This is a genomic window from Paraburkholderia sp. RAU2J (assembly GCF_003634845.1).
Taxonomy (GTDB): domain Bacteria; phylum Pseudomonadota; class Gammaproteobacteria; order Burkholderiales; family Burkholderiaceae; genus Paraburkholderia; species Paraburkholderia fynbosensis.
This window is the reverse complement of sequence record NZ_RBXG01000001.1, coordinates 2,639,718-2,755,060: the sequence shown is the minus strand read 5'-3', so window position 1 is coordinate 2,755,060 and position 115,343 is coordinate 2,639,718. Positions and strand designations below refer to the sequence as shown.

Annotated in this window: 94 protein-coding genes, 2 tRNA genes and 4 pseudogenes (2 of these 100 cut by a window edge); 30 read left to right on the top strand and 70 right to left on the bottom strand. The window is 64.2% G+C overall.

Annotated features, from left to right (window positions below):
• From hisS to ndk, 5 genes are all read right to left on the bottom strand, one after another.
• Window positions 1-371: the 5' end (the start) of a histidine--tRNA ligase gene (gene hisS / locus B0G69_RS12600; RefSeq protein ID WP_121317391.1), read on the bottom strand. It extends 970 nt beyond the left edge of the window; 371 of the gene's 1,341 nt are visible here — the first part of the coding sequence; the start codon lies at window positions 369-371; its stop codon lies off the left edge, out of view.
• Between the two features lie 20 nt (window positions 372-391).
• A complete protein-coding gene (gene ispG / locus B0G69_RS12595; protein WP_121317389.1) occupies window positions 392-1,708 on the bottom strand; it encodes a flavodoxin-dependent (E)-4-hydroxy-3-methylbut-2-enyl-diphosphate synthase in 1,317 nt (438 codons plus the stop codon).
• An 84-nt stretch (window positions 1,709-1,792) separates the two neighbouring features.
• A complete protein-coding gene (locus tag B0G69_RS12590; protein WP_121317387.1) occupies window positions 1,793-2,899 on the bottom strand; it encodes a helix-turn-helix domain-containing protein in 1,107 nt (368 codons plus the stop codon).
• Window positions 2,900-3,117: 218 nt separating this feature from the next.
• Window positions 3,118-4,269, bottom strand: a complete 1,152-nt coding sequence (gene rlmN, locus B0G69_RS12585; protein ID WP_121317385.1) for a 23S rRNA (adenine(2503)-C(2))-methyltransferase RlmN — start codon at window positions 4,267-4,269, stop codon at window positions 3,118-3,120.
• A 170-nt stretch (window positions 4,270-4,439) separates the two neighbouring features.
• Window positions 4,440-4,865 (bottom strand): nucleoside-diphosphate kinase, encoded by a 426-nt coding sequence (gene ndk / locus B0G69_RS12580; protein WP_012433533.1) that lies wholly within the window; start codon window positions 4,863-4,865, stop codon window positions 4,440-4,442.
• A 288-nt stretch (window positions 4,866-5,153) separates the two neighbouring features.
• Here ndk and B0G69_RS12575 point away from each other — a divergent pair, with 288 nt between their 5' ends.
• Complete coding sequence (locus B0G69_RS12575) at window positions 5,154-5,852, top strand: Bax inhibitor-1/YccA family protein (RefSeq protein WP_121317383.1); 699 nt, start codon at window positions 5,154-5,156, stop codon at window positions 5,850-5,852.
• 146 nt (window positions 5,853-5,998) lie between these two features.
• Here the strand turns inward: B0G69_RS12575 and B0G69_RS12570 are convergent, their stop codons facing one another.
• The 10 genes from B0G69_RS12570 to B0G69_RS12525 all read right to left on the bottom strand — a co-directional run bounded on the left by B0G69_RS12570 (window position 5,999) and on the right by B0G69_RS12525 (window position 15,149).
• Window positions 5,999-6,772, bottom strand: a complete 774-nt coding sequence (locus B0G69_RS12570) for an MBL fold metallo-hydrolase (RefSeq protein WP_121317381.1) — start codon at window positions 6,770-6,772, stop codon at window positions 5,999-6,001.
• 7 nt (window positions 6,773-6,779) lie between these two features.
• A complete protein-coding gene (gene bamC, locus B0G69_RS12565; RefSeq protein ID WP_121317379.1) occupies window positions 6,780-7,922 on the bottom strand; it encodes an outer membrane protein assembly factor BamC in 1,143 nt (380 codons plus the stop codon).
• A gap of 126 nt (window positions 7,923-8,048) precedes the next feature.
• On the bottom strand, window positions 8,049-8,960 hold the full coding sequence (gene dapA, locus B0G69_RS12560) for a 4-hydroxy-tetrahydrodipicolinate synthase (RefSeq protein ID WP_121317377.1): 912 nt from the start codon (window positions 8,958-8,960) through the stop codon (window positions 8,049-8,051).
• A gap of 43 nt (window positions 8,961-9,003) precedes the next feature.
• Complete coding sequence (locus tag B0G69_RS12555) at window positions 9,004-9,603, bottom strand: class I SAM-dependent methyltransferase (protein ID WP_121317375.1); 600 nt, start codon at window positions 9,601-9,603, stop codon at window positions 9,004-9,006.
• Between the two features lie 17 nt (window positions 9,604-9,620).
• Entirely contained in the window at window positions 9,621-10,823 is a 1,203-nt protein-coding gene (locus tag B0G69_RS12550) for a tryptophan--tRNA ligase (protein WP_121317372.1), read from the bottom strand.
• Between the two features lie 6 nt (window positions 10,824-10,829).
• Window positions 10,830-11,492 (bottom strand): site-2 protease family protein, encoded by a 663-nt coding sequence (locus B0G69_RS12545; protein WP_121317370.1) that lies wholly within the window; start codon window positions 11,490-11,492, stop codon window positions 10,830-10,832.
• Window positions 11,493-11,550: 58 nt separating this feature from the next.
• Window positions 11,551-12,186: an L-threonylcarbamoyladenylate synthase gene (locus B0G69_RS12540; RefSeq protein ID WP_121317368.1), complete on the bottom strand. Its 636-nt coding sequence runs from the start codon at window positions 12,184-12,186 to the stop codon at window positions 11,551-11,553.
• A gap of 169 nt (window positions 12,187-12,355) precedes the next feature.
• Window positions 12,356-13,186 carry a 3',5'-nucleoside bisphosphate phosphatase gene (locus tag B0G69_RS12535; RefSeq protein ID WP_121317366.1) on the bottom strand — a complete coding sequence of 277 codons (831 nt, stop codon included), beginning with the start codon at window positions 13,184-13,186 and terminating at the stop codon, window positions 12,356-12,358.
• 101 nt (window positions 13,187-13,287) lie between these two features.
• Window positions 13,288-14,172, bottom strand: a complete 885-nt coding sequence (locus B0G69_RS12530) for an alpha/beta hydrolase (RefSeq protein WP_121317364.1) — start codon at window positions 14,170-14,172, stop codon at window positions 13,288-13,290.
• A gap of 83 nt (window positions 14,173-14,255) precedes the next feature.
• Window positions 14,256-15,149: a ferritin-like domain-containing protein gene (locus B0G69_RS12525; protein ID WP_121317362.1), complete on the bottom strand. Its 894-nt coding sequence runs from the start codon at window positions 15,147-15,149 to the stop codon at window positions 14,256-14,258.
• 282 nt (window positions 15,150-15,431) lie between these two features.
• On the opposite strand from B0G69_RS12525, the gene B0G69_RS12520 reads away from it, so the two are divergent.
• The 3 genes from B0G69_RS12520 to B0G69_RS12510 all read left to right on the top strand — a co-directional run bounded on the left by B0G69_RS12520 (window position 15,432) and on the right by B0G69_RS12510 (window position 17,530).
• On the top strand, window positions 15,432-15,956 hold the full coding sequence (locus tag B0G69_RS12520) for a gamma carbonic anhydrase family protein (protein WP_121317360.1): 525 nt from the start codon (window positions 15,432-15,434) through the stop codon (window positions 15,954-15,956).
• Between the two features lie 43 nt (window positions 15,957-15,999).
• A complete protein-coding gene (gene hslO / locus B0G69_RS12515) occupies window positions 16,000-16,950 on the top strand; it encodes an Hsp33 family molecular chaperone HslO (RefSeq protein ID WP_121317358.1) in 951 nt (316 codons plus the stop codon).
• Window positions 16,951-17,197: 247 nt separating this feature from the next.
• On the top strand, window positions 17,198-17,530 hold the full coding sequence (locus tag B0G69_RS12510) for a hypothetical protein (RefSeq protein WP_241991363.1): 333 nt from the start codon (window positions 17,198-17,200) through the stop codon (window positions 17,528-17,530).
• Between the two features lie 129 nt (window positions 17,531-17,659).
• Here the strand turns inward: B0G69_RS12510 and ftsB are convergent, their stop codons facing one another.
• The 10 genes from ftsB to B0G69_RS12455 form a co-directional block, all read right to left on the bottom strand.
• The gene (gene ftsB, locus B0G69_RS12505; RefSeq protein WP_121317354.1) at window positions 17,660-18,088 is read right to left on the bottom strand and encodes a cell division protein FtsB; all 429 of its coding nucleotides are present in this window, start codon (window positions 18,086-18,088) and stop codon (window positions 17,660-17,662) included.
• Window positions 18,089-18,196: 108 nt separating this feature from the next.
• Window positions 18,197-19,480: a phosphopyruvate hydratase gene (gene eno, locus B0G69_RS12500; protein ID WP_121317352.1), complete on the bottom strand. Its 1,284-nt coding sequence runs from the start codon at window positions 19,478-19,480 to the stop codon at window positions 18,197-18,199.
• 177 nt (window positions 19,481-19,657) lie between these two features.
• The gene (kdsA, locus tag B0G69_RS12495) at window positions 19,658-20,512 is read right to left on the bottom strand and encodes a 3-deoxy-8-phosphooctulonate synthase (protein WP_121317350.1); all 855 of its coding nucleotides are present in this window, start codon (window positions 20,510-20,512) and stop codon (window positions 19,658-19,660) included.
• A complete protein-coding gene (locus B0G69_RS12490) occupies window positions 20,509-22,182 on the bottom strand; it encodes a CTP synthase (protein WP_121317348.1) in 1,674 nt (557 codons plus the stop codon). The genes kdsA and B0G69_RS12490 overlap by 4 nt, the downstream gene beginning before the upstream one ends.
• Before the next feature lie 426 nt (window positions 22,183-22,608).
• A complete protein-coding gene (locus B0G69_RS12485) occupies window positions 22,609-23,412 on the bottom strand; it encodes an alpha/beta hydrolase (protein ID WP_121317346.1) in 804 nt (267 codons plus the stop codon).
• Between the two features lie 178 nt (window positions 23,413-23,590).
• Window positions 23,591-26,344 carry a DNA internalization-related competence protein ComEC/Rec2 gene (locus B0G69_RS12475; protein WP_121317342.1) on the bottom strand — a complete coding sequence of 918 codons (2,754 nt, stop codon included), beginning with the start codon at window positions 26,342-26,344 and terminating at the stop codon, window positions 23,591-23,593.
• 111 nt (window positions 26,345-26,455) lie between these two features.
• Entirely contained in the window at window positions 26,456-27,244 is a 789-nt protein-coding gene (locus tag B0G69_RS12470) for a TatD family hydrolase (RefSeq protein ID WP_121317340.1), read from the bottom strand.
• Between the two features lie 57 nt (window positions 27,245-27,301).
• Complete coding sequence (gene lolD / locus B0G69_RS12465; protein WP_121317338.1) at window positions 27,302-28,045, bottom strand: lipoprotein-releasing ABC transporter ATP-binding protein LolD; 744 nt, start codon at window positions 28,043-28,045, stop codon at window positions 27,302-27,304.
• Window positions 28,038-29,291 carry a lipoprotein-releasing ABC transporter permease subunit gene (locus B0G69_RS12460; RefSeq protein ID WP_121317336.1) on the bottom strand — a complete coding sequence of 418 codons (1,254 nt, stop codon included), beginning with the start codon at window positions 29,289-29,291 and terminating at the stop codon, window positions 28,038-28,040. The genes lolD and B0G69_RS12460 overlap by 8 nt, the downstream gene beginning before the upstream one ends.
• 498 nt (window positions 29,292-29,789) lie before the next feature.
• Window positions 29,790-30,035 (bottom strand): hypothetical protein, encoded by a 246-nt coding sequence (locus B0G69_RS12455; RefSeq protein ID WP_147440726.1) that lies wholly within the window; start codon window positions 30,033-30,035, stop codon window positions 29,790-29,792.
• 149 nt (window positions 30,036-30,184) lie between these two features.
• On the opposite strand from B0G69_RS12455, the gene B0G69_RS12450 reads away from it, so the two are divergent.
• From B0G69_RS12450 to B0G69_RS12430, 5 genes are all read left to right on the top strand, one after another.
• Window positions 30,185-31,411, top strand: coding sequence for a regulator (locus B0G69_RS12450; protein ID WP_121317332.1), 1,227 nt, complete (start codon window positions 30,185-30,187; stop codon window positions 31,409-31,411).
• Between the two features lie 28 nt (window positions 31,412-31,439).
• Entirely contained in the window at window positions 31,440-33,146 is a 1,707-nt protein-coding gene (gene recJ / locus B0G69_RS12445) for a single-stranded-DNA-specific exonuclease RecJ (RefSeq protein WP_121317330.1), read from the top strand.
• Window positions 33,147-33,404: 258 nt separating this feature from the next.
• Window positions 33,405-34,509, top strand: a protein-coding gene (gene prfB / locus B0G69_RS12440) for a peptide chain release factor 2 (RefSeq protein ID WP_121317328.1) whose coding sequence is annotated in 2 segments (ribosomal slippage) — window positions 33,405-33,485 and window positions 33,487-34,509 — 1,104 coding nt in all. Because the reading frame shifts where the segments join, the coding sequence is not laid out codon by codon here.
• A gap of 134 nt (window positions 34,510-34,643) precedes the next feature.
• The gene (gene lysS / locus B0G69_RS12435; protein WP_121317326.1) at window positions 34,644-36,200 is read left to right on the top strand and encodes a lysine--tRNA ligase; all 1,557 of its coding nucleotides are present in this window, start codon (window positions 34,644-34,646) and stop codon (window positions 36,198-36,200) included.
• A 316-nt stretch (window positions 36,201-36,516) separates the two neighbouring features.
• Window positions 36,517-37,233: a glycine zipper 2TM domain-containing protein gene (locus B0G69_RS12430; RefSeq protein ID WP_121317324.1), complete on the top strand. Its 717-nt coding sequence runs from the start codon at window positions 36,517-36,519 to the stop codon at window positions 37,231-37,233.
• 164 nt (window positions 37,234-37,397) lie between these two features.
• Here B0G69_RS12430 and iscX read toward each other — a convergent pair whose 3' ends face one another.
• The 10 genes from iscX to B0G69_RS12380 form a co-directional block, all read right to left on the bottom strand.
• Complete coding sequence (gene iscX, locus B0G69_RS12425) at window positions 37,398-37,595, bottom strand: Fe-S cluster assembly protein IscX (RefSeq protein ID WP_121317322.1); 198 nt, start codon at window positions 37,593-37,595, stop codon at window positions 37,398-37,400.
• A gap of 15 nt (window positions 37,596-37,610) precedes the next feature.
• Window positions 37,611-37,952 (bottom strand): ISC system 2Fe-2S type ferredoxin, encoded by a 342-nt coding sequence (gene fdx, locus B0G69_RS12420; protein WP_121317320.1) that lies wholly within the window; start codon window positions 37,950-37,952, stop codon window positions 37,611-37,613.
• 138 nt (window positions 37,953-38,090) lie between these two features.
• Window positions 38,091-39,962, bottom strand: a complete 1,872-nt coding sequence (gene hscA, locus B0G69_RS12415; protein ID WP_121317318.1) for a Fe-S protein assembly chaperone HscA — start codon at window positions 39,960-39,962, stop codon at window positions 38,091-38,093.
• 145 nt (window positions 39,963-40,107) lie between these two features.
• On the bottom strand, window positions 40,108-40,635 hold the full coding sequence (gene hscB / locus B0G69_RS12410) for a Fe-S protein assembly co-chaperone HscB (protein ID WP_121317316.1): 528 nt from the start codon (window positions 40,633-40,635) through the stop codon (window positions 40,108-40,110).
• Window positions 40,636-40,816: 181 nt separating this feature from the next.
• Window positions 40,817-41,140, bottom strand: a complete 324-nt coding sequence (gene iscA / locus B0G69_RS12405) for an iron-sulfur cluster assembly protein IscA (protein ID WP_121317314.1) — start codon at window positions 41,138-41,140, stop codon at window positions 40,817-40,819.
• Window positions 41,141-41,312: 172 nt separating this feature from the next.
• Window positions 41,313-41,729, bottom strand: coding sequence for a Fe-S cluster assembly scaffold IscU (gene iscU / locus B0G69_RS12400; RefSeq protein WP_121317312.1), 417 nt, complete (start codon window positions 41,727-41,729; stop codon window positions 41,313-41,315).
• 71 nt (window positions 41,730-41,800) lie between these two features.
• Window positions 41,801-43,024, bottom strand: a complete 1,224-nt coding sequence (locus B0G69_RS12395) for an IscS subfamily cysteine desulfurase (RefSeq protein WP_121317310.1) — start codon at window positions 43,022-43,024, stop codon at window positions 41,801-41,803.
• A gap of 76 nt (window positions 43,025-43,100) precedes the next feature.
• Complete coding sequence (gene iscR / locus B0G69_RS12390; RefSeq protein ID WP_121317308.1) at window positions 43,101-43,631, bottom strand: Fe-S cluster assembly transcriptional regulator IscR; 531 nt, start codon at window positions 43,629-43,631, stop codon at window positions 43,101-43,103.
• Window positions 43,632-43,762: 131 nt separating this feature from the next.
• Window positions 43,763-44,260, bottom strand: a complete 498-nt coding sequence (locus tag B0G69_RS12385) for a low molecular weight protein-tyrosine-phosphatase (protein WP_121317306.1) — start codon at window positions 44,258-44,260, stop codon at window positions 43,763-43,765.
• 186 nt (window positions 44,261-44,446) lie between these two features.
• On the bottom strand, window positions 44,447-44,686 hold the full coding sequence (locus B0G69_RS12380; protein ID WP_121317304.1) for a hypothetical protein: 240 nt from the start codon (window positions 44,684-44,686) through the stop codon (window positions 44,447-44,449).
• Window positions 44,687-44,948: 262 nt separating this feature from the next.
• Between B0G69_RS12380 and B0G69_RS12375 the strand changes: the two genes are divergently transcribed.
• Complete coding sequence (locus tag B0G69_RS12375) at window positions 44,949-45,494, top strand: hypothetical protein (protein WP_121317301.1); 546 nt, start codon at window positions 44,949-44,951, stop codon at window positions 45,492-45,494.
• A 228-nt stretch (window positions 45,495-45,722) separates the two neighbouring features.
• Here the strand turns inward: B0G69_RS12375 and B0G69_RS12370 are convergent, their stop codons facing one another.
• Window positions 45,723-47,138: a lactate utilization protein B gene (locus B0G69_RS12370; RefSeq protein WP_121319344.1), complete on the bottom strand. Its 1,416-nt coding sequence runs from the start codon at window positions 47,136-47,138 to the stop codon at window positions 45,723-45,725.
• A 115-nt stretch (window positions 47,139-47,253) separates the two neighbouring features.
• Entirely contained in the window at window positions 47,254-47,976 is a 723-nt protein-coding gene (locus B0G69_RS12365) for a (Fe-S)-binding protein (protein ID WP_121317300.1), read from the bottom strand.
• A 178-nt stretch (window positions 47,977-48,154) separates the two neighbouring features.
• Between B0G69_RS12365 and B0G69_RS12360 the strand changes: the two genes are divergently transcribed.
• Window positions 48,155-48,961, top strand: a complete 807-nt coding sequence (locus tag B0G69_RS12360; RefSeq protein WP_121317298.1) for an IclR family transcriptional regulator — start codon at window positions 48,155-48,157, stop codon at window positions 48,959-48,961.
• A gap of 108 nt (window positions 48,962-49,069) precedes the next feature.
• Here the strand turns inward: B0G69_RS12360 and pbpG are convergent, their stop codons facing one another.
• Window positions 49,070-50,263, bottom strand: coding sequence for a D-alanyl-D-alanine endopeptidase (pbpG, locus tag B0G69_RS12355; RefSeq protein WP_121317296.1), 1,194 nt, complete (start codon window positions 50,261-50,263; stop codon window positions 49,070-49,072).
• A 163-nt stretch (window positions 50,264-50,426) separates the two neighbouring features.
• Here pbpG and B0G69_RS40655 point away from each other — a divergent pair, with 163 nt between their 5' ends.
• Both B0G69_RS40655 and B0G69_RS12350 read left to right on the top strand, forming a co-directional pair.
• Window positions 50,427-50,633 carry a hypothetical protein gene (locus B0G69_RS40655; protein ID WP_147440725.1) on the top strand — a complete coding sequence of 69 codons (207 nt, stop codon included), beginning with the start codon at window positions 50,427-50,429 and terminating at the stop codon, window positions 50,631-50,633.
• 392 nt (window positions 50,634-51,025) lie between these two features.
• Window positions 51,026-51,598 carry a phasin family protein gene (locus B0G69_RS12350; RefSeq protein WP_095418901.1) on the top strand — a complete coding sequence of 191 codons (573 nt, stop codon included), beginning with the start codon at window positions 51,026-51,028 and terminating at the stop codon, window positions 51,596-51,598.
• A gap of 348 nt (window positions 51,599-51,946) precedes the next feature.
• Here the strand turns inward: B0G69_RS12350 and lpdA are convergent, their stop codons facing one another.
• The 3 genes from lpdA to aceE all read right to left on the bottom strand — a co-directional run bounded on the left by lpdA (window position 51,947) and on the right by aceE (window position 58,427).
• A complete protein-coding gene (gene lpdA, locus B0G69_RS12345) occupies window positions 51,947-53,737 on the bottom strand; it encodes a dihydrolipoyl dehydrogenase (protein WP_121317294.1) in 1,791 nt (596 codons plus the stop codon).
• Window positions 53,738-53,994: 257 nt separating this feature from the next.
• Window positions 53,995-55,644, bottom strand: coding sequence for a dihydrolipoyllysine-residue acetyltransferase (aceF, locus tag B0G69_RS12340; protein WP_121317292.1), 1,650 nt, complete (start codon window positions 55,642-55,644; stop codon window positions 53,995-53,997).
• Between the two features lie 86 nt (window positions 55,645-55,730).
• A complete protein-coding gene (gene aceE, locus B0G69_RS12335) occupies window positions 55,731-58,427 on the bottom strand; it encodes a pyruvate dehydrogenase (acetyl-transferring), homodimeric type (RefSeq protein ID WP_121317290.1) in 2,697 nt (898 codons plus the stop codon).
• A 275-nt stretch (window positions 58,428-58,702) separates the two neighbouring features.
• Here aceE and fixL point away from each other — a divergent pair, with 275 nt between their 5' ends.
• The 4 genes and pseudogenes from fixL to folD all read left to right on the top strand — a co-directional run bounded on the left by fixL (window position 58,703) and on the right by folD (window position 63,603).
• The gene (gene fixL / locus B0G69_RS12330) at window positions 58,703-61,219 is read left to right on the top strand and encodes an oxygen sensor histidine kinase FixL (RefSeq protein ID WP_121317288.1); all 2,517 of its coding nucleotides are present in this window, start codon (window positions 58,703-58,705) and stop codon (window positions 61,217-61,219) included.
• Window positions 61,216-61,860, top strand: coding sequence for an oxygen response regulator transcription factor FixJ (fixJ, locus tag B0G69_RS12325; RefSeq protein WP_006051254.1), 645 nt, complete (start codon window positions 61,216-61,218; stop codon window positions 61,858-61,860). The genes fixL and fixJ overlap by 4 nt, the downstream gene beginning before the upstream one ends.
• 435 nt (window positions 61,861-62,295) lie before the next feature.
• Window positions 62,296-62,421, top strand: a pseudogene (locus tag B0G69_RS12320) (DUF2950 family protein); the annotation flags it as partial.
• Between the two features lie 321 nt (window positions 62,422-62,742).
• Window positions 62,743-63,603, top strand: a complete 861-nt coding sequence (gene folD, locus B0G69_RS12315; protein ID WP_121319342.1) for a bifunctional methylenetetrahydrofolate dehydrogenase/methenyltetrahydrofolate cyclohydrolase FolD — start codon at window positions 62,743-62,745, stop codon at window positions 63,601-63,603.
• Window positions 63,604-63,763: 160 nt separating this feature from the next.
• Here the strand turns inward: folD and B0G69_RS12310 are convergent, their stop codons facing one another.
• Window positions 63,764-64,879 carry an acyltransferase gene (locus tag B0G69_RS12310; RefSeq protein ID WP_121317286.1) on the bottom strand — a complete coding sequence of 372 codons (1,116 nt, stop codon included), beginning with the start codon at window positions 64,877-64,879 and terminating at the stop codon, window positions 63,764-63,766.
• A gap of 353 nt (window positions 64,880-65,232) precedes the next feature.
• On the opposite strand from B0G69_RS12310, the gene B0G69_RS12300 reads away from it, so the two are divergent.
• Window positions 65,233-67,341 carry a M3 family metallopeptidase gene (locus B0G69_RS12300; RefSeq protein ID WP_121317282.1) on the top strand — a complete coding sequence of 703 codons (2,109 nt, stop codon included), beginning with the start codon at window positions 65,233-65,235 and terminating at the stop codon, window positions 67,339-67,341.
• Window positions 67,342-67,501: 160 nt separating this feature from the next.
• Here B0G69_RS12300 and B0G69_RS12295 read toward each other — a convergent pair whose 3' ends face one another.
• Window positions 67,502-68,794: an amidohydrolase family protein gene (locus B0G69_RS12295; protein ID WP_121317280.1), complete on the bottom strand. Its 1,293-nt coding sequence runs from the start codon at window positions 68,792-68,794 to the stop codon at window positions 67,502-67,504.
• 216 nt (window positions 68,795-69,010) lie between these two features.
• Between B0G69_RS12295 and B0G69_RS12290 the strand changes: the two genes are divergently transcribed.
• Window positions 69,011-69,721 (top strand): aspartate/glutamate racemase family protein, encoded by a 711-nt coding sequence (locus B0G69_RS12290; RefSeq protein ID WP_121317278.1) that lies wholly within the window; start codon window positions 69,011-69,013, stop codon window positions 69,719-69,721.
• Between the two features lie 142 nt (window positions 69,722-69,863).
• Here the strand turns inward: B0G69_RS12290 and B0G69_RS12285 are convergent, their stop codons facing one another.
• Window positions 69,864-70,151 (bottom strand): helix-turn-helix domain-containing protein, encoded by a 288-nt coding sequence (locus tag B0G69_RS12285; RefSeq protein WP_277873547.1) that lies wholly within the window; start codon window positions 70,149-70,151, stop codon window positions 69,864-69,866.
• A 13-nt stretch (window positions 70,152-70,164) separates the two neighbouring features.
• Here B0G69_RS12285 and B0G69_RS41785 point away from each other — a divergent pair.
• Window positions 70,165-70,257, top strand: a pseudogene (locus tag B0G69_RS41785) (SDR family oxidoreductase); the annotation flags it as partial.
• Between the two features lie 322 nt (window positions 70,258-70,579).
• Here B0G69_RS41785 and B0G69_RS12275 read toward each other — a convergent pair.
• Together B0G69_RS12275 and B0G69_RS12270 are read right to left on the bottom strand one after the other, a co-directional pair.
• A tRNA-Met gene (locus tag B0G69_RS12275) sits at window positions 70,580-70,656 on the bottom strand.
• 103 nt (window positions 70,657-70,759) lie between these two features.
• Window positions 70,760-71,047: a hypothetical protein gene (locus tag B0G69_RS12270; RefSeq protein WP_121317276.1), complete on the bottom strand. Its 288-nt coding sequence runs from the start codon at window positions 71,045-71,047 to the stop codon at window positions 70,760-70,762.
• A 293-nt stretch (window positions 71,048-71,340) separates the two neighbouring features.
• Here B0G69_RS12270 and xth point away from each other — a divergent pair, with 293 nt between their 5' ends.
• The gene (xth, locus tag B0G69_RS12265; RefSeq protein ID WP_121317274.1) at window positions 71,341-72,117 is read left to right on the top strand and encodes an exodeoxyribonuclease III; all 777 of its coding nucleotides are present in this window, start codon (window positions 71,341-71,343) and stop codon (window positions 72,115-72,117) included.
• 65 nt (window positions 72,118-72,182) lie between these two features.
• On the opposite strand, the gene B0G69_RS12260 is transcribed toward xth, so the two are convergent.
• The 4 genes from B0G69_RS12260 to glnA all read right to left on the bottom strand — a co-directional run bounded on the left by B0G69_RS12260 (window position 72,183) and on the right by glnA (window position 78,784).
• Window positions 72,183-74,333, bottom strand: coding sequence for a prolyl oligopeptidase family serine peptidase (locus B0G69_RS12260; protein WP_121317272.1), 2,151 nt, complete (start codon window positions 74,331-74,333; stop codon window positions 72,183-72,185).
• Between the two features lie 139 nt (window positions 74,334-74,472).
• Window positions 74,473-75,990 (bottom strand): nitrogen regulation protein NR(I), encoded by a 1,518-nt coding sequence (gene ntrC, locus B0G69_RS12255; RefSeq protein WP_121317270.1) that lies wholly within the window; start codon window positions 75,988-75,990, stop codon window positions 74,473-74,475.
• A gap of 35 nt (window positions 75,991-76,025) precedes the next feature.
• Complete coding sequence (gene glnL, locus B0G69_RS12250; protein WP_121317268.1) at window positions 76,026-77,168, bottom strand: nitrogen regulation protein NR(II); 1,143 nt, start codon at window positions 77,166-77,168, stop codon at window positions 76,026-76,028.
• A 200-nt stretch (window positions 77,169-77,368) separates the two neighbouring features.
• Window positions 77,369-78,784: a type I glutamate--ammonia ligase gene (gene glnA / locus B0G69_RS12245; RefSeq protein WP_121317266.1), complete on the bottom strand. Its 1,416-nt coding sequence runs from the start codon at window positions 78,782-78,784 to the stop codon at window positions 77,369-77,371.
• A 439-nt stretch (window positions 78,785-79,223) separates the two neighbouring features.
• Here glnA and B0G69_RS12240 point away from each other — a divergent pair, with 439 nt between their 5' ends.
• Window positions 79,224-79,688 (top strand): rhodanese-like domain-containing protein, encoded by a 465-nt coding sequence (locus tag B0G69_RS12240; protein WP_121317264.1) that lies wholly within the window; start codon window positions 79,224-79,226, stop codon window positions 79,686-79,688.
• A 293-nt stretch (window positions 79,689-79,981) separates the two neighbouring features.
• Here B0G69_RS12240 and B0G69_RS12235 read toward each other — a convergent pair whose 3' ends face one another.
• The 4 genes from B0G69_RS12235 to B0G69_RS12220 form a co-directional block, all read right to left on the bottom strand.
• The gene (locus tag B0G69_RS12235; RefSeq protein ID WP_121317262.1) at window positions 79,982-80,815 is read right to left on the bottom strand and encodes a molybdopterin-binding protein; all 834 of its coding nucleotides are present in this window, start codon (window positions 80,813-80,815) and stop codon (window positions 79,982-79,984) included.
• A gap of 29 nt (window positions 80,816-80,844) precedes the next feature.
• Entirely contained in the window at window positions 80,845-81,678 is an 834-nt protein-coding gene (locus B0G69_RS12230; RefSeq protein ID WP_121317260.1) for an EI24 domain-containing protein, read from the bottom strand.
• A gap of 147 nt (window positions 81,679-81,825) precedes the next feature.
• Window positions 81,826-82,827 (bottom strand): sterol desaturase family protein, encoded by a 1,002-nt coding sequence (locus tag B0G69_RS12225; RefSeq protein ID WP_121317258.1) that lies wholly within the window; start codon window positions 82,825-82,827, stop codon window positions 81,826-81,828.
• 60 nt (window positions 82,828-82,887) lie between these two features.
• Window positions 82,888-83,904: a beta-propeller fold lactonase family protein gene (locus B0G69_RS12220; RefSeq protein ID WP_121317256.1), complete on the bottom strand. Its 1,017-nt coding sequence runs from the start codon at window positions 83,902-83,904 to the stop codon at window positions 82,888-82,890.
• Window positions 83,905-84,605: 701 nt separating this feature from the next.
• On the opposite strand from B0G69_RS12220, the gene B0G69_RS41000 reads away from it, so the two are divergent.
• A complete protein-coding gene (locus B0G69_RS41000) occupies window positions 84,606-88,211 on the top strand; it encodes a YadA-like family protein (protein ID WP_158608936.1) in 3,606 nt (1,201 codons plus the stop codon).
• Window positions 88,212-88,595: 384 nt separating this feature from the next.
• Here B0G69_RS41000 and hrpA read toward each other — a convergent pair whose 3' ends face one another.
• Window positions 88,596-93,272: an ATP-dependent RNA helicase HrpA gene (gene hrpA / locus B0G69_RS12205; protein ID WP_121317252.1), complete on the bottom strand. Its 4,677-nt coding sequence runs from the start codon at window positions 93,270-93,272 to the stop codon at window positions 88,596-88,598.
• A gap of 23 nt (window positions 93,273-93,295) precedes the next feature.
• On the opposite strand from hrpA, the gene argA reads away from it, so the two are divergent.
• Both argA and B0G69_RS12195 read left to right on the top strand, forming a co-directional pair.
• Window positions 93,296-94,684, top strand: coding sequence for an amino-acid N-acetyltransferase (gene argA / locus B0G69_RS12200; RefSeq protein ID WP_121317250.1), 1,389 nt, complete (start codon window positions 93,296-93,298; stop codon window positions 94,682-94,684).
• Between the two features lie 43 nt (window positions 94,685-94,727).
• Window positions 94,728-95,000, top strand: coding sequence for an oxidative damage protection protein (locus B0G69_RS12195; RefSeq protein ID WP_007181244.1), 273 nt, complete (start codon window positions 94,728-94,730; stop codon window positions 94,998-95,000).
• Between the two features lie 123 nt (window positions 95,001-95,123).
• Here the strand turns inward: B0G69_RS12195 and B0G69_RS40635 are convergent, their stop codons facing one another.
• Complete coding sequence (locus B0G69_RS40635; RefSeq protein WP_147440724.1) at window positions 95,124-95,609, bottom strand: hypothetical protein; 486 nt, start codon at window positions 95,607-95,609, stop codon at window positions 95,124-95,126.
• A 208-nt stretch (window positions 95,610-95,817) separates the two neighbouring features.
• Here B0G69_RS40635 and proP point away from each other — a divergent pair, with 208 nt between their 5' ends.
• The gene (gene proP / locus B0G69_RS12190; RefSeq protein WP_238812373.1) at window positions 95,818-97,320 is read left to right on the top strand and encodes a glycine betaine/L-proline transporter ProP; all 1,503 of its coding nucleotides are present in this window, start codon (window positions 95,818-95,820) and stop codon (window positions 97,318-97,320) included.
• A gap of 107 nt (window positions 97,321-97,427) precedes the next feature.
• Here proP and B0G69_RS12185 read toward each other — a convergent pair whose 3' ends face one another.
• The 8 genes and pseudogenes from B0G69_RS12185 to B0G69_RS42705 all read right to left on the bottom strand — a co-directional run bounded on the left by B0G69_RS12185 (window position 97,428) and on the right by B0G69_RS42705 (window position 105,202).
• Window positions 97,428-97,916: a metallophosphoesterase family protein gene (locus tag B0G69_RS12185; RefSeq protein ID WP_121317248.1), complete on the bottom strand. Its 489-nt coding sequence runs from the start codon at window positions 97,914-97,916 to the stop codon at window positions 97,428-97,430.
• 25 nt (window positions 97,917-97,941) lie between these two features.
• Window positions 97,942-98,537, bottom strand: a pseudogene (locus B0G69_RS12180) (hypothetical protein).
• Between the two features lie 3 nt (window positions 98,538-98,540).
• Window positions 98,541-99,116 (bottom strand): TMEM175 family protein, encoded by a 576-nt coding sequence (locus B0G69_RS12175; protein ID WP_121317247.1) that lies wholly within the window; start codon window positions 99,114-99,116, stop codon window positions 98,541-98,543.
• 228 nt (window positions 99,117-99,344) lie between these two features.
• Window positions 99,345-99,716 (bottom strand): cupin domain-containing protein, encoded by a 372-nt coding sequence (locus B0G69_RS12170; RefSeq protein WP_121317246.1) that lies wholly within the window; start codon window positions 99,714-99,716, stop codon window positions 99,345-99,347.
• Window positions 99,717-99,733: 17 nt separating this feature from the next.
• The gene (locus tag B0G69_RS12165; protein WP_121317245.1) at window positions 99,734-101,134 is read right to left on the bottom strand and encodes an FAD-containing oxidoreductase; all 1,401 of its coding nucleotides are present in this window, start codon (window positions 101,132-101,134) and stop codon (window positions 99,734-99,736) included.
• A 147-nt stretch (window positions 101,135-101,281) separates the two neighbouring features.
• Window positions 101,282-101,470 (bottom strand): hypothetical protein, encoded by a 189-nt coding sequence (locus B0G69_RS12160; protein WP_115105230.1) that lies wholly within the window; start codon window positions 101,468-101,470, stop codon window positions 101,282-101,284.
• A gap of 329 nt (window positions 101,471-101,799) precedes the next feature.
• Window positions 101,800-104,106 (bottom strand): EAL domain-containing protein, encoded by a 2,307-nt coding sequence (locus B0G69_RS12155; RefSeq protein WP_121317244.1) that lies wholly within the window; start codon window positions 104,104-104,106, stop codon window positions 101,800-101,802.
• Between the two features lie 307 nt (window positions 104,107-104,413).
• Window positions 104,414-105,202 (bottom strand): SH3 domain-containing protein, encoded by a 789-nt coding sequence (locus B0G69_RS42705; RefSeq protein ID WP_121317243.1) that lies wholly within the window; start codon window positions 105,200-105,202, stop codon window positions 104,414-104,416.
• A gap of 309 nt (window positions 105,203-105,511) precedes the next feature.
• Here B0G69_RS42705 and B0G69_RS12145 point away from each other — a divergent pair, with 309 nt between their 5' ends.
• Window positions 105,512-106,120, top strand: coding sequence for a hypothetical protein (locus B0G69_RS12145; RefSeq protein WP_121317239.1), 609 nt, complete (start codon window positions 105,512-105,514; stop codon window positions 106,118-106,120).
• Between the two features lie 153 nt (window positions 106,121-106,273).
• Here the strand turns inward: B0G69_RS12145 and B0G69_RS12140 are convergent, their stop codons facing one another.
• Both B0G69_RS12140 and B0G69_RS12135 read right to left on the bottom strand, forming a co-directional pair.
• Window positions 106,274-106,816: a nucleoside deaminase gene (locus tag B0G69_RS12140; protein ID WP_175161008.1), complete on the bottom strand. Its 543-nt coding sequence runs from the start codon at window positions 106,814-106,816 to the stop codon at window positions 106,274-106,276.
• A 43-nt stretch (window positions 106,817-106,859) separates the two neighbouring features.
• Window positions 106,860-108,014 (bottom strand): BMP family ABC transporter substrate-binding protein, encoded by a 1,155-nt coding sequence (locus tag B0G69_RS12135; protein WP_121317237.1) that lies wholly within the window; start codon window positions 108,012-108,014, stop codon window positions 106,860-106,862.
• 275 nt (window positions 108,015-108,289) lie between these two features.
• On the opposite strand from B0G69_RS12135, the gene B0G69_RS12130 reads away from it, so the two are divergent.
• Complete coding sequence (locus tag B0G69_RS12130; RefSeq protein ID WP_121317235.1) at window positions 108,290-109,039, top strand: SDR family oxidoreductase; 750 nt, start codon at window positions 108,290-108,292, stop codon at window positions 109,037-109,039.
• Between the two features lie 164 nt (window positions 109,040-109,203).
• Here B0G69_RS12130 and B0G69_RS12125 read toward each other — a convergent pair whose 3' ends face one another.
• Both B0G69_RS12125 and B0G69_RS12120 read right to left on the bottom strand, forming a co-directional pair.
• Complete coding sequence (locus tag B0G69_RS12125; protein ID WP_121317233.1) at window positions 109,204-109,518, bottom strand: helix-turn-helix domain-containing protein; 315 nt, start codon at window positions 109,516-109,518, stop codon at window positions 109,204-109,206.
• A 36-nt stretch (window positions 109,519-109,554) separates the two neighbouring features.
• Window positions 109,555-110,988 carry a PLP-dependent aminotransferase family protein gene (locus tag B0G69_RS12120; RefSeq protein WP_121317231.1) on the bottom strand — a complete coding sequence of 478 codons (1,434 nt, stop codon included), beginning with the start codon at window positions 110,986-110,988 and terminating at the stop codon, window positions 109,555-109,557.
• Between the two features lie 181 nt (window positions 110,989-111,169).
• Between B0G69_RS12120 and B0G69_RS12115 the strand changes: the two genes are divergently transcribed.
• Window positions 111,170-113,500, top strand: a complete 2,331-nt coding sequence (locus tag B0G69_RS12115) for an FdhF/YdeP family oxidoreductase (protein ID WP_121317229.1) — start codon at window positions 111,170-111,172, stop codon at window positions 113,498-113,500.
• Between the two features lie 7 nt (window positions 113,501-113,507).
• Here B0G69_RS12115 and B0G69_RS12110 read toward each other — a convergent pair.
• Window positions 113,508-114,012: pseudogene (locus B0G69_RS12110) on the bottom strand (M48 family metallopeptidase).
• A gap of 197 nt (window positions 114,013-114,209) precedes the next feature.
• Window positions 114,210-114,294, bottom strand: a tRNA-Leu gene (locus tag B0G69_RS12105).
• A gap of 182 nt (window positions 114,295-114,476) precedes the next feature.
• On the opposite strand from B0G69_RS12105, the gene B0G69_RS12100 reads away from it, so the two are divergent.
• Window positions 114,477-115,343, top strand: partial view of a LacI family DNA-binding transcriptional regulator gene (locus B0G69_RS12100; protein ID WP_121317227.1) — the 5' portion only. Its footprint extends 204 nt past the window's final position; only the first 867 of its 1,071 coding nucleotides appear in the window; its start codon is at window positions 114,477-114,479; its stop codon lies beyond the right edge, outside the window.

The window sequence follows — 115,343 nt, the reverse complement described above, 5'->3', positions numbered from 1 at the left end:
GGACGCTCGTGCCGGAACATCGGACCGACGTACCACAAACGCTTCGGACCGTCGTACAGCATGTTGTGTTCGATCGCCGCGCGCACGACCGCCGCCGTGTTCTCGGGACGCATGGTCAGATTTTCACCATTCAATGCGTCGGTGAAGCTGTACATCTCTTTCTCGACGATGTCGGTCACTTCGCCGATGCCGCGCTTGAACAGCTGCGTATGCTCAACGATCGGTGTACGAATATTCTGGTATCCGTACGAACGCAGCATCGACTTGACGGTGGTTTCGAAAAATTCCCACAGCCCGGCTTCCTGCGGAAGGATGTCGTTCATGCCCTTCACGCCGGAGAGCTTTTCGAGCTTTTTCTTCAGTTCAGTCATCTGTCTTCGATAGCTGGTGTTTAGTTGAGTGCTTCAGCGCGGCCGTAGCGGCGCTCGACGTAGTCACTCACGATTTGCTGGAATTCGTGCGCGATGTTCTCGCCGCGCAGCGTCTTGACCTTCTCGCCGTCGATGAACACCGGCGCGGCCGGGTTTTCGCCCGAGCCCGGCAAGCTGATGCCGATGTTGGCCTGCTTCGATTCGCCCGGACCGTTGACGATGCAGCCCATCACTGCGACGTGCATCTTTTCGACGCCAGGATACTGGTCGCGCCACACCGGCATCTGCGTGCGCAGATAGGTCTGGATTTGCGACGCCAGTTCCTGGAACAGCGTGCTGGTGGTGCGACCGCAACCCGGGCACGCGATCACCATCGGCGTGAACGAACGCAGCCCCATGGTCTGCAGAATTTCCTGGCCAACGATCACCTCGCCGGTGCGCGATGCGCCGGGCTCCGGCGTGAGCGAGATACGGATCGTGTCGCCGATGCCCTGCTGCAACAGCACGGACAATGCCGCGGTCGAAGCAACGATGCCCTTCGAACCCATGCCCGCTTCGGTCAAGCCGAGATGGAGCGCGAATTCGCAACGGCGCGCGAGTTCGCGGTACACGGCGATCAAGTCCTGCACGCCGCTGACCTTGCACGACAGAATGATCTTGTCGCGCCCGAGACCGAGTTCGACCGCGCGTTCCGCCGAGCCGATCGCCGACTGGATCAGCGCTTCGTACATCACGCTTTGCGCTTCCCATGGCGTGGCGCGCGACGCGTTTTCGTCCATCATCTTCGCGAGCAGGTCCTGATCGAGACTGCCCCAGTTGACGCCAATGCGCACCGGCTTGTCGTACTTCACCGCGGCTTCGATCATCTGCGCGAACTGCGTGTCACGCTTCGCGCCGTGGCCAACGTTGCCCGGATTGATCCGATACTTCGACAGCGACTCCGCGCACGCGGGGTAATCGCGCAGAAGCAGATGGCCGTTGTAGTGGAAGTCGCCAACCAGCGGCACGGACACGCCCATGCGGTCGAGCTGCTCTCGCACGGCCGGTACGGCTGCGGCCGCTTCCGGCGTGTTCACCGTGATACGCACCAGTTCCGAACCGGCTTGCGCCAGTTCCTTGATCTGGATCGCGGTGCCGATCGCGTCCGCCGTGTCCGTGTTGGTCATCGACTGCACGCGCACCGGCGCGTCGCCGCCGATGGTGACGAGCTGGCCGCCCCAACGGACGTCGACTGCGTGCGACTTGCGCCGCGCAGCCTGGCCGCCGAACACCGGTTCGTTAGAAACGATCTTGCTATTGGATCGGGATTGAGCTTCGGATTGCATCGAAAGACCCATTTACGCGGCATGCGCTACACAAAACGTAGCGCCTGAATTGAAAAAGCGCCGCGGACCGGTTGGCCGCGGCGCATACCGTATCTGTCAAGGCAGCGCGAAGCGTGCCACATTCCCTTTGGCCGCCGAATATTTCGCCGGATCGACCGGCTCGCCGTCGAGCGTCAGCGACTCGAGACCGGCCTTGTTGCCGAGCGTGATTTTGAACGGCGCCTCGCCTGTCACTTCCTTCGTATCGCCTGCGTGCACGAGGCCGGAAAACACTTCCTTGCCATCTTTGCCACGCACGCTAAACCAGCTGTCCTGGGTCACGCGCAGCGCGACGATCGCCTCGCCTGCAGCAGGCGTCGTCGCTGTCGCCGAAGCTCCCGCGACCACGACCGCTGGCGCGCTCGCGCCCGGCGCCGCCGCGACCTGAGCCTGCGAGCCGGCCTTCGGCGCCGCCGTCATTGCAGTGACCGCGGGTGCCGATGACGGCGCCGTGCCGGTCGCCAACGGCGCGGGCATCGGCGTAGCCGACGCTGCATTTTCCGCTGCGGCCGGCGCTTCCGGCGCCGACGCTTCTTCTTCCGCCGTGGCGGCCGTCGACGGCCCCTGCGCCACCGCGCCCGATGCGCCGGTCGCGGTGCCCGTGACGCCATTCGCGCTCGCTTTCAGACGCGCGAGCCACGCGGTCGAGTCGCCGCCATTGGTATGCCACATAGCGAGCGCAATCACCGCAACGACAACCGCCGCAACGCCCCACAGCCACGAACGGCTTTTCTGCCCGCCGCCGCCAAGCGAGAGCGACACCCTGCCACGCGGCAAATCCTTACCCGACGACGCCGGCATCGACAGATCCGGCGCCGGCACGCCCGTTTCGCGGCGCAGCGCCTGCGTGAACGGCGTCGGATCGGCGCCGAGCATTTTCGCGTAGCTACGCACCACGCCGAGCGCGAAAGTCGTATCCGGCAAGTGGCTGATGTCGCCCGACTCGAGCGCGCGCAACTTGGTGACCGACACCTTGAGGCGGGCCGACACGTCTTCGATCGACCATCCCTTCGATTCACGCAACTGGGACAAGCGCGCGCCAGCCGCCGCCAACGAATCCAGGTTCGACTGCACAACGGGCTGCACTACCGCCCGTGCGACCGGCGCCGGATGGCCTTCATTCGTGTCTGTGTCGTGCGGCTGCGGGTGCTGCGGCTCACTCATCCCAAATCCTTTCGCGTCGATTCTTTTTTCACTCGTGCCATCCGGAGCCGCTGAAACCTCGCGCCCGAATCGCAGACCGTTTATAACAAAATGCGCGGCTTTGTGTGCCGCTTCCGATCGCTTCTGCAAACTTTCTTTTCAATCGACGGTGGCATGACGACTTTCGCGGATCGACTGAACTTTCCAGCGAACGCCGACGGTCCTGCCTTACCGGACGATTACACGGCGCGAACCTCGATCACCTTCGCTGCCTTCCCGGTGCGCTCAGCCAGGCGCGTGCGGTCCTGAACCGCACCGGCCAGCTGACCGCAGGCAGCGTCGATGTCATCGCCGCGTGTTTTGCGCACCGTGGTGACGACGCCCGCGTCCATCAACACTTGTGCAAACCGCTTGATCTGTTCCGGCTTCGAGCGGATCAAGCCCGACTCAGGGAACGGATTGAACGGAATCAGATTGAATTTGCACGGCACGTCGCGCGTCATGGCCAGCAATTCGCGCGCTTGCGCTTCGCTGTCGTTCACGCCGTCGAGCATGCAGTACTCAAACGTGATGAAATCGCGCGGCGCGACTTTCAGATAGCGCTGGCAAGCCGCCATCAATTCGCGCAGCGGATACTTCTTGTTCAGCGGCACTAGCATGTCGCGCAGCGGATCGCTAGGCGCATGCAGCGAAACCGCGAGCGCCACCGGCAGATCGGCGCCGAGCCGGTCCATCATCGGCACGACGCCCGAGGTGGACAGCGTGACGCGCCGGCGCGAAAGACCGTACGCGTTGTCGTCGAGCATCAGGCGCATGGCCGGCACGACCGCGTCGTAATTGAGCAGCGGCTCGCCCATGCCCATCATCACGACGTTCGTGACCACGCGCTCGCCCTTGCCGTCACCCCCCGTGGCGCGGCCGCCGGCCACGCCGCGCGAAGCACGCAGCGCAAATTCGGCCATGCGCAGCTGGCCGATGATTTCGCCGGTGGAGAGATTGCGGGAAAAACCCTGTTTGCCGGTCGAACAGAAACGGCAGTTGACCGCACATCCGGCCTGCGACGACACGCACAGCGTGCCGCGCGTTTCTTCGGGAATGTAGACGGTTTCAACCGCGTTGCCGTTGCCGACGTCGATCAGCCACTTGCGTGTGCCGTCGGTCGAAATATGGTCGCTGACGATGCCGGGCATCGTGATCGAAGCGCGCCCTTTGAGCTTTTCGCGCAAGGACTTCGCGAGATCGGTCATGCCGTCGAAGTCGGCAGCGTTGTACTGATGAAGCCAGCGCTGCAATTGCTTGGCGCGAAACGGCTTCTCGCCCAGGCTGTCGCAGTAAGCGACAAGCCCTTGGGCGTCCAGATCGAGAAGGTTGACGGTGGAGCTGCTCGTCATATCGAATCCTGCCATTTCAGTGCGAGACTGCGTTCATGCAACAAGCTGCATGAACGCAATGCCGATCGCGCCCATTCCTGCTGCTTTTACCTTACTACTTTGCCGGGCGATTCGTGCGATAAAACATCGGCTGCACGAACCGCGCGAAACAAACCGGCTTGACGCGCGGTTTAACGCGAGTAGACGTTTACTTGCGGGAAGAAGAATGCGATTTCGACTGCAGCCGTTTCAGCCGCGTCCGAACCGTGGACGGCGTTAGCGTCGATGCTGTCCGCGAAGTCGGCGCGGATCGTGCCCTTTTCCGCCTTCTTCGGGTCCGTTGCGCCCATCAGATCGCGGTGCTTCAGGATTGCGTTTTCGCCTTCCAGCGCCTGCACGACAACCGGGCCCGAAATCATGAAGTCGACCAGGTCCTTGAAGAACGGACGTGCAGCGTGCACGGCGTAGAACTTTTCTGCGTCAGCGCGCGACAGGTGAACCATGCGCGACGCCACGATCTTCAGACCAGCGTTTTCGAAACGGCTGTAGATCTGGCCGATCACGTTCTTGGCCACTGCGTCCGGCTTGATAATCGACAGGGTGCGTTCGATCGCCATAAAAACTCCAAAAAATTAAGAGGTTACAGATTCAAATGAATCCGCTATTGTAGCATGTTCTCGTGTATGATTGCGATTGAACCCTTACAGTATTGAAAGGAACGCAGCACGCGTTCCAAAATACTGCTAGCGTAGGACGTACGGACATTGCGAGGTATTGAAACTCCGTGCTTCGGCGCTAATCTTAGGGATGAATACCTTTGCGCCTCGCGGCCGCCCCATGCGCCCGGCGCGGCACAAACCGCCGTACCACCATCACGAAACACGCTTCTGAGGTAAGGAGAGACCATGAACGAACATCCGTATAGCTTTGGCCGCAATGGCGCTGTCAGCACGGTCGAAACGCGCAACCGCGTACTACGGAACACCTACTGGCTGTTGGCGCTGTCCATGATTCCGACCGTGCTCGGCGCGTGGGTGGGTCTCGCCACCGGCTTCACGCTGTTCGCCGCCACCAGCCCGGCGATGAGCATGCTGGCGTTCTTCGCGATCGCGTTCGGCTTCATGTTCGCGATCCAGAAAACGAAAGACAGCTCGCTCGGCGTGTTCGTGCTGCTTGGCTTCACGTTCTTCATGGGCCTGATGCTGTCGCGCATCCTGAGCTTCGTGCTCGGTTTTTCTAACGGCCCGTCGCTAATCATGCTCGCCTTCGGTGGCACTGGTGTGATCTTCGCGACAATGGCCACGATCGCCACGGTCAGCAAGCGCGATTTTTCCGGCCTCGGCAAGTGGCTATTCATGGGCGTGATCGTGCTGCTGCTGGCTTCGGTCGCCAACGTCTTCCTGCAACTGTCGGCGCTGATGCTGACGGTTTCGGTGATGGCCATCGTGATCTTCTCGGCCTACATGCTGTTCGACGTCCAGCGCGTCGTGAACGGCGGCGAGACGAACTACATCACCGCCACGCTCGCGATCTATCTGGACCTGTACAACGTGTTCGTCAACCTGCTCGCGCTGCTCGGCATCTTCGGCGGCAACCGCAACTGAGTCCGACGTGGGCGCGGCGTTCGCAAAACGCTTCGCCCTGAAGAAAAAAAGCCCATAACGAGAAATCGTTATGGGCTTTTTCTTTGCACTGCCGCAATGCCCGCGGCGTTAGGAATCGAGATCGATCCGCCACCCGCAGCCGGGCGTCACACGCTCAGCCACGCAAATCCCTCATCCTGCGAAGCGACCACCACCTCAGTCAGCGCCGCGCCCAGTACACCGGCCATCGCGGCCTGCGCCAGTTCCGGCAGATTGTTTTGCTGGCTCAAATGCGCAGCGACGAGGTGGCGAAGGCGCGAGCGGTCGAGCGAAGCCAGAATGTCGGCCGCCGCGTCGTTGTTCAGATGCCCATGATTGCCACCGATGCGCGCCTTCAACGATTGCGGATAGCGGCTGCCCGCGAGCATCCGCACATCGTGATTGCATTCGAGCACCAGCGCGTCGCACCCACTCAGCACCGCGCTGATATGCGGCGTGGACGTGCCGACGTCGGTCAGCACGCCGAGCCGGCTCGCGCCATTCGAGAACACGTATTGCAACGGCTCGCGGGCATCGTGAGGAACGGTGTAAGGGAGGATGCTGAGGTCGCCGATCGCCACCGCTTCGTCGCCCCATAACACCTGCAGGTCGACGTCGACTTCGTCGGCGCCCACCGCGCGGGCGGTGCCCCAGCTCATGTACAACGGAATCGACCATTTGCGCGCCAGCGTCAGCGCGCTGCCGATGTGATCGCTATGCTCATGCGTGATCAGGATGGCGTCGAGACCGTCGACACTCGCGCCGATCCGCGTCAGGCGCCGCTCGACTTCTCGCGCCGAAAAGCCGCAGTCGAGCAACACGCGCGTGGTGGTCACACCGCTTTGCGCCTCCACCAGCAACGCATTGCCTTCACTACCGCTGCCGAGACTCGCGAAGCGCACGGCCCGCTTAGTTGAGTTGCGCGTGCAGCAGGGTCACGATGCGCTGCGCGTCGGAGGACGTGTCCACCTGACCGTTCGCGTCGAGCACCGCCACCTGCGTCACGGAGTCGCTCTTCGAGCGCACGTTGACAAGGAATTCCTGACCCGGCTTCTTCGACGAACTACTGCCGCTGTAGAACAGCTTGCCGAACAGCCCTTCCCGTTTCAGTTCCTGCATTGAGTCTGCGTAGCGCACGTAATAGATGCCCTTCGCGCGATCGCGGTTATCGACGGTGAAGTTGGTGCGATCGAGCGCGAGGCCCACGCGCAGCCATGCACGGTCGAACGATTCCTGCAGGTCGAGCGTCGACGCGCCCGCGTTCTTGTCGATCGTCGCCGGCGCGGTAGCCGGGCGCGCGTCGGTCAGCAATTGCTTCGATTGCGCTTCGGTCAGGCCGAATTTTTCCATCAGCTTGGCGAGGAACATCGCCTCGAGCGCCGGATCGCGCGGACGCTCTTCCCAGCGCGAGGACGTCTTGTCCTGGCCCGTCAGCATTTCTTCCATCGCACTATGCGTGATCGAAATGTCCGTGGTCTCGGACGACCCGCGCGACACCAGCGTGCGGAAGCTGTCACGCGTGCCCGACGAGTACGCGAAGTCGATCACCTTGCCGACCGTGCGGCGGAACCAGTCGTCCGGAATATTCGCGCGATTCTCCGCCCAGTCGGTCACCATGATGCCGGTGGCCGGCGCGTCCGTTTTCAGGACGAAACCGTTTTCCTGCCAGAATTCTTGCAGCTGCGGCCACAGCTGTTCCGGCGAACGGCCGTCGACTACCAGCCAGCGGCGGTCGCCGTCACGCTCGATGTGCATGCCGAACGGGTCCTGCGCTGTCGGCTGGCCTTCGGTGGCGTTGCCCGCGGCCGTGACATTGCGCGCCGTCGCGCCGCCCAGCGCCAGATTGGCGGGCGGTGCAACATAGCGCTGATCGGTCGGCGAGGTGCTCAGGTCATTCGGAACGGCGAGCGGCGGCGCGCTCGCCGCAACCTTGTAGTTGACGCGGTCGGTAGCGAACCAGTCGTTCAGCGTGTCACAGCCGGCGAGCGTCGTCAGGGCAAGCGCCAGCGCCGCCATGCGGGTTGCGTGGAGGGAAAGTGCGGAACGTTTCATGAGGTCCTTCGTGATGCTGGAACGCGGTGCCTGGTTCTGCCGGGAACGTGGGCTGGATCGACGTCGGTTAAGGGAATGCCGGTGGCGGTCTCTGGTTGGCGCTGCGGGATGCCGCGGTCGAACCGCTTAGCCCAGCAGCCCTGCTTCGCGCAGCGCGGCGCGCACCACTTCGTGGTATTGCGCGGCGAGCGGCGTGAGCGGCAGGCGGATGCCGCCCTGCACACGACCCATTTGCTGCAGCGCCCATTTGGCCGGAATCGGATTCGATTCGATGAACAGGTTCTTATGCAGCGACAGGAGCTTCAGATGAATCTCGCGCGCGGACTTCGCGTCCGCCGCGAGGGCGGCCTTGCACAGCTCGCTCATCGCGCGCGGCGCGACGTTCGCGGTGACCGAAATATTACCGTGGCCGCCGAGCAGCATCAGCGCGATCGCGGTCGGATCGTCGCCGCTGTAGATGCCGAAATGGGCGGGCGCCGACTTGATCAGATGCGCGGCGCGCTCGATATTTCCGGTCGCTTCTTTCACGCCGACGATGCCCGGCACCTGTGCGCAGCGCAGAATGGTTTCGTTGCTCATGTCCGCAACGGTGCGGCCCGGCACGTTGTACAGGATCACCGGCAGATCGACGGTTTCGGCGATCTTCGCGAAGTGGCGATAAATGCCTTCCTGAGTCGGCTTGTTGTAGTACGGCACGACCTGCAGCGTCGCGTCCGCGCCGACGTCTTTCGCCTGTCGTGTGAGTTCGATCGCTTCGGTGGTGGAGTTGCCGCCCGAGCCCGCGATCACCGGAATCCGGCCCGCCGTGTGCTCGACCGCGGTCTTGACCATCAGCACGTGCTCTTCGACCGACAACGTGGCCGACTCGCCGCTCGTGCCGACCACCACGAGCCCATCCGTGCCTTCCGCGATGTGCCAGTCGATCAGTTTGCGAAACGCCGGCAGATCGAGGCTGCCGTCTTCGAGCATCGGGGTAATGATGGCAGGAATGCTGCCGCGAATCTGAACGCCGTCGTTGCTGTGGTTGCCGTTAGTCATGAAACGCCATGAATTTGATCAGGTAAACCGCGATTGTAGCGGATTAGCCAGCCAACTCGTAACAAGGCGGGGGTGCCGCCTGCACGGAGTCGTCTGGGCGCTGCGCCTCCAGAATTGCGCAAATCCGCTGGACGTAAGCCGGGCGCGGCTGCGCGAGAAAACCGTCCTGAAACGCGACCACCCGGAGCCGGCCGCGCACCCTGTCGAGAAGCTCGCCGGGCGCGAGCAGAAACGCCGGATTGGAGGGCTTGCCGACGCTTTCGTTTCCTTGCGCGAAGGTCTCGTAAACCAGTACGCCGCCCGGCGCCAGCGCGTGCAGAAGCTGCGCAAACAGCGGCCGGTGCAGATAGTTCGTCACAACGACGGCGGCGAACGTCGTGTCGGCCGATAACGGCCACGGAGCGCCTTCGAGGTCTGCGGCAAGCGGCGTGATGAGCGGCTCGCCGCGCAGCGTGTCGAGCGCGACGGCATCGCGGTCGAGCGCGGTCACAGGGTGCCCGAGCGACGCAAAGAACCGCGCATGCCGCCCCGCCCCCGATGCGACGTCGAGCACCGCGCCGCCGGGCGCGACCAGATGCGCCCACTGGCGCACCCAGCGCGACGGCTCACCCAATCCATGGATGGCGGCGGCGGGCGTGCTCATCGCGGCGATCCGCCGGCTCAGTTGTACGACAGGCCCATGGCCTCGCGCACGTCGCGCATCGTTTCCGTGGCGTACTTGCGGGCCTTGTCGCAACCGTCGGCGACGATCGCGCGCAACAGCGACGGATCGTCCATGTACTTCTGCGCGCGTTCGAGCATTGGCTGCTGTTCCCGCAGAATGCCTTCGATCACCGGCTGCTTGCAGTCGAGGCAACCGATGCCCGCCGTGCGGCAACCCTTCTGCACCCACTCGTGGGTCGCTTCGTCCGTGTAGACCTGGTGCAGCTGCCAGACCGGGCACTTGTCCGGATCGCCCGGATCGGTGCGGCGCACGCGAGCCGGATCGGTCGGCATGGTGCGGACTTTCTTCGTGATCGTTTCCGCGTCTTCACGCAGGCCGATCGTGTTGCCATACGACTTCGACATTTTCTGGCCGTCCAGACCCGGCATGCGCGACGCTTCGGTCAGCATCGCCTGCGGCTCGACCAGGATGATCTTGCGCGACCCTTCGAGGTAGCCGAACAGACGCTCGCGGTCGCTCATCGAGAGGCTCTGCGATTCCTGCAACATCGCGCGCGCCTGTTCGAGCGCCTCGTCGTCGCCCTCCTGCTGGTAGGCATTGCGCAGCTCGTGATAAAGCTTGGAGCGTTTGCCGCCGAGCTTCTTCGCGGCTTCATTGGCCTTCTGCTCGAAGCCCGGTTCGCGGCCGTACAGGTAGTTGAAACGGCGCGCGATTTCGCGCGTCATTTCGACGTGCGGCACCTGATCTTCACCGACCGGCACGAGCGAGCCGCGGTACAGCAGAATGTCCGCCGCCATCAGCACCGGATAGCCGAGGAAGCCGTAGGTGGACAGGTCCTTGTCCTTCAGCTTCTCCTGCTGCTCCTTGTAGGTCGGCACGCGTTCGAGCCAGCCGAGCGGCGTGCTCATGCCGAGCAGCAGCGCCAGCTCAGCGTGCTCGGGCACCTTGCTCTGGATGAACAGCGTCGCCTGCGCCGGATCGATGCCGGACGCGAGCCAGTCGATCAGCACGTCCCAGACGTTCTTTTCGATCACTTCGGGCGTTTCGTAGTGCGTCGTCAGCGCGTGCCAGTCGACCACGCAGAAGAAGCACGGGTATTCGGACTGCAGCCGCACCCAGTTTTTCAGCACGCCGTGATAGTGGCCGAGGTGCAGCGACCCGGTGGGCCGCATGCCGGAGAAGATACGGTCTGGGAACATGGTTATTTAGAAAAGCGAAACAAGGGGAGTCAGGATTGCGGTAATCGCACTGTAGCCGAACGTGACGAGCGGATTGAGCCAATAACGCGTCAACGTGCCGGTCATGACGAGCGCCATCACGATGAAAAAGCCATAGGGCTCGAGCCGCGACAGCGCGATAGATTGACGTGGCGGCAACAGCGCCATCAGCACACGGCCGCCGTCGAGCGGCGGCAACGGAAACAGGTTCAGCACGCCGAGCACGAGGTTCACGCCGACGCCCGCGCCCGCCATTCGCGTGAAAAACGGTTCGTCGACATTGAACACCGCCAGCGCGACGCCGAACAGGCCCCAGATCACCGCCTGGATGAAATTGGAGCCGGGGCCCGCCGCCGCGACCCAGAGGCTGCCCCAGCGGGGATTGCGCAGGTTGCCGAAAGCGACCGGCACCGGCTTCGCGTAGCCGAACACGAACGCGCCGCTGGTGGCGAAGTACAGCAGCAAGGGAATCGCGATCGTGCCGAGCGGATCGATGTGCCGCATCGGATTGAGCGACACGCGGCCGAGCACGTAGGCGGTATTGTCGCCGAGCCAGCGCGCGACGTAGCCGTGCGCGGCTTCGTGCAGCGTAATGGCGAAAACAACCGGCAGCGCGTACACCGCAATGGTCTGTATCAGGGAAGAATCCATAACTCGCTATTGTAACAACGCGATTGCGTGCGTCTGTCCGCTTTCACTTATGCCGCTTTCAGGCCGTCTCTTCAAGTCCGAAGGGCGCGAGAGAGCCGCGCCCTGCCCGCACTAGCAGCGGCTGCGCGCCGGTCAGATCGATCACGGTCGACGGCTCGCACACGCAGGCGCCGCCGTCGATCACCAGATCCACCTGCTTTTCCAGCCGCTCGCGGATTTCTTCGGGGTCGTTCAACGGCTCGGTTTCACCCGGCATGATCAACGTCGAGCCGAGCAGCGGCTGGCCGAGTTCTTCGAGAATCGCGAGCGTGATCGCGTGGTCCGGCACCCGCAGGCCGATGGTCTTGCGCGAGGGGTGCGACAGGCGTCGCGGCACTTCTTTGGTCGCCTGCAACACGAACACGTAGGGACCTGGCGTCACCGACTTGATCAGGCGGTACTGCTGGTTGTCCACCATCGCGAAGTTCGCCAGCTCCGACAGATCGCGCACCAGCAGCGACAGCAGCTGCTTCTCGTCGAGGCCGCGAATGCGCCGCAGGCGCTCGGCCGCATCCTTGTCGTCGAGCTGGCAGGCAAGCGCGTAGCTCGAGTCCGTCGGCAATGCGACCACGCCGCCGTCCCTGATGATCTGCACGGCCTGCTTGACGAGGCGCGGCTGCGGGTTGTCAGGATGAAGCCGAAAGTATTGAGACATGGTGACTAACGGTGGCTATCGATGAACGTCGAGTAAATTTGAAACGAGCCGCAACCGGATCGTGAACGGCGACTGAATCACGGGCGGCTGGCAGTTCGGAGGCGGGCATAGGCATAGGCTACGCCCGGCCGGCTCTCGCGCGTGACGTGCCGTAAGGCACGGCGCGCGATCACAGCCAGCGTTCCCAGACGGGCTTGAGGTCGGAGGGCAATTGCGGCAGCGTGCCGAGGTCGATGCGGCCTTCGCCGGGGGCGTGGAAGTCGGACCCACGCGACGCCTCGAAACCGAAACGGCGCGCGACGTCCGCGTATTCGCGGTATTGATCGGGCGTGTGGCTACCCGTCACCACTTCGATCGCCTTGCCGCCGAGATCGATGAACTCGGCAAAAAACGCGTCGAATTCGACCGGCGTGTACGCGTAGCGGCCCGGATGCGCGATGATCGCCTCGCCGCCGGCCGCCTGGATCCAGCCGACCGCGTCGGCCAGCTTGGACCAGCGGTGCGCCACATAGCCCGGTTTGCCGTCGCCGAGATAGCGGTTGAACACGTCCTGCGTGGAGGTGCAATAGCCGTGCTCGACCATGAAACGCGCGAAATGGGTGCGCGAAATCATGTCTGGGTTCGACACGTACTGGAGCGCGCCCTGATATGCGTCCGGGATGCCGAGCGTGGCCAGTTGCTCGCCGATCGCTTCGGCGCGCGCGGCGCGGCCGTCGCGGGTGCGCGCGAGGCCGTCGATCAGGATCGAACTGGTGGGATCGACGCCCAGCCCGACGATGTGCACGGTGCGCGAGGCCCACGTCACCGAAATTTCGACGCCACTCACGTAGCCCATGCCGAGCGCCTCGGCGGTGGCGCGCGCTTCCCGCTGGCCGCCGAGTTCGTCGTGGTCGGTGAGCGCCCACAGCGTCACGCCGCCCGCGTGCGCGCGGCGCGCAACGTCGGCCGGCGAGAACTGGCCGTCGGAAACGGTGGAGTGACAATGCAGATCTGCGTTCATCGTGGTCTTCGAAAGGTTCTCCAGCCATTTTACTGCAACGCAGTAAGCGGGCGCAGAGCTATCTCGGGCCGCCGACGCGATCCTCCCACTATGTGACGATTTCAGGAACAGAATCCCTCGATCAAGGCGGCCACCTGCTCCGGCTGGTCGTGATGCACCATGTGCCCCGCCTCGTCGATGATCTTCTCGCGCCAGTTCGGGAACGCCTGGAAACGTGTCTTGAACTCGTCGAGGGGAAGCTCGCCGGCGATCTGCGCGAGCGTCGGCGAGTTGGCGGCCTCCACGTGCAGCACTTTCGCGCTGACCTTGCGCCACACGGCCATGACTTCGTCGAGCCGGTACAGCGTCGGGCCGCGCAGCTTATGCGCCGGATCAGCGAGCAGCATGTGCCGCCCTTCGCCATCGGGCTTCGACCAGTGCTGCGCGAGAAACCGCGCACGCTGCGGATCGAGGCGCGGATTGGTCTTGATCAGGCGGGCGGCGACGTCGTCGAGCGACGCATAACGCTTCAGTTGCGGCGGATCACGCAACTCGTCGAGCCAGTTGCGCAGCCGTTTGGGCGCTTGCGCCGAGTGCGACGGCGCGAGCCCGAAGCCCTCCAGATCGACCACCGTTCGCACCCGCTCGGGCCGCACGCCCGCATACAGACAGACGATGTTCGCGCCCATGCTGTGCCCCACCAGATTCACCTCGCCGTCCGGCGCATAGTGGTCGAGCAGCGCGTCGAGATCGGCCACATAGTCCTGAATCCAGTAGCTGCCGCCACCGCGTTCGGCCACCGGCCAGTCCGACAGACCAAAGCCGCGCATGTCCGGCGCGAGCACCTGCCAGTCGCCGCCCAATGCATCGACGACGAACTGGAACGAGGCCGCCACGTCCATCCAGCCGTGCAGCATGAACAGCGTGGGCGCATCGGGGTTGCCCCATCGCCGCACATGCAGACGGATGCCGCGCACGGTGACGAACTCAGACCGGGAAGTATTCATGAATGGTGCGCCCGAAAAACGAATGATCGTTCGATTATAGAGATAGCCGGGCGATACGTGGGGCGGGATTATCGAACGAGCGTTCAGGCACTCTCTGTCGGTGGAAGCGGCTGCTGGGCGTCGAGATGGACCAGCGCAGCGAGTTCCGCTTCGTCGAAACCCGCGTCGCGGCGCGCCTCGAAATTGAACGGCCCACGTAATTTCGGTGCGTGATACTGATCGGCGAGGCGTGTGTAGGTCTCGTGCGCGTCGAGGCCGCTCGCGTCGCACAAATGACGAAACCAGCGGTTGCCGATCAGCACATGACCGATTTCGTCGCGCAGGATCACGTCGAGAATTCCCGCCGACGCCTGATCGCCCGCCTGCAGCAGGCGCGCGCGGATCGGCGGCGAAGCGTCGAGGCCGCGCGCTTCGAGCGTGCGCGGCACCAGCGCCATGCGCGCCAGCACGTCGGCTCGCGTGCGCTCACACATGTCCCAGAGGCCGTCGTGTGCGGGGAAATCGCCGTACGCGTGGCCGTATTGCGCGAGGCGCGCGGCCAGCAGCGAGAAGTGATACGCCTCCTCGGCCGCGACCTTCAGCCAGTCGGTATAGAACGAGGCGGGCATGCCGGCGAAGCGCCAGACGGCGTCGAGCGCGAGGTTGATCGCGTTGAATTCGATGTGCGCGAGCGCATGCAGTAGCACCGCGCGGCCTTGCGGAGACTGCATGCTGCGTCGTTTCAACTGGCGCGGATCGACCAGTTCGGGCCGCGCGGGACGGCCCGGCAGGCCGGCCGGCTCGTCGAGCTCGAGGTGTGCGGAACACGCGGCGCTGCCCGCGAGCACGGCGGCGTACAAGGCGCGGGCCGCGGCCGCCTTGGTGGCCGGATCGCTCTCGCGCAAGGCGGCCAGCGCGGCGGTACGCGCGCAATCAGGCTGGCCTTGGGCATTCGGTATGGACGAAGCAGGTGCAACGGATGGAGCTACGGACGTCATGGCAAGCGGATCGGCGAAGGAAACGGCAAATGAAGAAGAAACGAAGAAGCGCGAAGACGCGGCAGGCCGCCCGATAAAGAACGGCGCGTGCGTGGAACCCGGCGCCCGCGCAATATGGCCGCGAATGCGAACCAGGATCCGGCGAGCTTGCCCAGCAGCCTCGACAGGCGGCCCAATCACACAAACGTTTACAATACTCGATTCGACCCGCCAGCGCGCCCATTGTGCCAGCGGGAAGGGACACCCCAACGCGTGCGCCGCGACCGATCAAGAGGAGACACTGTGACGATTTACAAGCTTGGCGAAGCCGCCCCGACCATCCATGAAAGCGTGTTCGTCGCGGATTCGGCGACCATCATCGGCAACGTGAAGCTCGAGGAAAACGCGAGCGTCTGGTTCGGCGCAACGATTCGTGGCGACAACGAGGCGATTACCATCGGCGCAGGCAGCAATGTGCAGGAAAACGCGGTGCTGCACACCGATCCCGGCTTTCCGCTGACGATCGAGCCGAACGTGACGGTCGGCCATCAGGTCATGCTGCACGGCTGCACGATCAAGGAAGGCTCGCTGATCGGAATTCAGGCCGTGGTCTTGAATGGCGCGGTGATCGGCCGCAACTGTCTCGTCGGAGCGGGCGCCATCGTCACCGAAGGCAAGGTGTTTCCCGACAATTCGCTGATTCTCGGCACGCCAGCCAAGGTGGTGCGCGAACTGACCGAGACGGATATCGCCAATATGCAGCGCGGCACGGCAAGCTATGCCGAGCGCCGCGAATATTTCAAGGCGCAGCTCGTACGCATCGGCTAACAGCCGGCGCGTGCGAGCTGCGCCATTCCACCGAGGAAAAGTTGTGAGCGACCAGTTGCAAAAATTCATGTTCAGCGCGGCGCCGGTGCGCGGCGAGATCGTTTCGTTGCGCAATACGTGGCAGGAAGTGCTGACGCGCCGCGATTATCCGGCGCCCGTACGGACGATTCTCGGCGAGATGATGGCCGCGTGCGCGCTGCTGTCGGCGAACCTCAAGTTCGACGGCACGCTCGTCATGCAGATTTTCGGCGACGGCCCGATCAAGATGCTGGTGGTCCAGTGCGGCTCCGATCTGTCGATGCGCGCCACGGCCAAGCTGTCCGTCGACGCGAACCACACAATCGACGACGCGACCTCGATGGTCGATCTGCTGAACGCGAGCGGCCATGGCCGCTGCGTGATCACGCTCGACCCGGTCGACAAACAGCCCGGCCAGCAGCCGTATCAAAGTATCGTGCCGCTCTCGGGCGTGGACGGCCCGCTCAAGTCGATGGCTGAAGTGCTCGAACATTACATGCATCACTCGGAGCAACTCGACACGCGCCTCTGGCTCGCGGCGAACACCGAGCGCGCGGTCGGCATGCTGTTGCAGAAGCTGCCCGGCGACGGCGGCATCGTCCCGCATCCGGGCGAACTCGATGCGGACACATGGGAGCGCGTCTGCACGCTCGGCAGCACGCTATCGCAAGACGAGTTGCTGAAGGAAGAACCGGAAACGGTATTCCGCCGCCTGTTCTGGCAGGAGAACGTCCAGCATTTCGAACCGGCCACGGCGCGTTTCGAATGCACGTGCTCGCGCGAAAAGGTCGGCGGCATGCTGAAGATGCTGGGTCGCGAGGAAGTGGACGGCGTGATCGAGGAGCGTGGCCACGTCGAGATTCACTGCGAGTTCTGCAATCAGCGCTATGAATTCGATCCGGTGGACGTGGCGCAACTTTTCGTCGCCAACGCACTCTCACAAGGCGTGACGCCGGCCGCCGACCAGCGGCACTGAACGCCTTGCCGATGATGCAGGCGCGATGCGGCATCAGCGGTGCCTGCCCTACCGTATAGTTTGACGGCTGTTACTACGCGCCGCCCATGTCCTTTTCACGGTCTGGGCGGCGCGTTACCTTTGATCGTCGTTACGTTGAATCATTGGCGATGCACGCTGCACATGTTTTGCTTAGGCATCCGACCGATGGAGATCGAACATGAACAACGCTGCTTCGTTAAAACATGATGCGTGCAAGCTGGTTGCCATGGTCATCGTCGTGGGGAGCGCGGCGCTGAGCGGCTGCGCGATGAACCCACCGGGGCCGTCGCAGATTTTGAGCCGCCTTCCTCCCGATCAATCCGGCACGGTCTACGCCCCCGCGCAGCTCACGCCCGAAGAGCTCGCACGCTATGACGCGATCGACCGTCAGGTGCTGTTCGAGCAGGATCAGGCGATTGCCGCCGAGAATGCCGCGCAGGCATGGTCACGTTACTACTCGCCGCCCGTGCGCGTGTTCGGCGGCTATTCGAGCGGCGGCTGGGGACGGGGCTGGGGCACCGGTATCGGTGTCGGCTTTGGACCGACCTGGGGCTGGTAGTCCGCAGCCGCGATTCATCGCCGGTCAGCGGTCCGAACGCCAGTCAATCCCCGAAAAAAAAGCGCGGTTCATTTCTGAACCGCGCTTTTTTTGCATCCTTCGTACTGAGTCAGCCCCGAGCAGCCAGGCTCAATGCGTCGTCTTGTCCTTGGCCGCCTTGGCGCCGCGCTTGCGATCCGGCTTCGCACGCGACTCCGGATTCGGCACCACATGCAGCGGCGCGGCCGACACTTCCCCACGCGTGGAAGTGGTTACCGAAGGCGTATTCGCCGTCGGCAATGGCGCATTCGGCGACACGAACTGCACGAACACTTCGCCGTCCTTCACCATGCCCATTTCGTAGCGCGCCCGCTCTTCGACCGCGGCGGTGCCGTTCTGCAAATCCTGCACTTCGCCCTGAATACGTTCGTTGCGCAGTTTCGAATCGGCATTCTTCTGCACTTGCTGCGCCAGTTGCTGCTGCAACTCGTGCACGCGCAACCAGCCGCCATGGCCCCACCAGAGCGGGTACTGGATCAGCGCCAGCAGAACGATCAGGACAGCAGTGACAAGCCGCATGAAGTAAGCACAATAAATACGCGCCGCCCTGCGCTATACGCAGGGCGGCGAGGTCAATCAGAAACGAAGGGAAACCGGCTCATCGGTCAGCGCTGGCAAACCGGCTGCTTAGCGCAGGTTGTAGAACGCCGACTTGCCCGGATAGCTCGCGATATCGCCGAGATCTTCCTCGATGCGCAGCAGTTGGTTGTACTTCGAGATGCGGTCCGAACGCGACAGCGAACCCGTCTTGATCTGCCCGGCATTCAGGCCGACCGCGATGTCCGCGATCGTCGAATCTTCGGTTTCGCCCGAACGGTGCGAGATCACGGCCGTGTAGCCGGCGCGCTTGGCCATTTCGATGGCCGCGAAGGTTTCCGTCAGCGTACCGATCTGGTTGATCTTGATCAGGATCGAGTTGGCGATGCCCTTCTCGATGCCTTCCTTCAGGATGCGCGTGTTGGTGACGAACAGGTCGTCGCCCACCAGCTGCACCTTCTTGCCGAGCTTCTCGGTCAGCGTCTTCCAGCCGGCCCAGTCGCTTTCGTGCATGCCGTCTTCGATCGACACGATCGGGAACTTGTCGGCGAGGTTCGCCAGATAGTCCGCGAATTCCGTCGACGACAGTTGCAGGCCTTCGCCAGCCAGCTGATATTTGCCGTCGTGGTAGAACTCGCTGGCTGCGCAGTCGAGCGCGAGCAGCACGTCTTCACCGGCGCGGTAGCCTGCTTTCTCGATGGCTTGCAGGATGGTCGACAGGCATTCGTCGTTGCTGCCGAAGTTCGGCGCGAAGCCGCCTTCGTCGCCCACCGCCGTGCTCATGCCGCGATCCGACAGGATCTTCTTCAGCGCGTGGAACACTTCGGCGCCGCAGCGCAGTGCTTCGCGGAAGGTCGGCTGGCTGACCGGCACGATCATGAATTCCTGGATGTCCAGGCTGTTGTTCGCGTGCGCGCCGCCGTTGACGATGTTCATCATCGGCACCGGCAGTTGCATGGCGCCCGAGCCGCCGAAGTAGCGGTACAGCGGCAGGCCGGCTTCTTCAGCGGCAGCCTTGGCAACGGCCATCGACACGGCCAGCATCGCGTTCGCGCCGAGGCGCGACTTGTTGTCGGTGCCGTCGAGTTCCAGCAGGGTCTTGTCGAGGAAAGCCTGCTCGGAAGCGTCGAGGCCCATGATCGCTTCGGAGATTTCAGTGTTGATGTGCTCGACGGCCTTCAGCACGCCCTTGCCGCCGTAACGGCCGGCCTCGCCGTCGCGCAGTTCGATCGCTTCGCGCGAACCCGTGGACGCGCCCGATGGCACCGCGGCGCGGCCCATCGTGCCCGACTCGAGCAGCACGTCGCATTCGACGGTGGGGTTGCCTCGCGAATCGAGAATCTCTCGACCGATGATATCTACGATAGCACTCATGGTTTCCTCAAGAAATGACGTTGAATTCTTTACCGTGACACTGTATCTGGCACCTGCCGGTCTCCCCGACAGACAACTCGCGCGCCGATACGTTCGACGACCATCGCTAACATTCGCCGCGCGCCGACGATGGCGCTCATTATGCAAGCCAATCGTGACACGCGGCGAATGCCTGAATCAGTTGAAATCGCTTTCGAGGAACGGCGCGCGCTTGACCGCCTGGTCGAGCGTCACCAGCGTCTCGAGCAGGTCGGCCATGCGATCGAGCGGCACGGCGTTGGGACCGTCCGATTTGGCCTGCGCCGGATTCGGATGCGTTTCCATGAAGAGACCGGCGACGCCGACCGCCACCGCGGCACGTGCCAGCACCGGCACGAATTCGCGCTGGCCGCCCGAGCTCGTGCCCTGTCCGCCTGGCAATTGCACCGAGTGGGTCGCATCGAACACGACCGGCGCGTTGGTTTCGCGCATGATCGCGATCGAACGCATGTCCGACACGAGGTTGTTATAACCGAACGACACGCCGCGCTCGCACGCCATGAAGCGGTCTTCCGACAGACCCGCCTCACGCGCCGCGTCGCGCGCCTTGTCGATCACGTTCTTCATGTCGTGCGGCGCGAGGAACTGGCCTTTCTTGATGTTGACCGGCTTGCCCGAACGCGCACAAGCGTGAATGAAGTCGGTTTGACGGCACAGGAAAGCCGGCGTTTGCAGCACGTCGACCACCGACGCCACCTGTTCGATTTCGTGCTCGGCGTGAACGTCGGTCAGCACCGGCAAACCGAGCTGACGCTTCACTTCTGACAGAATGCGCAAACCTTCGTCCATGCCCAGACCGCGGAATGACTTGCCGCTACTGCGATTGGCCTTGTCGTACGACGATTTGTAGATGAACGGAATGTTCAGCTTCGCGCAGATTTCCTTCAGGCGGCCCGCTGTGTCGATCGTCATCTGTTCGGATTCGACGACACAGGTGCCTGCGATCAGGAAAAACGGCTTGTCGAGCCCGATTTCGAAATCGCCCAGTTTCATGCTTTCTCCCCGACTTCGCTCGCCGCGCGCGACTGCTGACGCGCAAGCGCCGCTTCGACGAACGACTTGAACAGCGGATGACCGTCACGCGGCGTGGACGTGAATTCCGGGTGGAACTGCACGCCGACGAACCACGGGTGCATGCTGCGCGGCAATTCCATCATTTCCGGCAGATCTTCACTCGGGGTACGCGCGCTGATGATAAGACCGCCCGCTTCGAGCTGGGGCACGAAGCGGTTATTGACCTCATAACGGTGACGATGACGCTCGTTCACGTCCTTGCCGTAGATCTCTTCGGCCATCGTGCCGGGCTTGATCGGGCAACGTTGCGAACCGAGGCGCATCGTGCCGCCCAGATCCGATTCTTCGGTGCGCTTCTCGACACGGCCTTCGCGGTCGTACCACTCGGTGATCAGCGCGACCACGCGGTTCTCGGTTTCCTGATCGAACTCGGTGCTGTTCGCGTTCTTCAGACCGACCACGTCGCGGGCGAATTCGATCACGGCCAGTTGCATGCCGAGACAGATGCCGAGATACGGCACCTTCGCTTCACGTGCATAGCGGATCGCGGCGATCTTGCCTTCGGTGCCGCGACGGCCGAAACCGCCCGGCACGAGTACCGCGTCGAGATGCTTGAGGCTCTCGACGCCTTGCGTCTCGACTTCTTCCGAATCGATGTATTCGATGTTGACGCGCGTTGCCGTATGCATCGACGCGTGGCGCAGCGCTTCGATCAGCGACTTGTACGACTCGGTCAGATCGACATACTTGCCGACCATGCCGATCGTCACTTCGTGCTTCGGATGCTGGAGCTTCTCGACGAGGTCGGCCCACATGGACAGATCCGCGGGCTTCGGCGTGAGCTTGAGCTCTTCGCAGATGATCGCGTCCAGTCCCTGGTCGTGCAGCATCTGCGGAATCTTGTAGATGCTGTCCGCGTCCCACACGGAGATGACCGCGTCTTCGGGCACGTTGGAGAACATCGAGATCTTCGCGCGTTCGTCGTCGGGAATGCGGCGGTCGGCGCGGCACAGCAGCACGTGCGGCGAGATGCCGATTTCACGCAGCTTCTGCACACTGTGTTGCGTGGGCTTGGTTTTGAGCTCGCCGGCGGTGGCGACCCAGGGCACCAGCGTCAGGTGCACAAAGCACGCGCTGTTGCGGCCCATGCGCAGACTCATCTGACGCGCGGCCTCGAGGAACGGCAGCGATTCGATGTCGCCGACGGTGCCGCCCACTTCGACGATCGCGACATCCGGCTCGCCACACGTCGCAGAAGCTGCGCCGCGCTCGACGAATGCCTGGATTTCGTTCGTGATGTGCGGGATGACCTGCACCGTCTTGCCGAGATAATCGCCACGGCGTTCCTTGCGGATTACCGATTCGTAAATCTGGCCCGTGGTGAAGTTGTTGGCCTTGCGCATCTTCGTGCTGATGAAGCGCTCATAGTGGCCAAGGTCGAGGTCCGTCTCCGCTCCATCTTCCGTCACGAACACTTCGCCGTGTTGGAACGGGCTCATCGTGCCGGGGTCGACGTTGATGTATGGATCGAGCTTGAGGAGGGTGACTTTAAGACCGCGCGATTCGAGGATCGCGGCGAGGGAAGCGGCGGCAATACCCTTGCCGAGGGAAGATACTACGCCGCCGGTGACGAAAACATATTTGGTCATCGCTGGATGCTCGCGGGAAAAACGGATTATACCGTAAAGCAAGGGCCCGACCCAGCAAAATCCGAGCGACATCTGCGCGTGCGGATGCCACGGCGGCGGCGCCGCGCGTCGATCATGCACCGCTTTTGACGGGCGGCTGGCAGTTAGGGGAGTCGCGCGTGCGACTGCTAGCGCGGTGACACGCGCCTGGGCATCGGGTCAATGTTGCGGCGGCTTGTTGCGGCAGGCGCCGTGAGGCGCTCGGTCAATGGAGCCGACGCATGACCCGTGTGTCGTATCGCTCGTCGCCGCGTTGGCCGCGCCGCCTTCCGTTGGCAGCCTCCGACCTCTAACGCCAGCGCCGCACTTGCCCCGCGAATCGATGCTGAAGCCGCTCGAATAGCGCTTCCGCTCTCTCCTGACTCACGCACAGCTTGAGGCCAGCCGTCAGGCGCCCCGCTCCAGCTCGCGCAGCATCCTCTGCACCGCGCGCGCGGTTTCGAGCGGCTTTTCCATCGGATAAAGATGGCTGCCCTCGATCCACTCGAGATGACCATTGGTGGCGCGGCGGGTGGCATCGAGACCGGCCTGGCGGATTTCCTTCGAGCGTGTGCCCGCGATGAACCCGACCGGCACCGGTGCGCCCCGGGCGAGCCGCGCGCCGAGCGTGTGCGGCAAGGTCCTGTAGATCTGATATTCGGTACGCCGGTCGAAGGCCAGCGTGCGCCCGCCGTCGGGCGAAGTCTGCGGAATGCCGAAGTCGATGTAGTCGGACAGCATGCGCTCGTCCCAGCGTGCGAACGCCGGCTTCGCATGAAAGTGCCGCCACGCTTCGTCGCGGCTCGCCCAGTGCGTGCGGCGCGTACGCGTGGCGGCCGCGGGCGACAGCCGCTCGTCGAGCCCGGTCCACTGTGATACGCGCAGCATGCTGCTGCGCCAGCCGGCGATCACCGGCGAATCGAGCATCACCACGCCCCTCACCCACTGCGGCTTTTTCAGCGCGGCCATCAGCGAGAGATAACCGCCGAGCGAATGCCCCACCAGCCACACCGGCTGCTCGTATGAGCGGCCGACGTCGTCGAGCAGCTGTTCGACCAGATGCGGCCAGTCTTGCGTCACCGGAAAGCGCGCGTCGTGGCCGATACGCTCGATGGAGCGCAGTTCATAGTCGTCGGCGAGTTCGGCGAAGATGGTCCGGTAAGTCGACGCCGGAAAGCCGTTCGCGTGCGAGAAATGAATGATGTTTTTCAACTGCGGCTATCTCCGTTCTGTTTTTTGCTTGTGGCCCGCTCGCACGTTTTTGCCGCGCGCTTTTCGCGAATGCGTGCGTGCCGCTCCCGTGCACCGGCCTTGGCCGCCGCGCGTTCCTCTGCCTGTGCTGCTGGCGACTGATCGGCCAACGCGCGAGCCGACGCGCCGGCCCACGCCATCAGCGATCCATCCAGTAGCGGCGCTGCGTATCGCGATAGCGTTCGAGCGTGAGCGCCGCACCGTTCGGCGCCGGGCCCGCATCGACGCGCACCGCGCCATCCGTATCGCTGCGCGCGAGTTCGATATGGCGTGCCTTGTAGCGCTCGAACACCCCGTCGTTCGGATGATGAAAGCGGTTGCGATAGCCTACCTGAAATAACGCGATGGACGGCTCGACAGAGTCGAGGAACGGCTCGGTCGAGGAGGTCTTGCTGCCATGATGTGGCACGACCAGCACCTGAGCGCGCAAGGCGCCGCGATCGCGTGCGAGCAGCACGCGTTCGGCAGGCGCCTCGATGTCCGCGCTCAGCAACGCCGCGACGCGCGGCTGCCCGGTCCGCTCATGCGTGACGGACTGGCTCGCCGCGTCCGGCAACGTGGCGACCCGCAGCACGCAGCAATGCGCATTGGGCTTTCCCTGCAGCGGCCCGGCGTCCGGCCACAGCATGGCGAACTCGACGCCGTCCCACTGCCAACGCTGCCCAGCCGCGCAGGGCAGCGTGGCCGCGCCGTGCTGCTTCGCGCCCGCCCACAGCGGGTGGTCCGGCGCCAATGCGGCCACCATCTGACGGACCTCGATCGCATCGAGCACGGCGGGCGCGCCGCCAGCGTGATCGGAGTCGGAGTGACTGATGATCAGCGTGTCGAGCGCCGTCACGCCATGCGCCTGCAGGAACGGCACGACCACCCGCTCGCCGGCGTGGGTCGATTCCGGCCCCGGCCCGGTATCGAACAGCAACGCGTGATGCGCTGTTTCGATCAGCACCGACGTGCCCTGTCCGACGTCGAGCGCCGTCAGCCGGAAACTGCCGGGCGGCGGCCCGGGCGACGCCGGCATCAGCAACGGCAACCACGTGAGGGGGGCGGCCCAGCGCAGCGGCCAGCCGCGCGGCGCCAGAAGCCAGAACACGCCGAGCGCCGCCGCGGCCAACGCCCATGCGTCCGGTTGCGGCAGCCACCAGAGCGTCCAGGCCGGAGCGGACAGCCTATGCAAGCCCGTGGCCAGCAGATCGAGCAGCGCATGGGCGGCGTGGAAAGCCCAGGCATCGAGCGGCGCGGGCAATGCGACGCCGGCCAGCACCGCCGGCGTGATCAGCAGACTCACCCAAGGGATCGCCAACGCATTCGCGAGCGGACCGATCAGCGGAATCTGTGCGAACCAGTAGACCGTGAGCGGCGCGAGCGCGAGCGTGACCGCGATCTGTACGTGCGCGGCGCTGAGGAGGCGCTCGGCGAACGCGTGCAGGCGGCGCTTCAGCGCGGTGCGCAGGGACGCCAATTTGCCGGGCCTCTCGTGGCCCGCTATGACTTCAGCAGCCCCACCAACTTCGCCAGCCCCGCCGCCCTCGCCCTCGCCCTCGCCCTCGCCCTCGCCCTCGCCCTCGCCCTCGCCCTCGCCCTCGCCCTCGCCCTCGCCCTCGCCCTCGCTATCGCTATCGCTATCGTCATCGTCATCGCGGACTCGCTGCCGAACCCTCACGCGCGGGCGTCCCGACATCGCGAACAGAATCGCGGCCACCGCGCAGAACGACAGCCAGAAGCCCGCCGACACGACCGCCCACGGATCGATCAGCAGCACGAGTCCCAGCGCCCACGCCAGCACCACCGAGCGCGCGAGACTGCGCCCACTGACGAACGCGAGCGCGACGACACCCGCCATCCATAGCGCGCGCTGCGCCGGCACGTTGAAGCCGGCCAGCGCCGCATGCAGCGCGGCAAAACCCGCGCCGCCGACCGCTGCGACGACTTGCGCCGGCAGCCGCAGCGGCCAATCCCGGCCGATCCATCCGGAGCGCCGCCACACCGCGCCCACGAGCCAGGCGGCCAGCCCCGCGACCAAGCCAATGTGCAAGCCCGAAATCGCCACCAGATGACTCGTGCCGGTGCGGCGCATCAACAGCCAGTCGGCGGCGCTGACGTCGTCCTGCGCGCCGATCGCCAGCGCCACGACGATCCCGCGATGCGGCGCGTCGCCGAGCACCGCATCGATGCGCGAGCGCAACGCCGCGCGCCAGCGGTCCACGAGCACGCGCGGGCCGCGCGCTTCGCCCGGCAAACGGATCGCGTGAGCCGGCGCGCTGACATAGCCGGTTGCCCGCACGTTGCGCGCGAGCAGATTCGCTTCAGCATCGCGCACACCGAAGTTCGCGTTGCCATGCGGCCGCTTGAGCCGCACCGTCAGACGCCAGCGCTCACCCGGCGCGAGAGGCGGCGCCGGGGCATCGTCGGCAATCCAGGAGAGTTGAATCACGCGCGGGAAGGCGGCGATCGGCGCGTCGGCGGCTTCGACTTCGAAGAGAAAACGCGCGCCTTTCCCGTCGCGCGACGGCAGGCCTCTGATACTGCCGACGATGTCGATATCCCGGCCTTCCCACGCGGCCGGCAAGCTCGTCGCAAGCCGTATCTCGGCACGCAAAGCGGCATAGCCGAAGCCGATCACGATTGCGGCGCACCATACGGCGCCCCAGCCAGCGAACGATCGCAGACGCCGGTTGAACCAAATGTGGCGCAAGTGTGAAGTTGAGCGCGGAGCCTGCGGCTGGCCCAGAGCCGAAACGGGACCCGCGCTCGCCTCCCGCAACCCCCAAACCGCAACGACAAACGCCATTACCCCAAGCACAACCAACCCGCACCCGCCCCGCCAATCCGGCAACGCCGCCTGCCGCTGCAGCCAGATCACGCCCAACGCAAACCCGCACCATCCTGCCCGCATTCGCCCTCCGTTCAGCGACGCCGGATGACATCACGCGCGGCGAGCAGACGTCAGCAAGCCCGCCGGGCGTGGGTTTCGCCCGGCGCGAACCACTCAGACCAACGAGATCGATTATGCAGAGGAAAGTGCGAGTCGCGGCAGCGCGGCGAGCGCGTTAGCCGTTGTGCCTAGGGCGGTTGCGTCGGCGCTCATGCCCCGCAGCTCGGCGAGTCCCGCGCCGATGCCTGGAATCTGCTCCGGCGAGTTGCGCTGCTTGTACATCCACGCAGGCGCGATGTCCGGCGCGTCGGTTTCGACGACCAGCGCGTCGAGCGGCAACTGCGCGGCGAGCCGGCGGATTTGCCGCGCGCGCTCGAACGTCAGATTGCCGCCGAACCCGAGGTGCATGCCCTGGTCGATATAGGCCTGCGCCTGCTGGAAACTGCCGTTGAAGGCGTGCGCGATGCCGCGATGGATCTGATGCCGCCGCAGCCCCTTGATGACCTGATCCTGCGATTTGCGCACGTGGCAAATCACCGGCAGGTCGAATTCGCGCGCGAGTTCCAGTTGACCGTTGTAGAAGAATTGCTGGCGCGCATCGTCGAGGCCGTCGACGAAATAATCGAGCCCGATCTCGCCGATCCCGACGAATAGAGGATCATCGCGACTCGCCTCGATCTCCATGCGCAGCAGATCGAGATCGCGCTCGTCGGCGCCCGGCGTGAACAGCGGATGAATGCCGAGCGCATACGCGCCGCCGTCGATCCGGTGCGCGAGTTCGCGCACCGTCGCGAAATTCTGCCGGCCGATTGCCGGAATCACGATGCGCGCCACGCCCGCATTGCGCGCCGCCGCCGCCACCGCGTCGCGGTCGGCGTCGAATTCAGAAGCGTCGAGATGACAGTGCGTATCGATCCACATGACGTACCTCGTGAAACTGGCGGCGCGCGCTCGCGGCAAGCGGCAAGCGCGCGGCCCTCAGACCGGCACCGGCGGCTCTTCGTGCAGCACGCCGTCGCGCAGCCGCATGATGCGGTCGCAGCGTCCGGCCAGCTCCGGATCGTGCGTGACGATCACGAAACTCGTCTCGAGCGTTTGCGACAGTTCGAGCATCAGGTTGAACACCGTGTCCGCGGTGCCGCCGTCGAGGTTGCCGGTCGGCTCGTCGGCCAGCACGCAGGCCGGTTTGGTCACCAGCGCCCGCGCGATCGCCACACGCTGGCGCTCGCCACCCGACAGCTCGCCCGGCCGATGCTTCGCGCGATGCCCCATGCCGACCCGCTCCAGCACCTGGAGCGCTTCGCGGCGTGCGGCGTCGGTCGTCATGCGGCGAATTCGCAACGGCATCGCGACGTTGTCGAGCGCGGAAAACTCCGGCAGCAGATGGTGGAACTGATAGACGAAACCGAGCGCGCGATTGCGCAAGTCGTTACGTTCGCGCTCGGAGAGCTGCGTGAACGGCTTGCCCATCACCGAGACGTGGCCGGCGCTCGGGTCGTCGAGACCGCCGAGCACGTGCAGCAGCGTGCTCTTGCCGGAGCCCGACGCGCCGACGATCGCCAGCTTCTCCCCGCGTCGCACGCTCAGTTGCGCGTTGTTGAGCACCTGCACATTCAGGCCGCCCTGCACGAACGATTTGGAAATGCCGCTTGCTTCGAGCACGTACGGATACGGCGCGGTGTCCTGAGTGGCCATGGAGAGATCAGCGGAACGGTCATTCATAGCGCAGCGCCTCCGCGGGACGGACTTTCGCACCGCGCCAGCTCGGGTAAAGCGTCGCCACCGCCGACATCAGGAACGCGATGATGCCGATGCGCGCGACGTCGGCCGGAATCAGCTCGGACGGCAATTCGCTGATGAAGTACACCGACGGCGGCAGGAACTGCACGCCGAGCATGTGCTCGATCATCGGCACGAGCCATGGAATGCTCCACGCGATCAGGCAGCCAAGCGCGACGCCCGTCGCGGTGCCGATGAAGCCGATCGTCACGCCCTGCACGACAAAGATCTTCATGATCGAGCCGGGCTGCGCGCCGAGCGTGCGCAGGATCGCAATGTCGGCCTGCTTATTGGTCACGGTCATCACCAGCGACGAAACGAGATTGAACGCCGCCACTGCGATGATCAGCGTGAGGATGATGAACATCATGCGTTTTTCGATCTGCACCGCCGAGAACCAGGTCTTGTTCTGCTGCGTCCAGTCGCGGATGTACAGGTCACCCGACAAGCTGCGCGCAAGCTGATGCGCGACCTCCGGCGCGCGCTGCATGTCGGTCAGCCGCAGCCGCACGCCGGTCGGCGCGGGCAGGCGGAACAGCGCCTCTGCGTCCTTGATGTTGATCAGGGCGAGCGTGCTGTCGTACTCGTAATGTCCCGACTCGAAGATGCCCACCACGGTGAATTGTTTCAGGCGCGGCAGCATGCCGGCCGGCGTGATCGTGCCTTCGGGCGCGACCAGCGTGATCTTGTCGTTCAGCTGCACGCCGAGATTGGTGGCGAGGTCCGCGCCGAGCACGATGCCGAAGTCGCCCGGCACGAGATCGGTCAGCTTGCCGCCCTTCATTTCCTTACCGATGTCGGACACCTCAGGCTCGAGCGTCGGCTCGACGCCGCGCAACGCGACGCCGCTCACGGCGTCCTGGCGCGTGAGCAGCGCCTGCGCTTCGACATAGGGCGCCGCGCCGATCACTTCCTTGTTCCGGCGCGCTTCCTGAGCGGTCAGTTGCCAGTTGGGCATCGACCCGGTTGGTGAAAAGATTTCGACGTGCGCGAGCACCGACAGCATCCGGTCGCGCACCTCTTTCTGGAACCCGTTCATCACCGACAGCACGACGATTAGCGCCGCGACGCCAAGCGCGATGCCGGACATCGACACCAGCGCGATGAACGAAATGAAGCCGTTGCCGGTCGTGCGTTTGCCGGCGCGCGTGTAGCGCCAGCCAATCTGCCATTCGTAGGGAAATTTCAAGCGAATCCTTGTCTGCGTTCTTCGGCTGCGTTGTTCTGCTTTGCGCTGCGCGCGAAAGGCGTGGAGCGCCCGCCGCGGCCCGAGCGTGTGATCGTTGGTGTCGCGGCTGCGCCGATGGTTCCGGCGTCGCCGCGTCGCTGAGTAGCAAAACGTGCGCCGCGGCGTTCCGCTATGCGGTGGACAAGCTGCACCGCCGCTACTGTCACCGCCGCATCTGCCGATGCCACCGCCGATCAAGCGCGAAGTTTGCCATACAATGCCGCCCACTCGCGCAAAGGCCATAGGGAACGGGCTGGCGCTGTGAAGGCGGCGGGGGTCCGGCAAGGCCTGTTCTGATGACGGAAAAAGCCCTGTTCGGCGGGTGACGCCAGGTTTGGCGTGACGGTGTTGATGGGTGGGGGGTTTCCGCGGCGCGTCCTTTGCCCTTGGCGCCGCACCGTTTGCCGTTCGCCCTCGCTGGGTGTCCGGCGTTTGGCACCTGTTTGGCACCCACCTGCGCTACCGCAAGTTATAACGCCCGCGCAGCTCATTAATGATCCCCGCCGCGGCCGTGCTCGCCAGCTCGCGCACATCCGCGTCCTTTCGGTCGCGATGCAGATGAGTGATGTCCCAATTGCAGCCGTCCTCGTCCTCGACGGTCTCGTGCAAGCCGGTCGGAATCCAGCCGGCCGTGACCGGGTCGGCATCGAGCGCTTTAACCACCAGTTCCAATAGTTCCTGCTCGGTTTTGAGTTCACGTGGCATGCCGGTCTCCATCGTCATGTGCGCGGTGCCGCCGCGCGCGGCTCTCTGCGACGTCCGCATGGCACACGCCCCACCGCCAGGCCGGGCGCCGCCGGGGATGCGCCGAGCGGGAAGCTGATGGTCGGAATACTCGCACTCTTTGCCCTACAATGCGCAGCATCATGCTCGCCAACCGTCTCCATCTTCTGCTGCCCTTCGCGCTGCCCGCCGCAGCGGACGCCTCCACCGCCCTTCACGACATCCGGAGCCCGGCCCTCGACCGGCTGATCGCGCGCGCGACGCTGGTCGAACGGGTGGTCGGCGAGGATTTTCAGCGCACGCTGCCGCACGAGCGCTGGGTGGCCCGCCAGTTCGGCGCACTGCCGGCGGGCGCGGCGGCCGCCGACGAAGCGCCGCTCGCCCCGTACATGCTGCGCGCCGACGGCGGCGATCCCGGCGACGCGACCTGGGCCTGCGTCCAGCCCGTGCATGTGCGCATCGCGCACGATCACCTGGTGCTGATCGATCCCGCCTCGCTCGACCTGTCCGACGACGAAGCCGGCGCGCTGCTCGCCGTCGCGCGACCGCTGATCGAGGAACTCGGCGTGCGCATCGAGGCGCCGAAACCCGCGCGCTGGTACCTGTCCGGCGACGGCTTCGGCACGCTGGCGGGCGCCTCGCCGTTGCGCGCGGCCGGCCGCAACATCGAAATCTGGCTACCTCACGAAGCGCATTCCGGCGAGCGTTCGCGCGCGTGGATGAAGCTGCAGAACGAAGTGCAGATGGCGTGGTTCGAGCACCCGGTCAACGAAGCGCGCGAGGCGCGGGGCCTGCCGGCTGTCAACTCGATCTGGTTTCACGCGCAGGGTGCGGCGCAGCCGGTGCGCAGCCCGTTCGCGCGGGTGTATTCCGATGCCGCGGCGACACGCGGTCTCGCGATGAGCGCCGGTGTCGGGACCGGTGCGCCGCCAGCCTCGTTTGCGGCACTGTCGGCGCTGTCCGGTGATCGCGTGACGGGAGCACCAGGCGGAGCGACGGCCAATGGGACAGGCGTGGCGACGAGCCGTGACCCGGGCGGCGACACAAAGGGACCCACAAACGGCCCCACAAACAGTCGGACCAAAAGCGCCAATGGCCCAACCGGCGCCACGCTGGTCGAACTCGACCCATTCTCCGCGCCCTACATCGAGCAGGACTGGGCGCGCTGGAACGACGCCTTTGCGGCCGTGCAGACCGACTGGTTCGAACCCGCGCTCGCGGCGCTGCAATCCGGCCAACTCGCCGAACTCGGCCTGACCCTATGCGGCGACACCGGCTCGGTGACGCTCACGGTCACGCGCGCCGATCTGCGCAAATTCTGGCGGCGGCGCGTGCTGGCCTCGCTTTTCATCGAATGATTTACCGCATGCTCCACGGCCTCTCCGAATGACTCGAATCGTTACGCGCGCCTGCTCCCCGGTCGACGCCGAAATCCTCACCCGCCACGGTCTGCACCCGGTGCTCGCGCGTCTGTACGCCGCACGCGGCGTGTGCCTGCCCGATGAAATCGAAACCGGTCTCGCGCGGCTCGTGCCGCCCGTCGCGCTGAAGGGCTGCGAAGACGCCGCCGTGCTGCTCGCCGACGCGCTCCAGCACCAGCGCCGCATGCTGGTGGTCGCCGACTACGACTGCGACGGCGCCACCGCCTGCGCAGTCGCGGTGCGCGGCTTGCGCATGTTCGGCGGCCAGATCGAGTATCTGGTGCCGAACCGCTTCGAGTACGGCTACGGCCTCACGCCCGAGATCGTTGCGCTGGCCGCACGCAGCGCGTCGGGCAAACCGGATCTGCTGATTACCGTCGATAACGGCATCGCGAGCGTCGACGGTGTCGAGGCGGCCAACGCGCTCGGCATCGACGTGCTGGTCACCGATCACCACCTGCCCGGCGACGAACTGCCCGCCGCCCGCGCGATCGTCAATCCGAACCAGCCGGGCTGCACGTTCCCGAGCAAGTGCATCGCGGGCGTCGGCGTGATGTTCTACGTGCTGCTCGCGTTGCGCGCGGAATTGCGGCGCCGTGGCGCATTTGGCGACGACTTTCCCGAACCGCGCCTCGACGGCCTGCTCGATCTGGTCGCGCTCGGCACGGTCGCCGACGTGGTCAAGCTCGACGGCAATAACCGCGTGCTGGTCGCGCAAGGCTTGCAGCGCATCCGCAAAGGCAAGATGCAGCCGGGCATCGCCGCGCTCTTTCGCGCCGCCGCGCGCGACGCCCGCAGCGCGTCGGGCTTCGACCTCGGCTTCGCGCTGGGGCCGCGGCTGAACGCGGCGGGACGCCTGTCGGACATGTCGCTCGGGATCGAATGCCTGACCACCGACGACATCGGCCGCGCTTGGGACCTCGCGCAGCAACTCGACACGATGAACCGCGAGCGCCGCGAGATCGAAGCCGGCATGCAGCAGCAGGCGCTCGACGATCTCTCGGCCATCGACCCGGCAGGCGCGACCACCATCACGCTGTTCAATCCGGGCTGGCATCAGGGCGTGATCGGCATCGTCGCCGGACGGCTGAAGGAGAAATTCCACCGGCCCTCGTTCACCTTCGCGCTCGCCGACGACAGCGGCCAAACCGTCAAAGGTTCGGGCCGCTCGATCCCCGGTTTCCATCTGCGCGATGCGCTCGACCTGATCTCGAAGCGCGAGCCGAACCTGATCGTCAAATTCGGCGGCCATGCGATGGCCGCGGGCCTGACGCTCGCCGCCGCCGACGTGCCGCGCTTCACCGCCGCGTTCGAAGCGGTCGGCCGCGAGTGGCTGTCCGAGGACGCGCTGTCGCGCACGGTGGAAACCGACGGCGAACTCGAAGACGCGTACTTCACGCCGCAATTCGTCGAGATGCTCGACGCGGCCGTGTGGGGCCAGGGCTTTCCGGCGCCGGTGTTTTCGGGCGAATTCGACATCGCGTCGCAGGCGCTGGTGAAGGACAAGCATCTGAAGCTGCAGCTCGTACGCGGGCGCCAGCGCTTCAACGCGATCTGGTTCAACCACACCGACACGCTGCCCGCGCGGACCACCGTCGCCTACCGGCTGGCGAGCGACACGTGGAACGGCGTGTCGCGCGTGCAACTGATCGTCGAGCACGCGGCGAGTTGAGGCGGCGGTTGAAGTGGGCAACTGGCGTCAGCCACCGCGGTACGCCGCGAAAGCGGGCAAGGTGACGTGGCCAAACCGAAGCAGCAGGCTGAACCGCCGACCCGCACCGCCCCCAGCCAGCCCGCCTGCGTCGCCGCAAAAACGGCGAAAATCTCCGCAAAATCAACCCCGAACCCGCGCCGGATCGCTCGAGAGCATCCGGCGCCGCGCGTCGATCGGCTATAATTTCCCCTTTTTACGAAGCTATAAAAGATCGACATGGAAGCGGAACGTCTCAACGCGATCGAAGCCTCTCTGGCGGACCTGCGCACGCGCGCGGCCGACCTACGGGGGTATCTTTGACTACGACGACAAAGCACTGCGTCTAATCGAAGTCAACCGGGAACTCGAAGACCCGGACGTCTGGAACGACTCGAAGCATGCCCAGGCCCTCGGCCGGGAAAAGAAACTGCTCGACGACACGGTCGGCAAACTCACCTCGCTGCACAACGACCTGCGCGACGCGCAGGATCTGTTCGAGATGGCGCGTGAAGAAAACGACGACGAAACGCTGCTCGCCTGCGAAGCGGATGCGCAAGGGCTCGAGTCGCGCGTCGCCGACATGGAATTCCGCCGGATGTTCGCGAACCCGGCCGACCCGAACAACGCGTTTCTCGACATCCAGGCCGGCGCCGGCGGCACCGAAGCGTGCGACTGGGCGTCGATGCTGCTGCGCCAGTACCTGCGCTACTGCGAACGCAAGGGCTTCAAGACCGAAGTGCTGGAGCAGACCGACGGCGACGTCGCCGGCATCAAGAACGCGACGATCAAGATCGAAGGCGAATACGCCTACGGCTTCCTGCGCACCGAGACCGGCGTGCACCGCCTCGTGCGCAAGTCGCCGTTCGACTCGTCGGGCGGGCGTCATACGTCGTTCTCGTCGGTGTTCGTGTACCCGGAAATCGACGACTCGATCGAAGTGGACATCAACCCGGCCGATCTGCGCATCGACACGTACCGCGCATCCGGCGCAGGCGGTCAGCACATCAACAAGACCGACTCCGCGGTGCGTATCACGCACATGCCGTCGGGCATCGTCGTGCAGTGCCAGAACGACCGTTCGCAGCACCGCAACCGCGCCGAAGCGATGGCCATGCTGAAGTCGCGCCTGTACGAAGCGGAAATCCGCAAGCGTCAGGAAGAGCAGGACAAGCTCGAAGCCGGCAAGACCGATGTGGGCTGGGGACATCAGATCCGCTCGTACGTGCTGGACAACAGCCGTATCAAGGATCTGCGCACCAACGTCGAAATCAGCAATACCAAGAGCGTGCTCGACGGCGACCTCGATCCGTTCATCAGCGCAAGCCTGAAACAGGGCGTGTAACCCGCGCAACCGGCGCGGCTTTGCAATGAGCCGCGCCGCATCTTTTTTACCGCCTGAGGTTTTTACACTGACTGGCCTCCCGCATCCGGCGCACTCCGGTGCATGCCGACGCGGGCCACCGAACACACATCATCATGAACGAATCGACCCAGCCTAATGCGGCCCAGCCTAATGCGGCGCAGCCGACAGTCGCGCCCGAGGTGGACGACAACAAGATCATGGCCGAGCGCCGTGAAAAGCTGCGCGAGCTGCGTGAGCAAGGCGTCGCCTATCCGAACGATTTCCGTCCCACGCACCACGCCGAAGATCTGCAGGAACAGTTCGAGCACGCCGACAAGGAAGCACTCGAAGCGAATCCGCTCGAAGTCGCGATCGCCGGTCGCATGATGCTCAAGCGCGTGATGGGCAAGGCGAGCTTCGCGACCGTGCGCGACGGCTCGGGTCAGATTCAGTTCTTCATCACGCCGGCCGACGTCGGTCAGCAAACGTACGACGCCTTCAAGAAGTGGGACATGGGCGACATCGTCGCGGCGCGCGGCGTGCTGTTCCGCACCAACAAGGGCGAACTGTCGGTGCGCTGCACCGAGCTGCGTCTGCTGTCGAAGTCGCTGCGTCCGCTGCCGGACAAGTTCCACGGCCTGTCGGACCAGGAAATGAAGTATCGCCAGCGCTACGTCGACCTGATCGTCACGCCGGAAACGCGCAAGACGTTCGTCGCGCGCACCAGGGCGATCTCGTCGATCCGCAAGTTCATGGCCGACGCCGACTTCATGGAAGTCGAAACGCCGATGCTGCATCCGATTCCGGGCGGCGCTGCGGCCAAGCCGTTCACCACGCATCACAACGCGCTCGACATGCAGATGTTCCTGCGCATTGCGCCGGAGCTGTATCTGAAGCGTCTGGTGGTCGGCGGCTTCGAGCGTGTGTTCGAGATCAACCGTAACTTCCGCAATGAGGGCGTGTCGGTGCGCCACAATCCGGAATTCACGATGATCGAGTTCTACGCGGCGTACACCGATTACAAGTGGCTGATGGACTTCACCGAGCAGCTGATCCGCCAGGCCGCGATCGACGCACTGGGCACGGCCACCATCACCTATCAGGGCCGCGAACTCGATCTGGCCAAGCCGTTCCATCGGCTGACGATTACCCAGGCGATCCAGAAGTACGCGCCGCAATACACGAACGAACAACTCGCCGACAGTGCGTTCCTGCGCACCGAGCTGAAGAAGTTCGGCGTCGATGCGTCGCAGCCGCAGTTCCTGAACGCGGGCGTGGGCTCGCTGCAACTGGCGCTGTTCGAAGAGACCGCCGAGTCGCAATTGTGGGAACCGACCTACATCATCGACTACCCGATCGAAGTATCGCCGCTCGCGCGCGCGTCGGACAAGGTCGACGGCATCACCGAGCGTTTCGAACTGTTCATCACGGGCCGCGAGATCGCCAACGGCTTCTCGGAACTGAACGATCCGGAAGAGCAGGCCGCCCGCTTCAAGAAGCAGGTCGACCAGAAGGACGCCGGCGACGAAGAAGCGATGTTCTACGACGCGGACTATATTCGCGCGCTCGAATACGGCATGCCGCCGGCCGGCGGTTGCGGGATCGGCATCGATCGTCTGGTGATGATGTTGACGGACAGCCCGAGCATTCGCGACGTGATTCTGTTCCCGCATCTGCGCCGCGAAGACTGATTTTTTACGCGGTGTGCATCAAGACAAACGCCTGGCTCCGGAGCCGGGCGTTTTTTCTTGCAGCGCCCGCAAGGCTGCGGGCGGTGGGCATGTTCGATGGTTTGTAACTATAGGTAAAAGCTAAAGAAGTGCGGTTGCGTCACTGCAACGGGCACTTGTGTCGAACGTTGCAAAGACCAAGGCGCCCCGCTCGCCTTTGCCAAGGCATGGCCGCGAGCGCGCACCGTAGCCGGTTACAAATTGAAACGCGAGCGGGATCGAATTGCCGGACACTCGGTCTCAATAAAAGTCGACTCTGCTAGAGACGGAGGCCAATATGGACAAGCCCACCAACGATACCCAGCCCACCCAGCAACGCCGTCTTCACCCGCTCGTCGCGGGCGCGGCGGCGGCGGTCATCATCGCGAGCCTCGCCGCGACTGCAGCCGTCACGGGCCTGTTCCCGAAGGCGTCGAGCAGCGGCGCGCAAACCGATCAGACCCAGGCCGCGCAAGTGACGGCACAACCGGGCGTCGTCGATTCGGCGGCGCCGGTCAATGGGTCTGCGCAACAACAGCTCGCGCAACAGCAACAAGCACCGCAGCGGGCTCAACAGCCGGCGCCGGAACCTATGCCGCCACAGCAGCAACAGTATGCCCAGCAGCAACAGGCTCAACCTGCGCCGCAATACGCGCAACAACCTCCCTCACCCCCCGCCTATTGCTCGACATGCGGCACCGTCGTCGCCATTTCGGCGGTCCGTCAGGAAGGTCATGGCACCGGCATCGGCGCGGTCGGCGGCGCGGTGGCCGGTGGCGTAGTCGGCAACCAGTTCGGCGCTGGAGGCGGGCGCACCGCGATGACGCTGCTCGGCGCACTGGGCGGCGGCCTCGCTGGCAACTCGGTCGAAAAGCACATCCGCAGCTCGACGTCGTATTCGGTGCGGGTGCGGATGGAAAACGGCAAGACGCGCTATTTCACGTATCACGAAGCGCCGCCGTTCCAGCAAGGTCAGCGCGTCCGGGTCGAAAACGGCACGCTGGCCGCAGGCTAGGCCAACGAAAAGGCCAAGGGAGGCAGTCCGGCATTTCCGCGGACGTTAAAAAAGGCGATTCCAATGGAATCGCCTTCTTCTTTGCCGCGAGGCAGCCGAAGCGGAACCGTTTCACGCATCGGCCACGGACCGATCAGTCACGTCGCGCTCAGTAATCCGCGTCTTCAATAATCCGCGTCTTCAATCCATGCAGCCTGAATCGCCTCGAGGATCTTTTCGCTCGAACGGTTAGGATCGTCGTCGAATCCTTCCAGCTCGGTGACCCAGCGGTGCAAGTCGGTGAAGCGCACCTGCTGCGGATCGATGTCCTGGTGCTTGTCAGTCAGGGCCATCGCGATGTCTTGCGTATCGGTCCACTTCATGGCTGCATCCTCCTGTTAGTGGTTTTCCTTCGCGTGATTGATCGAATAACGCGGAATTTCGACGACCAGGTCCTGCTCCGCCGGCACCATCGCCTGGCACGACAGACGCGAAGCCGGCTCGAGCCCCCACGCCTTGTCCAACAGATCGTCCTCGTCTTCCTCGGACGGCGTCAAGGCGGCGAAACCCTCACGCACGACCACGTGACAGGTCGTGCACGCGCAGGACTTCTCGCACGCGTGCTCGATTTCAATGCCGTTCTCGAGCAGATTGTCGCAAATGCTCTTGCCAGGCACGGCATCGATGACCGCGCCTTCCGGGCACAGTTCGACGTGGGGCAGCACAACGATTTGAGGCATACATTTTCCGTTTGGGTCTGTGGCGCGGCGGCCATCAACGGGCTCCGCACCATTTTACTGGCGCCGCGGGGACTTTTTAAGTCCGCACGGCGCGCTTGAGCGTCGGTGGCCGACGCAGCGCCTGCCGGCCCGCGACGCTCAGATCTCGTCGAGCTTGCGACCGGCGAGCGCGCGACGAATGCCCTTGTTCATACGGCGGGCAGCGAATTCGTCGGTGCCCTCGGCGAGCGTTTTGGTCGCAGCTTCGATTGCGCCGGCGTCGTCGCTTTGCGCGACTTTGCGCAATGCATCGAGCAGCGCGTCAAGCGCCGCGCGCTCCTCGTCGTCGAGCAATTCGGCGTCGGCGGCGAGCGCCGCGTCGGTCGCTTCCAGCAGACGCTGCGCTTCGACCTGCGCCTCGCGCAAAGCACGCGCGCGCATGTCGACTTCGGCGGTCGAGAAGCTGTCTTCGAGCATGCGGGCGATGTCGTCGTCGGCGAGACCGTACGACGGTTTGACCACCACCGATGCTTCCACGCCCGAGCCCTGCTCACGCGCGAACACGGACAGCAGACCGTCCGCGTCGACCTGATAGGTCACGCGAATGCGCGCCGCGCCGGCCGCCATCGGCGGAATGCCGCGCAGTTCAAAACGCGCGAGCGAACGGCAGTCGCTGACGAGCTCGCGCTCGCCTTGCACGACGTGAATCGCCATCGCGGTCTGGCCGTCCTTGAAGGTCGTGAAATCCTGCGCGCGAGCGACCGGAATCGTCGAGTTGCGCGGAATGATCTTCTCGGTGAGCCCGCCCATGGTCTCGACGCCGAGCGACAGCGGAATCACGTCGAGCAGCAGCCACTCGTCGCCGTCCGCGCCGCGGTTGCCCGCGAGCAGATCGGCCTGGATCGCAGCGCCAAGCGCGACGACCTGGTCCGGGTCGAGGTTGACGAGCGGCGCCTGGCCGAAGAACGATTCGACCGAGCGGCGAATCACCGGCATGCGCGTCGCGCCGCCGACCAGCACGACGCCCTTGATCTCTTTGGTCGTGACCCTGGCGTCGCGCAGGGCTTTTTTCGTGGGCCCGAGCGTGCGCTGCACCAGCGCCAGAGTGATCGCCTCGAAAGTGGCTTCAGTGATCGTCAGATCGAGCCTGGTGCCGTTCGAGAGCGTCGCCGCAAGGGTAGCCTCGGATGCATCCGACAACGCCTCCTTGGCCGTGCGCACGCTGTCGAGCAGCAGGCGCACATCTTCCGGTGCGAGCGTCTGCGGCGCGATACCCGACTGCTCCAGCACGTGGCGATACAGCGCGTGGTCGAAATCGTCGCCGCCGAGCGCGGAGTCGCCGCCCGCCGCGAGCACTTCGAATACGCCCTTGGTGAGCTTGAGGATCGACAGGTCGAAGGTGCCGCCACCGAGGTCATACACCGCGTACAGACCCTCGGAGCCGTTGTCGAGGCCGTAGGCGATCGCCGCCGCGGTTGGCTCGTTCAGCAGGCGCAGCACGTTCAGGCCAGCCAGACGCGCGGCGTCCTTGGTGGCCTGGCGCTGGGCTTCGTCGAAGTAAGCCGGCACCGTGATGACCGCGCCGACCAGCTCGTCGCCGAGCGAGTCTTCGGCGCGCTGGCGCAGCGTCGCGAGAATTTCGGCCGATACTTCGACAGGGCTCTTCACGCCGTCGACCGTGCGAATTTGCACCATGCCGGGGGCGTCGATGAAATCGTACGGCGCGTTTTCAGCGCCTTCCACTTCCGCCTTGCCACGTCCCATGAAGCGCTTGACCGAGACGATCGTGTTGCGCGGATCGCTCGCCGCTTCGGCCTTGGCCGTGCGACCGATCCGGCGGCCGCCCTTTTCCAGGTAACGCACCACCGACGGCAGCAGCGCGTGGCCGTCCTCGTCAGGCAGCACATCGGGCACGCCGCTGCGCACCGCGGCGACGAGGGAGTTGGTGGTGCCGAGATCGATACCGACCGCCAGACGCCGCTGATGAGGCGCCGGCGCCATGCCGGGTTCGGAGATTTGCAGTAAGGCCATCTGGATCTTCTCGGGGCCGCTTTGCCCCGTCCTGAATTTTCGCGTTGCTGGATGTAATGCTACGGCTGCTGGCAGGTGCGTTGCTTCATGTCAGGTTGCGTCTGCGCTCGTGTTCTACGGAAACCCACCCACGGCACGTCGGCTGCTAATACTCGAGCCGCTCGATCTGCACGCCGATTTCCGACGCCACCCGCTCGATGAACATCAACTGCCGCACGGCTTCGCCCGCCGCCTGGTTCGCGCCGCTGTCGAGCGATGCGCCGAGCTTGCCGAACCGCACGCGCTCTTCGTCGCGCAGCTCCGTGAGCAGTGCGTCGAGCGCATCGACGTTCTTCGCCGCGGCCGCGTCTTCAATGCTTTCGCGCCACTCCATCTGCTGCATCAGGAACGCCGGCTCCATCGCCGTGTTGTTCTCCGCGCCGACATCGATGCCACGCAACGACAGCAGATACGTGGCCCGCTTGAGCGGATCGCGCAGCGTCTGATACGCCTCGTTCGCACGCGTCGCCCATTGCATCGCGATGCGCTTTTGCGCGTCGCCGGCTGCCGCGAAGCGGTCCGGATGCACTTGCGCCTGCACCGTGCGGTACGCGTGATCGAGCGTCGCCGCATCGAGCGCGAATTGCGCCGGCAGATCGAACAGATCGAAGTGGCTGTCGTTCAGCGAGGCCATCGGATTAAAAGTCCGTTGATGAAAGCGCACCGGAGTGCAGTCTAAAAATGTGGCTCGAAAGCGAATGCGTGGCCGGGCGTGAAATGCCAACCAGCCAAGCCATGCGGCGGCGGATGTGCGGATCAAATTAAAAAGGCGGCCCGCGCCGCCTTTGATCCGCTGCACGCGGAAGTCTTTGGATTTACACGCGGAACGACTCGCCGCAGCCGCATTCGTCCTTCACATTCGGGTTGTTGAACTTGAAGCCTTCGTTCAACCCTTCGCGTGCGAAGTCGAGTTCCGTGCCGTCGATATAGGCGAGGCTCTTCGGGTCCACAATGATCTTCACGCCGTTGCAATCGAACACTTGGTCTTCGGGTGCGAGTTCGTCCACGTACTCGAGCTTGTAGGCCAAGCCGGAGCAACCGGTCGTACGCACGCCGACGCGCAGCCCGACGCCTTTACCGCGACGGGTCAGATACTTCTGGACGTGCTGTGCTGCCTTCTCGGTCAACGTAATTGCCATAGCGTTTCTCATTGCGCAGTGCGCGCGCCGTACGGGTGTCGAGCCCCCGTGTGACGCCTGGCGCCCTGCTGCCCTGCTGCATCAAATATCGCTCATGCTGGACGGCGCGTTGAATCTGCCCCGTCCGCTTCCTGTCACTCAACCGCGCTCAACCCCGCGCCGCAAAGATCGCTCAAGCGTGCTGCTGGTCGCCTTCGACGACCGCTGCTTCACCGTGACGTTGCTTGTAGTCGGCGACCGCTGCCTTGATCGCGTCTTCCGCGAGGATCGAGCAGTGGATTTTCACCGGCGGCAGCGCCAGTTCTTCGGCGATCTGCGTGTTCTTAATCGACATTGCCTGATCGAGCGTCTTGCCCTTCACCCATTCGGTGACGAGCGAGCTCGACGCGATTGCCGAACCGCAGCCGTACGTCTTGAACTTCGCGTCTTCGATCACGCCGTCCGCGCCCACGCGGATCTGCAGCTTCATCACGTCGCCGCAGGCCGGCGCGCCGACCATGCCTGTGCCGACCGCATCGTCGTCCTTCGCGAAGGAACCGACGTTGCGCGGGTTTTCGTAGTGGTCCAGAACCTTGTCGCTATAAGCCATGATTACACTCCTTGATCCGTTTCAACCTGCAATTTGCAATTCGATGAATTCGACGTCGTCCAAACGGCGCGTCAGTGCGCTGCCCACTGGATGGTCGAAATATCGATCCCGTCCTGGTGCATTTCCCACAGCGGCGACAAGTCGCGCAGCTTCGAAATCTTGCTCTTCAGCAGGTTGATCACGTAGTCGACGTCCTGCTCCGTCGTGAAGCGGCCCACCGTGAAGCGGATCGAGCTGTGCGCGAGCTCGTCGTTGCGGCCGAGTGCGCGCAACACGTACGACGGCTCCAGCGAGGCCGACGTGCAAGCCGAGCCCGACGACACCGCCACGTCCTTGACCGCCATGATCAGCGATTCGCCTTCGACGAAATTGAAGCTGATGTTCAGGTTGTGCGGCACACGCTTTTCCATGTCGCCGTTCACATACACTTCTTCCATTTCCGACAGGCCGGCAAGCAGACGGTCGCGCAGCATGCGGACGCGCTCGTTTTCCGTCGCCATTTCTTCGCGCGCGATGCGGAATGCTTCGCCCATGCCGACGATCTGGTGCGTGGCCAGCGTGCCCGAACGCATGCCGCGCTCGTGACCGCCGCCGTGCATCTGCGCTTCGATGCGGATACGCGGCTTGCGACGCACGTAGAGCGCGCCGATGCCTTTGGGGCCGTAGGTCTTGTGTGCCGAAAACGACATCAGATCGACCTTCAGTTTTTGCAGGTCGATGGCGATCTTGCCGGTGGCTTGCGCCGCGTCGACGTGGAAAATGATGCCCTTTTCGCGGGTGATTTCGCCGATTGCCTCGATGTCCTGGATCACACCGATCTCGTTGTTCACCGACATCACCGACACCAGAATCGTGTCGGGGCGCAGCGCGGCCTTGAATTTTTCCAGGTCGATCAGACCATCGTCCTTGACGTCCAGATACGTGACTTCGAAGCCCTCACGCTCGAGTTCGCGGCAGGTGTCGAGCACGGCCTTGTGCTCCGTCTTTACCGTGATGACGTGCTTGCCCTTGCTCTTGTAGAAGTGCGCCGCGCCCTTGATCGCGAGGTTGTCCGACTCCGTTGCACCCGAGGTCCAGATGATTTCGCGCGGGTCTGCGTTGACCAGCGCGGCGACATTCTCACGCGCTTCTTCGACCGCACGCTCCGCGTCCCAGCCATACGAGTGGCTGCGCGATGCGGGGTTGCCGAACTGCTCGCGCAGATACGGAATCATCTTGTCCACCACGCGCGGATCGATCGGCGTCGTAGCGCTGTAGTCCATGTAGATGGGCAGATGGAGAGAGTCGTTGTTCATCAATTGCTCCGGGGACGTCATGTGCTCTGGCTTCTGGGTTCTTGATCAGACAGCGGCGAATGCTAAATACCGCGCCTCACGAACCGGCCATGTTGAAAACGGAATTGGGCCCTTTCGGCACGGGGCGAACAGGCTCGACCGCCGGCGCTTCGTTGCGCCTGTCGCGCAGCACCGCTGGCGCGCCTTCGCGCGAGCGCTGCTGATCGACCAGATCCTTCAGGGAGACCGAATCGAGGTACTCGACCATTTTCTGGTTCAGCGTCGACCACAATTCATGCGTCATGCAGTGACCGTCGTGCTGTTTGGTGCCCTCGCACGAGCCCTTGCCGCCGCACTGGGTGGCATCGAGCGGCTCGTCGACCGCGATGATGATGTCGGCCACCGTCACGTCTTCAGCGCGGCGGGCCAGATTGTAGCCGCCGCCCGGCCCGCGCACGGACTCGACGATTTCGTGACGACGCAGCTTGCCAAACAGCTGCTCGAGGTACGACAGGGAGATATGTTGGCGCTGGCTGATACCCGCAAGCGTCACCGGGCCCTGCTCCTGGCGAAGCGCCAGGTCAATCATCGCCGTGACGGCGAAACGGCCTTTCGTGGTGAGTCTCATATGGTGTGGGAACCGCAATTCTCGACAAGTTTGGTCAAGTATAAATACATGAGCGATTTAGTCAAGTATCCCTGTTGCGAAGTGGGTCATTTACTTAATAAGCGACGAACCTGAGTACGCCGCTACGGGAACTACGCGAGCAACTGGGGACGCAACGCGGCGATCAAACCGCGGCAGGCGACTTCGCACTGATCCAGCACCTGCTCGAAGCCTTCCGCACCGCCGAAATATGGGTCGACGACTTCGCGGGTGCCGTCCCAACGGCCATCCGCTTCCGGGACGAATTCCATCAACAGCCGGATCTTGTCGCGCTGTGCCGGCGGGCAGATCTGCCGCAGCGCGGCGACGTTCTTCTCGTCCATCGCGATCAGCAGATCGAAGCGCTCGAAGTCAGCGGCGGCGATCTGGCGACCGCGCAAGGCGGTCAGTTCATAACCCCGCTGCCCCGCCGCATGCTGTGCGCGCTCGTCGGGTGGCGCACCGATGTGCCAGTCGCCCGTGCCGGCGGAATCGATCAGGATGCGCTCCGCGAGCTTCTCCTCATCGACCAGATGGCGCATTACGCCTTCCGCCGTCGGCGAACGGCAGATGTTCCCCAGGCACACGAAGCAGACGGACACGGTTTTCATCGGAAGTTTCGGGCGCTTTTTTCAGGCGAGACTGATGGTTAATAAACAGTGCCGCGATTATACAAAGCCGGACACATTCTCGCCGAAGGTCGTTGCGGCGGCCTCAGGGATAACTTGCATCCAGTCCGCAAAGCAGTTCGATGGACAGCCCGCATGAGCGGTCAGCAAGGCTATCCGGCCCTGAACTCAGGATGCCTCGGCAAGCGGCATCGAGGCCGTGGCACGCATCGGCTTGGCCGGCAGGGCCGAAGCGGCGTCGATCATGCCGTACGAGACGGCGCGCGCGAGCTCCGCGGTCAGTTGATCAGCGTCCAGCGTGATCTGAGGAGCGCGCGAAGCGGCACTGCCGCAAACATGCAGATAAGCAGCCGCAGCGAGCGGCACAACAATGGCAAGGGGCCAGTACACCGATATTGTCTTTTTCATGATGTGTTTTTTCCAATTAGGGGCGCATGAGCTTGTGACGCACTATGCCCAGTGCAAATGCTATAGGAATTCACAATCAGGAAAAACCCGCCGGTACGAGATACAGCGTTGCTCCAAATGGAACAGTCAATTGTTGATTACGTCCTGCAGCCGCGGCGCACGTTGGCACGAAAAAGAAATCCTTACAAACATATACAAACTGCTCATGACGGACAGGGATAATGGCGGTCTTACAAAAGTAATCCTCTCGCACTGGCTCATCATGAAACGTCTTGCACCCCTTACCGGCCTGCTGATCGCCGCCCTGCTCGGCGGCTGCGCGGTCTATCCGGACGGCACGCCGATGTATAGCAACGATGGCGGCGGTTATAGCGGATACGACGGATATGACGGCTACGCCACCGGCGGGCCGGTCGTGCCGCAAGCCAATGTCTATATGGGATATAGCAACTACTCGGGCCCCGGCTACTACGGCGGGCCGGGGCGCTACTACGGACCGGGGCCCGGCTATCGCGGCTACCCTGATCGGGGTCGGCCGAATAATGACAACCATGGAAACCATGACAACCGCGGCGACAATGGCGGTCAGCATGGGCACCCGAACGGCGGGGCGCCTCCGCAGGGCGCGGCCGGCGGGCCGCGTGGACCTAGCGGGTCGAATGCGCCACGCCCCGGCGCGGGAGGTCCGCCGCCCCAGTCACCGCAGCAGCAGGCGGGCAATGGCGGCGGGCGCGTCAGCGGTGACCGCGCAAGGCCGGCCGGAGACACGTCCGGTCGTCAATCTGGTGGAGCGATAACGCAGCATTGAGCGCCGCGTGCGATGCGATGCGGCATCGGTTTCGCACGCTTCACCCCCGAGTGGCGAATCCCCACGCCCGATAAATGAGTCTGAGTCGCCGCGCCCCAGCGGCGGCTTGCCAATCTCATTTACTCTATCCTTTGCCCGGTACCGGGTTGCCGGCGCGCCGCGCCTCGCCGAGCCGCCAGCGATTGCGCGCAGCTACGCGCAACGCCCGCTCGTCAACGCCAGTTCAGCTCAGCCAATATGGCTACGCTGCGCGGCATACAACTCCCTGAACGTCCGGCCGACCGGCGCCGGCATATCGCGCGTGTTGGTCCAGCCCGCGCCGCCCAGCGGCAATTTAGCAATCGAACGATTTCGTCCACCCATCCGCTCGAGCACGCGCACGGCCAGCTTGGTGAAGAGCGCATAAGCGTCGGGATGCAACGCCATAAAACCCCACACGGCCAGCCCGGTGCGCTCCCTCCACGGACGCAGACGCCGCTCCACCTGCTTCTCCCGCAACTTGCGCAGCAAATCCGAGAGCGGAATCCCCACCGGGCACACGCTATTGCACTCGCCGCACAAGGTCGCGGCCTGCGGCAAGTCCAGCGCCTTGTCGATTCCGACATAGCTCGGCGTCAATACCGAACCCATCGGCCCGGGATAAACCCATCCATATGCGTGGCCGCCGACCTTCTGATAAACCGGGCAATGATTCATGCAGGCGCCACAGCGGATGCACCTGAGCATCTCCTGAAAATCACCGCCGATCAGCCCCGTGCGCCCGCCATCGACCAGCACCACGTACATGTGCTCGGGGCCGTCCTGATCGCCCTCGCCGCGCGGTCCGGTCAGCACGGAAAAATAGTTCGACGTGCTCTGCCCGGTCGCCGAGCGCGGCAGCAGGCGCATCGCCGTGGCGAGGTCTTCGAGCGTCGGCAGCACCTTCTCTATGCCGGTGACCGCGACATGCACGCGCGGCATCACCGTGCACATGCCCTCGTTGCCCTCGTTCGTGACGAGGACGACCGAGCCCGTTTCCGCCACCACGAAATTGCCGCCCGTCACGCCCATGTCCGCGCTCATGAAGTGCGGCCGCAGCATCTCGCGCGCTTCGCGCGTCATCTCGGCAATCTCGGTCAGACGCGGGCGGCCATGCGTCCTCGCGAACAGGTCGGCGATCTCGTCCTTATCCTTATGGACGACCGGCGCGATGATGTGACTCGGCGGCTCGTTGTCGTTGATCTGCAGGATGTATTCGCCGAGATCGGTTTCGATCGACTGCACGCCCATTTGCCCGAGCACCTCGTTCAGGCGCATTTCCTCGGTAACCATCGACTTCGTCTTGATCACCTTCTTCACGTCGTGCCGCCGCGCGATGTCGCCGACGAGCCGCGCCGCCTCCTGGGTCGTTTCGGCGAAGAGTACCGTCACGCCGCGGCGGCTCGCCTCGCGTTCGAAGTTTTCCAGCCACACGTCGAGATTGTCCAGCGCGCGATTGCGGCGCTCCTTGAGCGCCGCGCGAGTGGCGGGAAAGTCGATCGCGGTCATTGCCGTGGCGCGGGCCGACACGAACTTGGTGGACAGCTTGGTCAGGTTCTGCTGCAACCGCTGGTCGGCAAGTTTCTGACCGGCGCGAGCCTTGAACTGCATCGATTGGATTTGCATGGCGGCCTTGAGCGGACTCGAAAACGCGACGCGCGGCACGCGCGAGTCGATATGCGTGAAATGAATGGCGCGGGTGGAACGACAAGCGGCAGGCGGCGACCAACGGCCACGCGCCTTATATGTCTCCCGCCAGCACCTGAGCGATGTGCAGCACCCGCGTGGTCGAGTCCCCGGTTCGCCGCAGACGGCCTTCGATGTTGAGCATGCAGCCAAGATCGCCGAGCACCACCGTGCCGGCGCCGGTCGCACTAATATTCGCGCACTTCTCGTCGACGATCGCCGTCGAGATATCGCCGTACTTGACCGCGAAGGTGCCGCCGAAACCGCAGCAATGCTCGCAATCCTTCATCTCCGTCACCGCGACGCCCACCTGCGCGAGCAATGCGCGCGGCTGGCTCTTTACGCCGAGTTCGCGCAACCCCGAGCAGGAGTCGTGGTACGTTACGTGGCCCGCAAACTCGCCCGGCTGCAATTGCACTTTGGCCACGTTGACGAGGAAATCGGTCAGCTCGAACACCCTCGCGCGCACCCGACCGTAGCGGTTCATCAGTTCGGGGTCGTCGGCGAACAGGTCACCGTAGTGCACGCGGATCATGCCGCCGCACGACCCCGACGGCACCACCACGTAGTCGAACTGTTCGAACTCGCGCAAGGTTTTCTCGGCCAGATCGCGCGCAATGCGCCGCTCTCCCGAGTTGTACGCGGGCTGCCCGCAACAGGTCTGCGCCGGTGGCACCACCACCTCGAAACCGGCGCCTTCGATCAGTTTGATGACCGAAAAGCCAATCTCGGGACGCATCAGGTCGATCAGGCAGGTGACGAACAATCCGACTCGCATGAGCCCTCCTTCGGGAAAACGTCCCTGATTATCCGCTGTTTGGCGCACAATACCAACGGCCGGAAGGCATAGGACGAACGCCTCGCAAATTCGAGCAGGCCTTCGAACCGCGTTCGCTTTTTTCACTATACGAGATACAATCAATTTCCGCTGTTTGACGCGTCAACCGATTCTTCCCATGAGCGATACGAACCCGGATCCCAAAACTTCGATCCAGGTGATCGAACGCATGATGCGCCTGCTCGATGCACTCGCGGCGCATAGCGACCCGGTCAGCCTGAAAGAACTCGCTATCCGTACGGAGTTGCACCCGTCCACCGCGCACCGCATCCTGAACGACATGGTGATGTGCCGGCTGGTCGACCGCTCGGATCCCGGCACCTACCGTCTCGGCATGCGCCTGCTCGAACTGGGCAATCTGGTGAAGGCGCGTCTGTCGGTGCGCGACGCGGCGCTGACGCCAATGCGCGAGTTGCACCGGCAGACCGGCCAAACGGTGAACCTGTCGGTACGCCAGGGCGACGAAATCGTCTACATCGAACGCGCTTATTCCGAACGTTCCGGCATGCAGGTGGTGCGGGCCATCGGCGGGCGGGCGCCACTGCATCTGACTTCGGTGGGCAAGCTGTTCCTCGCCGCCGACGAATCCACCCGCGTGCGAGCCTACGCCACGCGCACCGGCCTGTCGGGCCACACGCAGAACAGCATCACCGACCTGAGCAAGCTGGAGCGCGAGCTGTCGCACGTGCGCCAGCAGGCCTGCGCGCGCGACAACGAGGAACTGGAACTGGGCGTGCGTTGCATCGCAGCCGGCATCTACGACGACACCGGCAAGCTGGTCGCCGGCCTGTCGTTATCGGCGCCGGCAGACCGCCTGCAGGACTCGTGGCTCGGGCAGCTCAGCCAGACGGCGCTGATGATTTCCGAAGCGCTCGGCTATCGGCCACAGGCGCCTCATGATCATTCGCGCAGTCATCAGGCCTGAGACGGCCGCCACTCCTGCGCCGTTGCAATGAAAAAAGCCTCGCGAAAATGCGAGGCTTTTTCATTCACGCGCGGCCGTCCTGAAAACCGGCCGCCGCAACGCCGCTCTTCAGGTGCCGGGACCGCTGGCATCCGCGCTGGTGATACGCGGCTGGTCGCCGCCGTTATCCAGCCACGTGCGCAGACGCGTCGCGTCCGCGAAACGCGAATACTTGCCCGACGAATCCAGCAGCACCATGATCATGGGACGGCCATGAATGGTCGCCTGCATCACGAGGCACTCGCCCGCCTCGTTGATGAAACCGGTCTTCTGCAGACCAATGTCCCACGTCGGGTTGCGCACCAGCGCATTGGTGCTGTTGTACGCCAGCGAACGCTTGCCGGTGTACACCTCGTAGCTGCGATCGGTCGAGAATTTGCGGATCAGCGGGTACTGGTACGCCGCGTTGACCATCTTCACGAGGTCGCGCGCGCTCGACACGTTCTGGCTCGTCAAACCCGTGGGGTTTTCGAAGTGCGTGTCGGTCATGCCGAGTTGTTTGGCCTTCGCGTTCATCGCGGCGAGGAACGCCGGACGGCCGCCCGGGAAATACCGCGACAGCGCAGCGGCGGCCCGGTTTTCCGAGGCCATCAGCGCGATGTGCAGCATGTCCTCACGCGACAGTACCGAGCCCACCGACAGACGCGAGCCGGTGTTCTTCTCGTAGTCGCGGTCTTCGTCGGTCACTTCGATCTGGTCGGTCATCGACTCTTTCGAATCGAGCACCACCATCGACGTCATGAGCTTGGTGATCGACGCGATCGGCACCACGGCGCGCGAGTTCTTGTCGAACAGCGGCTCGCCGGAGTTCTGGTCGATCACGTAGGCGACGCTCGAGCGCAACATCAGCGCGTCCGGCGTTTCGTGCAGGCCGAAAGCCTGGCCGACGGTTGGCTGGCGCGGCTCATACGCGACGCGGCGCACCACCGAGTGGTGACGGCCGTTCGACGTGAAGCTCACGCGCTTGCGCTTCGCGCTGGCGCGCGGCGCATCGTCGTCCGCGGCGGCCGCGGTTTTCACCGCCGCGCCTTTACCGGCCCTCGCCGACTTGCCCGACACCTTGGCGGTGGCGGCAGCGGCGGCCGGCTTCTTCGCGGCTTTAGCGTGTTTGGAGGTTTTTGCAGTCGCAGCAGCCGTGGCGGCAAAGCTGCTGACAGGCGTGGCGAACGCCGCTGCGACGACCAGGGAGACGGCCACCGACAGAGCGGTGCTGCGGGCCGCGCCGTGGATCACTTTTAGCGACGAAAACATGTCGGTTTTCATGGGTGTTCGGTAGGGAGCGGCGAGAAGTTTCCGCAAGTGTAGTAAAACAACGAAAAATTAGCAATTTGAAGCACTTATAAGCGCTCCTTAAACCGGCTTGTAAGCTCCGATCGCAAAAACACAAATAAGTGCCGCGCGTCGATCGAAAAAAACGATCGCCAACGTGCTGCGTCTCGCCCTTGCCGCCATCCGCCGAATCGAGGGATTGTTGCAGCTTAACGGCAATTTCGAGACAACCTTGATGAGGGGAAATACGGTTGGAGCATCGGCAGGTGCAGCCGCCGGGCAAGATGTCGTCGGGGCCTCCTGCTCACCTTGTAAACGCCTGCTGGAGACCGCCAACGCGCATTCGACCGGCATGAAGCATTAACGTTCCATGACAGTTTGCGGTTTACACCGAATCTTCATTTCATGACTTTTCGTGAGATGCGGATGTTACCGTTCCCCGCCCGATCCTGTTGTGGCGGAAGAAAAACTCAGCGAACCGGTCCCGAATAACGATTTATGCCGCACCAGCACGGTGCAGCAGTCAAATCGACCGGCGTCACACGAATGACATGCTTACTGCATAACGTGTTGTTTTGTCAGCATTTTCTTAAAATTGTGCGCCGCACAAAAACCGCTTGACATTCCTTGTGGTCATCTTAAAATGAGGACATTGCTGCGATGCACAATACATCGCGGTCCGGGGGAGACGACCTTCCGTCTCGCCACCACCCAATGCGGTCCGCACAGACAGACCGCAATCCAGGAGCGTAAACCATGACTCTGCTGACCCCTGAGCAATTCGCCGCAGCCCAGAAAGCCAACTTCGAAACGCTGTTCGGCCTGACGACCAAAGCATTTGAAGGCGTCGAAAAGCTGGTTGAGCTGAATCTGCAAGTCGTCAAGTCGACGCTCGCGGAAAGCCAGGAAAATGCCCAACGCGCGCTGTCGGTCAAGGACGCGCAGGAATTGCTGGCGCTGCAGGCAAGCCTCGCGCAGCCGGTGGCTGAAAAGGCGCTGTCGTATGGCCGCCACGTGTATGAAATCGTTTCGGCAACGCAAGGTGAATTCACCCGCGTCGCGGAAGCCCAATTTGAAGAGCAAAACCGCAAGGTGCAGTCGCTCGTCGAAAACGTCGCGAAGAACGCACCGGCCGGTTCGGAAACCGCCGTGGCCGTGATGAAGTCGGCAATCACCGCCGCCAACACCACGTACGAAACGGTTCACAAAGCAACCAAGCAAGCTGTCGAAATCGCCGAAAGCAACTTCAACGCAGCCGCTACCGCCGCGTCGAAGGCCGCTTCGCAAGCCGCTGCGCAAGCATCGCGCTCGGCCAAGAAGGCAGTCTAAGCTTCAGGCATCGCTTTCGGGCAGTACCTCACGCCGGCATCGCGCAAGCAGTGCCGGCGTTATCGTAAGCAACAGCGTCGTGCCGTTGCCGCTCACACGGTTTGATTGGCCGAACGCTCCGATACGTTGAACAGCGTATCGTTTGCCCGGCCAAAAGCCGGGATTTTTTTGGCCGGCTGCCGAACATGAGGCGGCGAGCATGCGTAAGCCACCGCCGCGAGTGTCGTGGCGGCACGACAAGCGCCCTGCCCTGTTGCCCGATGAAAAGAAACGGCGCGTTCCTGACGGGACGCGCCGTTTCTCTTTGCTCCTTCGAACCCGCCCGCAAGCGGGGCCGGCCGAACGGCTTTACTTCTTTTTCTGCGGCGGCAAATCGGTGCAGACGCCTTCATACAGCTCGGCGGCCATCCCGATCGATTCGCCCAGCGTCGGGTGCGGATGAATCGTCTTGCCGATGTCGGTCGCGTCCGCGCCCATTTCGACTGCGAGACAGACTTCGCTGATCAGGTCGCCCGCATTCAGACCGACGATCCCGCCGCCGATCACGCGATGCGTTTCCTCGTCGAACAGCAGCTTCGTGAAGCCTTCGTCGCGGCCGTTGGCGATCGCGCGGCCCGAAGCCGCCCACGGGAACACCGCCTTGCCGTACTTGATGCCCTCGGCCTTCAACTGGTCTTCAGTCTTGCCGGCCCACGCCACTTCCGGATCGGTGTAGGCCACCGACGGAATCTGCAGCGCGTCGAAGTACGCCTTCTCGCCATGCGCGGCTTCGGCGGCGACGTGGCCTTCGTGCACCGCCTTGTGCGCGAGCATCGGCTGACCGACGATATCGCCGATCGCGAAGATGTGCGGCACATTGGTGCGCATCTGCTTGTCGACGTCGATGAAGCCGCGATCAGTGACCGCGACGCCCGCCTTGTCCGCGCCGATCCGCTTGCCGTTCGGCGTACGGCCGACGGCGACCAGCACGAGGTCGTAGCGCTGCGCTTCGGCCGGCGCCTTCTCACCTTCGAACGACACGTAGATGCCGTCGTCCTTCGCTTCGGCTGCGGTGGTCTTGGTCTTCAGCATGACGTTCGCGAAACGCTTGCTGTTGAACTTCTCCCACACCTTGACCAGATCACGGTCCGCGCCGGCCATCAGGCCGTCGAGCATTTCGACCACATCGATTTGCGCGCCGAGCGTTGCATACACTGTCGCCATTTCGAGGCCGATGATGCCGCCGCCGATCACCAGCATGCGCTGCGGAATCTGCCGCAATTCGAGCGCGCCGGTCGAATCGACCACGCGCGGGTCTTCTGGAATGAACGGCAGCTTCGCCGCTTCCGAGCCCGCGGCGATGATCGCCTGCTTGAACTTGACGACCTTCTTGCCGCCTTCGGTCTGCACTTCCATGTGGTTTGGATCGACGAACGCGCCGGTGCCCGTCACCACTTCGACCTTGCGTAACTTGGCCATGCCCGCGAGCCCGCCGGTCAGCTTCTTGACGACACCCGACTTGAAGTCGCGCAGCTTGTCGAGATCGATCTGCGGCTTGCCGAATGTGATGCCGTGCGAGCCGAGCGCTTCGGCTTCGTCGATCACGAGCGCCGTATGCAGCAGCGCCTTCGACGGAATGCAGCCGACATTCAGACACACGCCGCCGAGCGTCGAATAACGCTCGACCAGCACCGTCTTCATACCGAGGTCGGCCGAGCGGAACGCGGCCGAATAGCCGCCGGGGCCCGAACCGAGCACGAGCATGTCGCACTCGATATCCGCGCTGCCCGCGAAACTGCCGGCTTGCGGAGCGGGCGTGGGCGCCGCCGACTTTGGCGCGGGCGTTGCTGCAGCCTGCGCCGGAGCCTTTTCAGGCTCGCTGGCCGCGGCCTTCGGTGCATCCTTGGCGGGCGCGGCGTCCGCCGACGTTTCGACGAGCGCAATCACGGTGCCTTGCGAGACCTTGTCGCCGGCTTTGACGCGGACTTCCTTGACGGTACCGGCGGTATCGCTCGGCACTTCGATGGAGGCCTTATCGGACTCGAGCGTCATCAGCGCCTGTTCGTTCTCGATGACGTCGCCCGCTTTGATATTGACTTCGATGACATCGACGTCCTTGAAGTCACCGATATCCGGCACTTTTACTTCGACGAGACTCATGTTGTCCCCTTCTCTTATTGATCGTGATGTGCGAAGAACCTACCCCATGGGCCCAAAAGCTGGCAGCGCGACGAACAGAATCATCCTTTGCTGACCGCCGAAGGACGCGCCTTTCTTTCGCTTACTCTTCTTTGGAAGACAAAGAAGAGTAAGTGCCGCCCCGCACAGGGGCGACGCTAATAGACCGACAAGAATGCAGGTTCTGCAAAAGTGCGCGGATCACAGACATATAGTCAGCGCCCCGCGCAACATCACCATCAAAGAATCACACGCCGGAAATCGGCAAGAAGCGCCCCAAGATACGCATTGAAGCGCGCAGCTTCAGCCCCGTCGATAACCCGATGGTCATACGACAGCGACAGCGGCAACATCAGCTTCGGCACGAACTGCTTGCCGTCCCACACCGGCTTCATCGCTCCACGCGACAGACCGAGAATGGCGACTTCAGGCGCGTTGATGATCGGCGTGAAATGCGTGCCGCCGATCCCGCCGAGCGATGAAATCGAGAAGCAGCCGCCTTGCATCTGATCCGGCTTGAGCTTGCCGTCGCGTGCGGCCTTCGACAGATCCGTCATTTCCTTCGCGATCTCGACGAGACCCTTCTTGTCGGCGTCGCGAATCACCGGCACCACCAGACCATTCGGCGTATCGGCGGCAAAACCCACGTGGTAGTACTGCTTGAACACGAGGTTGTCGCCATCGAGGCTCGCGTTGAACGTCGGGAATTTCTTCAGGGCCGACACCACGGCCTTGATCACGAACGCCAGCATCGTGATTTTCACGCCGGCCTTTTCGTTTTCCTTGTTCAACTGCACGCGCAGCGCTTCGAGTTCGGTAATGTCCGCTTCGTCGTTGTTCGTGACGTGCGGAATCATGACCCAGTTGCGATGCAGGTTCGCGCCCGAAATCTTCTTGATGCGCGACAGCGGCTTCGGATCGATCGGACCGAACCTGGTGAAGTCGACCTTCGGCCACGGCAGCAAATTCAGCTCGCCGCCACCTGCGGCGGCCGGCGCCGCACCTGCGGGCGCTGCGCGCTGGCCGGTCATCACGCCCTTGATGAAGGCGGTCACGTCGGCTTGCGTAATGCGGCCCTTCGGACCCGTGCCCTGCACCTGCGTGACGTCGACACCGAGTTCGCGTGCGAACTTGCGCACCGACGGCGACGCGTGGCTCGCGTGGCGCGTGCCGCCCTCGCCAGCCGGAATCGACGGTGCTTGCGCAAGCGCCGACGGTGCGGCCGGCGCGGGCGACGGCGTGGCCGGCGCATCGGACGGCTCTTCGGCGGGCGCCGGCTTCGCAGCCGGTGCGGGAGCCGGCGCGGCAGCCGCGCTTTCGGCTTCCACGACCACGATCACCGAGCCTTCCGAGACCGTATCGCCGACCTTGACCTTCACTTCCTTGACGACCCCGGCGGCCGAGCTCGGCACGTCCATGGTCGCCTTGTCGGATTCGAGCGTCACCAGCGACTGCTCTTTCTCGACGCGATCCCCGACCTTCACCGCGACTTCGATCACGGGAATGTCTTTGTAGTCGCCGATATCCGGCACCTTGACTTCCTGCAGGCCGCCGCCGCTCGCAGCGGGTGCGGGCGCAGCAGCCGGCGCGGGCGCCGGTGCGGCAGCAGGAGCCGGGGCAGGAGCAGGAGCCGCCGCCGCTCCACCTTCGGCGCCTTCCAGCACGACGATCAGCGAACCCTCCGACACGTTGTCGCCGACCTTGACCTTCACTTCCTTGACGACGCCGGCCGCCGAACTCGGCACATCCATGGTCGCCTTGTCGGATTCCAGCGTAACGAGCGATTGCTCTTTCTCGACGGTATCACCCGCCTTCACCAGCACCTCGATCACAGGAATGTCCTTGTAATCGCCGATGTCCGGCACCTTGACTTCGATCGCTTGACTCATTGTTAGTGTCTCCTGGGCCGCGCACGCAGCCTGCCTCTGTCGATCAGAAGCAGGCGCGCACGCCGTGGCACACGGGGAATGATGCCTTAGACGGTCATCGGGTTGGGTTTGGCGGGATCAAGGTTGTACTTCTTGAGCGCCTCGGCGACCACCTTGCGTTCGATCGTGCCTTCGTCTGCCAGCGCATTCAGCGCGGCAACCGTGACCCAGTAGCGGTCGACTTCGAAGAAGTGGCGCAGCTTTTCGCGAGTGTCCGAACGGCCATAGCCATCCGTGCCCAACACGACGAACTTCTGCGGCACGAACGCACGGATCTGCTCGGTCAGCGCGCGCACGTAGTCGGTCGATGCGATGACCGGACCTTGCGCGTCCTTCAGCAGCTTCTCGACGTGCGAGAGTTTCTTCTCTTCGGTCGGGTGCAACAGGTTCCAGCGCTGGACTTCGTGACCTTCACGCGCCAGTTCGGTGAAGCTCGGCACGCTCCACAGGTCGGCGGCGACGCCCCAGTCGTTCTTCAGCAGGTCGGCGGCGGCGATCACTTCGTTGAAGATCGTGCCCGCGCCCATCAGCTGCACGCGCGGCGCCTTCTTGTCCGCTTCGGCCTTGCGGAACGCGTACATGCCCTTGATGATGTCGGCCGCTACAGCGTCGCCCTGCGGAATCGCCGGGTGCTCGTAGTTTTCGTTCATCACCGTGATGTAGTAATACACGTCTTCCTGGTCAGCCACCATGCGGCGCAGACCGTCCTGCATGATGACCGCGAGTTCGTAACCGAACGTCGGGTCGTAGCTGATGCAGTTCGGCACCGAAGCGGCCCACAACAGCGAGTGGCCGTCTTCGTGTTGCAGACCTTCGCCGTTCAGCGTCGTGCGGCCCGCGGTGCCGCCCAGCAGGAAGCCGCGCGAGCGCATGTCGCCCGCCGCCCATGCGAGGTCGCCGATACGCTGGAAGCCGAACATCGAGTAGAAGATGTAGAACGGGATCATGATTTCGCCGTGCGTCGAGTACGACGTCGCGGCGGCGATCCAGTCCGCCATACCACCGGCTTCGTTTATGCCTTCCTGCAGAATCTGACCGGTTTCCGACTCGCGGTAGAACATGAGCTGGTCGGAATCCTCCGGCACGTACTTCTGGCCGTCCTGATTCCAGATGCCGATCTGACGGAACAGGCCTTCCATACCGAAGGTACGCGACTCGTCCGGCACGATCGGCACGATGCGCTTGCCGAGCGCCTTGTCCTTCAGCAGGATGTTCAGGATCCGCACGAACGCCATCGTCGTGGAGATCTCGCGGCCTTCGCCCGTGCCCTTCAACAGCGGCTCGAACGCCGACAGTTCCGGCACCGGCAGCGAGTCCGCCTTCTGACGACGCGCCGGCAGATAGCCGCCGAGGTCCTGGCGGCGCGCGCGCATGTACTCGAGTTCCTTCGAACCTTCTTCGAACTTGAGGTACGGCACGTTGACGAGGTCTTCGTCGGCGATCGGCAGACGGAACTGGTCGCGGAATTTCTTCAGCTGCTCCACCTGCATCTTCTTTTGCTGGTGGGTGATGTTCATCGCCTGGCCGGCTTCGCCCATGCCGTAGCCCTTGATCGTCTTCGCGAGGATGACGGTCGGCTGGCCCTTCGAATTCGACGCTTCCTGGAACGCTGCGTAGATCTTGTGCGGATCGTGGCCGCCGCGATTCAGATTCCAGATGTCCTCGTCGGACCATTCGGCGACCAGCGCCTTGAGTTCCGGCGTGTTGAAGAAGTGCTCGCGCACAAAGGCGCCCGACTCCGACTTGTACGTCTGGTATTCGCCGTCGACGACTTCCATCATCCGGCGCATCAGCGCGCCCGACTTGTCGCGTTGGAACAGCGCATCCCAGCGGCTGCCCCAGATCACCTTGATCACGTTCCAGCCAGCGCCGCGGAATTCGCTTTCGAGTTCCTGAATGATCTTGCCGTTACCGCGCACCGGGCCGTCGAGGCGCTGCAGGTTGCAGTTGATCACGAACACCAGGTTGTCGAGGCGTTCGCGACCGGCCATGCCGATCGCGCCGAGCGATTCCGGCTCATCCGTTTCGCCGTCGCCGAGGAAGGCCCAGACCTTGCGGCCTTCGGTCTTCGTGATGCCGCGCGCCTGCATGTATTTCATGAAGCGCGCCTGGTAGATCGCCATGATCGGACCGAGGCCCATCGACACGGTCGGGAACTGCCAGAAGTCCGGCATCAGCCACGGGTGCGGGTACGACGAGATGCCCTCGCCGCCCACTTCCTGACGGAAGTTGTCGAGCTGGTTTTCGCTCAGGCGGCCAAGCAGGAACGCGCGCGAGTAGACGCCCGGCGACGAGTGGCCCTGCACGAACACGAGATCGCCGCCATGCTCGGCCGACGGCGCGTGCCAGAAGTGGTTGTAGCCGACGTCATACAGCGTGGCCGCCGAAGCGAACGACGCGATGTGGCCGCCGACGTTGGTTTCCTTGCCCGCGCGCAGCACCATCGCGATGGCGTTCCAGCGCGTGTACGAGCGGATGCGGTGTTCGAGGTCCTGGTCGCCGGGGATCTTCGCCTGGCGGGCAACCGGAATCGTATTGATGTACGGGGTGTTGGCCGAGAACGGCAGATGTTCGCCGTGCACGCGGGCGAACTCGATCTGTTTCTCGATCAGGTAGTGGGCACGGTCGGGGCCCACAGCAGAAATCACGCCATCCAGCGCCTCAAGCCATTCGCCGGTTTCCTGGGGATCGTCGTCTTTTTCAGCGGCGACATATTTCATGACTTCGTCGGGTACAGCGGACATGCTCGTCTCCTGGATATAGAGGAACGCTCTTTGGACAGACGACGCGGACGAAGCACGACCGCGGCAGCTTCGGCCGATTGTAATAAGGGTCCCGACGTCCACGCAACAAAATTTTCAAATGACGAGATCAATTCTCATAATGCGGAAAATTGCTGCGACGCAACCTGGTTTGACTGCCGATCGGCGGATACGTCGGCTAGTTTGCGCCGATTAATGGCACTTTCCGTGCTTTTTTGCGCCTTTTGTCAGTCACGCGCTGCGCTACAATGCCACGCATGTTGACCGAACGGCTTTTCGCTCGCTCGGCGCGCACCGCCGGTTCGCCGGGCGATTCGACGCCGTCCTCCCGCTGGCACCATGGACCATGGTGGTCGAATTCCTATTTGCTGACGCCGCTCCTGTCGATCCTGGTTTTCCTGGTCGTCATGAGCCTGATCCTGTGGAGCCTCAACCGGCGCGAACAGCAGCAGCAGGAAGACACCCTCTACCGTAACGTCGCGTGGGCGCAGCAGCAGATCCGCCTGTCCATGACCGGCGCGCAGGAACAGATTCAGGCGCTCGCGCGCGATCTGGCCACCGGCCACGCCGATCCGCATTCGTTCCAGGCGTCCACTACGGACATCATGCAGGGGCATCCCGAGATCCTCTACATGAACTGGTACACGAGCGCACAGCAGCCGCGCTGGCCCAATACCGCCCTGCCCGTGTTCGGCCAGCGGCTCGCGAGGCCCAACGACGCGCAGATGGACGAAGCGGTCAAAGCCGCCTTCGCCGAAGCGCGCGACACGCGCCGCCAGGTCTATTCGCCGCTGATCTACGACGACCTCGGCAACGGCTACATCACGCTGCAAACGCCGGTGTTCCGCGACCGCGAGTTCCTCGGCGCGATTGCGGCGGTGTTCTCGGTCGAAGGAATTCTCAAGCGCGACATCCCGCCCGAGCTGTCTGCCAAATACAAGATCTCGATCATCGACGTGAACAACCGCGAGTTGACCACCACGTCGACCCGCCCGCGCCTGCCGCGCGACATGTTCTACGACCTGCCGCTCGATCCGCCGGGCCAGGGCATCTCGGTGCGCGTTTATGCGTTCCCGCAGATGACCAACTTCACCAACAACACGCTGGTGTGGCTGGTGGCGGGCCTCTCGTGCTTCGTGTTGTGGAGCTTGTGGAGTTTGTGGAAGCACACGCGCCAGCGCTTCGAAGCACAACAGGCGCTGTACGCGGAAGCGTTCTTTCGCCGCGCGATGGAAAACTCGGTGCTGATCGGCATGCGCGTGCTCGACATGCACGGCCGCATCACCCACGTCAATCCCGCGTTCTGCCGGATGACCGGGTGGGACGAAAGCGATCTGGTCGGCAAAAACGCGCCGTTCGCCTACTGGCCGCGCGACGCCTACCCGGAGATGCAACGCCAGCTCGACATGACGCTGCGCGGCAAGGCGCCGTCCTCGGGGTTCGAGTTGCGGGTGCGCAGGAAGGACGGCTCGCTGTTCCATGCGCGTCTCTATGTGTCGCCGCTGATCGACAGCTCGGGCCGCCAGACCGGCTGGATGTCGTCGATGACCGACATCACCGAGCCCAAGCGCGCGCGCGAGGAGCTCGCCGCCGCCCACGAACGCTTCACCACCGTGCTCGAAAGCCTCGACGCCGCGGTGTCGGTGCTGGCCGCCGACGAAGCCGAGTTGCTGTTCGCCAACCGCTACTACCGGCACCTGTTCGGCATCCGCCCGGACGGTCATCTGGAATTGGCGGGCGGCGGGTTCGATAGCGCACAGGCGTCGTCCGACTCGATTGATATGGTGGATACCTACGCGGGCCTGCCCGCGGCCGCGTTGACCGAAAGCACCGCCGATGCGCAGGAAATCTACGTGCAAAGCATCCAGAAGTGGTTCGAAGTGCGCCGTCAGTACATCCAGTGGGTGGACGGCCATCTCGCGCAGATGCAGATCGCGACCGACATCACCACCCGCAAACGGGCACAGGAACTCGCGCGCCAGCAGGACGAAAAGCTGCAGTTCACGAGCCGCCTGATGACGATGGGCGAGATGGCCTCGTCGCTCGCGCACGAACTCAATCAACCGCTCGCCGCGATCAACAACTATTGCTCCGGCACTGTCGCGCTGGTTAAATCCGGTCGCACGACGCCCGACAACCTGCTGCCGGTGCTCGAAAAAACCGCCCAGCAGGCGGTACGCGCCGGCATGATCATCAAGCGCATCCGCGAGTTCGTGAAGCGCAGCGAGCCGAAGCGGCAGGCCACGCGCGTCGCCGATATCGTCGCGGACGCGGTGGGGCTCGCCGAGATCGAAACGCGCAAGCGCCGCATTCGCATCGTCACCGATCTGCGCTCGCGCCTGCCGGTGATCTACGTCGACCCGGTGCTGATCGAGCAGGTGCTGGTCAACCTGCTGAAGAACGGCGCCGAGGCGATGGCCGAAGCCCGCCCGAACGCGGTCGATCCGGTGATCCGCGTGGTCGTGCGGCTGGAGAGCGGCTTTGTCTGCATCAGCGTCGTCGACCAGGGTCCGGGCGTCGACGAAGCGACAGCCGAGCGGCTGTTCGAACCGTTTTACAGCACCAAGTCCGATGGTATGGGCATGGGGCTGAACATTTGCCGTTCGATTATCGAATCGCACCGCGGCCGTCTGTGGGTGGTGAACAACGTCGAGTCCGACGGCCACATCACAGGCGCCACGTTCCATTGCAGTCTGCCTATTGGAGAGCCTGACGGCCCGAGCAACGGCGGGTCAGAGGCGCCGACACCACAAACCGTTACGGGAGAGCTATGAACAGCCCAGTCACCACACAGGAAACTGTCTTTGTCGTCGACGACGACGAGGCCGTGCGAGATTCGCTGCGCTGGCTGCTGGAGGCGAACGGCTACCGCGTGCAGTGCTTCTCCAGCGCCGAGCAGTTCATCGACGCATGGCAGCCGCATCAGCATCCAGGCCAGATCGCCTGCCTGATCCTCGATGTGCGCATGTCAGGCATGAGCGGGCTCGAGTTGCAGGAACGCCTGATCGCCGACAACGCGTCGCTGCCGATCATCTTCGTGACGGGTCACGGCGATGTGCCGATGGCCGTGTCGACGATGAAAAAAGGCGCGATGGACTTCATCGAGAAACCGTTCGACGAAGCCGAGTTGCGCAAGCTTGTCGAGCGCATGCTCGACAAGGCGCGCAGCGAAAGCACCAGCGTGCAGCAGCAGCGCGCCGCCGCCGAGCGCCTGGGCAAGCTGACCGCGCGTGAGCATCAGGTGCTCGAGCGCATCATCGCAGGCCGTCTGAACAAGCAGATCGCCGACGACCTCGGCATCAGCATCAAGACTGTCGAAGCGCATCGCGCGAACATCATGGAAAAGCTCAACGTCAATACGGTCGCCGATCTGCTGCGACTGGCGCTGTCGAACAAGCCGCAACCCGCGCAATAAATCCGACGGGCGGCATTCCCCGCAAGAAGCCATCGCATTGCTCACGGCCGGACTGCAGAAGAGTCCGGCCCGCAGCGGTTCCACGCCTGCGCTACCCGCGCGCGGCACCCTTCCCGCGTTTTCCTTTCCCCCGCCTTCCTCCACGTTTTCTTCCGCGTTGCAGTGCCGGTCACGATGCGCGGCCCGGTAATTGCTCACCTCAGCCTGTCCTTTTCTAATCGGCCGCTTTCGTCCGACATGATTGACAGGCCCGGCTGCGCCCCCCTGATTTACATAGAACTCCTTAGGAAGTGCTGATGCACAATCAATGCGGGCACGACGTGCGGTACACGGCGCACACCGTTTCGCAAAACGCCGTTAGCGATTCACGCGGCCCGCACGCCGCACCTCCTGCATCGTTGCCGCTTCATTGCCGCGTCGTCCACCGGACCCCTCGCACGCGGCTGGCGTTTCGATCCGCGTGCCGCGCACGATGAAATGCTGACGCGCCGCATCGGCCGCAATGAACGCGCGGCGATCATGACCTCGCTCGCTTATGTCGACGCGCAGAACGACTATCACAACCTGACAGACGGCGCGTGCAGCGGCGGCGGTCAAAGCGTTCGATCCGGACGAGAGCTGGCAGGCGGTGCAGCCGTAACGCGTGGCCTCGGCGGTATGGGGGCGATGGCCTGCCGGTCGCGCTGTGCGTGACGCGAATCCACGCGTGGCGCGTCAGACAGGCCCGGTATAATGACGGATTTCGCAGCCGCGCCTATCTCCGATTCGCGCCGCGCGCTTTTCACGTGCCGACCCGTTCCCGCTGAAAAGCGCCATCGCGCGGGGCGCCTTCAGGCGTCCGCGCCCTGTCCCGCTTTCCAAACTGCCTATCTCGACCCGACCATGACTGCCAAACTGATCGACGGCCTCGCCCTTTCCAAGACTCTGCGCGCCGACGTCGCCGCGCGCGCCGCCGCCCTCACCGCCCGCGGCCATCAGCCGGGCCTGGCCGTCGTGCTGGTCGGCGCCAATCCGGCCAGCGAAGTGTATGTGCGCAACAAGGTCAAGGCGTGCCAGGACAACGGCCTCGGCTCGTCGTTCGACCGCTATCCGGCCGACCTGCCGGAAGCCGAGCTGCTCGCGCGCATCGACGAACTGAACCGCGATCCGCGCATCCACGGGATTCTGGTGCAACTGCCGCTGCCCAAACATATCGACAGCCACAAGGTGATCGAGGCGATTGCGCCGGAAAAGGACGTCGACGGCTTTCACGTCGCCAATGCCGGCGCGCTGATGACCGGCCAGCCGCTGTTTCGTCCGTGCACGCCATACGGCGTGATGAAAATGTTCGAAGCGTACGGGATCGATCTGAAAGGCGCGAACGCGGTGGTGATCGGCCGCTCGAACATCGTTGGCAAGCCGATGGCGCTGCTGCTGCTCGAAGCCGGCGCGACCGTGACGATCTGCCATAGCAAGACGCGCGATCTGGCCGCGCACACGCGCAACGCCGACGTGGTGGTGGCGGCCACCGGCTTGCGCAACATCCTGACAGCCGACATGGTGAAGCCGGGCGCGACGGTGATCGACGTCGGCATGAATCGCGACGACGCCGGCAAGCTGTGCGGCGACGTCGATTTCGCGGGCGTCAAGGAAGTGGCCGGCTACATTACGCCAGTGCCGGGCGGCGTCGGCCCGATGACCATCACGATGCTGCTCGTCAACACGATCGAAGCCGCCGAGCGCGAAGCGCACGCACAGGCGTAACGGCGGCACGCGGAAAAAGACGGCCGGCGAAGCACATTCGCCGACAGAGAGACTTTTCTGCGAACCTTGGCGCCCGGCTTCGCGCACAGAAGCTCGGCGCAGGAAACAGCGGCAGTCACGCGCCAGGGTGCGAGGTGCGCAGCGCGCGGCCAGCGCCGCTTCAACGCGTCGCCTGATCTCCCGCAGCCATGCCCGTCGCCGGCGACCTGTGCTGCGGCGCAAGCCGCGTGCGGCACCACGTCAGCACCGGCCGCTCCACAAAGTGCCACGACAGCGCCGCGCTCACGAGGATCAACGGCGCGGCGACCACCAGCGACATCACGTGGCTCAACTGCGGCGCGATATTCGCGACGCACTGCTGCACCATGAACCCGTACAGATAAATGCCGTACGAGTAGTCGTGACGCGGCACGAAGCGCCGCAGCGTCGGCGTCGTTCCCACCCACAGCACGCCGTACACGAAGGCCAGATAGAACAGCGGCTGCGCCCCGGCCGTATCGCGAAAGACCAGGAACACCATCGCGAACCCCAGCGCCGTCAGACCGTTGATGTCCACCCGCTCGCGCCAGCCGTACAACAGCATCCCCAAGATGAAGAACGGCTCCGGCCAGAACGAATAGCCGTTGGCGGGATGGCTGAAATCGCGCACGCCCAGCTGCAGATGCGGCAGATGCACGCGCACCACGATCGCGGCGCCGCCGAGCGCCGCCGCCGGCAGCACGCCGCGCGGGCTGGACAGCAGCCCCAGCATGCCGGTCACGAGCACGATCACATAGCAGCGCACTTCGAGCGGCAGCGTCCACAGCGTTGCGCAGATCTCGTGCGGCATGCGGTTATGCTCGAACACGCCAGGCAACGTCCAGCGGGTCTTCAGGGCGATGGTGGAGAAGTTGTCGAGGTTCGCCCAGGTCATCCCGGAGGCGAAGTATTCGCGCAGCGGCAGCGTCGTGAAAAGCGGCCCGATGATGAACACCGTCACGACCGAGCCGAGCGCCACCGCCGGCCACAGCCGTGCAATCCGCAACGCGACGAAACGCGGCCCCGAGCGCTGCCGGTCGAAGCTGGCTGTCACCAGCATGCCGCTCAGCAGAAAAAAAGCGTAGACGCCGAACGCGCCGAAACCATCGAAGCCGAGCGCGTTTTGCACCCAGTCGGTCGTGCCATCCGGTGCCTGGAGCAGATACGAATGGCCATACACGACGGCCACGGCGGCCAGCAGCCGCACGAGGTCGAAATTGTTGCCGTTGCGCTTTAAAGCGTGCGAAAGCGGGTTCATCGACACCTCTGACAGAAAACGTCGCTCACTGCTAGCGATATGTCAGATTGCGGCAGGGCAGCAATGCGCACCGTTCGCTTTCGCACAGAAACGCTTCAGCCGCAGCAGGCGCCCCAAAGGCGCCGCGAGCGCGCGTGGCCGCCTTCATGTCGCACGTCGCACGCCGCACGCTGCACGCCGCATGCCGCATGCGATTCACCCACGGAGCCGCGACATCTGATAATTTGTCTGCCGACGGATTGGAATCGGCGCGTCCCGCCCCAATCATGTCCCTATCGGGTGCCACAGGCGGCCGCGCGCGCCCCTCGTCGATGCACCGATTACCCGTTCACCCGCGTCAGACAGGAAGCCTCATGTCCACTACTCCCTCGCATCACGACAATCCGCTCCTCGATTTTTCCGACCTGCCGCGCTTTGCCGACATCCGCCCCGAACACGTGACGCCCGCTCTCGATGTGCTGCTCGCCGACGCGGCCGCCGCCGTCGAGCGCGCCGCGCTGCCGGTCACGCCCGCGTCATGGGCCGACGTGGTCGAGCCGGTCGAGCGCGCCACCGAACCGCTGTCGCGCGCGTGGAGCGTGGTCGGCCACCTGAACGCCGTCGCCGATACGCCTGAACTGCGCGCCGTGTACGGCGAAAATCTGCCGCGCGTGACCGAATTCTGGTCGAGCGTCGGACAGAACCTCGCGCTGTACCAGAAGTACAAGGCGCTGAACGCGAGCAGCGATTTCGCATCGCTGACCGGCGAGCGCAAGAAGATCCTCGGCAATGCGTTGCGCGATTTCCGGCTGTCTGGCGCCGAACTGCCGGAAGACCAGAAGCCGCACTTCGCCGAGCTGCAGGAAAAGCAGGCGGGGCTGTCGAAGGCCTTCTCGGACCACGTGCTCGACGCGACCAACGCTTACGCGTACATCGTCGATGCGGGCCAAGAAGCGCAACTCGCCGGACTGCCCGAAGATGTGGTCGAAGCCGCGAAGGAAGCGGCCGAACGCGAAGGCAAGACCGGCTACAAATTCACGCTGCACTTCCCGTCGTACTTCCCGGTGATGCAATACTCGGAAAATCGTCCGATGCGCGAAGCGATGTACCGCGCGTACGTGACACGCGCATCCGAACTCGGTGCGCAATACGGCAACGGCAAGCCTGAGTGGGACAACACGTCGGTGCTCGCCGAACAGTTGAAGCTGCGCGCGGAAGAAGCGCATATGCTCGGCTACGACAACTTCGCCGAAGTCTCGCTTGCGCCGAAGATGGCCGAGTCGCCCGCCCAGGTCATGACGTTCCTCGAAGACCTCGCCACGCGCGCGCGCCCGCATGCGGAACAGGACTGGAAGGAACTGCGCGAATTCGCCGCGAACGAACTCGGCATGAGCGAACTGCAACCGTGGGACATGACGTTTGCCGCTGAACGTCTGCGCCAGAAGCGCTATTCGTTTTCCGAGAACGAGGTCAAGCAGTACTTCCCCGAAGACGCGGTGTTCAAGGGTCTCTTCAAGGTCACGCAGACGCTGTTCGGCGTGCGCATCCGTCGCGACGAAGCGGCCGTGTGGCATCCGGACGTGCGCTTCTTCCGCGTCGAGAATCAGGACGGCGGTCTGGTCGCGCAGTTCTACCTCGACCTGTATGCCCGCGAAGGCAAACGCGGCGGCGCCTGGATGGACGATGCGCGCGGCCGTCACAAGCACTCGCACGGCGGCGTGCAAACGCCGGTCGCGTATCTGACCTGCAATTTCTCGGCGCCGGTCGGCGGCAAGCCCGCCTGCTTCACGCACGACGAAGTCATCACGCTGTTCCACGAGTTCGGCCACGGGCTGCATCACATGCTCACGCGCGTCGATGAACTGGGCGTGTCTGGGATCAACGGCGTGGAGTGGGACGCGGTCGAACTGCCGTCGCAATTCATGGAGAACTTCTGCTGGGAGTGGGACGTGCTCAGCGACATGACCTCGCACGTCGAAACGGCGAAGCCGCTGCCGCGCGATCTGTTCGACAAGATGCTGGCCGCGAAGAACTTCCAGAGCGGTTTGGGCACGCTGCGTCAGATCGTGTTCTCGATGTTCGACATGCAACTGCATACCGGCTTCGACGCGAGCGGCACGAAGAGCGCCACCGAACTCGCGAGCGAGATCAACGAACGCTTCCACGTGGTGCCGCAAGCACCGTTCTCGCGTTGGCCGAATACGTTCAGCCATATTTTCGCGGGCGGTTATGCGGCGGGTTACTACAGCTACAAGTGGGCTGAAGTGCTGTCCGCCGACGCGTACGCCGCGTTCGAAGAAGCGGCGCAAGCCGCGAGCGGCAGCGTGCTCGATCAGACGACCGGCATGCGCTATCGCAAGGAGATTCTGGAGGTGGGCGGCAGCCGTCCGGCGATGGAGTCGTTCAAGGCGTTCCGTGGCCGCGAGCCGACTATCGACGCGTTGTTGCGCCATAACGGCATGGCGCCGGGCTCGGTGCATTGACCGGTTGAAGCATCGAGCGGCGTGTTGTTGTGCGCCGCGCCGTCGATGTCGATGTCGATGTCATCAAACAAAGCCGGCGGCCTGCGTGAGCAGGCGCCGGCTTTTTCTTGCGCTAACGCCTGCGCGCACAAACCGCAGACTTACCGCGCCGCGCCAGCGGCTAGCCGCGATGCAGCTTGAAGTCCACTTGCGTCGGCCGCCCTTCGAGCGACAGCGCCGCCCGCGCAGCCGGCGCGCGGCTCACCACCTTGCCACGGCTGACCACCGCGAGCCGCGCGGCGCGCAAGCGAATCGCCTCGACCGGATCACGCGCGTCGAGCAGCACCAGATTGGCCGCGCATCCCGGCGCGATGCCATAGCCTTCCAGACCGAGAATCCGCGCGGCATTCACCGTGACCGCGTCGAAGCACGCGCGCATGCCGTCGACGCCCGTCATCTGTGCGACGTGCAGGCCCATGTGCGCGACTTCGAGCATGTCGCCCGAACCGAGGCTGTACCACGGGTCCATCACGCAGTCATGGCCGAACGCGACGTTGATGCCGGCCGCCATCATCTCCGGCACGCGCGTCATGCCGCGCCGTTTCGGATAAGTGTCGCTGCGGCCCTGCAGCGTGATGTTGATGAGCGGATTCGCGATCGCGGCGACACCCGACTCGCGCATCAGCGGCAGGAGCTTGCTGACGTAGTAGTTGTCCATCGAATGCATCGACGTCAGATGCGAGCCGGTGACGCGCCCTTGCAAACCGAGCCGCTGTGTTTCGGCCGCAAGCGTTTCGATGTGGCGCGACAGCGGATCGTCCGATTCGTCGCAATGCATGTCGACGCGCAAGCCCTGCTCCGCCGCGTACTCGCACAGCAGGCGCACGGACTGCGCGCCGTCGGCCATCGTGCGCTCGAAATGCGGAATGCCGCCGACTACGTCGACGCCCATCGCGATTGCCCGCTTGAGGTTCTCGAACGCGCCGGCGCTGCGCAGCACGCCGTCCTGCGGAAACGCCACCAGTTGCAGATCGAGATACGGCGCGACCCGGCGCTTCACTTCGAGCAGCGCCTCGACCGCGAGCAGGCGCGGATCGCACACGTCGACATGGCTGCGGATGGCCAGCAAGCCGCGCGCGACGGCCCAGTCGCAATACTGCAACGCGCGCTCGACGAGCGCCGCCTGCGTCAGTTCCGGCTTCAGCTCACCCCACAGCGCAATGCCCTCGATCAGCGTGCCCGACGCGTTCACGCGCGGCAAGCCGTACGACAGCGTCGCGTCCATGTGGAAATGCGGATCGACGAACGGCGGCGCGACGAGCGAACCCGCTGCATCGATTTCCTCACCCGCGCTCGCGGCGAGATTCGCCCCGACGGCGACGATGCGGCCCGCATCGATGCCGATGTCGACCGGTTGCCTGTCCTGTGGCGCGGCGCCGGACGGCAGCATCGCGCGGCGGATGATCAGATCCATCTGTCTCTCCCTTTGCCCGCTTCTGAGTGGTTACGATTCTATCGACGACAGAAAAGGTCGTGCGGTGTTTTATCCGGATGCCCGCCCGGGCTTCCGTACCGGCGCGCGGCGCGCAATCCGTACCGGCTACATGCTTCGCCGCGCGCCTATACTCGGCGTTCAGGACGGTGCATGCCGGGCGTTCCGGCAGCCGTCACCCGTTCACGGAGCAGGCAGATGAAAATGATCGGCGTGATTGGTGGGATGAGCTGGGAGTCGTCCACCGAGTATTACAAACTCCTCAACCGTCATGCGAAGGCGCGGCTCGGCGGGCATCACAACGCCCGCAGTCTGATGCTGACGGTCGACTTCGCGCCGATCGAGGCGAACCAGCGCGCGGGCGACTGGAACGCGCTCGGTCAGCAGATGGCCGATGCCGCGCGCCAGCTCGAACGCGGCGGCGCCGATCTGGTGATGCTCGCGACCAACACGATGCATCGCGTGTACGAGTCGATCGAGCAGGCGATCACGGTGCCGTTCCTGCATATCGCCGATCCGACCGGTGAAGCGCTGCGGGCTGCCGGTATCGAACGGGTTGGCCTGCTCGGCACGCGCTATACGATGGAGCAGACGTTTTACACGGGCCGCCTGCGCGAGCGCTATGGCCTCGAAACACTCGTTCCCGATGAGGCCGGCCGGGCCGACGTGCACCGCATCATTTACGACGAGCTGTGTCACGGCAATGTCCAGGATGCGTCGCGAGCGGTGTATCAAGGTGTGATCCAAACATTGGCCGAGCGTGGCGCGCAGGCGGTGATTCTCGGCTGCACTGAAATCACGTTGCTGATCAAGCCGGAAGATTGCGCGCTGCCGGTGTTCGATACGACCGCGCTGCATGCGCAAGCGGCGGTGGAATGGGCGATTGATACCCATCAGCCGCGCGGCTGATGACTGGCGCGTCTACGCACAAAAAAAGAGAGCTGGCCGCAAGCCATAAATCGTGCGTCGCATTCAGCATGAAGGTCGGCTAGACATAGCGCTTGCGCGGTCGCAAGCCGAAAAATATTTCGGTATCCATATGATGGATATCTCAGGCGGACCGCTCGTCAAAGGCTGTCTGCGCTTTTTCAATATTGCCGCCATGTTTTGTGCCCGCCCACGTTACGAGACTCGTGAACGGGTCCTGTAACGATCGCCCCAACGGCGTGATCGAATATTCGACGGCCACCGGCGGCGACGCTATACCACGACGATTGACGAGGCCATTTCGCTCCAGGCGTCGCAGAGCCTCGGTTAGCGCCTTGTGAGTGATCGGGTCAAGGCGTCGCTTTATCGCGTTGAACCGGGACGGCTTCGTGCACAACACGGTGAGGATCAGAACGGAACACTTATTGGGGCTGCCCGAAGAAGTGGCTGCTACTGCGCTATTTCTGGCCTCGGCCGACAGCTGCTTTGTCACCGGCGCGGAACTGTGTGCCGACGGGAGGCATGACTACCTGAAGCAAGTCTCGCGGGAACGCCCTGCTTTTGCGCTTCGTTCGGGGGTTCGGCACGTCCCGGCTTCTCGCGATCTTGCGGCGACGCGCGACAAGCGGCTCAGCAAAAGGGGCTGATAAAGACACACGACGCGTGTGCGGTCGTCCGTGGCGAAGTCAGCAGGTCGCAAGGGAAAGACAACGGCGCGAAGCCGTCAGAAACCGCAAAACAAAAAGCCCGCTAGCGCGGGCTTTTGTCACAACGGAGTTGCCGAATTTCTGATGGCTTTGCCATCTACCACCTAAAATCTTGCAAAACCTTGTAATGCGTTGGTTGCGGGGACAGGATTTGAACCTGTGACCTTCGGGTTATGAGCCCGACGAGCTGCCAGACTGCTCCACCCCGCGTCAGAGAAAAAAGATTATATCTGGCTATTCGCAATACGTCAAACCATTGTGCGCATTATTCCCGAACGATCGCATTCACAGCGGCACTCGTTCATGAAACGCGTCAAAGATCCTGGACCGTCGCGCCTTCCACCTTGCCATCGATGATGTCCGCGCCATACTGACTCGCGCTGCGTTTGGCCACGCCGAAATCCGCGATCGTGGCGGGCAGCACGAGGCGAAACACGCGGCTCGCTTTCGAGCCGCTGATCGCGCCCGGACGACATACGCGCACCGCGACGTCGTAGCCCTCGGCGTGCCGCTTGTGGCCGTCGAATTTGTCGAACGCCCGCGAAAACACCAGCGGGTGCACTTCGAAGTCCTTATAAAGGGCGGGGTAAAGTTCGGCCATGATGACTCTCCGACTCGCAATCGTGCGAAAGTGTGTGGTCCCACTATACGCCGCGACATCCCGGCATCGCGCTTTTATTTTTGCGGCGCCGCGCGGGCAATTTGCGCCGGCCCCGCTCTCGCGCGATAAGATGCGGGACAACTGCAATCGCCTGCGCCAATCAAGCGCGTCGTCAGCCGCGCGATGAGTCGAATGACCGTCGTCCCCGCGACAGGCGGCAAACCTGAGCGCTCGAGCAAAACGAGGGGTCGAGGCCCCCACGAAACCTTGCCCGGCAAGAATGTGAGAATGTCATGAAAATCGCCACCTGGAACGTCAACTCTCTTAAAGTCCGCCAGCAGCACGTGATCGACTGGCTCGAAACCAGCGGCACCGACGTGCTGTGTCTCCAGGAACTGAAGCTGCCCGACGAGAAGTTTCCGCGCGCCGAACTCACGGAGAAAGGCTACCGCAGCTGGTATGCCGGTCAGAAAACCTATAACGGTGTCGGCATTCTGGTGCGCGACGGGCTGGACGTCGACGAAAGCAGTATCGTGCGCAACATCCCGGGCTTCGAAGATCCGCAGCAACGCGTGATCGCGGCCACCATCGAAGGCGTGCGCATCATCTCTGCATACTTCCCGAACGGCCAGGCGCCGGGCACCGACAAGTTCGCGTACAAACTACGCTGGCTCGCGGCGCTGCACGACTGGATCGCGAGCGAAATGGCGGTGCATCCGAAGCTCGCGCTGCTCGGCGATTACAACATCGCGCCGGAGGATCGCGACGTGCACGATCCGAAAGCATGGGAAGGCCAGAACCTCGTTTCGCCGGAAGAACGCGCCGCGTTCGTGCGGCTGATCGGACTCGGCCTGCTCGATGCGTTCCGCCAGTTCGAACAGCCTGAGAAGATCTACTCGTGGTGGGACTACCGGATGATGGCGTTCCGCCGCAATGCGGGGCTGCGCATCGACCACATCCTGCTGTCGAAGCCGCTGGCCGACGTATGCTCGGCGTGCGACATCGACAAGGTGCCGCGCAAATGGGAACAGCCGTCCGATCACGCGCCGGTCTTCGCGCAGCTCGGCTGATCCGCCGATTCGATGCTGGTGCGGGCGCATCGCTAACGCCTCACACCACGCGCAGCGTGCGCGCCCTACACCGCTGCGTCGGCCTGCGCAAAGCCGCCCAGCACGCTCCACAGGAATTCGAAGACCATCGCGTCATGCTCGGCCTGCTCCAGCTCATCGGAGCCTCCGTGCCCGCCTTCCGTGTTCTCCCGATACCAGACCCTGTCTGCGCCAGGCACGCCGAGCGCCTGCATGCGCGCGGCCATCTTGCGCGCGTGGCCGGGATGCACGCGATCGTCGGCGGTCGAGGTGATGAACAGCACGGGCGGATACGCGACACCCGCCGACACGCGGTGATATGGCGAGTAAGCGGCCAGCACGCGCGCCTGGTCGGGCTCGTCCGGGTCGCCGTATTCGTCGATCCATGACGCGCCCGCGTGCAGCAGGTGATAGCGGCTCATATCGAGCAAAGGCACTTCGCACACCACCGCGCCGAACAACTCGGGACGCTGCACCATGCACGCCGCCACCAGCAAACCGCCGTTGCTGCCGCCCTGAATGCCGAGCTGCGCCGCACTGGTCACGCCGGTGCCGATGAGCGCCTCGGCGACCGCGATGAAGTCGTCGAATGCGCGCTGGCGCTGCTCGCCCTGCGCCGCCGTGTGCCAGCGCGTGCCGAACTCGCCGCCGCCGCGAATATGCGCGACTACGTACACGCCGCCGCGCTCCAGCCAGCCGATGCCCTGCCCAGTCAGATAGCTCGGCAGGAGCGGAATCGCGAAGCCGCCGTAGCCGCTCAAGAGGCAGGGGCGCGGCCCATGCGACGGTTCGAACGATTGCGCGGCGCGCGGCCCGATCACCGTATACGGCACCCGCGTGCCATCCGCCGACACCGCATGCCCGCACATGACGCCGAAGCGCGTCGCATCGAACTGGGTCGGCCAGCGGTCGATCAACTCCCACTCGCTCAGGTCGTCCCGCGCGAGGTCGGCCAGCCAGTACGCCGGCGGTTGCAGATAGTCATCGGTATCGACGAACACTTCGTCGTTGAGCGTCGGCTCGACAGGCGACACGTCGGACTGTGCGTCGGCATGCGCTGGAAAGAGGCGCTGCTGCCAATGCCATGCGTGATCCGCGTCTTGCGACGGTGTCCACAGCAAGGTCTTGTTCTGCACGTCGTCGAGGTACGACACGATCAGGTGATTGCGCGTATGCGTCCACTCGCAGGCCGAGGTCAGCGGCGTCGGCATGAACAGCGGCAGCACGTCGCGCTCGCCGCGCAGGAACGCGTCCTCGCGGATCGCCAGCAACGCGCCGCCCGGATAATGCGCACCGTCGCTATCCCAGTCGAGACGCGGTTCGAACAGCAGCCAGCCTTGCCAGCCGCCCACCGCGACGTGCGCGGGCACGTCGTACCGACGCCACGCGTCGATGGCGCCATCAGCACCCTCGGCGCCATCGAGGTAATACGTATGCGAGTCGAAAAAATCGACGCTGCTCACCACCGTATGCCGCCGCTCGACAGGATCGTAGTTCGCCTCCACGCCGATATCGCCGAACGCGCCCCTGAACACCACCGGCGCGTCGGTGAGCGCGGTGCCGCGCGTCCAGCGCCGCACGTCGCGCGGATAACCGGAGCGCGTCAGCGTCTTGCGGCCGTTGTCCCAGCCGACGTACAGCGTGTCGCGATCGATCCACGACGCCGTGTGCTTGCCGGCCTTCGCGATCACGAAGCCGTCGCCGACGAAACGCTGCGCGTCGATGTCGAACTCGCGCACCACCTGCGCGTCCGATCCGCCCGGCGACATCGTGATCAGCGCGCGATCGCCGTCCGGATAAAGAATGTCGAGTTCGACGCACACCCATGGTGTACCTTCAGCGGCGCCGAGCGCGTCGAAGTCGAGCAGGTTCTGCCAGACCGGCGCACCGCTACGCCATGCCGCCCACGTCGTGCGCCGCCAGATGCCCTTCGGATTGCGCTCGTCCTGCCACAGATCGTAAGCCCAGTCTTTCCACCGATCGGGAATCACCGGACGCTCGCGCGGCAGATACGCGTCGGCGAGCCGCTGCCTGAGCGACTCGAACCGCGCGCCGCTGCACCACGCGGCGCGCGTGCGGATGTTCTGCTGTTCGACCCACGCGAGCGCGGCGGGGTCGTCGAGTGCTTCGAGCGACACGAACGGATCGGGGGAAAGCGGCCAGGAGAAAGGAGCGGGAGAGTTCAGAGAAGCGGGCATCGTCGGCTGTCGAATGAAAACAGCGTTGATTATGCCTTGTGGGAACCCGAGGCCCGGATAACGGGCGATGTCGGGCTAGCGCCGCAACGGCAAGCCGAGGCGACTCGCGCCCCGCCCCACCGCTGCAACGACACTTTGCTCAGGGCTCGAGATTGAGTTCCTGGATCTTGCGCGTAATCGTATTGCGGCCGATGCCCAGGCGCTCTGCCGCCTCGACCTTGCGTCCGCGCGTGAAGTCGAGCGCCTCGCGAATCACCGCCGCTTCGAAACGGCGAGCGAGTTCGTCCATCACGTCCGCCGAGTTTTCGCGCAATAGCCGCGCGACTTCGGTGCGCAAGCCGCCTTCCCACGCGCTCACCGCGGTCGCGACCGGCGTACCCGCCACGCCGGCAGGATGCGCCGCGACGCTCGCGCCGTTGACCGGCGCGCTGCCGGCGAAGCCCTCGTCGCCCGCCCCTGCCCCGGCCGCCACGCCGCCGGTGAGATCGCTGACGCCGGCTTGCCCGGGACCGAGGTCAGGCGGCAAGTCCTTGATCTCGATGGTCTGCGCGGGCGCCATCACCGTGAGCCAGTTGGCGAGATTCTCCAACTGTCGCACGTTGCCTGGAAACGGCAGCGACGCAAGATAGGCGAGCGCGTCTTCCGACACGCGCTTCGATTCGACGCCGAGATCGCGCGCGCTCTTCTGTAGGAAGTGCCGTGTGAGGAGCGGAATGTCCTCGCTGCGTTCGCGCAACGCGGGCAAGCGCAGGCGGATCACGTTGAGCCGGTGGTACAAGTCCTCGCGGAACAGCCCTTGGCGTACGCGCGACTCGAGATTCTGGTGAGTCGCCGCGATCACGCGCACATTCGCGCGCAACGGGTTGTGACCGCCGACGCGATAGAACTGCCCGTCCGACAGCACCCGCAACAGACGCGTTTGCAGATCGAACGGCATATCGCCGATTTCGTCGAGAAACAGCGTGCCGTTCTCGGCCTGCTCGAAACGTCCCTGGCGCATCGCCTGCGCGCCGGTGAACGCGCCGCGCTCATGGCCGAACAGTTCGGATTCCAGCAGATCCTTCGGAATCGCGGCGGTGTTCAGCGCGATGAACGGACCATTCGCGCGTGGGCTATGTCGGTGCAACGCACGCGCGACCAGTTCCTTTCCGGTGCCTGATTCGCCGGTAATGAGCACGGTGGCCGCGGAATGCGACAGGCGGCCGATCGCGCGAAACATGTCCTGCATCGCCGGCGCCTGGCCGAGCATTTCGGGCGCTTCGGCGACGCGCTCGTCCCACGGCTGTTCGCCGCGCATGCTTTCGTCGACGGCGCGGCGGATCAGTTCGACCGCCTTGTCGACGTCGAACGGTTTGGCGAGATACTCGAACGCCCCGCCCTGGAATGCGGCGACCGCGCTATCCAGATCCGAGAACGCCGTCATGATGATGACGGGCAGGCCCGGCACCTTGTCGCGTACCGTTTGCAGCAATTCGAGGCCTGAGCCGCCCGGCATCCTGATGTCGGATACCAGCACCTGCGGGCTGTCGTGATCGAGCGCGGCCGAGGCCTCACGGACGTTCGCGAAGCTGCGAGTCGCGAAGTTTTCGCGGGCGAGCGCTTTTTCGAGCACCCAGCGAATCGATTGATCGTCGTCTACTATCCAGATCGGCTTCATATGGGTCGGTCAGAAGTCTTCAAATGCGTGTGGGGTTAGCAGTCGAGCGGCAGCAAAATCTGAAACTCGGTGTGGCCCGGCCGGCTGTCCACTTCGATCAGACCGTCGTGTTGTTGCACGAACGTCTGCGCGAGCGTCAGCCCGAGACCACTGCCGTCCTCGCGCCCCGACACGAGCGGATAGAAAATGCGGTCACGGATTTCTTCGGGAATGCCTGGGCCGTTGTCGGTGATATGCAAGTCCAGTGCCAGCTTACATAAGCGTTTCGAGATCGTGATCTTGCGCGCGATGCGGGTGCGCAATTCGATCCGCGCATCGCCTTGCGAGATACGTTCGCGCAGAGCTTCGGCCGCATTGCGCACGATGTTCAGGAGCGCCTGGATCAGTTGCTCCTTGTCGCCGCGCAGGTCGGGCACGCTCACGTCGTAATCGCGCTCGATGGTGAGGCCGCGCGGAAACTCCGCGAGAATCACCTGGCGCACGCGCTCGCACACTTCGTGAATGTTCACGTCGCCGACGATGTGCGGATGACGGTGCGGTTCGAGCAGGCGGTCGACCAGCGTTTGCAGCCGGTCCGACTCCTTGATGATCACCTGCGTGTACTCGCGCAATTCGTCGCGCTGACGCTCGCCGAGTTCGAACTCGAGCAGTTGCGCCGCGCCGCGAATGCCGCCGAGCGGATTCTTGATCTCGTGCGCGAGATTGCGGATCAGTTGCTTGTTGACCGCGGTGAGGTCGTTGATGCGTTCTTCACGGTCGGTACGCAGATGCCGCTCGTTCTCGAACAGCTCGAGCAGCACGTAGTCCTGCGCGCTCTCCAGAAAGCCGACGATCGCATGCACATGCAGCGGTTCGTGGCCGGGACGCTCGAGCACGGCGTCCAGATGCGTCGCGTGAAAACGGTGCGCGGCGATCGCGGTAATGGTCGCGACCAGTTCGGCCGCATTCGAGAAGATGTCTGGCCACGTCATCTGCGTCAGTTGCCGGCGCGACATTTCCAGCATCGACTCCGCCGACGGGTTCGCGAACGCGACGCGCAGCGTTCGCTTGTCGAGCACCAGCACGACGGTCGGCAACGTCTCGAAGCCCGGCAGCAAACCGGAACTCACGAGCGGCGCATCGTCCGAGAGCGACTGCTCGTGCCCTTTCCTTGCCTTGATCAGATTCTTGAGAACCATCTTGCAGTCTGGCCGGTAGGAGATGGTGAAAAATCAGGTATGCCGCTTTTGTGTTGCTCACTACCCGAGCAACGCAAAAACGACTCGCGAAAATGATGCGCGGTCTAACGAAAAAGGGACGGCGCCGCCGTCCCTTCGTGACCGATCGCGAGCGTCGGGCAAAGCGCTTCGCCGGGTGAAGGGCGAAGCGCCATGGCCGCTTACAGCGAGTAGTACATTTCGAATTCGATCGGGTGCACCGCCTGACGAAAGCGTTGCAGCTCGCCCGTCTTCAGTTCGATGTACGCGTCGAGCATCGCGTCCGTGAACACGCCACCGCGCGTCAGGAATTCGCGGTCCGCGTCGAGCGAGTCGAGAGCCTGATCGAGGCCGGCGCACACGGTCGGGATCTTTGCATCCTCTTCCGGCGGCAGGTCGTACAGGTTCTTGTCAGCGGCTTCGCCCGGGTGAATCTTGTTCTGCACGCCGTCCAGACCCGCCATCATCAGCGCGGAGAAGCACAGGTACGGATTCGCCAGCGGATCCGGGAAACGCGTTTCGATACGACGGCCCTTCGGGTTCGACACGTGCGGAATACGGATCGATGCCGAACGGTTGCGTGCCGAGTAGGCCAGCTTGACCGGTGCTTCGAAGTGCGGCACGAGACGCTTGTACGAGTTCGTACCCGGGTTCGTGATCGCGTTCAGCGCGCGAGCATGCTTGATGATGCCGCCGATGTAGAACAGCGCGAATTCCGACAGACCTGCGTAGCCGTTACCTGCGAACAGGTTCTGGCCGTCCTTCCAGATCGACTGGTGAACGTGCATGCCCGAACCGTTGTCGCCGACGACCGGCTTCGGCATGAACGTCGCCGTCTTGCCATACGTGTGCGCGACGTTGTGGATGATGTACTTCATCTGCTGCAGCCAGTCAGCGCGTTGCACCAGCGTCGAGAACTTCGTGCCGATTTCGTTCTGGCCCATGCCCCCCACTTCGTGATGATGCACTTCGACCGGAATGCCGATCTGTTCGAGCAGCAGGCACATTTCCGAACGGATGTCCTGGAACGTGTCGACCGGCGCGACCGGGAAATAGCCGCCCTTCACGCCCGGACGGTGACCCGTGTTGCCGCCTTCGAATTCCTTCGCCGACGACCACGGCGCTTCTTCCGAGCCGATCTTCACGAAGCAGCCCGACATGTCCGTGTTCCACTGGACCGAGTCGAAAATGAAGAATTCCGGCTCCGGACCGAAGAAGGCGGTGTCGCCGAGGCCCGTGCTCTTCAGGTACGCTTCAGCGCGCTTCGCGAGCGAGCGCGGGTCGCGCTCATAGCCCTTGCCGTCAGCCGGTTCGACGACGTCGCAAGTCAGCACGAGGGTCGATTCTTCGTAGAACGGGTCGATGAACGCCGTGTTCGCGTCCGGCACCAGCAACATGTCCGATGCTTCGATGCCCTTCCAGCCGGCAATCGACGAACCGTCAAACGCATGGCCGCTTTCGAACTTGTCTTCATCGAATGCCGACACCGGCACCGAAACGTGTTGCTCTTTGCCGCGCGTGTCGGTGAAACGGAAGTCGACAAACTTGACGTCCTCGTCCTTGACGAGTTGAACGACGTCGGCCACGGATTTACTCATAACCTATCTCCTGATTAACGAATTCGGCGGATTCAGCCGCCGCCCAATCTAGCTGACCCGTCCCGGCGCGTCCACCCTCAAACGCCACGAATGAACAGAAAACTTGCCGGGGCAAATCGATCGGCACCAGTAAAGCAGCTTCTGTGCCATGTATGCGCCAAGGCGGCGCAAAACCATACTGCGCGCGCGTTCACAGGGAATGGACGCACCGAACGGCATGCAGCCCTGATATCGGCGCGAGGGTTGTCGCACCACATCAGTGCACCCTGTACCATGAGAACTCGGGATAGCTTTATTTTGGTGCATCAAAGCAAAAATGCACCACGATTGCGCGCGATGCTTTTAGACACCAGCGCGCCCGAGTCGCCCGGCAGACGGCGCGCGCGGCGTGCACGCCGCGCGCTAGAATATTCATTTGGTCCGAAGGAGATTGGCGCTCATGAGCACGCTCGAACAGCTGTACGCCCAGGCGGAGACCCGCCGCACCGAGAACCAACTGCCCTACGCGGGCGCGGTATCGCCCGCCGAGGCGTTCGAACTGCTGCAACTCGATCCGCGCACGCGTCTCGTCGACGTGCGCACCCGTGCCGAACTCGATTGGGTCGGCCGGCCGGTCATCGGCGACGGGCAGTACGCGCACGTGGAATGGACGCGCTACCCGGGCGCGGTGCCGAATCAGGAATTCATTGCGCAACTGAATCAGCTCGCGTCGCACAGTACGCCGGTACTGTTTCTGTGCCGCAGCGCCGCGCGCTCGAAGCTCGCCGCGATTGCCGCCACTCAGGCCGGCTTCACGAAAGCGTACGACCTGCTGGAAGGCTTCGAAGGCGACAAGGACGGCCAAGGGCATCGGAAGACGGTCTCGGGCTGGTGCTTTCGCGGATTGCCGTGGATCGGCGCGTAATGATGGAGCGGGTCGGCGGATAAGCGGGCGGCGCCAGCTTGCGACTTGACCGGGACGGCATGCCGCCGGCCGCTTCCGTTGCGCAGCAGGACAGCGGCGTCTTCACTTGATAAACCATCAGGTCAGCCGCCGCGTCATCATGGACACATCGTCGGCGCTTAGTGTGTCAGGCCGATGATGTCAGCAGGCCTCGAATCGGCATCGGCCGGCCGCGCGCGCGCCATGCCGATGCCGAATAACCGCTGCGGTGCGGGAAGCCTCGAACCGCTCCCCCGCCCGCCACATGCCGCGCCTCAGGCGCGCGGCTTCGCCGCCGGAATCGACTCGGGCTCGACGATATCGCCGCCCAACAGGTGCACGCCCTCGCGCAGCTTCACGAACGCAGCCGCCACGGCTTCCGGCTCGCCCTTCACGCCCAGGTCGATGTGATGGCGCGCATATACGCCACCGCGTTCCGCATCGCCGACGCTCGGCAGACTGAACACTCGCACGCCAGGAAAATCGCTTTGGATTTTTTCCATTAGCGGCGTAATGCGCGATTCCGGCAGCTCGAACACCAGCAACGACTTTTCCGCATGCGGCATCGCGTGATGCAGATCCGCGTACTGCGTATCCAGCACCCACTCGATCATCGGCCACGCCATCACCGGGAAGCCCGGCACGAAATGATGATGCCTGATCGAGAAGCCGGGAATCTTGTTGTAGCCGTTCGGAATGATCGACGCGCCTTGGGGATACGTGCCCATATTCAGCCGATGCCGGTTTTCCGGTGAGTCCAGGTCGAGCGGCGCCGCCGCGTTCGCCGGATACATGTCGCGGATGCGCTCCTGAATCAGCTTCGCAGCCTCCGGATGCAGTTCCAGCGGCACGCCGAGCGCGGCCGCCGCGCATTGGCGCGTGTGGTCGTCCGGCGTGGCGCCGATGCCGCCCGTGGAGAACACGATGTCGCCCGTGGCGAACGTGCGCCGCAGCGTCGCCGTGATGCGCTCGGGGTCGTCGCCGATGTACTCCGCCCAGCCGAGCGACAGGCCGCGCGCGCCCAGCAACTCGATGACCTTCGGCAGATGCTTGTCGACGCGCCTGCCCGACAGGATTTCATCGCCGATGATGATGACGCCAAATGCCATTGCCGCCTCTTTTTGCTTGATCAATACAGTCAATAAGGAACGGGCGCCGTCTGACGCACGCCGCCATGCTCGTCCGTGCGCATGCGTTGCAGCGCGCGCAAACAGTAGTAGCCGAACCACAGCGCCGAAAACACGAGGATGAACGCGTAGATCCAGATCGTCATCGCGGTGATCACCGGGAACAGCACGATCAGCCAGACCGACGACGCCCACAGCAGCGTCGGCAGCGAACCCAGCAAGCCGCTCGCGATGCCGATCAACAGCAGCGGCAGCCGGAACCGGCGCACCAGCGCGCGCCGCTCGTCGCGCGTTGCGTGCAATGCGAGCGCATCGTAGCTCATCACGCGATAGGTCAGCCAGCCCCACAACAGCGGTGGAATCAGCGCGAAGAACGGCGGCACGAGCCACAGCGGCAACGTGACGATCAGCAGTACCAGACACACCACGGTGGTCCACAACGCCTGACCGAGGCTACCGTACCACGTTCCGCCGCGCCGCATTTCCAGAGCCGGAAACTGGCGCGCGGACAGGAACCGGATCACCGCGGGCATCGACAGCGTGGCGATCAGCAGCAACACCGTGACGACGATCAGCGGAATCACCATCGCAATCACGATGAACGGTGCGATCGCCGCATGCAGCGCAGAAAAACCGAGCCAGTCGAACAGACGATAAAGCGTGACCGTAAACGACCAGTTATCGAGCCAGAGCCGGGTGCCGCCGACCAGCGTCTGCCAGGAAAACCAGAGGATCACGCCCCACCCGACCGTCGCCGCGAGAAACGGTTTGAAGGTCAGCCAGAGCATGCGCGGGTGGAGCGCGCTGGCAAGCGCGCGCCCGAACGAGCGCAACAGATCATTCATGCGAGCCTGTGTCGGTGAACGAAACGAAGGAATCAGGCGAAGCGCGCAGCGCCCCGGCCGGCAGGCCTTGAGCGCGTGCGCAAACGTGCACAGGATAAACCACGGGAAGCGCCGCCAGGGAAACCGGCGGCGTGCGGCGAAGGCGGCTCAGACGGCGGCTGCGTCGTTGCGTTCGCCCGGGCGACGTTTCGACGTCAGTCTTGCAGCGATGCGCACGAACGCAAGCCAGTGCTGCGCCCAGAAACCATCGCCATAGCGGCGGCCTTCGAGCTGGTCGCTGATGCCGGTCGGCTCCATCTCGCGGCTCCAGGAGACGCTGCGAAACAGCATGTCCCACCACGGAAACAGCACACCGAAGTTGCAGCCGTACTTCAGCCCCGCGTGACCGTAGCCGATGGCGTGGTGACGGCGATGGAACGTCGGGCTAACGAGCAGCCGCTCGCCGAGCCAGCCGAAGTACAGACGGATGTTCGCGTGCTGCACGCTTTGCGCGAGGTTAGTGATCGCGACCAGCACGACGAACTGCGACGGCGGCACGCCGATCACCAGCGCGATCACCGCGAAGAACGACGCCTGCAGCATATCGTCGAGCAGATGGTTGCGGTCGTCGGACCACAGCGACATCTGCTGCTGACTGTGATGCACCGCGTGCAGTTCCCACCACACGCCGATCCGGTGTTCCCAGCGGTGATACCAGTAGCCCGCGAAATCGAGCACCAGCAGGTACATCACGAACGTGACGAGCGGCTGCGTGGTGACGCCGGGCCACAGATTGTCGAACTCGATATTCGAAATGTTGTGCAGGCGCAGCCACCCCTGCACGTTGTCGAAGAACGGCTGCAGCGCGAAGAAAAAGAACAGGTTGAGAATGCCGAGCTTGGCGATCCACGTGTACAGCACGTCGATGCGCACCGCCTTGCGGCTCTCCCACTGCTCCACCGGACGCAACGCTTCGAGCGGGCGCAGGATTGCGTACATCGCCAGCACTTCGAGCACGCCCACGATCACCCAGTACAGGCTGTCGTAGGTGTCCTCGTCGTAGTCCATCAGGTCGAAGCGGTACAGCAGCGGCTGCACCACGTCGACATACAGCAGTGTCTGCACGGTTGAAACGAAGCTGTCGAGCGAAGAAAAAATCAGATGGAACATGATGCTGGCCTGGTTACCTCATCCGTCGTGACTCGCGTTGCGTGCGGCATGGCTATGGCTCTAAGCGCCGTTCGGCGCCGTCACCGGCGCGCGATTGAAGAAATAGATGCCGTGCGGCGAACGGCCCACCGCGATCGTCTGGATCAGCTTGCGCGTGCTCAGGTCGATGATGCCGACATGCTTCGCGAAGCGGAACGTCACCCATAGATAGCGTTTGTCGGCGGAGAGTTCCATGTCGTCCGGTCCCGGCATCAGGCCGGTGATGTCGCCGACGTTGGTGAGCGTGTCCTCGTCGATGATGCTGATCGTGCTCGCCACGCGGTTCGACACCGCGACGTGCTTGCCGTCGGCCAGCGAACGGAAATTGTGCGCGCCCTTGCCCGTCGGGATGGTCTTGACGACCTTCTGGTTGCGCCAGTCGACCACCGCGACGTAATCCGCGCCGGTCATGCCGACCAGCAGATACTTCTCGCCCGGCGTCATCCACAGGCCCGCCGGCACCTTGCCCACCTTCATCTTCCACTTCACGGTTTGCGTAGGCAAGTCGATCGCGGCCAGCTCGCCCGACACCTGCAGCGTGACGAACACCGTCTTGCTGTCGTTCGTGAACGCCATGTGGCTCGGCATGACCGCGAGCGGCAGGCGCGAGGCCAGCGTCATCTGGTTCTTCTGGTCGTAGTGATAGATGTCGAGCCGGTCCAGACGCAGACCGGTGGTGACGAGCCATTTGCGGTCAGGCGAAAAACCGATCTGGTACGGATCTTCGATGTTCTCCACCCAGCGCTGCACCTGCCCCGACTTCGGATCGACGAACATCAGATTGTTCGACACCGAGTTGGCAACGATCAGCGATGAATTGTCCGGCGTGACCATCAGGTGATGCGGCTCCTTGCCCGTCGGCACCGTGCCGACGACCTGGCGGGTGGTCTCGTCGATCAGGCTCAGCGTGGCTTCGCCGGAATTGAGCACGATCACGTTGTTGGCGTGAGCCGCGGGAGAAAAAAAGCCTGCGGCGGCGACCAGCGCCGCGCTTGCGGCGAACGTGGCAGTCAAGCCGGGAAGAAAAAATTTACGCATGAAAACTCACTTCGAGAACAACGGTCATTGTAGAACGTTTGCCGGCGTCAGCGGTTGACGTAGGTCGCTGCGCGGCGTGCTGGAAATAAAGGGCGTGAGGAAGCGCGGCGGCGTTCGGGACAAACGGGCGCAGCGCATCGGGAAGCGATTTTCGAACGCAGGGATAGTAAATGCCCGGCTTGAGATGCTTTGCGACCTATCCCGCTCGGCCAGATATTCAAAAATAATCGCAAAGCCGGATAATCAGCTATCAGAAAGAATCAGACCACTCCTTGTTTTATCCATCGGTAGATAAAAATAATCCCGCCTGATTTACACAGATTATTCACTTCATCCATTTAAGAGTTTGCTGATACCCCAATCTCGGCTACGGAACGGATAATTCAACACTCCTCGCCGCGACGCGCATTTCCTTGGCTATCGGCGTAGCGCGGAGTTTCGGGCGTGAACAGGCATAAAAGCACGAGCGCAAAACGAGCCGCTATTTTTCCTCGTCTTTTTAGCGATTGATCAGGGCAATCAAGCCTCATCAATCATCGTCAGTCACGCGCCGCCGTCCACTCGCACAATAACGTGGAGGTTGTCACACGATGAATAGAAGTATTTTAATGACCTGGTGCACAGCGGCGCACGCGGCGCCGGTTGTCTCCGGGCCCGCAAACTTCGGAAAAAATCGCGCGGCGGCGCGAAAGAAAGCAATCGTGCACGCTGTGCTCACGGCGGCGGCTTTGGCGAGCGGAGCGTCGGCGGTCGCTGCCGGCACGGATGCGATCGAGTCAGGTTCGGCAGCCGATGCCTCGGGCGACTTAGCCATTGCTGTAGGCAAGCAGGCGAGCGCGCCGGGCCCCAGCTCAATTGCGCTAGGCGCGCAAGCCCGCGCGCAGGGCAACGCGGCGATGGCCGCCGGTTCGAATGCCAATGCGCAAGGAGACGGCGCCAATGCAGTCGGCCTGAACGCCAATGCACAAGGCAGCGGTGCCACTTCGGTGGGGGCAGATACGAGGGCGCTCGGCGCCGGCGCGACGGCAGCGGGCCTGAACGCCAGCGCGCTGAACGACCGTGCAACCGCAGTCGGCTTGAACGCGGTCGCAATGGGCCTCGATTCCATTGCTTCTGGCTCGGGGGCCATCGCAACAGACGCGGCCACATCCGCATTCGGCGCACTGTCGACAGCTTCCGGCTCCGCCTCCACCGCTGTGGGCTACGGCGCGCAAACGCAGGGCAGCGCAGCCTTCGCCGGCGGCAGTTTGGCATCGGCGGCGGCTGACGGCAGCGTGGCGCTCGGCAACCGCGCGACCGTCAGCGGCGTCGACGGGATCGCGCTTGGCAACCACGCCACTGCCAGCGCCGCGAATAGCGTCGCGTTGGGTGCGAACTCCGCCACCACTGCCGACCTGACACGCCCCGCTTATGCTCCGGTCGGCCTCGGCGCCAGCTTGATCGCGGCTCCCGATCCGGCGGGCGAAGTCTCGCTTGGCTCGGCGGGCAACGAGCGTCGCCTGACGAACGTCGCGGCGGGCGCGTTGCCGACCGACGCGGTCAACGTCAGCCAGTTGAGCGCGATCGACGGCAAGGTCGATGCGATTGCGCGAAGCGGTACGCAGCGTTACTTCAAAGCCGAAGGCCGCGTCGACGGTTCCGATGACGCCGTCGCAACGGGCGCTAATGCGCTCGCGGCGGGGGCTGGCGCAAGCAGCCCTGGCGCCGATGCGGCAGCGGTCGGCGCCAAGGCGCGCGCCGCCGGGACGGGCTCGGTGGCGCTCGGCGCGAGTGCCGTGGCAGACGCGGCGCACGCCACGTCGGTCGGGGCGGGCGCGGTTGCCGGTGCGGCAGAAGCTACGGCAATTGGCGCGTCGGCCGTTGCTGGTGCCTCGAACGCGACTGTCATTGGTGCGCACTCGGCCGTCGTCAGCGACGGAGGTGTCGCGCTCGGCTACGGCGCGTCTGCCACTGCGGACAACGTCGTCGCGATTGGCCGGGATTCGGTGGCCGAGCGGGCGAACACGGTGTCGATGGGCTCAACTGGACAGGAGCGCCAGATTACGAACGTCGCTGCCGGTACCGCCGATACCGATGCCGTTAATGTCACTCAGTTGAAAGCGGTCAGCGACCGAGGCGAGGCAACCGCAACGAAACTCGAAGGCGCGCTGATGTACGACCGGAATGCCGACGGCAGCATCAGCCGGGACAGCGTCACGCTCGGTGGCGATGCGGCGGGCAACGGCACCGTCATTCACAACGTGGCCGCTGGCGCTGCTGACACGGATGCGGTCAACGTTGCCCAATTGAACACGGTCAGCGATCAGGGCAAGGCCAATGCCGCGAAACTCGACGGCGCACTGATGTACGACCGGAATGCCGACGGCAGCGTCAACCTGGACAGTGTCTCACTCGGCGGCAGCGCGGCAAGCGGTGGCACCGTCATTCACAACGTTGCGGCGGGTGTCGCCAACACTGACGCGGTCAACGTCGCCCAGTTGAACACGGTTAGCGATCAGAGCAACGCCAACACCGCGAAACTCGACGGCGCACTGATGTACGACCAAAATGCCGACGGCAGCGTCAACCGGGACAGCGTCACGCTCGGTGGCAGCGCGGCAACCGGCGGCACTGTGATTCACAACGTTGCAGCGGGTGTCGCCAACACTGATGCGGTCAACGTCGCTCAATTGAACACGGTTAGCGATCAGAGCAACGCCAACACCGCGAAACTCGACGGCGCACTGATGTACGACCGGAATGCCGACGGCAGCGTCAACCGGGACAGCGTCACGCTCGGTGGCAGCGCGGCAAGCGGCGGCACTGTGATTCACAACGTTGCGGCGGGTGTCGCCAACACTGATGCGGTCAACGTCGCCCAGTTGAACACGGTTAGTGATCAGAGCAACGCCAACACCGCGAAACTCGACGGCGCACTGATGTACGACCGAAATGCCGACGGCAGCGTCAACCGGGACAGCGTGACACTCGGCGCCGGCGCGGCAAGCGGCGGCACCGTCATTCACAATGTCGCCCCCGGCACCGCCGACACGGATGCGGTCAACGTCGCGCAGTTGAACACGGTTAGCGATCAGAGCAACGCCAACACCGCAAAACTCGAGGGCGCGCTGATGTACGACCGGAACGCCGACGGCAGCGTCAACCTGGACAGTGTCTCACTCGGCGGCAGCGCGGCAAGCGGTGGCACCGTCATTCACAACGTTGCTGCAGGCATCGCCAATACGGATGCGGTCAACGTCGCTCAATTGAACATGGTCAGCGATCAGAACACAGCCACCGCTGCAAAGCTCAACGGCGCGCTCATGTATGACCAGAACGTCGACGGCAGCCTCAACCGCAACAGCGTCACTCTCGCAGGCGACGCGGCAAGCGGTGGCACCGTCATCCACAACGTCGCCGCCGGCACCGCTGACACCGACGCTGTCAATGTCGCTCAATTGAAAACAGTCAGCGATCAGGGCGAGGCGACAGCCACAAAACTCGACGGCGCGCTCATGTATGACAGGAACGCCGACGGCAGCTTCAACCGCAACAGCGTCACACTGGGCAACGACGCATCGGGAGGCGGCACTGTCATCCACAACGTCGCCGACGGCGTGGACGTATCCGACGCGGTCAACCTCGGGCAGTTGAACGCTGTCGTGAACGGGGTAGTCAACAACGCCGTGGTCAACGCGGCGAACCCGTTCATCAGCGCACAAGGCAGTCGAGATACCGAAGGCGCAGTATCGTCGGGCGTGCATTCGATCGCGGCGGGCGCGAACGCGCGGGCCACAGGCGCAAGTGCGACCGCCATTGGTGCGAGTGCCAATGCCAGCGGCAATAACGCAGTCGCGCTTGGCGCGGCAGCGAATGCGAGCGCGGACAATTCGGTCGCGTTGGGTCGCGGCTCGGTCGCGGACCGTGCGAACGCTGTGTCGGTGGGCGCGGCGGGTCAGGAACGCCAGATCATCAATGTCGCAGCTGGGGTGCAAGGCACCGACGCGGTCAACGTCAATCAGTTACAGCAGACCGCAGGCGGCGCACTCAGCCAGGCGAACCGCTACACCGATGATCAGATCCGCTCGGCCCGTCGTGACGGCTATGGCGGCACGGCGTCCGCGTTGGCGATAGCAGGCTTACCTCAGGCGATAATGCCTGGTCGCGGCATGTTCGCGATGGCCGGCGGCACGTATGGCGGCCAGTCGGCGTTGGCCATCGGCATGTCGCAGTTATCGGAAAAGGGAACGTGGGCCTACAAGCTGCAAGCGAGTACGGACTCGCGCGGCGAGTTCGGCGCGTCGATCGGTGCAGGCGTGCACTGGTAGGCGGAGGTCGTGGAGCCGGTCCGCTTCAAGGACCAGACGCTGTGATGGTTTCAGCATGGTTGCGTGGCCATGGCGAGAGCGGGTCTAAAAGGCCCGCGCCGTTTGTGACGGGATGTCATTCTCACAAGGCACGACCTCACGCATTGCCTGAGCGAGGTGAGGCCACGGCCTCACGCAAGCACAACAGCGTTCGCCTCGACGATGAAAGCCGAAGCCGAAGCCGAAGCCGAAGCCGAAGCCGAAGCCGAAGCCGAAGCCGAAGCCGAAGCCGAAGCCGAAGCCGAAGCCGACAGGAGTGTTGTGCGCATCAGCGGCACGCAACGGACGCATATGCAATGCCCCGCCCCCACACCTACTCAGCAACCACCGCCCAACACGCCCGCTTCACCGCTGCATCGATTCCCAAACCTTATACAAGCGCTTCACCGAAACCGGCATGGGGGTACGCAACTCCTGAGCGAAAAGCGATATCCGCAACTCCTCCAACAACCAGCGAAACTCCGATAACCGCGGGTCCAGCACACCACCCCGCTGCGCCACGGCGCGCTGATGGTTCTGCAACAGCGGGGCAAACTCGGCGAACTGCCGGGCGTCGCGCGGCGGGTCCGCCTTCAGCTTGTCGATGCGCAACGCCATCCCTTTCAGATAGCGCGGAAAGTGCGCCAACTGGGTGTACGGCGTATCGACCACGAAGCGCTTGCCTATCAGTCCATCCAGCTGGTTCTGCATGTCGGCATGCGCGGCCGCGAACGACTTCGCCTGCACCAGCTTCTTCGTCACGCTCGCGTATTCGCCGAGAATCTGTCCGACCAGCCGCGCGATTTCCTGGGCCAGCAGCGTCAGGCGGCTACGACCCTCGTCGCGTCGCGTGTGGAAACTGACCTCGTCGTCCGGCAGCGGGTTCTGAAGACAGGCGCGATCGAGCGCGGTGTCGATCAGTTGATCGCGCAGTTCTTCCTGCGTGCCACGCGGCATGAACTGCAGCGCCATTTCACGCAGGCCCGGCAGATTCTTCTCCAGATACTTGATCGGCTCCTTCAACTGCAACGCGAAAAGCCGGCGCAATCCCGCGCGATGAATCCGCGCGGCTTCATCCGGCGAATCGAACACTTCGACATCGCAATGGGTGCCGCGATCCACCAGCGCCGGGTAGCCGAACAGTGTCTGGCCGCCCCGGCGAATCTCGAGCAATTCGGGGAGCTTGCCGAAATTCCAGGTAGTCAGTTTTTCATACAGCGCCGTGCCGGCCGCGCCATCTTGCGACGTGGTTTGCGGACCCGCCGCGCTCTTGCCGCGCTGCGCCGCGCGAGCCGCCCCGGCTCCTTGTAAAGGCGTCGCCACGCCAACGCCCCCCGCATCCGCCAACGCCGCACCTGCCGCGCTCGACGCGATCTTCTGGAAATGCTGCTGCGCCTGCCCGCCGAGTTCGGCGCGCAGTTGCGACAGATTGCGGCCCATCGCAAGCTGCCGCCCGTGCTCATCCACGACCTTGAAGTTCATGAACAGATGCGGCGGCAAGGTTTCGAGCTTGAAGTCCGCCTGCTTCATCGCAACCTGGGTCTGCTCGCGAATATCGGCGATCAGCGTCTCCAGCAGCGTACCCGCACCGAAACGCGGCCCACTATGCCGGTCGACGAAACCCGCCGCGAATTCCGGCAGCGGCACGCAATGCCGCCGCAACTTCTGCGGCAACGATTTCAGCAGCAGTTGCGTCTTCTCTTTCAGCATGCCGGGCACGAGCCACTCGCAGCGCCGCGCGTCGACCTGATTCAGCGCGTAAAGCGGCACAGCGAGCGTCACGCCGTCGCGGGGCGTACCCGGCTCGAAGTGATAGGTAAGCGCCATCTCGACGCCCGACATCGTCATCCGCTTCGGGAAGAGATCGGTCGTCACGCCGGCGGCCTCGTGCCGCATCAAATCGTCGCGCGACAGATACAGCAGGCGCAGTTTGTCTTCCGGCTGGCCGCTCTTTTTCACTTCGTCGCGATACCAGCGCTCGAATGCCGCGCCCGTGTAAATGCCGTCCGGCAACGCCTGATCGTAGAACGCGAAAATCAGTTCGTCGTCGACCAGCACATCCTGGCGCCGCGACTTGTGTTCCAGCTGTTCGATATCGGCGAGCAGCTTGCGGTTGTGCGCGAAGAATGCGAGCTTCGTATCGAACTCGCCCTCGACCAGCGCGCCGCGAATGAACAACTCGCGCGCGCGCGCCGGGTCCTGTTTGCCGAAGCTCACGCGCCGCCGGTGATAGATCGGCAGACCATACAGCATCGCGCGCTCGAACGCCGACACCTGCGCCGCGCGCTTCTCCCAATGCGGCTCGGAGAGCGACTTCTTCAGCAGATGCGCGCCGATCTTCTCGACCCACTCAGGCTCGATTTTCGCGATACAGCGTGCGTACAGACGGCTCGTCTCGACCAGTTCGGCGGCCATCACCCACTTGCCTGCTTTCTTCACCAGTGCCGAGCCCGGCCACAAATAAAACTTGATGCCGCGCGCACCGAGGTAATACGGCTCGTCGTCGGCTTTCAGGCCGATATTGCCGAGCAGCCCCGTCAACAGCGCGAGATGGATCTGCTCGAAGGTTGCTTCCGCCTCGTTCAGACGCCAGCCGTGTTCGCGCACCACCGTCAGCAGTTGCGAGTGCACGTCGCGCCATTCACGCAGCCGCAGTTGCGAGAGGAAGTTCTTGCGGCATTCCTCGTGCAACTGCTTGTTCGACTTCTTGTGTGCGATCGCTTCTTCGAACCAGTTCCAGATTTTCAGCCACTGCAAAAACTCCGAGCGCTCGTCGGCGAAACGGCGATGCGCCTGGTCGGCCTGCTCCTGCGCTTCGATCGGCCGGTCGCGCGGGTCCTGCACCGACAACGCGCTCGCGATGATCAGCACTTCCTTCAGCGCCTGCTGATCGCGCGCGGCCAGAATCATCCGGCCGACGCGCGGATCGAGCGGCAGTCGCGCGAGTTCGCGACCAAGTGGCGTGAGCTGATTGTCGTCATCGACGGCGCCGAGTTCGTTGAGCAGCTGATAGCCGTCGGCGATCGCGCGGCCCGGCGGCGGCTCGATAAACGGGAAGGTCTCGATTGCCGTCAGATGCAGCGACTTCATCCGCAGAATCACCGACGCCAGCGACGAGCGCAGAATCTCCGGATCGGTGAAGCGCACACGGCTCTGGAAATCGCTTTCTTCGTAGAGGCGAATGCACACACCATCGGCGACCCGGCCGCAGCGCCCCGCCCGCTGGTTGGCTGCGGACTGCGCAATCGACTCGACCTGCAACTGCTCGACCTTGTTGCGATACGAGTAGCGCTTCACGCGGGCGAGCCCCGTGTCGACCACGTAGCGGATACCCGGCACCGTCAGCGAGGTTTCGGCGACGTTGGTCGCCAGCACGATGCGGCGCGCGTTCGAGGTGCGGAACACGCGCTCCTGCTCGGCCGCGGACAGCCGTGCAAACAGCGGCAGAATTTCCGTATGCGGAGGGTGATGCTTGCGCAGCGCCTCGGCGGCGTCGCGAATCTCGCGCTCGCCGGGCAGGAACACCAGCACGTCGCCGGGGCCTTCGCGGCACAGTTCGTCGACGGCGTCGACGATCGCGTCCATCAGATCGCGGTCGGTTTCGCGCTGCGTCTTCGGCCTGTCGCCGCGCGCGGACGATGAACCCGACGACGTGCCCTGAGCGGCCTTCACCGCCGGACTGTCCTCGACGACCGGCCGGTAACGCACCTCGACCGGATAGAGCCGCCCGCTCACCTCGATCACCGGCGCGGGCTTCTCTTCACTGCCGAAGTGGCGCGCGAAGCGATCGGCGTCGATGGTCGCCGAAGTCACGATCAACTTCAGATCACGGCGTCTGGCAAGAATTTCCTTCAGATAGCCGAGCAGAAAATCGATGTTCAGGCTGCGCTCGTGCGCTTCGTCGATGATGAGCGTGTCGTACGCCTTGAGCAGCGGATCGGTCTGCGTTTCGGCGAGCAGAATGCCGTCGGTCATCAGCTTGACCGACGCGCCCGGCGACAGGTTGTCGGTAAAGCGCACCTTGTAGCCGACCACTTCCCCGAACGGCGTGCCGAGCTCTTCGGCAATACGGCGGCCGGTTGCCGACGCGGCGATCCGGCGCGGCTGCGTGTGGCCGATCAGCCCCGAGCCACCCGCTCCGAGACCACGCCCCAGCGCGAGGCAGATTTTCGGCAACTGGGTGGTTTTGCCGGAGCCGGTTTCGCCCGACACGATCACCACCTGGTTCTGCGCAATCGCCTTGGCAATCTCGTCGCGGCGGCCGGAGACCGGCAGCGCTTCGGGGAAGGTGATCGGCGGAATCGGATTCGGCTCGACGACGCGCTGCGCGCGCGGCGGGCGTGGTTCCCGTGGTTCGTTCGCTGCGCGTGGCTCACGGCTGCCAGCGTTGCGGTCGCTACCACCCGCTCGCTGTGAATTTTGCGCGAGCGCACCGGATTCGCGACGCGGCGCACCACCTTGTGGCGGCCCGCGGCGCTGCTGGTTCGCGCGGCTGTCGTCGTGCGGCTGCTGACCTGGACCTGCCGCATGAGGGGGCTGTCCGCGCTGCTCGTCGCGGCGCCGCGGTTGATCCGAACCCGGCGCATCTGCCGATGGCGAGCGCTGTTCGCCGCCGCGCCGCGCCTCGTTCGCTCCCGCGGCGCGTGGCGACTGCCCACGCTGCCCGTCACCACGCCCGGGCCGTTCGCCTTGCGGCGCATTCTCCGCGCGCTCCGCGTGTTCCTGCCGGTGTGCTCGACCATGGCCCGGACTCCGGCCTTCGCCAGCCCGCGCGGCTTGCGACGTACCACTGCCGCCATCATCCTGCGCACGCGCGCCACCCGGGCCACCCGGGCCACCTGGGCCACCCTCACGCAGCGGATTTTTTTTCTGCGCCGACGGCTGCGCGTCCTGCGCGGCACGATGCGATTCGCGCGCCGCGCGCGGCGTGTGGGGCTCGGTGTCCTGCGCTGGACGGCGCTGCGCGTCGCCGGAGTTCATCGGATCGGCGGCCGGCGCCGGATTCTCGTTCGCCGCAGCGGGACTTTTGGGTACATTTGACATGGGGGCGCATTATAATCCCCGGCATGAATTCCCAAACCGACCTCGTCCCCGCGCCCGCGAGCGTTCCGGCCCCCGCCGGAACAACGGAAGACCTCGCACAGCATGCGCAATTCGTCGACTGGATGCGTTCAGTCGCCCCGTATATCCATGCGTTCCGGAACAAGACGTTTGTCGTCGGTTTCGGCGGCGAGGTGGTGCATCAGGGGCTCCTGAATGCGCTGGTGTCCGACATCGCGCTGCTGCAGGCCATGGGCATCCAGATCGTGCTGGTGCATGGCTCGCGCCCGCAGGTCGAGGAGCAGATGAGCCTGCATGGCGTGGAGTCGGAGTTCTCGCACGGCATGCGCATCACCGACGCGCGCGCTCTGGAGTCCGCGAAAGAAGCGGCCGGCGAAGTGCGTCTGGACATCGAGGCCGCGATTAGCCAGGGCTTGCCGAACACGCCGATGGCGCACGCGCACATCAGCGTGGTGTCGGGCAACTTCGTGACGGCGCGCCCGGTCGGCATTCTGGACGGCGTCGACTTCGCGCACACCGGCGTGGTGCGCAAGATCGACGCGGATTCGATCCGCCATTCGCTCGCGAGCCGCAAGCTGGTGCTGCTCTCGCCGCTCGGCTTCTCGCCCACCGGCGAGGCGTTCAACCTCGCGATGGAAGACGTGGCCTCGGCCGCGGCCATCGCGCTGCGCGCCGACAAGATCGTGTTCCTGACCGAAACGCCGGGCCTGATGGAAGCCGGTGAAGACGGTCCCGAACTGGTCCGCGAACTGTCGCTCGACGACGCGTACAAGCTGCACGAAAGCGGCGAAGTCACCGGCGACGCGGGCTTCTACCTCAAGCATTCGATCCGCGCATGCCGTGGCGGCGTCGCACGGGCGCACATCATCCCCTACGCGCTCGACGGCAGCCTGCTGCTCGAACTGTTCCTGCACGACGGCGTCGGCACGATGATCTCGTACGAGAACCTCGAAAGCCTGCGCGAAGCCACGCCGGACGACGTCGGCGGCATTCTCTCGCTGATCGAGCCGCTCGAATCGGACGGCACGCTGGTGCGGCGCGGCCGTCACCAGATCGAGCGCGACATCGACCATTTCTCGGTGATCGAGCACGATGGCGTGCTGTTCGGCTGCGCGGCGCTGTATCCGTATCCGCAGGAGCGCATCGGCGAAATGGCGTGCCTGACGGTCGCGCCCGAAGCGCAAGGCACCGGCGACGGCGAGCGTCTGCTCAAGCGCATCGAGCAGCGCGCGCGGGCCCGTGGCCTCACGCGCATTTTCGTGCTCACCACGCGCACCGAACACTGGTTCCTCAAGCGCGGCTTCGTCAAGGTCACGGTCGACGACCTGCCTGAAGACCGCCGCAGACTCTATAACTGGCAGCGCAAATCGCTCGTGCTGATGAAGCAGCTCTGAGCGGCGCCCCGGCCCCATATATCGATTACAGGAGAAGCACAGCATGACTCGTATGGTTCAATGCGCCAAGCTCGGCAAGGAAGCCGAAGGTCTCGATTTCCCGCCGTTGCCCGGCGAACTCGGCAAGCGGATCTACGAAAGCATTTCGAAGGAAGCCTGGCAAGCGTGGTTGAAGCAGCAGACCATGCTGATCAACGAAAACCGCCTGAACATGGCCGATCCGCGCGCACGCCAATATCTGATGAAGCAGACCGAAAAGTTCTTCTTCGGCGAAGGCGCGGATACCGCGCAGGGTTACGTCCCGCCGTCGGCTTAAGACGCTGTGGTAGCGGCGTCGGCCGCGTGCATTGATGAAAATCCGCGCCGCGAGCGCGGATTTTTTTCGCCCTTTGCGGGCTTGCGGGCTCCGCTTGCTGCCTTTGGCGACGCTTCGCGAACTTCACGGCTTCATTGCTGCGTGTTGCCACCTCTTTGGGGCAGGATTCGCGCCGTGGTCGCCTGCCGCCGTGACACTTCTGCGTGCCGATTTTTCGCGTGGACGCCAACCTGAAAATGATCCAAACGGTTCATTTCCTGCCGTTTTCAGGGTGTGCTCACGAACCACCCGAATCCGCCGCAATCGCCCGCCCGTCAAGGGATCGAGCGCCCTTGCAAGGCACCCTTCGGCCAGCAGGTTTGCGCGATCGTCCGTCATCGTGCTATCATGTGCATCGTTCCAACTGCAATTCACCTTCATTAACGTTTCGTTTTCATCGTGGCGCGCTGCGCGTTCCATGCTGATTCGAACAGTTTTTATACAAGAAGGCTCGTCGGTCGTTTCTCCGTCTCGGCTCTTTCCATGAGCGGCGAATAAAGCAACCGGCCTTTTTCGTTTCAAGCCTTCCAGCGGCGCGCGGGCCAGCTTCCAGCCACCCGGCGTCCTCATGCACCTGCCCCCCTTCCACGGCCACGCAGGCGCAACAGTCAGCACAATCTAGACGAGTGTTTTTTTCGCGACATGTCTCGCGAGGCACGGGCGTTCTGTTTTTCCTTTGCGCCCTCTAGTGCGTTGCCGGTCACGGCGGCGCAGCAGTCATCGCCTTGCTCGCGAAACGACACTTCCCAGCAACCGTGGCGGAACGTTCATGCGCATCATGAGTTTCGTCGCAGTCATTGGAGTTTTTACCTTGACGGCTTCCAGCAACGGCTTCTGGCGACATCACAAAGAAGAACAACGCCTCTCTCTCGACGACATCACCGTCGTCGACAAATCCCTCCTCAAGCGAGCCGTCGGCGCGATGGCGCTCGGCAACGCAATGGAATGGTTCGATTTCGGCGTGTACAGCTACATCGCTGTCACGCTCGGCAAAGTGTTCTTCCCGTCGGCAAGTCCGGCTGCGCAGCTGATCGCCACGTTCGGCACGTTCGCCGCGGCGTTCCTCGTGCGGCCGGTCGGCGGCATGGTGTTCGGCCCGCTGGGCGACCGCATCGGCCGTCAGCGCGTGCTGGCGATGACCATGATCATGATGGCGCTCGGCACCTTCGCGATCGGCCTGATCCCGAGCTACGCGACGATCGGCATTTTCGCGCCGGTGCTGCTGCTGGTCGCGCGTCTGGTGCAAGGCTTCTCGACCGGCGGCGAGTACGGCGGCGCCGCGACCTTCATCGCCGAATTCTCGACCGACAAGCGCCGCGGCTTCATGGGCAGCTTCCTCGAGTTCGGCACGCTGATCGGCTACGTGCTCGGCGCGGGCACGGTGGCCGTGCTGAGCGCGACGCTGTCGAACGACGCGCTGCTGTCGTGGGGCTGGCGTGTGCCGTTCCTGATCGCCGGCCCGCTGGGCCTGGTCGGTCTGTACATCCGGATGAAGCTCGAAGAAACGCCCGCGTTCAAGAAGCAGGCCGAAGAACGCGAAGCCGAAGACAAGGCGCTGCCGAAGCAATCGCTGCGGCAACTGCTCGCCCAGCAATGGCAGCCGCTGCTGCTGTGCGTCGGCCTCGTGCTGATCTTCAACGTCACCGACTACATGGCGCTGTCGTATCTGCCGAGCTATCTGTCGGCCACGCTGCACTTCAACGAAACGCACGGCCTGTTCCTCGTGCTGCTCGTAATGATCCTCATGATGCCGATGACGCTCGCCGCCGGCCGTCTGTCCGACACGATCGGCCGCAAGCCGGTGATGCTGTTCGGTTGCGTGGGGCTGTTCGCGCTGTCGGTGCCCGCGCTGCTGCTGATCCGCATGGGCACGGTGCTGCCGGTGTTCGGCGGGCTGATGATTCTCGGCGTGCTGCTGTCGTGCTTTACCGGTGTGATGCCGTCGGCGCTGCCGGCGCTGTTCCCGACGAAGATCCGCTACGGTGCGCTCGCGATCGGCTTCAATATTTCGGTGTCGTTGTTCGGCGGTACGACGCCGCTCGTGACGGCCTGGCTGGTCGACCATACCGGCAATCTGATGATGCCCGCGTACTACCTGATGGGTGCGTCGCTGATCGGCATCGTGTCGGTGCTCGCGCTGCGGGAAACCGCGCGCAAGCCGCTGCTCGGTTCGGGCCCGTGCGTGGCCACGCGTGCCGAAGCACATGCGGTGCTGCGCGGCGAGCGTGAAGCCGAGGAGATGGACGAACGTTACGCGGCGGCCGCGACGGCGCGTGCGTGAGTGTGGGTTGCGCGGGGGCACTGCGTTGAGCGTGTCGCCTTGAACGCGCCACGTTGAGTGCGAGTCTCTCAGAAACGGGCCGGCAAATTTTTGCCGGCCCGTTTTTTTTACGTCAGCAGCGAATCGAATGACGCACTCGCGTGCGCGCCTTCAATAATCAGGATGCCCGCGCAAATCGGCAGCTTGAAACGCCGCGGTCCCGCGCTGCCGGGATTGACGAACAGCACGCCGTCGCGCTCGCTGATCGACGGCTTGTGCGAATGGCCGCTCACCACCACGCCGACGCCTTCGCTACGCGGATCGGCGCCCAGATCGGCAATATCGTGGACGACGCGCATCGTCACCTGCTGCACGGTCAGCGTCGCATGCGTCGGTAGCGAGGCAGCCCAATCGCCGGTGTCGTTGTTGCCGCGCACCGCCGTGACCGGCGCGATCTGCCTGAGCGCATCGAGCACCGCCTGATTGCAGATATCGCCCGCATGAATGATGGCGTCGCAGCCCGCGAGATAGCGCAGCGCTTCGGGGCGCATGAGGTTATGCGTATCGGAGATGAGCCCGATGCGAGTGGCCGGGGAATGTGAGCTGCGCGAAGTCATGCCGTCAAGTATCGGCCAAACGGCCTCACTCCGTCTGCTGACCGGCGAGCTCGCGCGAGACCGCTGCAGCTTGCGCAGGCCGCCGCGCGCCGAGCATGCGCCGCGTCGCGCCCTGCACGGCAATCGAGGCCAGCGCCGCGCAGGCGAAGCTCCACCACACACCGTATCGCGGCAGCAGGATGGCGGTCACCGCGAAGAACGCCGCGAACGAGCCGCGCCCGATCACCATGCCGCGCGTCAGCAAGGCGACGAAGTCCGCGCCGTGCGCACGTTGCGCGGCCACCGCGAGCACGGTGGCGAGCCGGGCAACTGCACCAGCAGTAGCGCGGCGCCCAGCCATCCCGCCATGCCGGCGGCCAGCGCGAGCGGCCACGCAAAGCGCCGGCAGGTCCACGCATAAGCAAGATTGAACGCTTCCGATGCAGCAATCGCCGCAATCGACGCCGCCGACGCCTGCGCCGCGAACGACGGCCCGCGCTCCAACGCGAGCAGCAGCACGATCGGCCCGGCGACGACCGGCAGCCCCGCGAGCCACCCCGCCACCGACGGCCCCCAAACGCGCCCCGCCACCGTCAGCGCGGCGAGAAAAGCCGGCACCAGCAGGAGCTTGAGTGTCAGCAGCAATTACGCGCCCAGCACATGTTCGATGCGTTGATCCGGGATCAGCCACCATGCCGCGACGAGCGTATAGAGTGCAGCCGACCCCCACGGCAGGACGAACGCGAGCCCGATGCCGAGCAGGTAAAGCACGACCGACACCTTGCCCTTGAAGTCGTTGCCGACCGCCTTGGAGATGGCCGACTCCTTGCCGTGTTCGCGGATCAGCACGCGCGTCAGAATGAAATATGCGATCGCCGACATGAACAGCACGACGCCGTACATCGCGGTCGGCCAGGCGGCCAGATGGTTTTCGCCGAGCCAATGCGTGACGGCCGGCAGCAGCGACAGCCAGAACAGCAGATGAAGATTGGCCCACAACACTGTGCCGTTGACCTTCTGCACGGCATGGAACATGTGGTGATGATTGTTCCAGTAGATGCCGACGTAGATGAAGCTCAGCACGTACGCGCAGAACACCGGGACCACCGGCCGCAGCGAGGCGAGATCGAAACCCTCCGGCACCTTCAGTTCGAGCACCATGATCGTGATGATGATGGCGATCACGCCATCGCTGAAGGCCTCGACTCGTCCCTTGCCCATCGGTGGGTTTCCCTGATGAAGATTGTGGTTGGACGCACCGCTCGCCCGCATCCCGCAGACGACCCGCGTCGCCGCCGATTATCCGCGATGCCGTGATGCTTTGTCGATGCGCGTGCCCGATGGGTGTGAACGCCCGGGCGGCGTGCGCGTGTGCGCTGCCTGCCGACAGGCCAAGGGAACCGGCGCGATGTTGTGGAGCGAGTCCGTGCCCAGGCGACCCCCGCCCGCTCAGCTCGACGCACCATCCGTTACGTCGGGGCAATACACGGCGAGCCACACACTCGGCTCCGTGTCGCACGTCCATGCGACCCGATGCCGGCGATGTGCTTCGATCAGCACGTGATCGCCGCACTTCATCGGATGCGGCTCGGCGCTGCCTTCGAATTCCAGCGTCGCCGCGCCGCTCAGCAGCACGACCCATTCGGCGCGCGGGCTGTCGTACCAGAAGCCGGGCGGGCTCGCCTGCCCCGTCGACACGATCCGTTCGATCGACACGCCCGCCTGCTCGAGGAGCGCGTCGACCTGCTCTTCGGCGTTCGCATCGGCGCCGACCAGCGCCCCGACATCGAACAGATTGCCCGTGACCAGCGCGCGTTTCATCGTTCGTGCCCGGCCCGTCATGCCATCGGCTTGAGCCCGTCGAGCAGGGTCGGCACCAGTTCGCTGATCGTCGGATGGATGTGCATCGCATACTGCAAGGTCGGATACGGCGCCCCCGCCGTCATGATGTCGATGAACGTGTGAATCGCCTCGTCGCCTTCGACGCCGTGAATCGCCGCGCCGAGTATCCGCTTGCTCTGCGCGTCGGCCATCACCTTCATGAAGCCGTCGGTCTCGCCACGTTCACGCGCACGGCCCACGCGTGACATCGGCATGGTGGCGATCAGCGCGTCGCGGCCGCTCTTGCGCACCTCGGCCTCCGACAGCCCGACGCGCGCGAGCGGCGGATCAACGAACACCGCATAGGCCATGATCCGCGTATCGACGCTGCGCGCACCGCCATCGAGCAGGTTGGCCGCCACGATCTGGAAATCGTCATAGGACGTATGCGTGAACGCGCCGCGTCCGTTGACGTCGCCGATCGCCCACACGCCCGGTACGTTGGTGCGCAACTGGCCGTCGACGGGAATCGTGCCGTGTTTGTCCACCGCGATGCCTGCGTCGGCGAGACCGAGATCGTCGGTATTCGGCTCGCGGCCGGTGGCGAACAGCACGTGCGACGCCTCCAGCGCGGGAATGTTCTGCTCGAAGCCGATGCATACTTCATTCGCGCGATGCGGATGCGGCTCGACCCGCGACGGCTGCACGCCAAAGCGGAACTCGACGCCCTCGCGGGCGAGCACCTTGCGCACCGACTCGGCGAAGTCGGCATCCTCGCGGCTCAGCACGCGCTCGCCGCGCACCAGCACGCTCACCTGGCTGCCGAAGCGTCGAAAGATCTGCGCGAATTCGAGCGCAATATAGCTGCTGCCGACGATCACCAGATGGCTCGGCAGTTCGGTCAGCTCAAGCAGGTTGGAGTTGGTGAAATAACGAATCCGCTCCAGACCTTCGAGCGGGGGCGCGACGGCGCGCGTGCCGGTGTTGATGAATATCTCGTCGGCGCTGATTTCATTCAGCACTAGGCCGCCCGGCCCACTGATCGAGAGCGTATGCGCGCCGGTGAAGCGCGCGTGGCCGTTGAATACGGTGACGTTGTCCGTGCCGCGCAGCCATTTCTCGACGCCGTCGCGCGACTGGCCGATGATGCCGTCTTTACGTGCCTTGACCGCGGCGAGATCGACATTGACGGCGCCGCTCACCTGCACGCCGAGTTCAGCCGCATGGCGCGCGACATGCGCCGCACGGGCACTGGCCACATACGATTTGGTCGGCGTGCAACCGACGTTCACACAGGTCCCGCCAAAGGCCGCGCGTTCGATCACCGCGGTTTGACGGCCGCTTTGAGCAAGACGTACCGCGAGCGGCGAGCCGCCCTGTCCCGTACCGATCACGACTGCGTCGAAGTGCTGTGCCATGGCGACTCTCCCGAGGCTGGGGTGCAGGTCGTAGCATCTTACCCTTAGTGCCTCGCGTCGCGCTGCGGTGTTGCCGATTGCCGCGGCGTTAGCTCGCGGTGGCTGCGTGATTGCGGTGAATCACCGAAACTTTTCTCCCGCTGCGGCTCAGGCGTGGCAATGCACCGCGCAGATCAATTCGCGCGAGCGTTGCAGTGCGGCCTGCGCGCCACGCGCCGCGACCACCCAGCCCACCTGGCCGAGATTGAAGTCCTGCGACACCATCACCTGCATGAGGGCAACCATCGGCAGGACCACCGATGGCCGATAAAGCTGATTCCTGATCAAGGCCGGCATGACGACTCCCATCGCCCGGCGCCGCTTCGACGCCGAACTCGATTTACGTTCCAATAGGAGAATTTTAGGGAGTACGCACGCGCGGATAAATACCGGGAACGCGAAGGCACTTGTTTGGCAATCTGAACAATCGAGCCGCGGCGGCACGCCCTGAAACCGCTGGCGGCGCTGCCGCCAGCGTCCAGCGTGCGAAAGTATGCCTGTGCACCCTGAGCGCGCAGGGCCGGGCGTTTCGCCTGCACCGGAATTGGCATATGCATATGCCAATTCGTGTCTCTGTGCACTGAAGAACAGCGGCCCTCACCCGAGCAAGCGCCCCACCGCCCCGCTCAAGACTCCCCGGCGAGGCTCAACTGCGCGTCGCACAGGCGGCGCGCGTACGCACTCGCGCCGACCGGCCGGCTGTACAGATACCCCTGCTGCTTGTCGCAATCGATCGCGCGCAGAAAGGCCGCCTGCTCGACGGTCTCCACGCCTTCCGCGGTCACGTTCATGCCGAGCGAATGCGCCATCGCCACCACCGCCTGCGTGATCGCGATCGAATCGCGATGATCCGGCAAGCCCGCGACGAACGAGCGGTCGATCTTCAGGTTGTGCAGCGGGAAGCGCTTCAAATATGACAGCGAGGAATAGCCGGTGCCGAAGTCGTCGACCGACATCCGCACGCCCATCGCGCTCAGCGCGCTCAGGATCGGCAGCACCGTTTCGCTGTCGCTCATCAGCAGCCGTTCGGTGATCTCGAGTTCGAGCGCCGCGGGTTCGAGCCCGGACTCCTCCAGACAGCCCGCGATGCGCTCGAGCAGCCCGTCGTTGAATTGCCGCGGTGACAGATTCACCGCGACGATCAGATCCGGCGCCAGCGTGCGCCGCCACTGCGCGACCTGCGCGCAGGCCCGCGCCAGCACCCAGCCGCCGATTTCGACGATCAACCCCGCGTCTTCGGCGACCGGAATGAATTCGCCCGGCGACACGTTGCCGAGTTCGGTGTTGTACCAGCGCAGCAGCGCTTCCGCGCCGATCGTGCGGCCATCCTGGCTATCGACGATCGGCTGGTACACGAGGCTCAGCTCGTCGGCGGCGAGCGCGCGCCGCAATGACTGCTCGATCGTGAAGCGCCGTTGCAGATGCCGGTTCAGCTCGGCGGTGAAGAACTGGAAGTTGTTGCGGCCGCGCTGCTTCGCGTGATACATCGCCGAGTCGGCGTTGCGCATCAGCGTGGCGACGTCCTGGCCGTCCTCGGGAAACAGGCTGATGCCGATCGACGCCCCCAGGTAGTACTCGTTGCCCGCCACCGCGAACGGCACCGCGATCATGTCGAGGATGCGGCGCGCGAGCCCGATCAGATACCCGCTGTTCTCATACGCGCTGATCACGATCACGAACTCGTCGCCGCCCACGCGCGCGAGCGTGTCGCGGCGGTCAACGCAGGCCGAGAGCCGCTCCGCGACGCTGCACAGCAACGCGTCGCCGGCCTCGTGACCGGCGGTGTCGTTGACCTTCTTGAAGCCGTCCAGATCGACGAATAACACGGCGACGCTCGCCAGTTCGCCGCCGGCCGCCACGCCCGGCTCGAACAGGTCACGCATCCGTTCGGTGAGATAGGCGCGGTTGTACAGACCGGTGAGCGAGTCGCGAGTCGCGAGGAACTTGAGCTGCTGTTGGGCTTCGCGCACGGGGCCGATGTCGGTGAACGAGATCAGCACCGAGCTGGGTTCGCTGTCGCCCGGCCGGATGATCGGCACGACGTTCTCGGTAATCCACACGACGTCGCCGCCGACGAGCTCCACGCCGATCGTGACACCGAGGATCGGCTTGCCGGTCGCCAGTACCTGCGCGGTCGGACGGTCGGGCTCGCTGACGAGCGTGCCGTCCTCGTGATAGCCGCGCGTCATCACGCTCCGGATGTTGCGGCCGATGATCTGCGAGTTCGTCCGCAGCATGCGCTGCGCGCTCGGATTGCAGGCCAGCACGACACCCGCGCGCGATTGCACGACGATGCCTTCGCTCAGATGATCGACCACCAGCCGGTGATGTTCTTCGCTATGCGCAAGGCGCTGCGCCATCACGTCCTGATGCACCGCGAGGCCGACGCTGCTGCCGATGTCGCGCAGGATCGCCTCCTCTTCGGCGCTCGGCCGGCGCAAGAAGGGGTAATACACCGCGAACGCGCCGAGCACCGTGCCGGCGTCGTTCTCGAACGGCACGGACCAGCAGGCGCGCAAGCCGTGCGGCAGCGCGAGGTGCCGATAGTCCGCCCACAGCGGATCGGTTTCGATGTCTTCGACGATGACGACACGCCGCTCGTACATCGCAGTACCGCAGGACCCGGCGCGCGGACCGATCGCGACGCCGTCGATCTTCGCGCTGAACTGCGGCGGCAACGACGGCGCGCCGCCGACTCTGGCGTGCACGCCGTCGGGGTCGAGCAGAAGGATCGAACAGGACGCACCTTCGCCAAGCAGCGCTTGCGCGCGGCGGCATACTTCATCGAGTAATTCCGGCAGCGGCGTGTTGCGGGTAATCAGCCGCAACACGCTACGCTCCGACGCCAACACCTCTTCGGCCAGATCCGGCCGGTAGTGGGTGCCCTCTGGCGCTGCTCCCATCGTGCCACCTGATCTCGCTTCGCTAGTCATTTATGCGCCCCCCAACCCAACATCGGCAATCTAGTGTACGCGGCACACCGGGGTTTACGCGAAGCCGGTGCGGAATATTCTTCATGCATGGCAGGGCGCATGGGGGATGAGTTGAAGGCGGCGACAGATAGGGACGGTGCAGAGGCACGCGGTTGCGCGAATCCAGGCTGATGAAGTGCATACGCGTATGCCGCTGATTTTGTTGGCGTCAAGGTCGTCGTAGCCGGTGTGGACTTGGGGCCGCAGGCCGCCCGGGCCGCGCTGACGTATCGCGGCCTGGGCAGCGGGCTTCGGCGCTTCAGCCTCCTCAACCGTTCCCGCCGCCGGGCGGACGGCCTCCGCCCCCGCCTTGTGAGGGGCCGCCTTGGGGATGATTGCCGCCGCCGTGTGATTCGCCACCTGAGGGGCGACCACCTGTGCCGCCTTGCTGACCACCCGGCGGCCGGCTACCTGGGTTCCCGGGTTGCTGACCGCCCGGTGCCCGACCGCCCGCATGCCCCGGTTGCTGACCACCCTGTGGCCGACCGCCTGCATTCTCCGGATGCTGACCACCCGGTGGCCGACCACCCGCATGCCCTGGTTGCTGACCGCCCTGTGGCCGACCGCCCGCATGCCCTGGTTGCTGACCACCCGGTGGCCGACCACCCGCATGTCCCGGCGGGCGTCCCGCCCCGGGTCGCGGCGCAGGCGGCGCATGATGCGCCCAGCGCGACTGCTGGTTGTACCAGGGCCGGCCGCGATAATAGTTGCCCCAGTAATCGCCGATCGAAAAACCGAGGATCGGCAGGCCGAGCACGGTGCCATAGTTCATCAGCGGCACGTTGCCACCCTGGTATGGCGAACTGAGCAGCGACGCAAACACCCAGCCGCGCAGATTCGGCGCCGCGACATCGCACCATTGGTAATTGGCGATACAGCCCATCACCGTCACCGGTACGCCGGGCGGCAACTGCGCGACGATCGGGTAATCGGCCGCAGGGCCCGCGCGCACGTTGACGCTGCTCGCCGTGAAGGCTTGCGACTGCGCGTCGGCCACGACGGGCAGCGTCAACAGGCCGGCTGCTACATAAAGACATCGAACCAGGTGCTGTTTCATTCCTTCTCCCGTTTCAAAGGCCGCTTTCGACTTGCCGGCCAACGTGTGTGCTTATGAGCGCCGAGATTCCCAGACGCAACGCAGTTCACATCACGGCGCCATGCGTCTGCCAATCGCGCACTTGCACTACGCACGCCTGAACGCGTTCCGCCGACGTGCCGCGCGACACATCCGTCCGCTCTGCGTCACGCATGCGAAGCAAGATCTGGTAACGACCTGCCCGAAGTCATGCGTTTTTCGGGCATCTGCGTTCGGGTCGCCTGGCCGATCATCCGTTGCATGAGAAATCCACGCAACGCCAGGAACGCCATGAAAGTTTTTCGTCCGCTTCTGATCGCCGGTCTGATGCTCGCGCATCTGCCCGCCCATGCCACCAGCTTCGACTGTCACAGGGGACGCTCCCTCACCGAACGCATGATCTGCAACGATCCCGCGCTCTCGAAGCTCGACGACACGCTGGGGCAACTGTACTGGAAAGCGCGCCGGCGAGTCGTCGACCGTCGCGCGTTTCTCGACGACAGCGACAGCAAGTGGGCATGGCGCGAAGCGAATTGTCGCGACGCGGCGTGTCTGGGGACGTGGTATGCGACGCGTATTGAGGAGTTGCAGCGGCTAATCGACAGCATGCGGACCGGAACGCCGCTTGCGCCGTCGAGCGCGGTGGCTGTTGCAACGGGGCCGGGTGCGCCGGATGCAGGCGGTGGCCGGCGCAAACCGTCGATGAAGACAGCTCAGGCAGCAGCCACAACGCTGCTTCAATGCACGGCGGCGAACCCTGGCCCGGTGGTGAACGAGCAGTGTTCGACCGTGATCAGGGAGACCGGCAATCCGTGGAAATACACGGTGCATGGCAGCGACTGGTTCTGCGGGGTCGCGATGGTGGGATCATCGCAAATGCAGGCGAGCGCCTCGCAGTAGGGGCGTTGTGCTTCATAAACAGACGACAAACCCGCAAGTCAACGAGCACCACGGGCACGCGCATGCATGCGTATGCCCGTGGTGCTCCGTGAAGTCTTCCTCCTCGGCTCGTGCCGACAAACACTCCCGGCAGCCGCAAACAGAAAATCCTCGCTACCGTCCGCTCCAGAACCGCCGCTGCACCTCCATCACCTCGGCTTCGACCTCGGCGACCGGCCCGATCACCTCGACCCGCTTCTGGCAATGATCGAACACATAGCGGCAATCGACGCTCATCGTCGGGTTCTCCGCGTGATCGCCGGTGGCCTCCAGCAGACGCTTTTCGGTCATGCCGAACACGACCCGCCCGATGTTGGCCCAGTACATCGTGCCGGCGCACATGCAGCAAGGCTCGACCGACGTGTACAGCGTGCAGCTCCACAGATACTCCGGCGTGAAGTTCAACGCCGCCACGCGCGCCAGCACCGATTCGGCGTGATTCACCGTATCGACGTTGCCCTGCTCCATCAGCACGGTTTCCTGGTCCGGCCCGACCAGCACCGCGCCGAACGGATGATGGCCCAGCAGCGTCGCGCGCTCGGCGATCCGGCTCGAATGCCGCAGATGCCGCACGATCTGCTCGTGCGTCGGCGTCAATCCTTGTGGCGGCGTGTTCGCCGCTTGCGCGGCGGCCTCATTCGAAACGCTCAGACTCAACGACGCTCTCCCTCGACAATAGTTAGTTAGCCAAACTAATCGCTTATTTCGGCAACGTACCGTCCACGCCCTGCACGAACCAGTTCAGGCGCAGCAGTTCCGCGTCGCTCAAGGACTTGCCGGCGGCGACCTTCACCGCGCCGGACTGATCCACGATCGGCCCGGCAAACGGATTGAATTTGCCCGAGATGATGTCGTCGCGCTTCTGGCTCAGCGCCTTTTGCGCAACCGGCGACACGGCGCTGGTGTTGATGTCCGCGAGATCGATCGCGTTCTCTTTCAGCCCCCACCATACCGGCGCGTTGGTCCACGTATTCGACATCACCTGCTCGACCAGATGCGTGTAATACACGCCCCAGTTGCTTATGCACGCGCCGAGTTGCGCATTCGGCCCGAACTTCTTCATGTCGGAATCCCAGCCGAACGCATGCACCTTCTTCTGCTCGGCGGTCTGCATCGTCGCGGTCGAATCGGTGTTCTGGATCAGCACGTCGGCGCCCTGGCCGATCAGCGTTTCGGCGGCCTGCTTTTCGCGGCCCGGATCGAACCAGCTATTGATCCACACCACCTTCACGCGCGCGTTCGGGTTGACCGAGCGCGCGCCCATCGTGAACGCGTTGATGTTGCGAACCACTTCCGGCACCGGCACCGAGCCGACAAAGCCCAACGTGTTCGACCTGGTCGTATAGCCCGCGACGAGACCAGCCAGATACGCGCTCTGGTAAGTGCGCACGTCATAGGTCGCGAAGTTGCCCGCTTTCTTGAAACCCGTCGCGTGTTCGAACACGGTGTCCGGAAAGTCCTTCGCGACTTTCAGCTCGAAATCCTGGAAGCCGAAGCTCGACCCCACCACGATCTTGTTGCCCTTCGCTGCGAGATCGCGAAACACGCGCTCCGAGTCCGCCGACTCCGGCACGTTCTCGACTCGCGTCACCTTGATCTTGTCGCCGAACTTCGCCTCGACCTCTTTCACGCCCTGCTCGTGCGCATAGGTCCAGCCGGCGTCGCCCGGATTGCCGAGATAGACGAACGCGATGCCGACCGGCTGCGTGGTCGCCGCAACCGCGGGCCCGGCGCCGAGCGCGAGGACCGCCGCGGCAGTGACCCCGACGCAGGCGCTGCATGCGGTGTCCAGCACGGAACGGACGGCATTGATGCGCAATGAATGGGTCAGCGCTCGCGCCAGCTTTGTTTTCATGGATTCTCCGAAGATGGTTGACCGTGCCTGCACAGTGCCGGACTGTCCAGGCAAGGCATCAGCATACGGGGCCATATTCGAAGGCCAATTTCAGCAGAAAAATTTTTATCCGTTATCCCACCCATAACGAAACCCGTATTGTGGGGTCCGGCGCAGTGTCGGGCAGACATATTCGATATCTTCGAACGAGTGCATCACGAAAATGGTACGACAAGCCTCCTTGTCAGGCGCAATATCCCTCTCACCAACCCGCAACACTCTTTCGGAGAAACAAAATGACTCGCTTCCAAGGTAATTCGGTTCTCGTCACCGGCGGCAGCAGCGGCATCGGCTTCGCGGCCGCCAAGGCCTTCGCGGATGAAGGCGCGCGTGTCGTCATCACCGGTCGTGACGCCGACGCGCTAGACACCGCTCGCAGCCAGCTCGGCGCCAATGCGCTCGCGGTGCGCAACGACGCCGGCTCGATCGCCTCGGCCCGCGAACTGGCCGCCGCGATCGACGCCGCGGGCATCCGGCTCGACGCCGTGTTCGTGAACGCCGGCACGGCGAAGTTCGCGCCCTTCCCCGAGGTCGACGAAGGCTTCTGGGACGCCACTTTCAACACCAACGTCAAAGGCGCGTATTTTCAGATCCAGGCCTTGCTGCCGCTCCTGAACAAGGGCGCGTCGATCGTGATCAATGGATCGATCAATGCGCATATCGGCATGCCGGCATCGTCGGTGTACGCGGCGAGCAAGGCGGCGCTGATCTCGCTCGCGAAGACGCTGTCGGCGGAATTGCTGCCGCAAGGTGTGCGCGTGAACGTCGTAAGCCCCGGCCCCGTGCAAACGCCGCTCTACGGCAAGCTCGGCCTCGACGCCGCCGCGCTCGAAGCCACCGCCGCGCAGATCCTCGCGCAAGTGCCGGTCGGCCGCTTCGGCAAGCCGGAGGAAATCGCCTCGACCGTGCTGCATCTCGCCGCGCCGGAATCGGCGTTCATCGTCGGCACGGAAATCATCGTCGATGGCGGCATGAGCCAGCTTTAAGGACAGCCAGGACAGCGTCACGGCCGGGCTCGCGATGCCGCGCGGCCAGGCCGTGTCAAGCACGCGGCGCCCGCCATCGCGGCGGTTCACGTCGCGCTCGAGCCGGTTCGTGCGTCGTACCGTGCTCGCGCCGGACCTGCGCGGCCTTGGCGTCACCGCACACATCAGTGAAGTTTCGGCGGCGGCTCATCGGCCTCTTCGACGTCCGGCGCCTCGTCCTCGCCGCCGAACAATTGCGCGCACACACCCTCGCCCAGTTCGCTCAAACGCGCCGTGCCGGTGCCCTCCTCGTTGAAGGTGGTGTCCACCAGACCGCCGTCGGCGAGCGCCGTCAACTGGCGCCGCAAGCCGCTCATCGGCACGCCCGCCTGCTTCGACAGCTTCGCGAGCGACCACGCGCCGCCCGGCGTATCCCGATGCGCCCGCCACAGTTGCGCGAGCACGGCGGCCAGCACCGGATCGATTTCATCGTCGTCCATTCGTGTCTCCTCCTTGTCCATCGTGTCTCCTCCTTGTTACGTCATCCGTTTGGCGAGCTCACCCAGCGTCTTCAGCGCCGCTTCGGTCTGCGCCGTCCACGGATAGCTGTAGTTGAGCCGGATGAAATGGCGAAAATCGTTGCGCGTCGAAAACATCATGCCGGGTCCGACCGTGATGCTGCGCGCAAGCGCCGCCTGATAGAGCCGCATCGAATCGACCCTGCCGGGCAATTCCACCCACAGCACGTAGCCGCCTTGCGGCGCCGACATGCGCGTGCCGACCGGGAAAAAGCGCTGAACCAGCGCCGTCATGATGCTCGCCTGCTGCCGGTACACCTTGCGCACGTGGCGCAGATGACGATCGTAGCCGTCCTGCCGCAAGTAATCCGCGACGGCGACCTGCGGCACCGAAGGCGTGGTCAGCGTATTGAGAAACTTCAGCTTCTCGAGCTGCGCGCGGTAGCGTCCCGGCAGCGCCCAGCCGATCCGGTACGACGCCGTCAGACTCTTCGAGAACGACGCGCAGTGCAGTACCAATCCCTTCGTGTCGTAGGTCTTCAGCGTCGAGGGCCGCGCGTCGCCGAAATACAGCTCCTGGTAGACGTCGTTCTCGATCGCGGGAATCTCGTGCGCGGCGAGCAGCTCGACCAGTTGCCGCTTGCGCGCGTCGGGCATCTGGAAGCCGAGCGGATTCTGGAAGTTCGGCATCACCATGCAGGCGGCGATCTTCTGCCGCGCGATCACCTGCGCGAGCGCCTCGATGTCGATGCCGTGCTGCGGATGCGTCGCCACTTCGATCGCGCGCATGCCTAGGCGCTCGATCGCGTGCAGCATCGCGTAGTAAGTCGGCGATTCGACGGCCACCGTGTCGCCCGGTTTGGCGACCGCCTGCAGGCTCAGGTTGATCGCTTCGGTCGCGCCCAGCGTGATGACGATCTCGCCGGGATCGACCGGCATGCCGTTTTCGGCGTAGCGCCGCGCGATTTGCCGGATCAGCTCGGGGTTGCCGGGCGGCAGGTCGTCGATCAGATTCCAGCTCGCCTGACGGCGGGCGATCGCGTTCGCGTACTGGTTGATGCGCCGCCACGGGAACAGCGACGGGTCGGGATACGGTGAACCGAACGGCACGGCGTCGTGCGCGCGGATGCTGCGCAGCGTCGACAGCACGAGCCGGCTCACGTCCACCTCGGCGGCCACCGGCGCGGCTTGCGGGGCATGGTTGCGGCCCGGCTGCGGCGCGGCGGGCGCGAGCGCGCGAGCGGCGGCGTCACGCACGAAATAGCCGGCCTGCGGCCTGCTCTCGACAATGCCCCGGCTTTCCAGCAACGCGTACGCATGCAGCACCGTCTTGATGCTCACGCCGTGCTGCTGGCTCGCCTGGCGCACCGACAAGATCCGCTCGCCCGCCGCGAACACGCCGCGGCGCACGGCTTCGGTCATTTCATCGGCGAGCTTTTCGTACAGTTTCAAGGGCTTGGCTCAAAACGCAAACGTGGTGGGAAGCGCCAGTCTATGACAGAAATCAGGCAACTGTATCCCTCCGCTTTTCGATTTTCTGTATGCAGCGCACTTTTTGGAACACAGTAGTCTTGCAAGTATCGGCTTAAAAGGCGCCGTCCATACGCGCCAGGCCTTATCCAGCGGCAAGATCATGAAGAAATCCGAAGCTAGCAGCGAAGCCCGTATCGAACCGTACAAGCACCCCGCCGCCGGCTGGGGCGCACTGAAGTACGTCGCCATCAACCTGATCAAGGAAAAGGTGACGGGCGGCAACTACCGCACGCTGCTCAAACAGAATCAGCCGGACGGCTTCGACTGCCCCGGCTGCGCGTGGCCGGATCGCGAGCACGCGTCCACCTTCGAGTTCTGCGAGAACGGCGTCAAGGCGGTGGCCGCCGAGGCGACCAGCAAGCGCGTGACGCCCGCCTTCTTCGCGCAGCACACCGTCGAAGAACTGATGGCACAGTCCGACTTCGAACTCGAACAGCACGGCCGCCTGACCGACCCGCTCGTCTACGACGCGCTCCGCGACCGTTACGTGCCGATCGGTTGGCACGAAGCGTTCGATCTGATCGCGCGCCACCTGAAGCAACTCGACGATCCGGACCGCGCCGCGTTCTATACGTCGGGCCGCGCGAGCAACGAGGCCGCGTTTCTGTATCAGCTGTTCGTGCGCATGTACGGCACCAACAACTTCCCCGACTGCTCGAACATGTGCCACGAAGCGACCAGCCGCGGCTTGCCCCATACGGTCGGCATCGGCAAGGGCACGGTCACGCTCGACGACTTCGAACACGCCGACACGCTGCTGATCTTCGGCCAGAATCCGGCCACCAACCATCCGCGCATGCTCGGCGAACTGCGCGAGTGCGCGAAGCGCGGCGCAACCATCGTGTCGATCAATCCGCTGAAGGAGCGCGGCCTCGAGCGCTTCGCGAGCCCGCAGCATCCGGTGGAAATGCTGACCATGGGCAGCACGAAAATCAGCTCCGTGTTCATCCGCCCGAAAGTGGGCGGCGACTTCGCGCTGATCAAGGGCGTCGCCAAGCGCGTGATCGAACTCGACGACGAAGCGCTCGCAAGCGGTCTCGAACGCGTGCTGGATGTCGGCTTCATCGCCGAACACACGGTGGGCTTCGATGCGTTCGCCGACGATCTGCGCGCCGAGCGCTGGGACACCATCGTCGCCGAAGCGGGCGTGCCGTTCGACGACGTGCTGAAGCTCGCCGACATCTACGTGAAGGGACGCGCGGTGATTTCGACGTGGGGCATGGGCCTCACGCAACACAAGAATTCGGTGCCGACGGTGCAACTGCTGTCAAACCTGATGATGATGCGCGGCAATATCGGCCGGCGCGGCGCGGGGCTGTGCCCGGTTCGCGGCCATTCGAACGTGCAGGGCGACCGCACGGTCGGTATCGAAGAGAAGCCGACCGAGGCGTTTCTCGACCGGCTCGGCGAGGTCTACGCTTTCGAGCCGCCGCGCGAGCACGGGCTCGACGTGGTCAACACGATCCAGGCGATGCTCGACGGCAAGGTGAAGGTGTTCATCGGTCTCGGCGGCAACTTCTCGATTGCGACGCCGGATACGCCGCGCACGTGGGAAGCCATGCGCTCGTGCGATCTGACCGTGCACATCACGACCAAGCTGAACCGCAGCCACCTCGTGCATGGCCGCGACGCGCTGATCCTGCCGACGCTCGGGCGCACCGAGATCGATCTGCAGAACGGTGTCGCGCAGGGCGTGAGCGTCGAGGATTCGATGAGCATGGTGCACATCTCGTATGGGATGAACAAGCCGGCGTCGGAGAATCTGCTGTCGGAGATTGCGATCGTCGCGCGGATGGCGCATGCGACGCTCGGCAGCGGCAAGGTGGACTGGCTCGCGCAGGCGGCGGATTACGCGCTGATTCGCGACGGCATCGCGAAGGTGATCGAGGGCTTCCACGATTACAACGAGCGCCTGAAGAACCCGGGCGGTTTTCACCTGGGCGTGGCGTCGCGCGAGCGGATCTGGAAGACGCCGAGCGGCAAGGCGCAGTTCCTCGTGCATGCGATCGACGTCGCGACGCCGATTCATCAGGCGCGCAAGCAGCATGGCGAGAAGCTGATGACGCTGATGACCACGCGTTCGCACGATCAGTACAACACAACGATTTACGGGCTCGATGACCGCTATCGCGGCGTCTATGGACAACGGCGCGTGCTGTTCGCGAACAAGGACGATCTGGCGATGCTCGGTTTCGTCGCGGGACAGCGGGTGGATATCACGAGCGTGTGGGCCGATGGCATCGAGCGGCATGCCGACGGTTTTCTGCTCGTGGAGTACGACATTCCGCGCGGGTGTCTCGGCGCTTATTACCCGGAGACGAATCCGCTCGTGCCGCTGTCGTCGGTGGCCGATGGCGCGGGCACGCCGACTTCGAAGTCGATTCCCGTGTTGCTGAAGGCGTCGGCGGCGCCCGAGGCAGTGGCGGCCTGACGGGCCGTCAGCCCTGCTTTTTAGCCAGATCGCGATGCGTCAGATAAAGACGCAAATCGAATTCGATCTGATGGTAGCCGGGTTGCATGAACTCGCAGAGACGATAGAACGCCTTGTTGTGATCGCTCTCCTTCAGATGAGCGAGTTCGTGCACCACGATCATCTTTCAGAAACTCCGGCGCCGCGCCTTTGAATAGCGACGCAATGCGGATTTCCTTCTTCGCCTTCAGCTTGCCGCCCTGCACGCGCGAAATGCTCGTGTGCAGGCCCAACGCGTGGCGGACCACGTCGAGTTTGCTGTCGTAAGTGACCTTGTCGATCTGCTCGGCACTGCGCAGGTGTTCGCGTTTCAGCTCAGCGCAGTAGGCGTACAGCGCGCGGTCGGTTTGCACGTCGTGCGTGTTCGGGTAGCGCGTGCTGAGATAGGCGCCCAGTTGCTCGTCGGCGATAAGCTTTCTCACCTTCTCTTGCAAAGGCGCCGGGTAGCCGCTCAGGTATTTCAGGTGGGACATGGTGGTGTGCATGTGTTCGCGCGTCGGTTCATCGGCGGCCGAGGGAGCGCAACTGCGTGTGGGTGAAGTTCACGACGACGGCGCAGGCCGTGGGAAAAGCGTTGAACGCTAGAGTCGCAGCGACGCGATAGGGTCTTACAGAGCAGGCCTGATTTCGCGGCGCAGGATCAGAAAACCCAAAATCCCGCCAATATCATTGGTGCCGGGGACGGGACTTGAACCCGTAAGCTGTTAAGCGGCGGATTTTAAGTCCGCTATGTTTACCAATTTCATCACCCCGGCAGGGGCTGCAAGCGCGCGTGGACGCGAATTCTACCATTGCCCGGCGGGCGCACCAACCGGCGCCTCGTGCTGCAGACGCCCGCTGCCATTCCCCCTCGCCTCGTCCGAACCGGAGTCATCCGGCAGTCACAAACGTTCCCGATAATCCGCTCACGTAAACGTTTACAGCCAGAGCGGAAACCATGATCCCGACGATCAAAGATGTCGCCGCCCACGCGGGCTTCTCCATCGCCACGGTCTCGCGCGCGATCAACGCGCCGCACACCGTGAACCCGATCACGCTCGACAAGGTGCGTCAATCGATCGACGCGCTGAACTTCCGCCCCAGCCCGCTCGGCCGGCAGCTGCGCGGCGAGCGCACCCGGCTGATCGGCGTGATCCTGCCGACGCTCGCCAATCCGGTGTTCGCCGAATGCCTGCAAGGCATCGACGAACTCGCGTCGGCGCAAGGCTACCGGCTCATGCTGATGACGACCCAGTACGACGCGGACCGCGAACGCCACGCCATCGAAACGCTGCGCGAACAGCGCGTCGAAGGACTGATTCTGACCGTCACCGACGCCGACACGCATCCGCTGCTCGACGAACTCGACCGCGCCGGCCTGCTCTACGTGCTGATGCACAACGACACGGTGCGGCGGCCGTCAGTATCGGTCGACAACCGGCTCGCCGCCTACGATGGCGTGCGCTCGCTGATCGCACACGGCCATCGCCGCATCCTGATGCTGGCGGGCACGCTGGCCGCGTCGGACCGCGCGCGTCAACGTTATCTCGGCTACGCGCAGGCCATGCAGCAAGCCGGTCTCACGCCCGCGCCGGCGCTCGAAGTCGATTTCAACGCGGAAGAACTGGCGCCGTCCGTGCTCGCGCATCTGACGAGCGGGCAGAATCGCCCGACCGCCCTCTTCTGCAGCAACGACCTGCTCGCGATGGTCGTGATGCGCGGCCTGCGTCGCGCGCGTCTGCGGATTCCGCAGGACATGTCGATTCTCGGCTTCGACGGCCTCGCGATGGGCGAGCTGCTGTCGCCGCCGCTCGCGAGCATCTGC

Excerpts from the sequence above, each read along its gene's own strand:
- B0G69_RS12160 (WP_115105230.1), bottom strand. The coding sequence starts at position 101,470 with ATGCCGGCCTTGATCAGGAATCAGCTTTATCGGCCATCGGTGGTCCTG.
- ispG (WP_121317389.1), bottom strand. The coding sequence starts at position 1,708 with ATGGGTCTTTCGATGCAATCCGAAGCTCAATCCCGATCCAATAGCAAG.
- B0G69_RS12125 (WP_121317233.1), bottom strand. The coding sequence starts at position 109,518 with ATGGACGACGATGAAATCGATCCGGTGCTGGCCGCCGTGCTCGCGCAA.
- B0G69_RS12395 (WP_121317310.1), bottom strand. The coding sequence starts at position 43,024 with ATGAACAACGACTCTCTCCATCTGCCCATCTACATGGACTACAGCGCT.
- iscA (WP_121317314.1), bottom strand. The coding sequence starts at position 41,140 with ATGGCAATTACGTTGACCGAGAAGGCAGCACAGCACGTCCAGAAGTAT.
- kdsA (WP_121317350.1), bottom strand. The coding sequence starts at position 20,512 with ATGAAACTGGGCGATTTCGAAATCGGGCTCGACAAGCCGTTTTTCCTG.
- B0G69_RS12165 (WP_121317245.1), bottom strand. The coding sequence starts at position 101,134 with ATGGCACAGCACTTCGACGCAGTCGTGATCGGTACGGGACAGGGCGGC.
- hrpA (WP_121317252.1), bottom strand. The coding sequence starts at position 93,272 with ATGTCAAATGTACCCAAAAGTCCCGCTGCGGCGAACGAGAATCCGGCG.
- lpdA (WP_121317294.1), bottom strand. The coding sequence starts at position 53,737 with ATGAGTCTCGTCGAAGTAAAAGTGCCGGATATCGGTGACTTCAAGGAC.
- lysS (WP_121317326.1), top strand. The coding sequence starts at position 34,644 with ATGAACGAATCGACCCAGCCTAATGCGGCCCAGCCTAATGCGGCGCAG.
- B0G69_RS12155 (WP_121317244.1), bottom strand. The coding sequence starts at position 104,106 with ATGACTAGCGAAGCGAGATCAGGTGGCACGATGGGAGCAGCGCCAGAG.
- bamC (WP_121317379.1), bottom strand. The coding sequence starts at position 7,922 with ATGAAACGTTCCGCACTTTCCCTCCACGCAACCCGCATGGCGGCGCTG.
- B0G69_RS12290 (WP_121317278.1), top strand. The coding sequence starts at position 69,011 with ATGAAAATGATCGGCGTGATTGGTGGGATGAGCTGGGAGTCGTCCACC.
- B0G69_RS12230 (WP_121317260.1), bottom strand. The coding sequence starts at position 81,678 with ATGAATGATCTGTTGCGCTCGTTCGGGCGCGCGCTTGCCAGCGCGCTC.
- B0G69_RS12590 (WP_121317387.1), bottom strand. The coding sequence starts at position 2,899 with ATGAGTGAGCCGCAGCACCCGCAGCCGCACGACACAGACACGAATGAA.
- B0G69_RS12545 (WP_121317370.1), bottom strand. The coding sequence starts at position 11,492 with ATGGATTCTTCCCTGATACAGACCATTGCGGTGTACGCGCTGCCGGTT.
- B0G69_RS12300 (WP_121317282.1), top strand. The coding sequence starts at position 65,233 with ATGTCCACTACTCCCTCGCATCACGACAATCCGCTCCTCGATTTTTCC.
- B0G69_RS12185 (WP_121317248.1), bottom strand. The coding sequence starts at position 97,916 with ATGACTTCGCGCAGCTCACATTCCCCGGCCACTCGCATCGGGCTCATC.
- B0G69_RS12170 (WP_121317246.1), bottom strand. The coding sequence starts at position 99,716 with ATGAAACGCGCGCTGGTCACGGGCAATCTGTTCGATGTCGGGGCGCTG.
- B0G69_RS12175 (WP_121317247.1), bottom strand. The coding sequence starts at position 99,116 with ATGGGCAAGGGACGAGTCGAGGCCTTCAGCGATGGCGTGATCGCCATC.
- fixJ (WP_006051254.1), top strand. The coding sequence starts at position 61,216 with ATGAACAGCCCAGTCACCACACAGGAAACTGTCTTTGTCGTCGACGAC.
- glnA (WP_121317266.1), bottom strand. The coding sequence starts at position 78,784 with ATGAGTAAATCCGTGGCCGACGTCGTTCAACTCGTCAAGGACGAGGAC.
- B0G69_RS12310 (WP_121317286.1), bottom strand. The coding sequence starts at position 64,879 with ATGAACCCGCTTTCGCACGCTTTAAAGCGCAACGGCAACAATTTCGAC.
- aceE (WP_121317290.1), bottom strand. The coding sequence starts at position 58,427 with ATGTCCGCTGTACCCGACGAAGTCATGAAATATGTCGCCGCTGAAAAA.
- B0G69_RS12365 (WP_121317300.1), bottom strand. The coding sequence starts at position 47,976 with ATGCGAGTCGGATTGTTCGTCACCTGCCTGATCGACCTGATGCGTCCC.
- glnL (WP_121317268.1), bottom strand. The coding sequence starts at position 77,168 with ATGGTTCTCAAGAATCTGATCAAGGCAAGGAAAGGGCACGAGCAGTCG.
- hscB (WP_121317316.1), bottom strand. The coding sequence starts at position 40,635 with ATGGCCTCGCTGAACGACAGCCACTTCGATCTGTTCGATCTGCCGGCG.
- pbpG (WP_121317296.1), bottom strand. The coding sequence starts at position 50,263 with ATGAAAACCGACATGTTTTCGTCGCTAAAAGTGATCCACGGCGCGGCC.
- B0G69_RS12430 (WP_121317324.1), top strand. The coding sequence starts at position 36,517 with ATGGACAAGCCCACCAACGATACCCAGCCCACCCAGCAACGCCGTCTT.
- B0G69_RS42705 (WP_121317243.1), bottom strand. The coding sequence starts at position 105,202 with ATGAAACAGCACCTGGTTCGATGTCTTTATGTAGCAGCCGGCCTGTTG.
- B0G69_RS12535 (WP_121317366.1), bottom strand. The coding sequence starts at position 13,186 with ATGAACGCAGATCTGCATTGTCACTCCACCGTTTCCGACGGCCAGTTC.
- B0G69_RS12530 (WP_121317364.1), bottom strand. The coding sequence starts at position 14,172 with ATGAATACTTCCCGGTCTGAGTTCGTCACCGTGCGCGGCATCCGTCTG.
- ftsB (WP_121317354.1), bottom strand. The coding sequence starts at position 18,088 with ATGCGGCTTGTCACTGCTGTCCTGATCGTTCTGCTGGCGCTGATCCAG.
- B0G69_RS12370 (WP_121319344.1), bottom strand. The coding sequence starts at position 47,138 with ATGCAAATCCAATCGATGCAGTTCAAGGCTCGCGCCGGTCAGAAACTT.
- B0G69_RS12195 (WP_007181244.1), top strand. The coding sequence starts at position 94,728 with ATGACTCGTATGGTTCAATGCGCCAAGCTCGGCAAGGAAGCCGAAGGT.
- aceF (WP_121317292.1), bottom strand. The coding sequence starts at position 55,644 with ATGAGTCAAGCGATCGAAGTCAAGGTGCCGGACATCGGCGATTACAAG.
- B0G69_RS12350 (WP_095418901.1), top strand. The coding sequence starts at position 51,026 with ATGACTCTGCTGACCCCTGAGCAATTCGCCGCAGCCCAGAAAGCCAAC.
- dapA (WP_121317377.1), bottom strand. The coding sequence starts at position 8,960 with ATGACTAACGGCAACCACAGCAACGACGGCGTTCAGATTCGCGGCAGC.
- B0G69_RS12145 (WP_121317239.1), top strand. The coding sequence starts at position 105,512 with ATGAAAGTTTTTCGTCCGCTTCTGATCGCCGGTCTGATGCTCGCGCAT.
- lolD (WP_121317338.1), bottom strand. The coding sequence starts at position 28,045 with ATGAATGACCGTTCCGCTGATCTCTCCATGGCCACTCAGGACACCGCG.
- ntrC (WP_121317270.1), bottom strand. The coding sequence starts at position 75,990 with ATGAAGCCGATCTGGATAGTAGACGACGATCAATCGATTCGCTGGGTG.
- B0G69_RS12550 (WP_121317372.1), bottom strand. The coding sequence starts at position 10,823 with ATGTTCCCAGACCGTATCTTCTCCGGCATGCGGCCCACCGGGTCGCTG.
- B0G69_RS12130 (WP_121317235.1), top strand. The coding sequence starts at position 108,290 with ATGACTCGCTTCCAAGGTAATTCGGTTCTCGTCACCGGCGGCAGCAGC.
- B0G69_RS12490 (WP_121317348.1), bottom strand. The coding sequence starts at position 22,182 with ATGACCAAATATGTTTTCGTCACCGGCGGCGTAGTATCTTCCCTCGGC.
- B0G69_RS12220 (WP_121317256.1), bottom strand. The coding sequence starts at position 83,904 with ATGCGTAAATTTTTTCTTCCCGGCTTGACTGCCACGTTCGCCGCAAGC.
- B0G69_RS12525 (WP_121317362.1), bottom strand. The coding sequence starts at position 15,149 with ATGACGTCCGTAGCTCCATCCGTTGCACCTGCTTCGTCCATACCGAAT.
- fixL (WP_121317288.1), top strand. The coding sequence starts at position 58,703 with ATGTTGACCGAACGGCTTTTCGCTCGCTCGGCGCGCACCGCCGGTTCG.
- xth (WP_121317274.1), top strand. The coding sequence starts at position 71,341 with ATGAAAATCGCCACCTGGAACGTCAACTCTCTTAAAGTCCGCCAGCAG.
- folD (WP_121319342.1), top strand. The coding sequence starts at position 62,743 with ATGACTGCCAAACTGATCGACGGCCTCGCCCTTTCCAAGACTCTGCGC.
- B0G69_RS12385 (WP_121317306.1), bottom strand. The coding sequence starts at position 44,260 with ATGAAAACCGTGTCCGTCTGCTTCGTGTGCCTGGGGAACATCTGCCGT.
- B0G69_RS12260 (WP_121317272.1), bottom strand. The coding sequence starts at position 74,333 with ATGCCCGCTTCTCTGAACTCTCCCGCTCCTTTCTCCTGGCCGCTTTCC.
- B0G69_RS12235 (WP_121317262.1), bottom strand. The coding sequence starts at position 80,815 with ATGGCATTTGGCGTCATCATCATCGGCGATGAAATCCTGTCGGGCAGG.
- iscR (WP_121317308.1), bottom strand. The coding sequence starts at position 43,631 with ATGAGACTCACCACGAAAGGCCGTTTCGCCGTCACGGCGATGATTGAC.
- rlmN (WP_121317385.1), bottom strand. The coding sequence starts at position 4,269 with ATGACGAGCAGCTCCACCGTCAACCTTCTCGATCTGGACGCCCAAGGG.
- eno (WP_121317352.1), bottom strand. The coding sequence starts at position 19,480 with ATGAGTGCTATCGTAGATATCATCGGTCGAGAGATTCTCGATTCGCGA.
- B0G69_RS12475 (WP_121317342.1), bottom strand. The coding sequence starts at position 26,344 with ATGCGGGCAGGATGGTGCGGGTTTGCGTTGGGCGTGATCTGGCTGCAG.
- B0G69_RS12240 (WP_121317264.1), top strand. The coding sequence starts at position 79,224 with ATGAGCACGCTCGAACAGCTGTACGCCCAGGCGGAGACCCGCCGCACC.
- B0G69_RS12225 (WP_121317258.1), bottom strand. The coding sequence starts at position 82,827 with ATGTTCCATCTGATTTTTTCTTCGCTCGACAGCTTCGTTTCAACCGTG.
- B0G69_RS12450 (WP_121317332.1), top strand. The coding sequence starts at position 30,185 with ATGCGCAGCATCATGCTCGCCAACCGTCTCCATCTTCTGCTGCCCTTC.
- recJ (WP_121317330.1), top strand. The coding sequence starts at position 31,440 with ATGACTCGAATCGTTACGCGCGCCTGCTCCCCGGTCGACGCCGAAATC.
- ndk (WP_012433533.1), bottom strand. The coding sequence starts at position 4,865 with ATGGCGATCGAACGCACCCTGTCGATTATCAAGCCGGACGCAGTGGCC.
- proP (WP_238812373.1), top strand. The coding sequence starts at position 95,818 with ATGAGTTTCGTCGCAGTCATTGGAGTTTTTACCTTGACGGCTTCCAGC.
- B0G69_RS12295 (WP_121317280.1), bottom strand. The coding sequence starts at position 68,794 with ATGGATCTGATCATCCGCCGCGCGATGCTGCCGTCCGGCGCCGCGCCA.
- B0G69_RS12360 (WP_121317298.1), top strand. The coding sequence starts at position 48,155 with ATGAGCGATACGAACCCGGATCCCAAAACTTCGATCCAGGTGATCGAA.
- B0G69_RS12575 (WP_121317383.1), top strand. The coding sequence starts at position 5,154 with ATGAACGAACATCCGTATAGCTTTGGCCGCAATGGCGCTGTCAGCACG.
- B0G69_RS12380 (WP_121317304.1), bottom strand. The coding sequence starts at position 44,686 with ATGAAAAAGACAATATCGGTGTACTGGCCCCTTGCCATTGTTGTGCCG.
- B0G69_RS12270 (WP_121317276.1), bottom strand. The coding sequence starts at position 71,047 with ATGGCCGAACTTTACCCCGCCCTTTATAAGGACTTCGAAGTGCACCCG.
- B0G69_RS12135 (WP_121317237.1), bottom strand. The coding sequence starts at position 108,014 with ATGAAAACAAAGCTGGCGCGAGCGCTGACCCATTCATTGCGCATCAAT.
- B0G69_RS12540 (WP_121317368.1), bottom strand. The coding sequence starts at position 12,186 with ATGTCTCAATACTTTCGGCTTCATCCTGACAACCCGCAGCCGCGCCTC.
- fdx (WP_121317320.1), bottom strand. The coding sequence starts at position 37,952 with ATGCCTCAAATCGTTGTGCTGCCCCACGTCGAACTGTGCCCGGAAGGC.
- B0G69_RS12455 (WP_147440726.1), bottom strand. The coding sequence starts at position 30,035 with ATGCCACGTGAACTCAAAACCGAGCAGGAACTATTGGAACTGGTGGTT.
- hscA (WP_121317318.1), bottom strand. The coding sequence starts at position 39,962 with ATGGCCTTACTGCAAATCTCCGAACCCGGCATGGCGCCGGCGCCTCAT.
- B0G69_RS12470 (WP_121317340.1), bottom strand. The coding sequence starts at position 27,244 with ATGTGGATCGATACGCACTGTCATCTCGACGCTTCTGAATTCGACGCC.
- B0G69_RS12375 (WP_121317301.1), top strand. The coding sequence starts at position 44,949 with ATGAAACGTCTTGCACCCCTTACCGGCCTGCTGATCGCCGCCCTGCTC.
- iscX (WP_121317322.1), bottom strand. The coding sequence starts at position 37,595 with ATGAAGTGGACCGATACGCAAGACATCGCGATGGCCCTGACTGACAAG.
- B0G69_RS12510 (WP_241991363.1), top strand. The coding sequence starts at position 17,198 with ATGGTCATCGTCGTGGGGAGCGCGGCGCTGAGCGGCTGCGCGATGAAC.
- argA (WP_121317250.1), top strand. The coding sequence starts at position 93,296 with ATGAATTCCCAAACCGACCTCGTCCCCGCGCCCGCGAGCGTTCCGGCC.
- B0G69_RS12555 (WP_121317375.1), bottom strand. The coding sequence starts at position 9,603 with ATGAGCACGCCCGCCGCCGCCATCCATGGATTGGGTGAGCCGTCGCGC.
- B0G69_RS40635 (WP_147440724.1), bottom strand. The coding sequence starts at position 95,609 with ATGAGGACGCCGGGTGGCTGGAAGCTGGCCCGCGCGCCGCTGGAAGGC.
- iscU (WP_121317312.1), bottom strand. The coding sequence starts at position 41,729 with ATGGCTTATAGCGACAAGGTTCTGGACCACTACGAAAACCCGCGCAAC.
- B0G69_RS12115 (WP_121317229.1), top strand. The coding sequence starts at position 111,170 with ATGAAGAAATCCGAAGCTAGCAGCGAAGCCCGTATCGAACCGTACAAG.